General features: G+C 71.3%; 102 protein-coding genes and 1 pseudogene (1 of these 103 running past the window's edge). 33 read left to right on the top strand and 70 right to left on the bottom strand.

Annotated elements, in window-relative coordinates:
• Positions 1–38: 38 nt before the first annotated feature.
• The 3 genes from ACZ39I_RS28045 to ACZ39I_RS28035 form a co-directional block, all read right to left on the bottom strand.
• Entirely contained in the window at positions 39–977 is a 939-nt protein-coding gene (locus ACZ39I_RS28045) for an aminoglycoside phosphotransferase family protein (protein WP_467247396.1), read from the bottom strand.
• 608 nt (positions 978–1585) lie between these two features.
• A complete protein-coding gene (locus ACZ39I_RS28040; protein WP_352390023.1) occupies positions 1586–1768 on the bottom strand; it encodes a hypothetical protein in 183 nt (60 codons plus the stop codon).
• Positions 1769–1965: 197 nt separating this feature from the next.
• Positions 1966–2241: a hypothetical protein gene (locus ACZ39I_RS28035; protein ID WP_007380750.1), complete on the bottom strand. Its 276-nt coding sequence runs from the start codon at positions 2239–2241 to the stop codon at positions 1966–1968.
• Positions 2242–2437: 196 nt separating this feature from the next.
• Between ACZ39I_RS28035 and ACZ39I_RS28030 the strand changes: the two genes are divergently transcribed.
• Positions 2438–3832, top strand: a complete 1395-nt coding sequence (locus ACZ39I_RS28030) for a serine/threonine-protein kinase (protein WP_467247598.1) — start codon at positions 2438–2440, stop codon at positions 3830–3832.
• Positions 3833–3903: 71 nt separating this feature from the next.
• Here the strand turns inward: ACZ39I_RS28030 and ACZ39I_RS28025 are convergent, their stop codons facing one another.
• From ACZ39I_RS28025 to ACZ39I_RS27985, 9 genes are all read right to left on the bottom strand, one after another.
• The gene (locus ACZ39I_RS28025) at positions 3904–4722 is read right to left on the bottom strand and encodes a TrmH family RNA methyltransferase (protein ID WP_467247393.1); all 819 of its coding nucleotides are present in this window, start codon (positions 4720–4722) and stop codon (positions 3904–3906) included.
• A gap of 64 nt (positions 4723–4786) precedes the next feature.
• Positions 4787–6028, bottom strand: coding sequence for a uroporphyrinogen-III C-methyltransferase (cobA, locus tag ACZ39I_RS28020; RefSeq protein ID WP_467247391.1), 1242 nt, complete (start codon positions 6026–6028; stop codon positions 4787–4789).
• 140 nt (positions 6029–6168) lie between these two features.
• Positions 6169–9942: a nicotinate-nucleotide--dimethylbenzimidazole phosphoribosyltransferase gene (cobT, locus tag ACZ39I_RS28015; protein ID WP_467247389.1), complete on the bottom strand. Its 3774-nt coding sequence runs from the start codon at positions 9940–9942 to the stop codon at positions 6169–6171.
• A gap of 373 nt (positions 9943–10315) precedes the next feature.
• Positions 10316–11527, bottom strand: a complete 1212-nt coding sequence (gene cbiE / locus ACZ39I_RS28010; RefSeq protein ID WP_467247387.1) for a precorrin-6y C5,15-methyltransferase (decarboxylating) subunit CbiE — start codon at positions 11525–11527, stop codon at positions 10316–10318.
• A 119-nt stretch (positions 11528–11646) separates the two neighbouring features.
• Positions 11647–12285: a GNAT family N-acetyltransferase gene (locus tag ACZ39I_RS28005; RefSeq protein ID WP_467247386.1), complete on the bottom strand. Its 639-nt coding sequence runs from the start codon at positions 12283–12285 to the stop codon at positions 11647–11649.
• A gap of 157 nt (positions 12286–12442) precedes the next feature.
• The gene (locus ACZ39I_RS28000; RefSeq protein ID WP_467247384.1) at positions 12443–13273 is read right to left on the bottom strand and encodes a MetQ/NlpA family ABC transporter substrate-binding protein; all 831 of its coding nucleotides are present in this window, start codon (positions 13271–13273) and stop codon (positions 12443–12445) included.
• Positions 13274–13339: 66 nt separating this feature from the next.
• Positions 13340–14065, bottom strand: coding sequence for a methionine ABC transporter permease (locus ACZ39I_RS27995; protein ID WP_352390030.1), 726 nt, complete (start codon positions 14063–14065; stop codon positions 13340–13342).
• Positions 14062–15093: a methionine ABC transporter ATP-binding protein gene (locus ACZ39I_RS27990; protein ID WP_467247382.1), complete on the bottom strand. Its 1032-nt coding sequence runs from the start codon at positions 15091–15093 to the stop codon at positions 14062–14064. Before ACZ39I_RS27990 ends, ACZ39I_RS27995 begins: the two co-directional genes overlap by 4 nt.
• 319 nt (positions 15094–15412) lie before the next feature.
• Complete coding sequence (locus tag ACZ39I_RS27985) at positions 15413–16063, bottom strand: HAD family hydrolase (protein WP_467247380.1); 651 nt, start codon at positions 16061–16063, stop codon at positions 15413–15415.
• A 69-nt stretch (positions 16064–16132) separates the two neighbouring features.
• Here ACZ39I_RS27985 and ACZ39I_RS27980 point away from each other — a divergent pair, with 69 nt between their 5' ends.
• Both ACZ39I_RS27980 and ACZ39I_RS27975 read left to right on the top strand, forming a co-directional pair.
• Positions 16133–16492 carry a hypothetical protein gene (locus ACZ39I_RS27980; RefSeq protein ID WP_467247378.1) on the top strand — a complete coding sequence of 120 codons (360 nt, stop codon included), beginning with the start codon at positions 16133–16135 and terminating at the stop codon, positions 16490–16492.
• Positions 16473–16898 carry a hypothetical protein gene (locus ACZ39I_RS27975; protein ID WP_467247376.1) on the top strand — a complete coding sequence of 142 codons (426 nt, stop codon included), beginning with the start codon at positions 16473–16475 and terminating at the stop codon, positions 16896–16898. Before ACZ39I_RS27980 ends, ACZ39I_RS27975 begins: the two co-directional genes overlap by 20 nt.
• Positions 16899–16987: 89 nt before the next feature.
• Here the strand turns inward: ACZ39I_RS27975 and ACZ39I_RS27970 are convergent, their stop codons facing one another.
• From ACZ39I_RS27970 to ACZ39I_RS27960, 3 genes are all read right to left on the bottom strand, one after another.
• Complete coding sequence (locus ACZ39I_RS27970) at positions 16988–17485, bottom strand: GNAT family N-acetyltransferase (RefSeq protein WP_352390035.1); 498 nt, start codon at positions 17483–17485, stop codon at positions 16988–16990.
• A 45-nt stretch (positions 17486–17530) separates the two neighbouring features.
• Complete coding sequence (locus tag ACZ39I_RS27965) at positions 17531–18037, bottom strand: sigma-70 family RNA polymerase sigma factor (protein ID WP_467247374.1); 507 nt, start codon at positions 18035–18037, stop codon at positions 17531–17533.
• A gap of 75 nt (positions 18038–18112) precedes the next feature.
• On the bottom strand, positions 18113–19282 hold the full coding sequence (locus ACZ39I_RS27960; RefSeq protein ID WP_467247372.1) for a glycerophosphodiester phosphodiesterase: 1170 nt from the start codon (positions 19280–19282) through the stop codon (positions 18113–18115).
• A gap of 371 nt (positions 19283–19653) precedes the next feature.
• On the opposite strand from ACZ39I_RS27960, the gene ACZ39I_RS27955 reads away from it, so the two are divergent.
• The gene (locus tag ACZ39I_RS27955; RefSeq protein ID WP_467247370.1) at positions 19654–20325 is read left to right on the top strand and encodes a lysophospholipid acyltransferase family protein; all 672 of its coding nucleotides are present in this window, start codon (positions 19654–19656) and stop codon (positions 20323–20325) included.
• Positions 20326–20400: 75 nt separating this feature from the next.
• On the opposite strand, the gene ACZ39I_RS27950 is transcribed toward ACZ39I_RS27955, so the two are convergent.
• The 4 genes from ACZ39I_RS27950 to argH all read right to left on the bottom strand — a co-directional run bounded on the left by ACZ39I_RS27950 (position 20401) and on the right by argH (position 25118).
• Positions 20401–21924: an MFS transporter gene (locus ACZ39I_RS27950; protein WP_467247369.1), complete on the bottom strand. Its 1524-nt coding sequence runs from the start codon at positions 21922–21924 to the stop codon at positions 20401–20403.
• Entirely contained in the window at positions 21921–22487 is a 567-nt protein-coding gene (locus tag ACZ39I_RS27945; RefSeq protein ID WP_403658797.1) for a TetR/AcrR family transcriptional regulator, read from the bottom strand. The genes ACZ39I_RS27950 and ACZ39I_RS27945 overlap by 4 nt, the downstream gene beginning before the upstream one ends.
• 83 nt (positions 22488–22570) lie before the next feature.
• Positions 22571–23542: an aldo/keto reductase gene (locus ACZ39I_RS27940; RefSeq protein ID WP_467247368.1), complete on the bottom strand. Its 972-nt coding sequence runs from the start codon at positions 23540–23542 to the stop codon at positions 22571–22573.
• Between the two features lie 148 nt (positions 23543–23690).
• Positions 23691–25118 (bottom strand): argininosuccinate lyase, encoded by a 1428-nt coding sequence (gene argH / locus ACZ39I_RS27935; protein WP_467247366.1) that lies wholly within the window; start codon positions 25116–25118, stop codon positions 23691–23693.
• Between the two features lie 197 nt (positions 25119–25315).
• Between argH and ACZ39I_RS27930 the strand changes: the two genes are divergently transcribed.
• Together ACZ39I_RS27930 and ACZ39I_RS27925 are read left to right on the top strand one after the other, a co-directional pair.
• Positions 25316–26203 carry a hypothetical protein gene (locus tag ACZ39I_RS27930; RefSeq protein WP_467247364.1) on the top strand — a complete coding sequence of 296 codons (888 nt, stop codon included), beginning with the start codon at positions 25316–25318 and terminating at the stop codon, positions 26201–26203.
• Between the two features lie 121 nt (positions 26204–26324).
• Positions 26325–26912 (top strand): pyridoxamine 5'-phosphate oxidase family protein, encoded by a 588-nt coding sequence (locus ACZ39I_RS27925; RefSeq protein WP_467247362.1) that lies wholly within the window; start codon positions 26325–26327, stop codon positions 26910–26912.
• A gap of 1 nt (position 26913) precedes the next feature.
• Here ACZ39I_RS27925 and ACZ39I_RS27920 read toward each other — a convergent pair whose 3' ends face one another.
• Together ACZ39I_RS27920 and ACZ39I_RS27915 are read right to left on the bottom strand one after the other, a co-directional pair.
• Positions 26914–28356, bottom strand: coding sequence for a sensor histidine kinase (locus ACZ39I_RS27920; RefSeq protein ID WP_467247360.1), 1443 nt, complete (start codon positions 28354–28356; stop codon positions 26914–26916).
• Positions 28353–29093 (bottom strand): response regulator transcription factor, encoded by a 741-nt coding sequence (locus ACZ39I_RS27915; protein WP_467247358.1) that lies wholly within the window; start codon positions 29091–29093, stop codon positions 28353–28355. Before ACZ39I_RS27915 ends, ACZ39I_RS27920 begins: the two co-directional genes overlap by 4 nt.
• A gap of 150 nt (positions 29094–29243) precedes the next feature.
• On the opposite strand from ACZ39I_RS27915, the gene ACZ39I_RS27910 reads away from it, so the two are divergent.
• From ACZ39I_RS27910 to ACZ39I_RS27890, 5 genes are all read left to right on the top strand, one after another.
• Entirely contained in the window at positions 29244–30596 is a 1353-nt protein-coding gene (locus ACZ39I_RS27910; protein ID WP_467247356.1) for a ferredoxin reductase family protein, read from the top strand.
• Positions 30597–30606: 10 nt separating this feature from the next.
• The gene (locus tag ACZ39I_RS27905) at positions 30607–31035 is read left to right on the top strand and encodes an FMN-binding protein (RefSeq protein WP_467247354.1); all 429 of its coding nucleotides are present in this window, start codon (positions 30607–30609) and stop codon (positions 31033–31035) included.
• A 77-nt stretch (positions 31036–31112) separates the two neighbouring features.
• On the top strand, positions 31113–32495 hold the full coding sequence (locus ACZ39I_RS27900) for a ferredoxin reductase family protein (RefSeq protein ID WP_467247352.1): 1383 nt from the start codon (positions 31113–31115) through the stop codon (positions 32493–32495).
• A gap of 28 nt (positions 32496–32523) precedes the next feature.
• A complete protein-coding gene (locus ACZ39I_RS27895) occupies positions 32524–33309 on the top strand; it encodes an FMN-binding protein (RefSeq protein ID WP_467247350.1) in 786 nt (261 codons plus the stop codon).
• On the top strand, positions 33302–34102 hold the full coding sequence (locus tag ACZ39I_RS27890; RefSeq protein WP_467247348.1) for an FAD:protein FMN transferase: 801 nt from the start codon (positions 33302–33304) through the stop codon (positions 34100–34102). Before ACZ39I_RS27895 ends, ACZ39I_RS27890 begins: the two co-directional genes overlap by 8 nt.
• A gap of 93 nt (positions 34103–34195) precedes the next feature.
• Here ACZ39I_RS27890 and ACZ39I_RS27885 read toward each other — a convergent pair whose 3' ends face one another.
• The 6 genes from ACZ39I_RS27885 to ACZ39I_RS27860 all read right to left on the bottom strand — a co-directional run bounded on the left by ACZ39I_RS27885 (position 34196) and on the right by ACZ39I_RS27860 (position 41671).
• Entirely contained in the window at positions 34196–34741 is a 546-nt protein-coding gene (locus ACZ39I_RS27885) for an arginine repressor (RefSeq protein ID WP_069761381.1), read from the bottom strand.
• 19 nt (positions 34742–34760) lie between these two features.
• Positions 34761–35945 (bottom strand): acetylornithine transaminase, encoded by a 1185-nt coding sequence (locus tag ACZ39I_RS27880; protein ID WP_467247347.1) that lies wholly within the window; start codon positions 35943–35945, stop codon positions 34761–34763.
• Entirely contained in the window at positions 35942–36850 is a 909-nt protein-coding gene (argB, locus tag ACZ39I_RS27875; RefSeq protein ID WP_352390056.1) for an acetylglutamate kinase, read from the bottom strand. The genes ACZ39I_RS27880 and argB overlap by 4 nt, the downstream gene beginning before the upstream one ends.
• A complete protein-coding gene (gene argJ, locus ACZ39I_RS27870) occupies positions 36847–37998 on the bottom strand; it encodes a bifunctional glutamate N-acetyltransferase/amino-acid acetyltransferase ArgJ (protein WP_467247345.1) in 1152 nt (383 codons plus the stop codon). The genes argB and argJ overlap by 4 nt, the downstream gene beginning before the upstream one ends.
• Positions 37995–39023, bottom strand: a complete 1029-nt coding sequence (argC, locus tag ACZ39I_RS27865; protein ID WP_467247343.1) for an N-acetyl-gamma-glutamyl-phosphate reductase — start codon at positions 39021–39023, stop codon at positions 37995–37997. Before argC ends, argJ begins: the two co-directional genes overlap by 4 nt.
• 65 nt (positions 39024–39088) lie before the next feature.
• Complete coding sequence (locus ACZ39I_RS27860; RefSeq protein ID WP_467247342.1) at positions 39089–41671, bottom strand: YfhO family protein; 2583 nt, start codon at positions 41669–41671, stop codon at positions 39089–39091.
• 183 nt (positions 41672–41854) lie between these two features.
• Here ACZ39I_RS27860 and ACZ39I_RS27855 point away from each other — a divergent pair, with 183 nt between their 5' ends.
• Positions 41855–42292: a carboxymuconolactone decarboxylase family protein gene (locus ACZ39I_RS27855; RefSeq protein WP_352390060.1), complete on the top strand. Its 438-nt coding sequence runs from the start codon at positions 41855–41857 to the stop codon at positions 42290–42292.
• Here ACZ39I_RS27855 and ACZ39I_RS27850 read toward each other — a convergent pair.
• The gene (locus tag ACZ39I_RS27850) at positions 42279–44756 is read right to left on the bottom strand and encodes an alpha-L-arabinofuranosidase C-terminal domain-containing protein (RefSeq protein ID WP_467247340.1); all 2478 of its coding nucleotides are present in this window, start codon (positions 44754–44756) and stop codon (positions 42279–42281) included. The genes ACZ39I_RS27855 and ACZ39I_RS27850 overlap by 14 nt on opposite strands.
• A 148-nt stretch (positions 44757–44904) precedes the next feature.
• On the opposite strand from ACZ39I_RS27850, the gene ACZ39I_RS27845 reads away from it, so the two are divergent.
• Positions 44905–45414 (top strand): DUF6314 family protein, encoded by a 510-nt coding sequence (locus ACZ39I_RS27845; RefSeq protein ID WP_467247338.1) that lies wholly within the window; start codon positions 44905–44907, stop codon positions 45412–45414.
• A gap of 405 nt (positions 45415–45819) precedes the next feature.
• On the opposite strand, the gene ACZ39I_RS27840 is transcribed toward ACZ39I_RS27845, so the two are convergent.
• Together ACZ39I_RS27840 and ACZ39I_RS27835 are read right to left on the bottom strand one after the other, a co-directional pair.
• Complete coding sequence (locus ACZ39I_RS27840; RefSeq protein ID WP_467247337.1) at positions 45820–46413, bottom strand: histidine phosphatase family protein; 594 nt, start codon at positions 46411–46413, stop codon at positions 45820–45822.
• Between the two features lie 73 nt (positions 46414–46486).
• Positions 46487–46927 carry a GNAT family N-acetyltransferase gene (locus ACZ39I_RS27835; RefSeq protein ID WP_467247335.1) on the bottom strand — a complete coding sequence of 147 codons (441 nt, stop codon included), beginning with the start codon at positions 46925–46927 and terminating at the stop codon, positions 46487–46489.
• 94 nt (positions 46928–47021) lie between these two features.
• Between ACZ39I_RS27835 and ACZ39I_RS27830 the strand changes: the two genes are divergently transcribed.
• Entirely contained in the window at positions 47022–47639 is a 618-nt protein-coding gene (locus tag ACZ39I_RS27830) for a DUF6461 domain-containing protein (RefSeq protein WP_467247333.1), read from the top strand.
• Here ACZ39I_RS27830 and ACZ39I_RS27825 read toward each other — a convergent pair.
• On the bottom strand, positions 47636–49069 hold the full coding sequence (locus tag ACZ39I_RS27825; RefSeq protein ID WP_467247331.1) for an aminotransferase-like domain-containing protein: 1434 nt from the start codon (positions 49067–49069) through the stop codon (positions 47636–47638). The genes ACZ39I_RS27830 and ACZ39I_RS27825 overlap by 4 nt on opposite strands.
• On the opposite strand from ACZ39I_RS27825, the gene ACZ39I_RS27820 reads away from it, so the two are divergent.
• Positions 49068–49979, top strand: coding sequence for a DMT family transporter (locus tag ACZ39I_RS27820; protein WP_467247330.1), 912 nt, complete (start codon positions 49068–49070; stop codon positions 49977–49979). The two genes, ACZ39I_RS27825 and ACZ39I_RS27820, sit on opposite strands and share 2 nt — an antisense overlap.
• A 95-nt stretch (positions 49980–50074) precedes the next feature.
• Positions 50075–50275, top strand: a complete 201-nt coding sequence (locus ACZ39I_RS27815) for a DUF1918 domain-containing protein (protein ID WP_467247328.1) — start codon at positions 50075–50077, stop codon at positions 50273–50275.
• Here ACZ39I_RS27815 and ACZ39I_RS27810 read toward each other — a convergent pair.
• Positions 50244–51506, bottom strand: coding sequence for a glycoside hydrolase family 10-like protein (locus ACZ39I_RS27810; RefSeq protein WP_467247326.1), 1263 nt, complete (start codon positions 51504–51506; stop codon positions 50244–50246). The genes ACZ39I_RS27815 and ACZ39I_RS27810 overlap by 32 nt on opposite strands.
• A 181-nt stretch (positions 51507–51687) precedes the next feature.
• Here ACZ39I_RS27810 and ACZ39I_RS27805 point away from each other — a divergent pair, with 181 nt between their 5' ends.
• A complete protein-coding gene (locus ACZ39I_RS27805) occupies positions 51688–52563 on the top strand; it encodes a 3-hydroxybutyryl-CoA dehydrogenase (protein ID WP_467247324.1) in 876 nt (291 codons plus the stop codon).
• Between the two features lie 210 nt (positions 52564–52773).
• Positions 52774–53031, top strand: coding sequence for a hypothetical protein (locus tag ACZ39I_RS27800; protein ID WP_031056219.1), 258 nt, complete (start codon positions 52774–52776; stop codon positions 53029–53031).
• A 23-nt stretch (positions 53032–53054) separates the two neighbouring features.
• Here the strand turns inward: ACZ39I_RS27800 and ACZ39I_RS27795 are convergent, their stop codons facing one another.
• The 10 genes and pseudogenes from ACZ39I_RS27795 to infC all read right to left on the bottom strand — a co-directional run bounded on the left by ACZ39I_RS27795 (position 53055) and on the right by infC (position 63710).
• Entirely contained in the window at positions 53055–53600 is a 546-nt protein-coding gene (locus ACZ39I_RS27795) for an NUDIX hydrolase (protein WP_352390072.1), read from the bottom strand.
• Positions 53601–53675: 75 nt separating this feature from the next.
• On the bottom strand, positions 53676–55016 hold the full coding sequence (locus tag ACZ39I_RS27790; protein WP_467247322.1) for a transcriptional regulator: 1341 nt from the start codon (positions 55014–55016) through the stop codon (positions 53676–53678).
• Between the two features lie 47 nt (positions 55017–55063).
• Positions 55064–56203, bottom strand: coding sequence for a PP2C family protein-serine/threonine phosphatase (locus tag ACZ39I_RS27785; RefSeq protein ID WP_467247320.1), 1140 nt, complete (start codon positions 56201–56203; stop codon positions 55064–55066).
• A 147-nt stretch (positions 56204–56350) separates the two neighbouring features.
• Positions 56351–58849: a phenylalanine--tRNA ligase subunit beta gene (gene pheT / locus ACZ39I_RS27780; protein ID WP_467247318.1), complete on the bottom strand. Its 2499-nt coding sequence runs from the start codon at positions 58847–58849 to the stop codon at positions 56351–56353.
• Positions 58849–59970, bottom strand: a complete 1122-nt coding sequence (gene pheS / locus ACZ39I_RS27775) for a phenylalanine--tRNA ligase subunit alpha (protein WP_467247316.1) — start codon at positions 59968–59970, stop codon at positions 58849–58851. Before pheS ends, pheT begins: the two co-directional genes overlap by 1 nt.
• A 139-nt stretch (positions 59971–60109) precedes the next feature.
• Positions 60110–61228: a sensor histidine kinase gene (locus ACZ39I_RS27770; protein ID WP_467247314.1), complete on the bottom strand. Its 1119-nt coding sequence runs from the start codon at positions 61226–61228 to the stop codon at positions 60110–60112.
• A gap of 49 nt (positions 61229–61277) precedes the next feature.
• Positions 61278–62123, bottom strand: coding sequence for a TrmH family RNA methyltransferase (locus ACZ39I_RS27765; RefSeq protein ID WP_467247312.1), 846 nt, complete (start codon positions 62121–62123; stop codon positions 61278–61280).
• Positions 62124–62218: 95 nt separating this feature from the next.
• Complete coding sequence (rplT, locus tag ACZ39I_RS27760) at positions 62219–62602, bottom strand: 50S ribosomal protein L20 (protein WP_352390078.1); 384 nt, start codon at positions 62600–62602, stop codon at positions 62219–62221.
• A gap of 101 nt (positions 62603–62703) precedes the next feature.
• Positions 62704–62898 carry a 50S ribosomal protein L35 gene (gene rpmI / locus ACZ39I_RS27755; protein WP_003977225.1) on the bottom strand — a complete coding sequence of 65 codons (195 nt, stop codon included), beginning with the start codon at positions 62896–62898 and terminating at the stop codon, positions 62704–62706.
• 109 nt (positions 62899–63007) lie between these two features.
• Positions 63008–63710 (bottom strand): annotated as a pseudogene (gene infC, locus ACZ39I_RS27750) (translation initiation factor IF-3).
• A gap of 347 nt (positions 63711–64057) precedes the next feature.
• Between infC and ACZ39I_RS27745 the strand changes: the two are divergent.
• On the top strand, positions 64058–64423 hold the full coding sequence (locus ACZ39I_RS27745; protein ID WP_352390079.1) for a DUF1844 domain-containing protein: 366 nt from the start codon (positions 64058–64060) through the stop codon (positions 64421–64423).
• A gap of 1 nt (position 64424) precedes the next feature.
• Here ACZ39I_RS27745 and ACZ39I_RS27740 read toward each other — a convergent pair whose 3' ends face one another.
• Positions 64425–65156, bottom strand: coding sequence for an SseB family protein (locus ACZ39I_RS27740; protein WP_467247311.1), 732 nt, complete (start codon positions 65154–65156; stop codon positions 64425–64427).
• Positions 65157–65306: 150 nt separating this feature from the next.
• Here ACZ39I_RS27740 and ACZ39I_RS27735 point away from each other — a divergent pair, with 150 nt between their 5' ends.
• Positions 65307–66269 (top strand): serine hydrolase, encoded by a 963-nt coding sequence (locus tag ACZ39I_RS27735; protein WP_467247310.1) that lies wholly within the window; start codon positions 65307–65309, stop codon positions 66267–66269.
• Positions 66270–66273: 4 nt separating this feature from the next.
• Here ACZ39I_RS27735 and mycP read toward each other — a convergent pair whose 3' ends face one another.
• Complete coding sequence (gene mycP, locus ACZ39I_RS27730; protein WP_467247308.1) at positions 66274–67458, bottom strand: type VII secretion-associated serine protease mycosin; 1185 nt, start codon at positions 67456–67458, stop codon at positions 66274–66276.
• Positions 67455–69191 carry a hypothetical protein gene (locus tag ACZ39I_RS27725; protein ID WP_467247306.1) on the bottom strand — a complete coding sequence of 579 codons (1737 nt, stop codon included), beginning with the start codon at positions 69189–69191 and terminating at the stop codon, positions 67455–67457. Before ACZ39I_RS27725 ends, mycP begins: the two co-directional genes overlap by 4 nt.
• Before the next feature lie 414 nt (positions 69192–69605).
• Here ACZ39I_RS27725 and ACZ39I_RS27720 point away from each other — a divergent pair, with 414 nt between their 5' ends.
• Positions 69606–70808 carry an amino acid deaminase/aldolase gene (locus ACZ39I_RS27720; RefSeq protein ID WP_403658911.1) on the top strand — a complete coding sequence of 401 codons (1203 nt, stop codon included), beginning with the start codon at positions 69606–69608 and terminating at the stop codon, positions 70806–70808.
• 1 nt (position 70809) lies between these two features.
• On the opposite strand, the gene ACZ39I_RS27715 is transcribed toward ACZ39I_RS27720, so the two are convergent.
• The 4 genes from ACZ39I_RS27715 to ACZ39I_RS27700 are packed head-to-tail and all read right to left on the bottom strand — an operon-like array spanning position 70810 to position 75124.
• Positions 70810–71562, bottom strand: a complete 753-nt coding sequence (locus ACZ39I_RS27715) for a DUF2510 domain-containing protein (protein WP_467247305.1) — start codon at positions 71560–71562, stop codon at positions 70810–70812.
• A gap of 21 nt (positions 71563–71583) precedes the next feature.
• Complete coding sequence (locus ACZ39I_RS27710) at positions 71584–72375, bottom strand: 3-oxoacyl-ACP reductase (RefSeq protein WP_467247304.1); 792 nt, start codon at positions 72373–72375, stop codon at positions 71584–71586.
• The gene (locus ACZ39I_RS27705; protein WP_467247303.1) at positions 72372–73754 is read right to left on the bottom strand and encodes an aldehyde dehydrogenase family protein; all 1383 of its coding nucleotides are present in this window, start codon (positions 73752–73754) and stop codon (positions 72372–72374) included. The genes ACZ39I_RS27710 and ACZ39I_RS27705 overlap by 4 nt, the downstream gene beginning before the upstream one ends.
• 11 nt (positions 73755–73765) lie before the next feature.
• Positions 73766–75124 (bottom strand): glutamine synthetase family protein, encoded by a 1359-nt coding sequence (locus tag ACZ39I_RS27700; RefSeq protein ID WP_352390087.1) that lies wholly within the window; start codon positions 75122–75124, stop codon positions 73766–73768.
• A gap of 95 nt (positions 75125–75219) precedes the next feature.
• Here ACZ39I_RS27700 and ACZ39I_RS27695 point away from each other — a divergent pair, with 95 nt between their 5' ends.
• Entirely contained in the window at positions 75220–75957 is a 738-nt protein-coding gene (locus ACZ39I_RS27695) for a FadR/GntR family transcriptional regulator (protein WP_352390088.1), read from the top strand.
• Between the two features lie 67 nt (positions 75958–76024).
• The gene (locus ACZ39I_RS27690; RefSeq protein WP_467247302.1) at positions 76025–76714 is read left to right on the top strand and encodes a gamma-glutamyl-gamma-aminobutyrate hydrolase family protein; all 690 of its coding nucleotides are present in this window, start codon (positions 76025–76027) and stop codon (positions 76712–76714) included.
• A gap of 66 nt (positions 76715–76780) precedes the next feature.
• On the opposite strand, the gene ACZ39I_RS27685 is transcribed toward ACZ39I_RS27690, so the two are convergent.
• Complete coding sequence (locus ACZ39I_RS27685; RefSeq protein WP_467247300.1) at positions 76781–77707, bottom strand: LysR family transcriptional regulator; 927 nt, start codon at positions 77705–77707, stop codon at positions 76781–76783.
• A 70-nt stretch (positions 77708–77777) separates the two neighbouring features.
• Between ACZ39I_RS27685 and ACZ39I_RS27680 the strand changes: the two genes are divergently transcribed.
• Positions 77778–78902: a TDT family transporter gene (locus tag ACZ39I_RS27680; protein WP_467247298.1), complete on the top strand. Its 1125-nt coding sequence runs from the start codon at positions 77778–77780 to the stop codon at positions 78900–78902.
• Here ACZ39I_RS27680 and ACZ39I_RS27675 read toward each other — a convergent pair.
• The 4 genes from ACZ39I_RS27675 to ACZ39I_RS27660 form a co-directional block, all read right to left on the bottom strand.
• Complete coding sequence (locus tag ACZ39I_RS27675; protein WP_467247296.1) at positions 78814–79530, bottom strand: helical backbone metal receptor; 717 nt, start codon at positions 79528–79530, stop codon at positions 78814–78816. The two genes, ACZ39I_RS27680 and ACZ39I_RS27675, sit on opposite strands and share 89 nt — an antisense overlap.
• Entirely contained in the window at positions 79527–80096 is a 570-nt protein-coding gene (locus tag ACZ39I_RS27670; protein WP_467247294.1) for a helix-turn-helix domain-containing protein, read from the bottom strand. Before ACZ39I_RS27670 ends, ACZ39I_RS27675 begins: the two co-directional genes overlap by 4 nt.
• Positions 80097–80389: 293 nt before the next feature.
• Positions 80390–82999, bottom strand: coding sequence for an ABC transporter permease/substrate binding protein (locus ACZ39I_RS27665; RefSeq protein ID WP_467247292.1), 2610 nt, complete (start codon positions 82997–82999; stop codon positions 80390–80392).
• Entirely contained in the window at positions 82992–84041 is a 1050-nt protein-coding gene (locus tag ACZ39I_RS27660) for a quaternary amine ABC transporter ATP-binding protein (protein ID WP_467247291.1), read from the bottom strand. Before ACZ39I_RS27660 ends, ACZ39I_RS27665 begins: the two co-directional genes overlap by 8 nt.
• Positions 84042–84235: 194 nt before the next feature.
• Here ACZ39I_RS27660 and ACZ39I_RS27655 point away from each other — a divergent pair, with 194 nt between their 5' ends.
• Together ACZ39I_RS27655 and ACZ39I_RS27650 are read left to right on the top strand one after the other, a co-directional pair.
• On the top strand, positions 84236–85165 hold the full coding sequence (locus ACZ39I_RS27655; protein WP_467247597.1) for a 5'-3' exonuclease: 930 nt from the start codon (positions 84236–84238) through the stop codon (positions 85163–85165).
• A 93-nt stretch (positions 85166–85258) separates the two neighbouring features.
• Complete coding sequence (locus ACZ39I_RS27650) at positions 85259–86104, top strand: siderophore-interacting protein (protein WP_467247289.1); 846 nt, start codon at positions 85259–85261, stop codon at positions 86102–86104.
• A gap of 132 nt (positions 86105–86236) precedes the next feature.
• Here ACZ39I_RS27650 and ACZ39I_RS27645 read toward each other — a convergent pair whose 3' ends face one another.
• The 3 genes from ACZ39I_RS27645 to ACZ39I_RS27635 all read right to left on the bottom strand — a co-directional run bounded on the left by ACZ39I_RS27645 (position 86237) and on the right by ACZ39I_RS27635 (position 88759).
• Positions 86237–87013 (bottom strand): ABC transporter permease, encoded by a 777-nt coding sequence (locus ACZ39I_RS27645; protein ID WP_352390097.1) that lies wholly within the window; start codon positions 87011–87013, stop codon positions 86237–86239.
• Positions 87010–87999, bottom strand: coding sequence for an ATP-binding cassette domain-containing protein (locus tag ACZ39I_RS27640; RefSeq protein ID WP_467247287.1), 990 nt, complete (start codon positions 87997–87999; stop codon positions 87010–87012). Before ACZ39I_RS27640 ends, ACZ39I_RS27645 begins: the two co-directional genes overlap by 4 nt.
• 169 nt (positions 88000–88168) lie before the next feature.
• Positions 88169–88759: a PadR family transcriptional regulator gene (locus ACZ39I_RS27635; protein ID WP_451475910.1), complete on the bottom strand. Its 591-nt coding sequence runs from the start codon at positions 88757–88759 to the stop codon at positions 88169–88171.
• Positions 88760–89003: 244 nt separating this feature from the next.
• On the opposite strand from ACZ39I_RS27635, the gene ACZ39I_RS27630 reads away from it, so the two are divergent.
• Complete coding sequence (locus tag ACZ39I_RS27630; protein WP_467247285.1) at positions 89004–90557, top strand: amino acid permease; 1554 nt, start codon at positions 89004–89006, stop codon at positions 90555–90557.
• A gap of 20 nt (positions 90558–90577) precedes the next feature.
• Here ACZ39I_RS27630 and ACZ39I_RS27625 read toward each other — a convergent pair whose 3' ends face one another.
• Positions 90578–91174, bottom strand: a complete 597-nt coding sequence (locus ACZ39I_RS27625) for a GNAT family N-acetyltransferase (protein WP_467247283.1) — start codon at positions 91172–91174, stop codon at positions 90578–90580.
• Positions 91175–92238: 1064 nt separating this feature from the next.
• Between ACZ39I_RS27625 and ACZ39I_RS27620 the strand changes: the two genes are divergently transcribed.
• Positions 92239–93249, top strand: coding sequence for a terpene synthase family protein (locus tag ACZ39I_RS27620; protein WP_467247281.1), 1011 nt, complete (start codon positions 92239–92241; stop codon positions 93247–93249).
• An 88-nt stretch (positions 93250–93337) separates the two neighbouring features.
• On the top strand, positions 93338–94318 hold the full coding sequence (locus ACZ39I_RS27615) for an RluA family pseudouridine synthase (RefSeq protein ID WP_467247279.1): 981 nt from the start codon (positions 93338–93340) through the stop codon (positions 94316–94318).
• Here ACZ39I_RS27615 and ACZ39I_RS27610 read toward each other — a convergent pair.
• The 6 genes from ACZ39I_RS27610 to ACZ39I_RS27585 form a co-directional block, all read right to left on the bottom strand.
• A complete protein-coding gene (locus ACZ39I_RS27610; protein WP_467247277.1) occupies positions 94295–95755 on the bottom strand; it encodes a cytochrome P450 in 1461 nt (486 codons plus the stop codon). The genes ACZ39I_RS27615 and ACZ39I_RS27610 overlap by 24 nt on opposite strands.
• Before the next feature lie 127 nt (positions 95756–95882).
• Positions 95883–96503: a GTP-binding protein gene (locus tag ACZ39I_RS27605; RefSeq protein ID WP_467247275.1), complete on the bottom strand. Its 621-nt coding sequence runs from the start codon at positions 96501–96503 to the stop codon at positions 95883–95885.
• Complete coding sequence (locus tag ACZ39I_RS27600) at positions 96484–96906, bottom strand: DUF742 domain-containing protein (RefSeq protein ID WP_467247273.1); 423 nt, start codon at positions 96904–96906, stop codon at positions 96484–96486. The genes ACZ39I_RS27605 and ACZ39I_RS27600 overlap by 20 nt, the downstream gene beginning before the upstream one ends.
• Complete coding sequence (locus ACZ39I_RS27595; protein WP_007380839.1) at positions 96903–97310, bottom strand: roadblock/LC7 domain-containing protein; 408 nt, start codon at positions 97308–97310, stop codon at positions 96903–96905. Before ACZ39I_RS27595 ends, ACZ39I_RS27600 begins: the two co-directional genes overlap by 4 nt.
• Complete coding sequence (locus ACZ39I_RS27590; protein ID WP_467247272.1) at positions 97307–98896, bottom strand: sensor histidine kinase; 1590 nt, start codon at positions 98894–98896, stop codon at positions 97307–97309. The genes ACZ39I_RS27595 and ACZ39I_RS27590 overlap by 4 nt, the downstream gene beginning before the upstream one ends.
• Positions 98897–99145: 249 nt before the next feature.
• Positions 99146–99811 (bottom strand): TetR/AcrR family transcriptional regulator, encoded by a 666-nt coding sequence (locus ACZ39I_RS27585; RefSeq protein WP_467247271.1) that lies wholly within the window; start codon positions 99809–99811, stop codon positions 99146–99148.
• Positions 99812–100188: 377 nt separating this feature from the next.
• Here ACZ39I_RS27585 and ACZ39I_RS27580 point away from each other — a divergent pair, with 377 nt between their 5' ends.
• Genes ACZ39I_RS27580 through atzF form a run of 4 tightly spaced genes read left to right on the top strand, consistent with a single transcriptional unit; the run spans position 100189 to position 106868 of the window.
• Complete coding sequence (locus ACZ39I_RS27580; protein ID WP_467247269.1) at positions 100189–101013, top strand: urea amidolyase associated protein UAAP1; 825 nt, start codon at positions 100189–100191, stop codon at positions 101011–101013.
• A complete protein-coding gene (locus ACZ39I_RS27575; protein ID WP_467247268.1) occupies positions 101010–101648 on the top strand; it encodes an urea amidolyase associated protein UAAP2 in 639 nt (212 codons plus the stop codon). The genes ACZ39I_RS27580 and ACZ39I_RS27575 overlap by 4 nt, the downstream gene beginning before the upstream one ends.
• Positions 101645–105172, top strand: a complete 3528-nt coding sequence (locus ACZ39I_RS27570) for a 5-oxoprolinase/urea amidolyase family protein (RefSeq protein ID WP_467247267.1) — start codon at positions 101645–101647, stop codon at positions 105170–105172. The genes ACZ39I_RS27575 and ACZ39I_RS27570 overlap by 4 nt, the downstream gene beginning before the upstream one ends.
• Positions 105173–105221: 49 nt before the next feature.
• Entirely contained in the window at positions 105222–106868 is a 1647-nt protein-coding gene (gene atzF / locus ACZ39I_RS27565) for an allophanate hydrolase (RefSeq protein WP_467247265.1), read from the top strand.
• A 60-nt stretch (positions 106869–106928) separates the two neighbouring features.
• On the opposite strand, the gene ACZ39I_RS27560 is transcribed toward atzF, so the two are convergent.
• From ACZ39I_RS27560 to ACZ39I_RS27535, 6 genes are all read right to left on the bottom strand, one after another.
• Entirely contained in the window at positions 106929–109790 is a 2862-nt protein-coding gene (locus ACZ39I_RS27560; RefSeq protein ID WP_467247263.1) for a DEAD/DEAH box helicase, read from the bottom strand.
• A gap of 40 nt (positions 109791–109830) precedes the next feature.
• Positions 109831–110721 (bottom strand): diacylglycerol kinase, encoded by an 891-nt coding sequence (locus tag ACZ39I_RS27555; RefSeq protein ID WP_467247261.1) that lies wholly within the window; start codon positions 110719–110721, stop codon positions 109831–109833.
• A 31-nt stretch (positions 110722–110752) separates the two neighbouring features.
• Complete coding sequence (gene tatC / locus ACZ39I_RS27550) at positions 110753–111712, bottom strand: twin-arginine translocase subunit TatC (protein WP_467247259.1); 960 nt, start codon at positions 111710–111712, stop codon at positions 110753–110755.
• 48 nt (positions 111713–111760) lie between these two features.
• Positions 111761–112048 carry a Sec-independent protein translocase subunit TatA gene (gene tatA / locus ACZ39I_RS27545; RefSeq protein WP_352390115.1) on the bottom strand — a complete coding sequence of 96 codons (288 nt, stop codon included), beginning with the start codon at positions 112046–112048 and terminating at the stop codon, positions 111761–111763.
• Between the two features lie 258 nt (positions 112049–112306).
• Positions 112307–112501, bottom strand: coding sequence for a hypothetical protein (locus tag ACZ39I_RS27540; RefSeq protein ID WP_123759651.1), 195 nt, complete (start codon positions 112499–112501; stop codon positions 112307–112309).
• Positions 112502–112511: 10 nt separating this feature from the next.
• Positions 112512–112650, bottom strand: the final stretch of a protein-coding gene (locus ACZ39I_RS27535; protein WP_352390116.1) for a hypothetical protein. 152 nt of this gene lie beyond the right edge of the window; only the last 139 of its 291 coding nucleotides appear in the window; its start codon lies off the right edge, out of view; the stop codon is at positions 112512–112514.

Genomic DNA, 112650 nt, shown 5'->3' with positions numbered 1-112650 from the left:
GCCAGGACAGACTCTGTCCGGCTCTGGTCGGTTGCACCCTACTTCGCGAAACCGTCCGCCAACTCCGGCGGGGTGGAACCCATTCGGTCACAGGCGTCGACGACCGCCTGCTCCACGTCGTCCAGCGCACGGCCCGCCTCGGTCGCCTTGGCGATCGCCCGGGCGGCGGTCTGCACGGTGAGCGCGCGGGCGGCGACGTCCAGGGCCGGCCAGGGGTCGCCCTCGGCGGGAATCGCGGGGCCCCCGGCCGCCCGGTACGCGCCGAGAAAGCGGGACCAGTCGTCGGGCGGGAGCAGTCCGCAGGCGTACCAGGCGGCGGGGCGGGCGAGGTCCCAGGCGGGTTCTCCCACGCCGAGGTCGTCGACGTCGATGAGACGCCAGGGGCCGTCGGGGGCGGGGTGACGGACGAGCTGGCCGAGGTGGAGGTCGCCGTGGCAGAGGGTCGTGGTGTCGGACATGGGGGTCTCGGCGCGGGCCCAGGACGGGAGGGTTCGCCAGGCGCGGAGCACGGGCACGGTGTGCCTCCGGCGGCTGGTGGCGAGGAGCCGGGCCATGGCCAGGGCTGCTTTGGCGGGGCCGCGCATGGGGGGCAGGCCGGGTGGGGCGGGGGTGCGGTGGAGGTGGGCGAGGAGGGTGGCGGCGGCTTCCCAGGGGGCGGCGTCGGGGTTCTGCGGGTCCACGGGTTCGCCGTAGGGCCAGAAGGTGACGAGCCGGCCGTGCAGGTCTACGGGGGTCTCGGCGAGTGGGGGTAGCAGGATGTCTGCGAGGTGGGCGGCCGCGGCGAGGCGGGGCGCCAGGTCGGCGCGCGTCGTGTCGGGGGCGTGAGCCTTGGCGACGGTGTCGGCGTGACGGACGACGGTGGCATCGGGACGGTCGGCCAGGGTGGTCGCCCCACAGGGGCACGCAGACGAGCGCCCTGAGTGAGCCTCGGTCCTGGCTCTGAGGGTGAGCTCGGTGAGCAGGGGGTGGGTGGTCACGGGGCTCCCTGGGCGACGGGGTGGTCTGCTCGCGAGGGTACGCAAGTCTCGTTGACGTGGGGTGGGGCGCCTCAGGGGGTGCCGGGTCGGGTTGTCGGGCGGGTGCGGGCCGGTGAGGGCTGGTCGCGCAGTTCCCCGCGCCCCTAGGGGGTTGCAGTCGCCTGCGCCAGGACGGGCCGTTGGCCGGACCGCGCGCCATGATCGGGCGGTTGGCCGCGTACGGCGGGCAGGGGACGGGGTGGGGGGTGTCCGCCCGCAGCGGCCGGCGTCCGTTACAGAGCACCTATGAAGGGACAGCTTCCGCCGGACCGAGGACGGATACCCCCCACCCCGGCACCGACCCACAACACATCGCACGCGCTACACGAGCCCCCACCGGGGCGTTCGGGCCGCCGCAGGCATTCAGGGGCGCGGGGAACTGCGCACAACGCCCGCCCCCACCGAACCCGCACCCGAAACCGAACCCTCAGACGCCCACAGGGCAAAGCAATGCCGGCGCAGCTCCCCAGCTGCGCCGGCATTTTGCCGTCCGCCGCACCCCCGTCCCCACGGGGTTTCATGGGTTGATGTCCCCGCCCGGACCGCTCTTCCGGGCCTGGGGTCGCCGCTCAGCGCCCCAGCATCACTCCCACGGACGACGCCTGTGTGGCCACTGTCTCCCAGCCGTCGAAGACGACGAGGAGCAGGACCGCCAGGGGAAGGGCCATCAGCGTCGCCACCAGCGGGTGGCGACGGCCCGTACGGCGGGGCTGACGTGTGCGGAACAGTGTCCGCGGTGCCGTAAGAGCCATGGTCCCTCTCCTGACCGTTCTGTTGTCGTTTGGCAGCGGCGGGTGTCTGACCTCGGGGGACGAGTGCTGCACCCGCCGCTTGACCTCAAATCTAGGCGTCATGGGCTTCCCGCACGTCATGCCCTCGTACCGATTGCCGGGCCTCCCCGAGGATGAGCCATGACCAGCGGAGTACTCCCATGGGTGGAGACGGGGACCTAGGTCTCCGGGTCTTCCCGGAGGGGTCGCCCGGTCTGCCCCGCTTTCTCCGAGCTGTCCTCGCGCGGCACGGGCTGCTCCACCAGAGCCAGCACCCGGGTCGCCATGAACCGGGCCGTCCGCACCACCGATCCGTTCCGCGTGACTTCGCTCACTTCCACGACACCTCGTCGTACCGCCGTCTCCACTCGGCGGCCCGCCCTGCTCGCCACCACCTCGTAGGTGCGCGTCGTGTCACCTGCGTCCACGACTATCTCCACGCGATCACCCTTCACGGGTTCAATCCCCCTTCTGCGACGGGTGGTTGGGATCACATCCGAAGCGAAGTCCGCCCGCCCTCCGGCTCCCTGACCACCCCTCAATTCTCCCACTCGGCACTGACAATCCACCGGGCCGAGAGGGCGCGGCCTCTGCGCGCGTCGGCCCGTGGAAACGTAAGCTGTGGCTCGTCACACGGACCGGGCAGCGGGGATGAACATGGCGATGATGCGCCTGAGGCGCGAGGACCCGCGCGTCGTCGGCTCGTTCAGGCTTCACAGACGGCTCGGCGCCGGGGGGATGGGAGTCGTCTACCTGGGCTCCGACCGCAAGGGGCAGCGGGTCGCGTTGAAGGTCATCCGGCCGGATCTGGCCGAGGACCAGGAGTTCCGGTCGCGGTTCGCGCGCGAGGTCTCCGCGGCCCGGCGGATTCGCGGCGGCTGTACCGCCCGGCTCGTCGCGGCCGATCTGGAGGCGGACCGTCCGTGGTTCGCCACCCAGTACGTGCCCGGCCCCTCCCTCCACGACAAGGTCGCCGACGAGGGCGCGCTCGGCGCCGCCGAGGTCGCCTCCATCGGGGCCGCCCTGTCGGAGGGCCTCGTCGCCGTGCACGAGGCGGGGGTGGTGCACCGCGACCTCAAGCCGTCGAACATCCTCCTGTCGCCCAAGGGTCCGCGGATCATCGACTTCGGCATCGCCTGGGCGACCGGAGCCTCCACCCTCACCCATGTCGGCACCGCCGTGGGCTCCCCCGGCTTCCTCGCACCCGAGCAGGTGCGCGGCGCCGCGGTGACGCCGGCCACCGACGTGTTCTCGCTGGGCGCGACCCTGGCGTACGCCTCGATGGGCGACTCGCCCTTCGGGCACGGCAGTTCCGAGGTGATGCTGTACCGCGTGGTGCACGAGGAGGCCCAGCTGCACGGTGTGCCCGACGCGGTCGCCCCCCTCATCCGCGCGTGTCTGGCGAAGGACCCCGAGGAGCGGCCGAGCACCCTCCAGTTGTCGCTGCGGCTCAAGGAGATCGCGGCCCGCGAGGCACAGGGCCTGCCGGATCTGCGCCCGCCCGCCCCGCGCGCCGCCGAGGCGGACCGGCCCACCGGACGCATCGCCGACACCTACCCGGAGCGGACGGCCCAGCGACGTCCCCAGGGGCAGCCGGGTACGTCCGGCTCCCAGGGAACTCCGCAGTCCCGTGGTTCGGGGCAGGTCCGGGGCCAGGCCCCGGCGCGCGGCGGGGTTCCGTCACGTGGTGGCAGCACCCCGCGCGGCAACGGCGTGCCTTCCTCCCGCCCGGGCCCGCGGCCCACCCCGGCCTCCTCGCGGAACACGACCCGCTCGGGCAGCGGCAGCCGGCCCGCGCCGCGCAGCGGTGCCGGGCGCCCGGCCTCCAGGAACACCAAGACGGGGCTGCGCCCCGCGAACCCCCGCCTCCTGCGCCAGCGACTGTTCGTGTTCGTCGTCGTGACCCTGCTCGTGGCGCTCGGCATCGCCGCGGCCCAGGGCTGCCAGGGGCCGCCGCGCGGGCTCGGCGGCGAGGACGGCGTCGTACGGGAACTGCGGCAGGGACAGGTGCACGCGTCACCGGACCAGGCACCGCCGCAGCGGTAGGGCGGCGGCACGGACTGAGTACGGCGCCGGGACGCCGTAGGCGATGTGCCGGAGCAGCGGACGACCGCTGATCAGCTCTGCGGTCGTCCCGTGGCCACCGCGTAGAAGGCGACCGCGGCCGCCGCGCCCACGTTGAGGGAGTCGACGCCGTGGGCCATCGGGATACGGACCCATTCGTCGGCGGCGACCAGGGCCTGGGTGGTCAGGCCGTCGCCCTCGGCGCCGAGCATCAGCGCGACCCGGTCCATCCTGTGTGGGGCGGCCTCGTCGAGAGTCCTGGCCTTCGCGTCCGGGGTGAGGGCGAGGAGGGTGAAGCCGGCCTCGCGGACCGACTCCAGGCCCTTGGGCCAGGTGTCGAGGCGGGCGTAGGGGACGGAGAAGACCGCGCCCATCGAGACCTTGACGCTGCGGCGGTACAGCGGGTCGGCGCAGTCCGGGGAGAGCAGGACGGCGTCCATGCCCAGGGCCGCCGCCGAGCGGAAGATCGCGCCGATGTTGGTGTGGTCGTTGACCGACTCCATGACCACCACGCGACGGGCGGTCTGGAGCAACTCGGCCGCCGTGGGCAGCGGTTTGCGCTGCATGGAGGCGAGCGCGCCGCGGTGCACGTGGTAACCGGTGACCTGCTCGGCGAGCTCCGGGCTGACGGCGTAGACCGGGGCCGGGAGTTCGTCGATGACGTCACGCATGACGTCGACCCACTTCGCGGACAGCAGCATGGAGCGCATCTCGTAGCCCGCGTCCTTCGCCCGGCGGATGACCTTCTCGCCCTCGGCGATGAACAGGCCCTCGGCCGGCTCGCGTTTGCGCCGCAGTTCGACGTCGGTCAGGCCCGTGTAGTCGTGCAGGCGCGGGTCGTCGGGGTCCTCGACGGTGATGAGATCGGCCACAGGGTGATACTGCCTTGTCCTGGGTGCGGTGCCAACGGCTGGGAACGGGTTGTGTTACCCCGGGTTACGCCGAGGGCTCGGAGACCCGGGGTCCTACGGCGACGACCTCGCCGACGACGATCACGGCTGGCGGCTTGACTTCCTCGGCGACGACCACGTCGGCGACGGTCGCCAGGGTGGCGTCGACCCGGCGCTGGGCGGCCGTCGTGCCCTCCTGGACCAGGGCGACCGGGGTGTCGGGCGACTTGCCGTGGGCGACCAGGGTCTCGGCGATCCGGCCGATCTTGTCGACGCCCATGAGGATCACGAGGGTCCCGGTGAGCTTGGCGAGCGAGGGCCAGTCGACCAGCGAGCGCTCGTCGTCGGGGGCGACATGGCCGCTGACCACGGTGAACTCATGGGCGACGCCACGGTGGGTGACGGGGATGCCGGCCGCGCCGGGCACCGAGATCGAGCTGGAGATGCCGGGGACGACCGTGCAGGGGATGCCGGCCTCGGCGAGGGCCTGGAGTTCCTCCATGCCGCGGCCGAAGACATAGGGGTCCCCGCCCTTCAGCCGTACCACCGACCTGCCCTGCTTGGCGTGCTCGATCAGGGCGTTGTTGATGGCCTCCTGGGCCATGAAACGGCCGTACGGGATCTTCGCCGCGTCGATGACCTCGACGTGCGGCGGGAGTTCGGCGAGGAGGTCGCGGGGGCCGAGGCGGTCGGCGATGACGACGTCGGCCTCGGCGAGGAGGCGCCGGCCGCGGACCGTGATCAGGTCGGGATCGCCGGGGCCGCCGCCGACGAGGGCGACGCCCGGTGTGCGGGTGCGGTGATGGGGGGCGACGAGGGTGCCGTCGCGCAGGCCCTCCACGACCGCGTCCCGGATGGCCGCCGTGTGGCGGGGGTCGCGGCCCTTGGCGTTCGTCGTGAGCACGGCGACCGTGACGCCCTCGCTGTGGCCCGTCGCCGGCGTCCAGGCGGTGGCCGCGTCGGCGTCGTCGGAGCGGACGCACCACACGCGGTTCCGCTCGGCTTCGGCGGAGGCCAGGGTGTTGGCTTCGGTGTCACCGGTCGCGATCAGGGCGTACCAGGCGGCGGCGAGGTCGCCCTCCCGGTAGGGCCGCTTCTCCCAGGTGATCTCGCCCGCGTCCGCCATCGCCTCCACCGAGGGGGTGGCCTCGGGGGACACCAGGAGGACGTCCGCGCCCGCCGCGATGAGGGCGGGCAGGCGGCGCTGGGCGACCTGGCCGCCGCCGAGGACGACGACCCTGCGGCCGGTGAGGCGGAGGCCTACGGGGTAGGCGGGATGTTCGGCCATGAGGTGCGGCTCCTCGTGCTGGCAAGGCGATGGGTGCTACGGCGCTGGAGCAGCCCTGACGTGCAGATTTTAGAGACGGGTTCAGCGTACGGCCGGGGTGGGGTGCACGCAGGAGCGCGTGGCCCACCCCGGTCGCGGGGTCACTTCTCGGTGACGCCCGCCGAGTCGAACGTGGCGACCTCGTGCATGGCCCGGGCCGTGCTCTGGACCAGCGGCAGGGCCAGCAGGGCGCCCGTGCCCTCGCCGAGGCGCAGGTCGAGGTCGACCAGGGGGCGCAGGCCCAGCTTGTTGAGCGCGGCCACGTGGCCCGGTTCGGCGCTGCGGTGGCCCGCGATGCAGGCGGCGAGGACCTCCGGGGCGATCGCGCGGGCCACCAGGGCGGCGGCGCCCGCGCTGACGCCGTCGAGGATGACCGGGGTGCGCAGCGACGCGCCGCCCAGCAGCAGCCCGACCATCGCCGCGTGCTCGAAGCCGCCGATCGCCGCCAGGACGCCGATCGGGTCGGCGGGGTCCGGCTGGTGGAGTTCGAGCGCGCGGCGGACGACCTCGGTCTTGCGGGCCAGCGTCTCGTCGTTGATGCCGGTGCCGCGGCCGGTGACCTCGGCGGCGTCGGCGCCCGTGAAGACGGAGATCAGGGCGGCGGACGCGGTGGTGTTCGCGATGCCCATCTCGCCCGTGAGGAGCGCCTTGTTGCCGGCCGCGACCAGGTCACGCGCGGTCTCGATGCCGACCTCGATGGCCTGCTTGGCCTCCTCGCGGGACATCGCCGGGCCGGTCGTCATGTCGGACGTACCGGCACGGACCTTGCGGGGCAACAGGCCCGGCGTGGCCGGGAGTTCGGACGCCACGCCGACATCCACCACGCACACCTCGGCGCCCACCTGAGCGGCGAAGGCGTTGCAAACGGCCCCGCCGCCGAGGAAGTTGGCGACCATCTGGGCCGTCACCTCCTGCGGCCAGGGAGTGACGCCCTGGGCGTGCACACCGTGGTCACCGGCGAAGATCGCGACGGCCGCGGGCTCCGGAATGGGCGGCGGGCACTGCCGGGACAGCCCGCACAACTGGGCGGAGATGATCTCCAGCATGCCGAGCGCGCCGGCCGGCTTGGTCATCCGCTTCTGCCGTTCCCAGGCCTCGCCGAGCGCCTTGGCGTCCAGCGGGCGGATCTGGGCGACGGTCTCCCCGAGCAGGTCGTGCGGCTCCTCGCCGGGCAGGGCACGGCGACCGTACGTCTCCTCGTGCACGACCCACGACAGCGGGCGGCGCTTGGACCAGCCGGCCTGCATCAGCTCGGGCTCGTCCGGGAACTCGTCGACGTACCCGACGCACAGGTAGGCGATGACCTCCAGGTGCTCGGGGAGCCCGAGCGCGCGGACCATCTCGCGCTCGTCGAAGAAGCTGACCCAGCCGACGCCGAGGCCCTCGGCGCGGGCGGCGAGCCAGAGGTTCTCCACCGCGAGCGCGGCGGAGTACGGGGCCATCTGCGGCTGGGTGTGCCGGCCGAGGGTGTGACGGCCCCCGCGGGTGGGGTCGGCCGTGACGACGATGTTCACCGGGGTCTCGAGGATGGCCTCGATCTTCAGTTCCTTGAACTGCTTGGCCCGGCCCTTGGGCAGCGACTTGGCGTACGCCTCACGCTGGCGCTGGGCCAGATCCTGCATCGCGGCGCGCGTCTCGGCGGAGCGGATGACGACGAAGTCCCAGGGCTGCGAGTGGCCGACGGAGGGCGCGGTGTGGGCGGCCTCCAGGACACGGAGCAGCACCTCGTGCGGGATGGGGTCGCCGCGGAAGCCGTTGCGGATGTCACGGCGCTCCCGCATGACCTTGAGAACGGCCTCGCGCTCGGCGTCGTCGTAGGCGGGCGCGGCGGGGCCCGTGGACCGTCGTGCCTCTGCCACGGGGGCGGTGCTCACTGCTTCCTGGTCTTCCTGGTCTTCCTGATCGGCCGCCCGGGTCTCCAGGTCGTCCGCCTGCTGGGCGAGTTGGGGGTCACCGCCCGCCTCAGGCGGGGTGGGCAGCGACAGGGGATGGGGCGGGGTCGGCGCGAGGTGCGGGGTGGTCGGCACGGAGCCGTCCACCGGCACGAACTCGCCCAACGGCTGGCCGGGTTGGGGTTCCGAGGGAACTCCGGCGGGCAGGACGACGGGCGCCTCGAACGGGGGCTGCGCGCCGGGGAGTTCCGCGGCGAGCGGCTGAGGCTCCGGAGTCTGCGGACCCTGCGGCGCCTGGTCCGGGGCCGGCTGAGCGGCGGGCTCCGTCGGCTGTACGTCGGTGTCGGCCGCGTCCGCCGCGAGGGGCTCCGGCTCTTCCTGGACGGGGGCCTGCGGGTCCCCGGCGGGTTCCTGCTCCTGCGCGGGCTGCTCGGCCGGGAGTGGCCCGGGGGCCTCCGCGGCGAAGTCGTCCTCCGCGGGTGCGGCAAGGTCTTCGACCGGTGCGGGGAGGTCCTCGGCCGGTGCGGGGAGGTCCTCGGCCGGTGCGGGGAGGTCTTCGACCGGTGCGGGGAGATCCTCGACCGGTGCGGGGAGATCCTCGGCCGGTGCGGGGACGACATCCACCGGCTGCGGAACCTGCGGAGTTACGGCTTCGGGGGCGTCCGGGGTGACCGGAGCGACGGCTTCCTCGGCGGGGGGTGCGATGTCCGGAGCGGCCGCGGTTTCCTCCACCGGGTCCGCTTCCTGGACCGCGTCCGCCTCTGGGGCAACGGCCGCATCCTCGGTCACCGCTTCCGGGGCGGCAACAACCTGCGGGGCGACGGCAACTGCCGCCTCCTGTGCCTCAGTGCCCGACTCGACACCGGCGTCGACGATCTCGGGCGCGGGCATCGGCGCCTGCTCGGGCACCGCGTCCGCCTGGGCTTCCCCCATCACCGGCGCGGTTTCAGCGACGTCGGCGACATCCGGGGCGGCGACCGCGTACTCCGCCGCGTCGACGACGTCGGGACCGGGGCCCGGGACCTCCTCGGCCTCGACCTCGGCCGCCTCTGCAGCGACAGCGGTGTCGGCGTCAGGAGTCCGGTCGGCCGCGTCGGGCACGGGTCCGTCGGGCAGAACCTCAACCGCGGGCTGCACCTCGTAGGGCAAGGAGCCGTCCACCGGCACCTGCTCCCCACTCACCTCGACGCCACCGACCTCAGCCGGCTCGCCCTCCACCGGCTGGGCTTCCTCGAACCCCGAACCGTCGGCCAGGACCTGATCCGCTTCGGGCACCGGAGTCTGCGGCGGCTCCGGCGCGTGCACGGACTCGGGGGCCGGTACGGGATCCGGCACCGGCGCTACGGGGACCTCGTACTCGGCGATCTCCGCCTCGGGAGCGAGGTCGGCCGTCGCAGCCTGTGCCGCGACCGCCGGTTCCGGCGCCGGAACAACCGTTTCGGCAGCCGGGGCCACCGTGCTCACCGGTGTCTGGACGGCGGCCTGGGCCGGGGCACCCCACGGGACCGCGCCCTGCGGCTGCGAGGTGTCGTAGTACTCGGGTCCGGGTGCGGCCGCGGCCGGCTGCCGTACCGGTGCGCCCGCGGGGCCGCGGTCGGCGAGCGAGCGGACCGGGCTCGCGGAGGCGTCGGGGATCGGCGGGCCGAGGTGCAGCGGCCGGCGGGGCGTGATGGGCGGGATCGGCACCGTAGGAGCCTGGACCTGGGGTCTACGGACCGCGCTCAGGTCGTGCGCTCCGCTGTCGCGGCCGGACATCTCGTGCGGGCCCGGCTCGTGGACGGTCTCGACGACCGGTTCGGGAGCGGGCGGGGCGACCTCGTTGCCCCAGGGGCTCTGGGCGCCCGGCAGCAGCAACAGGTCTTCGTCCTCGGCGGTGGTCTCGGAGAGGTAGGTGTACGCACCCGGCGCAGGGACGCCCGGCTGTTCCACCATGCCTGCGTTCTCCGGCAGTCCCTCGCCCGGAACCTGGCCGGTGTCGGTCATGCGTACCCCTCGCCCATCGGTTAGTGCTTCTACGACCAGCTCACCGGGGACGGCGCACCGACCGCCCCCGTGAAGAACGAGCGTGCGTGCCCAGCGGCACGAACGGCCCGCCGAGAAAGACGACAAAGCCATTAACTGGCATTGTCCCGGCCGTTCCCCCGTCGCGACAGGTTGATCCGCGACAGCCCGCTGTGGACTGCGCCACGTTGCGCGTCCTCCGGTTCTGCCGTACCACACCCACCCCAAAACGGGCGCGCTTTCCGGACATTGACGAACGAATGCCGGGCCGCCGGGTGCGGTACAACGGTCGGCCAGCCTACCGCGCGCAGTACGACAACAGGATCACGGGGACGGCGGACGACGACCGGCGGTGTCAGGCCGTACGGTCCGGGAGCACCCCGCTGAGCAGGAACGCGACGCTGCGCTCCGTCTCCGTCCAGGCCCGGGTGTCGAGTTCGACGGACTGGAGGAGGGCGCACTCGACGCGGTAGCCGTGTTCGCTGAGGTCCCGGCCGACGAGTTCGGCCTCGTCGCGGGTGGCGGCGTGGGCGACGATGCGCTGCGGACGCCGGTCGGCGACCGCGGAGACCACGGCCACTCCCCCGCCGCCGACGCGGACGACGTCGGGTTCGGGGAGGTTCTCCAGGACGTGCGGGGCGGTGCCCGCGACGATCTGGACCTGGACTCCGAAGGCGCGGGCGTTGGCCTCGGTGCGCTCGCAGGCCCTCAGGTCGCGGTCGACGGCGATGACGGCGGCCCCGGCCCGGGCGGCCTCGGTGGCGAAGGCGCCGCTGCCGCAGCCGATGTCCCACACGAGGTCGCCGACGCGCGGTCCCAGCCGGGCGAGTTGGGCCGCGCGCAGCGGTTCCAGTTCACCCTCGCCCATGAGACCGCCGTAGGACTCGGCGGGCAGGGTCCAGCCGCGCGGCCCGGTGGCCGGGTCGCGTCCGGCGATCCAGCCGCCGTCCTCCGTCACGGCCGCCGTGCCGCCGATGACGATGACGAGGTTGGGGTCGCGCCAGGTGTGGTCGGCGGCCTTGTCGGAGGTGACGACGGTGACCTGTTCGCGGTCGGTGCCCAGTTCCTCGCAGATGACGAAGGTGCGGTGGACGCCCTCCATCAGCAGGCCGAGTTCGGCAGGTCCGGCGCCGGGTGAAGTGAGGACGGCGACCTTGGTGTGGGCCCGGCACACGTTGACCGCGCGTCGCAGGGTGCGCCGGTGTGCGACGACCACCTGGGCGTCGTCCCAGGTCATACCGGCCCGCGCGAAGGCGGCGGCGACCGAGGACACGCCGGGGACGACCTCGACCTCCAGGCCGAACTCGGGCGCGCGCAGGGCGCGTACGACTCCGAAGAACCCGGGATCGCCGTCGGCGAGCACGACCGCGGTGCCGCGGTGGCCGGTGATACGGCGGGCGGCGAGGGCGACGCTGCCGAGGCGGATGCGTTCGGCGCCGGGCGGTACCTCGGGGAGTGCCAGATGGTGGGCGGCGCCCGCGACCAGCGTGGCGGCGCCGAGGGCGGAGCGTGCCGCTGCGGTCAGCGGCGAGCCGTCCCAGCCGATCACCGTGACCCGGTCGGCCATCGTCTCTCAGTCTCCAGAGGTGTGCGCAGGTTGTCGTCGGTGGGCAGCCCGCGGGCGGCTTGGTGAGGGTACCCGCTGCGCCCCGGAAGCGCTTTCGCCGCCCTGGGTCCGGATCCGGTTCAGTTCCAGTCGGAGTACGTCGTGAAGCCGTCCGTGTCGGTCAGCTGATCGCCCGCTCCGTCGAGGTCCTCGGGCAGCAGGCTCCACACGATGAAGTCGGTGCGGACGTCGCTCCAGGTCCCGTCGTCGGCGCGGACGTGCGCTATGCAGGCACCGCGCAGGACACCTTCGCTGATGCAGCCGATCTTCTGGGCGACCTGCTGGGAGGCGGTGTTGTCGGCCGCGGTGCGCAGCTCGATCCGCTCGAACTTCTGGTCGGTGAACAGCCACTGGGCGGTGGCGAGCGCGGCCTCGGAGGCGTAGCCCTCGCCGCGGGCCCAGGGGGCGATGATGTACGACAACTCCGTGGAACGGACGTGCCAGTTGGTCTTGGCGAGCTGGACGACGCCGACCAGACGCTGGGTCAGGAACTCCGTGACGGCGAAGGCGATTCCGCGGCCGGTCTCCCGTTCGGCCGGCGCGTACCGCGTGATCCAGCCGCGCGCCTGGTCCTCGCTGTAGGGCTGAGGCACGTCGGTCCAGGCCCCGACCTGCTCGTCGTTCATCATCTCGGCCAGCGCGGGCACGTCGTCCTCGTCGAGGGGGCGCAGCACCAACCGCTCCGTGCTGATGGAGATGTTGGGGAAGGTGCCAGTCATGCGCCACTCCGTAGCCGTCGGAAAACCAGCAGGGCCTGCTGAACTGCCCAGCATGCAGCATGAAAGCACCGAACCGCATCACGGGGTCCACCCATGGTGAGCGAGTGGACCCCGTGCGTGGCGATACGTCGTATACGCGTCGGTGGCCCTACGCCGTTCAGAAGGACGGGATGACGGAACCGGCGTACTTGTCCTGGATGAACTTCTTGACCTCGGGGGAGGTGAGCAGCTTGGCGAGCTTCTTCACGCGCGGGTCGTCCTCGTTGCCCTCCTTGACCGCGAGGAAGTTGCCGTAGGGGCTGTTCTTCGCGGACTCCAGGACGAGGGCGTCCTTGGCCGGCTTGAGGTCGGCGGAGATGGCGTAGTTGCCGTTGACCACCGCCGCGTCCACGTCGTCGAGGGAGCGCACGGTCTGGGCCGCCTCGACCTCCTTGAACTTGAGGTTCTTCGGGTTCTTGGCGATGTCCTGCGGGGTCGCCTCGCTGCCGGCGCCGTCCTTGAGCGTGATCAGCCCGTTGGCGGCGAGCAGCTTCAGGGAGCGGGCCTCGTTGACGGCGTCGTTCGGGACGGCGACGGTCGCGCCGCTCTTCAGGGCGTCGACGCTCTTGACCTTGTGGGAGTAGAGGCCGAGCGGCTCCAGATGCACGGTGACGACGGGCGCGATGTGCGTGCCGCGCTTCTTGTTGAAGTCGTCGAGGTAGGGCTGGTTCTGGAAGTAGTTGGCGTCCACCGAGCCGTCCTCGGTCGCCGTGTTCGGCACGATGTAGTCCTGGAACTCCTTGACCTCCAGGTCGAGGCCCGCCTTCTTCGCCAGGTGCTCCTTGACGTAGTTCAGGATCTCCGCGTGCGGGGTGGGGCTCGCGGCGACGACCAGGGGTCCGCTGGTGTCGGAGGCCGAGTCCGAGCCGGACGAACCGCAGGCACTGAGCCCGAAGGTGAGCGCCCCGGCGGCGAGGACAGCGGTGGTGAGCTTTGTGGCGTTACGCACGAAAAGTGCCTTTCCTTTTGGGTGCAGCCATCCCGTGTTCGGGTGCACGGGAAAATCGGGGGTGTCTCAGACGGTCTTGGTGTCCGCAGTGGAGGCCTTCAGCAGCCGCAGCTTCGGCGCGGGGCCGGAGCGCCCGCCCCGGCGGTGCAGCGAGCGGGCCGCGTAGTCGCCGGCGAACTGGATGAGCGAGATGACGACGGCGAGGATCGCGACGGTGATCCACATCAGCTGGGTCTCGAAGCGCTGGTAGCCGTAGCGGATCGCGATGTCGCCGAGGCCGCCGGCGCCGACCGTGCCCGCCATCGCGGAGTAGCCGATGAGGGCGACGATCGTGGTGGTGGTGCTGGCGATCAGCGAGGGCAGGGCCTCGGGGACGAGGACCTTGCGGACGATGGTCCAGGTGTTGCCGCCCATCGACTGCACGGCCTCGACCAGACCGCCGTCCACCTCGCGGACAGCGGTCTCGACGAGGCGCGCGAAGAACGGGATCGCCCCGATGGCGAGCGGCACGATGGCGGCCTCGCGGCCGATGGTCGTCCCGGTGATCGAGCGGGTGAAGCCCATCAGCGCGACCATGAGGATGATGAACGGCATCGACCGGGCGACGTTCACGACCTGCCCGATGACCTTGTTCGCGACGACGTTCTGGAGGAGCCCGCCCCGGTCGGTGAGGACGAGCAGCACACCGAGTGGCAGGCCGCCCACGACGGCGATGACCGTGGACCAGCCGACCATGTAGAGGGTGTCCCAACACGCCTGCTCCAGCAGGGGCTGCATCTCGGACCAGGTCACTTGACACCTTCCTTCACCAGCTGGGGGTCACCGACCACGTCGATCTGCAGGCCCTTTTCGCGCAGGAAGCCCACGGGCACGACGTTGTCCTCGTAGCGGCCGGGCAGTTCGATGCGCATCCGGCCGACCTGGAGGCCGCCGACGGTGTCGATGGCGGCACCGAGGATCGATATGTCGATGTTGTAGGTGCGCGAGAGCTGGGAGATGACGGGCTGGGTGGCCGCCTCGCCCTGGAAGGTGACGTCGAGGACGGTCCGGTCCTCGCCGGTGGCCTCGCCGCCGACGGGGAAGAGGGCGGAGGCCAGTTCGGAGCCGGGGGTCGCGAGGAGTTCGCTGACGGTGCCGGACTCGACGATGCGGCCGTTCTCCATCAGGGCGGCCGAGTCGCAGATCGACTTCACGACGTCCATCTCGTGGGTGATGAGCAGGACGGTGAGCCCCAGCTGCCGGTTCAGGTCGCGCAGCAGCTGGAGGATCGAGCGGGTGGTCTCGGGGTCGAGGGCGCTGGTGGCCTCGTCGGACAGGAGCACCTTGGGGTCGCCGGCCAGGGCGCGGGCGATGCCGACGCGCTGCTTCTGGCCGCCGGAGAGCTGGGCCGGATAGGCGCCGGCCTTGTCGGCGAGTCCGACGAGGTCCAGCAGCTCGAGCGCCTTGCGGGAGCGCTCCTTGCCGGAGGTGCCGAGGATTTCGAGCGGCAGCTCGACGTTGTCCCGGACCGTGCGGGTGGACAGCAGGTTGAAGTGCTGGAAGACCATGCCGATACGGCTGCGCGCCTGCCGCAGCTCCTTGCCGGCGCGCGGACCGCGGCCCGCGAGCGCGGTGAGGTCCTGCCCGTCGACGGTCACGGTGCCGGCGGTGGGGCGCTCCAGCAGGTTGACGCAGCGGATGAGCGAGGACTTGCCGGCGCCGGACTGTCCGATGACGCCGTACACCTCGCCTTCGCGGACGTGCAGATCGACGCCGTCCAGGGCGGTGACCTCACGGCCGCGCGAGCGGTAGACCTTGGTCAGGCCTGTTGTCGTGATCACTGGGTTTCCGTCACTGTCGAGTACCCGGGCGTGGGTGTGCCCTGGTACGGGAGAGAAGTCCTGCGCGGGCACATGGGTCACGTACGGAGTTCACGGCGTACGGACGTGCCGGGGCGGCTCGCTTCGGGGCGCGAGGCTCGGGAGGTGGTGCGGGGGCCCTCTAACAGGAGCACATTCGACACATACAACGAGCACCGGGCGTCATGGTCGCCTCGGTCGCAACTGTGCGGCAGCTCGTCGTGGTCATGCGATCAGTAAAGCAGACGTATGGGAGCGACCAAGAACTCCCTGTCCGAATGACGGACAGCGGTGGACAGGGTCAGGGCCGGACGGAGATCTCCACGTTTCGCGTGGTCACCAGTGCCGACAGGGACGACAGGTTCTCGACCACCAAGTCGGCGTCGAGCTCGTGTGCCTGATGGGTTGTGGTCAACGCCACGGTGGTCATACCGGCGGCGCGGCCGGCGCGCAGGCCGGCGGGGGCATCCTCGAAGACGACGCAGCGGGCCGGGTCGACGCCCAGTTCGCGGGCGGCGAGCAGATAGGGCTCCGGGTCCGGCTTGCCGCGGGTGACGTCGTCGGCAGCGACCATCGTCTTGGGGAGGATGCCGACCGCTTCGAGGCGGGCCTCGGCGAGCCGGCGGGTGGCGGAGGTGACGACGGCCCAGCGGTCGGCCGGCAGGGAGCCGAGGAACGCCGTGGTCCCGGGCAGCAGATGAACGCCGCCGTTGGGTACGTCCTCCACCTCCAGCTGTTCGATCCGCGCGAGGGCCTGCGGCACGACGTCGGCGGGGAGCAGGTCGGCGGCTATCTCGACGGCCGGGCGTCCGTGCAGTTCGACCCGGGCGAACTCCTCGGCGGTGATGCCGTACTCCTCGGCCCAGCGCGTCCAGCAGCGGTCGACGGATGCGAGGGAGGAGACGAGGGTTCCGTCGTTGTCGAACAGGAGGGCTTCGGCATGGATCTTCATGTCCCCGACCCTACGGTGCCGCGCGGGGGCGGCCGCATCAGGCCTTTTGGACCGTAATAGGCTCGCCGCATGTTTGATGCCCTGACGCTGGTGACCGGCGTCGCCGCGCTGCTGCTGGCCGCCTGGTGCGGCTGGGCCGCCTACCGTGATCAGCCGACCAAGGACTGGCACTTCATCGGGATGGCCGTGGTGACGGTGCTGGCGCTGGTCCAGCTGGTGGTCGGGATCGTGCAGCTGACGCGGGGCGAGAAGCCGGAGCAGGGGACGACGATCTTCGTCGCCTATCTGCTGGGGGCGTTCGCGTGTGTGCCCGCGGCGGGGTTCATGTCGCTCGCGGAGCGGACGCGGTGGGGATCGGTGACGGTTGCCGCCGGCGGTGTGGTGCTGGCCGTGCTGGAGGTGCGGCTCTATGACATCTGGGGAAGCTGACGTGAGCCGACGGTTGACCAGCGGGCCGGGGACGCTGCTGGTGTGGTTGTACGGGGTGATGGTGGTCGGGGCGGTGTCGCGGTCGGCGGTGCAGATCTCCACCGAGTTCGACCGGGCACCGCTGGCCTATTCGCTGTCCGCGGTGGCTGGTGTCGTCTACGGGTTCATCACGTACTCACTGGTGCGCGGCGGGGAGACTGCCCGTAAGGCGGCGCTGGTGTGCTGTGTCGTGGAGCTGCTGGGCGTGCTGACCGTGGGCACGTGGACGCTGGTGGAGCCCTCCGCGTTTCCGGATGCCACCGTGTGGTCGGACTTCGGGATGGGGTACTTGTTCATCCCTGTGCTCTTGCCGCTTTCCGCCATCTACTGGTTGCGGAAGGGTGCGCCCAAGGGGGATGCCGCCTGAGGTTGTCGGGCGGCATCCGGGCAGCCGTGGTTGGCCGCGCCCACGCGGCGGAGCCGCAGATCAATACAGCCCCGCGCCCCTAAAGGCCCTCAAGCCGTTGCCGCGTATGTGCCGGCCGGCTTTTCCAGGACGATCATCGGGACCCCGTCCGCACCCTCCGACGTGCCCACCGTCTGGTAGCCGACCTTGCGGTAGAGGCGGAGGTTGCCCTCGCTGCGGTGGCCGGTGAAGAGGCGGAAGCTGGTGGCCCCCCGTTCGTCCGCCAGGGCGGCCTCGGCCGCCCTGAGCAGGCGGGCCCCGATGCCGTGGCCCTGGAGGCGGGGGTGGACGCAGAGTTTGCCGATGGCGGCCGAGCCGTCCTCGGTGACGCGGCCGCGGACCGAGCCGACCACCTCGTCTCCCAGGCGGGCGACGAAGACACAGTCCGAGGTCACCTCCGCGCGGACCGAGTCCAGGCTCTGGACGAGCGGATCGATGCGGTAGTTGCCGTACAGCGCCGCCTCACTCTGGAAGCACAGGTACTGCAGCCTGAAGATCTGCTCCGCGTCCTGCTCGGCCGCCGCAGAGATGGTCACGCTCATGCCCATGTGCGCACGCCTCCCGCTCACCTGATCGCCTGTTGTCCCCCACTCCTATCCCCGCACCCGGCGGGCCGCAACCTCCGGCGGGAGCAATCGACGAAGACATCCCAGGCATCTGGAACGTTCCGGACCCAGACTGCCCTGTGAGATACCCAACTCCCCCGCGATCTCCCGGTAGGTGAGGTCCTTCGGGGAGAGGAGCGCCGCCACGAGCGAGGGGCAACGGCCGGGCAGCCGGCGCACGGCGTCATGCAGGGCCCGGCGCCTGGCGGCGGCGAGGGTGAGCTGCTCGGGCGTGCGATCGTCGTCGGCCGCGGGTTCGGTGACGTACGGCTGCTCCCGACGGGTCGTACGACGGCTGCGGCGGGACTCGGAGCGGACTGCGCGGCGGAGCCAGCCGGACGGGTCGAGGGGCGGACCCTGAGTCTCCAGGTGCTCCAGGAGGCGGAGCCAGACCGCCTGCTCCAGATCGGCCGGTTCCGTACCGGAGGCATGTGCCTCCGCGGAGGCCTCGGCGGTGAGCAGCGGGCTCAGGGCGGTGACCAAGTCGTGCGTCATATGCGGTACGACACGGCCGCCCGGGTCGTGGGTTGCCCGGGCGGCCGTAAGTCACCCCCATCGGGGCTTGTCGGCTCAGGCGTTGACGAAGTCCTCGCGGGCGAGGAGGCCGGTGTCCGGGTTGTCGGTGAAGACGCCGTCGATGCCGGTGGCGAAGTACCGCTTGAAGGCGCCGAAGACGTCTCCGTAGGCGTCCGCGTCGGTGCCCTTGCGGTACTCCGTCGGCAGGAAGGGGTTCTCGTTGCGCATGGTGTAGGGGTGCAGGACCAGCCCCACCTTGTGCGCGTCGGCGACCAGGGAGGTCTCCTTGTCGAGGCTGCCGTCCGCCTTCTTCGTGATGACGAGGTCGAGGGTCGGGCCGATGCCCTGGGCGTAGCCCGCGATCTCCCTGAGGCCCTTGGGGGTGATCAGGTCGGCGACGGTCCGCGGGTCACCCGTCTCCACGAAGTCCCAGGGGCGGGTGCCGGCGGCGGACAGGAGGACGACCAGGGGGTTGTCGACGAGCTTGTTCAGGCGCTGGATGCTGGTCGGCTCGAAGGACTGGAGGATCACCGGAGAGTTGCGCCTGTCCTTGCCGTGCTTGCGCAGCAGCTTCGCGACCCGCTCCTCCAAACCCAGGCCGAGTGCCCGGAAGTAGGTGGGGTGCTTGGTCTCGGGGTAGATCCAGACCTGCTTGCCGCGCTTGCGGGTCTGCTCGTCCTGCCACTTCAGGACTTCCTCGAAGGTGGGGATCTCCCAGCGGCCGTTGTAGAGCGTGTTGTGCGGGCGGTTGGCCGGGATGCGTTCGATCGCGCGGAGCGTCTTGAGCTCGGCGAGTGTGAAGTCCTCGGTGAACCAGCCGGTGGTGGAGACGCCGTCGAGGAGCTTGGTCCTCCTGCGGTCGGCGAACTCCTTGTGGTCGGCGACGTCGGTCGTGCCGCCGATCTCCGGTTCGTGGCGGCAGACGAGGTGGCCGTCCCTGGTGGGGACGAGGTCGCCGGCCTCGACGATGTCGGCACCCAGGTCGAGGGCGAGCTGGTAGGAGCCGAAGGTGTGCTCGGGGCGGTAGCCGCTGGCACCCCGATGGCCGATGACCGTCGGCACCGGCAGGCTCTTCAGCCCGCCGCCACCGTGCCCGGCGGATCCGGCGGTCGCGGCTCTCGCCGTCCCGGACAGACCCAGGACCGCTCCCCCGGCGCCGAACATCGCGGCCCCGAGAAGTGCGCGCCGTCCGGTGCCGTCCGTGTGCTCGTCCTGCGATCCCATGGGGACCCCTCCTGCCGTCGCCTCTTCGCTGCGGGCCGATCGTAGGTCCGGGTCCATGGCGGGCGGGAGACCCGCGGCGGAACACGCGGGTGACAGGGGATGTCGTATGGGAACAGATGTCTGATGGTTCGTCGGCTTCATGGCGGAGACCCGGGGTACGCGTCCACCGGGGCGACCTCCGTCACATCGTTCCGCCCGGGTTTCCGGGAGGCAACGGGGCCCATCCGCAGGTAAACGAGTGTCAACAGTGCGTAAGACCTCGGTGAACCCCGAGCGCCCGATGTGCACGATCCCCCGCGCCGCGAGTAATGTCCTCACCTGCACAGACTCATACAGTTTCCCTGGCCGTTCTCTTGACTCCGGAGGGCCCGTTGTCCCGCTTCGCGCTCATCAAGGCAGTGCTCGGACCGATCATGCGCCTGATGTTCCGCCCACAGGTGGAGGGCGCGGAGCACATCCCGGGTGACGGTCCCGTCATCCTGGCCGGCAACCACCTCACCTTCATCGACTCGATGATCCTTCCGCTGGTCTGCGACCGGCAGGTGTTCTTCATCGGCAAGGACGAGTACGTCACCGGCAAGTCCCTGAAGGGCCGTCTCATGGCCTGGTTCTTCACCGGGGTCGGCATGATCCCGGTGGACCGGGACGGCGGCCGCGGCGGCGTGGCCGCGCTGATGACCGGGCGCCGGGTCCTGGAGGAGGGCAAGGTCTTCGGGATCTACCCCGAGGGGACGCGGTCGCCCGACGGCCGGCTGTACCGGGGGCGTACGGGTATCGCCCGTCTGACGCTGATGACGGGTGCGCCGGTCGTCCCCTTCGCGATGATCGGCACGGACAAGCTGCAGCCGGGCGGGTCCGGGATGCCGCGGCCCGGGCGGGTCACGGTCCGGTTCGGTGAGGCGATGGAGTTCTCGCGGTACGACGGGATGGGCCGGGACCGCTATGTGCTGCGGGCGGTGACGGACTCCGTGATGACCGAGGTCATGCGGCTGTCGGGGCAGGAGTACGTGGACATGTATGCGACGAAGGCGAAGGCCGCGTAGCGGTTCGTTGTCGGGTGCGGCGCCGTGGGGGCTTGTCGCTCCCACGGCGCCGCACGTCGATACGGGCCCGCTCTCCTAAAAGCCCTTGTCCAGCCGTTGGCCCCGCAGCATGAACCAGGCCGCCAGGGCCGTTGCCAGGAGTACCGCCGCGCCTGCGCCTGCCGCGATCGTGAGCCCCTCGACGAAGGACTCCCGGGCCGACGTCAGCATGGCCTGTGCCCCGTCCGGCGACATTCCCCCCGCCGCCTCCACCGCACCGCCCAGGGACTCGTGCGCCTCCTCCGGGGTTCCGGCCGGGGCCGCGAAGCCCCGGTACACGCCCGTCACGATCGAGCCCAGTACGGCGATGCCGAGGGCCGCGCCCAGTTCGTACGCCGTCTCCGAGACCGCCGAGGCGGCTCCCGCCTGTTCCTTCGGGACGCTGGACAGGATCACGTCCGCCGTCACCGTGAACGAGAAGCCCGCGCCCACGCCGACCACCAGCAGGGCGGCGCCCAGCATCGGGTAGCCCGTGGACCCGTCGAGCAGGGTCAGTGAGGCCAGGGCCAGGCCGATGGCGGCAAGCCCTCCGGAGACCACCGCCCGCACCGAGTACCGGCGAGCCACCGTACCCGCGACCAGACCCGCCGCCACCGCTCCCACCGCCGCCGGGAGTTCCGCCAGGCCCGCCTCCAACGGGCCCCTGCCCTGGACGAGTTGAAGGTACTGGGAGAGGAAGAAGACCAGCCCGGAGAGGCCGAGGATGGTCAGCAGGTCGGCCAGAACGGCGCCGCTGAAGCCGTGGTTGCGGAACAGACGCATGTTCAGGAGGGGCGAGGGCAGGGTGAGTTGGCGGCGGACGAAGGTGTACAGAGCTGCCGCTCCCAGGACGCCCGCGGCGACCGGCTCCCAGCCGATGCCGTGTGCGGCGGCCTCCTTGACGGCGTAGACCACCGCGATCACGCCGACCAGGGACAGCGCCACGCTGGCCATGTCCCACGGCCCCGGGTTCGGATCGCGGGACTCGGGCAGGAACTTGATGCCGACGAGGACCAGGACCGCCATCACCGGCAGGTTGATCAGGAAGACCGAGCCCCACCAGAAGTGTTCGAGGAGGAAGCCTCCGACGATCGGGCCGATCGCCGTACCGGCGGAGGCGGTCGCGCCCCAGATGCCGACGGCGAGGCTGCGCTCGCGCGGGTCGTGGAAGAGGTTGCGGATCAGGGCCAGGGTGGCGGGCATCAGCGTCGCGCCGGCGACGCCGAGCAGCGCCCGGGCCAGGATCATGAACTCCGGTGTCGTCGCGTAGGCGTTGAGGACCGATATCGCACCGAACGCCGTGGCGCCCAGCAGCAGGATCCGCTTGCGGCCGATGCGGTCGCCGAGGCTGCCCATCGACACCAGCAGGCCCGCGATGACGAACGAGTAGACGTCACCGATCCACAGGAGCTGGGTGCCGGTCGGCCTGAGGTCCTCGCTGATGTACGGGGTCGCGAGGCCGAGGACGGTCGCGTCGACGGCCACCAGCAGCACGGCGAGCACCAGGACGGACAGCGCGAGCCAACGGCCGGGGCGCTTCACCGCCTCGGTCGTGGTCGCCGGCTGCAGGGTGCTGGTCATGATTCCTCTCTCGGTCGTGCGGGATGACGCAGTGCGCCGCCGAGCAACAGCTCGACGGTCATGTGGTGGAAGTCCTTGGGGGCGCCCTTGCCGCTCTGGAGCATCCAGACGGCGGAGGCGAGCAGGCCGAACAGGGCCTCGGTGAGCCAGGCGGGCGTGAGGTCGATGCGGAACTCGCCGTTCTGCTGGCCACGCCGGAACAGTGCGGAGATGCGGGCGTCGATCCGGGCCCAGCCGTCGTTCTGCTCCTCGCCCTCGAACAGCTGGTTCTCCGTGTAGAGGAAGGCGAGGAGGCCGGCCGCGGACTCGATCTCGCGGACCAGGCGCCGTACGGCCTCGCTCGCCGGCCCCTCCTCCGGGCGGGCGGCCTCCAGTGCCTTCTCGCACTCCTCGATGCCGAGCGCTTCCAGTGCCCGCACCAGCGCGTCGCGCCCGGCGAAGAGGCGGTGCAGCGTGGCCCGGCTGATCCCGGCGGCCTTGGCGACCTCGTCCATGGTCGCGGTGGATTTGCGGGTCAGCAGGGCCGCGGCACTGCGCAGCACGTGGTCACGGTCGACAGCCATGAGACGACTATAGACCACATGAGACATTGTTGTCTCATACTGGGCAAGCTCGTCTCACCTACGACCGTTGATCAGCGGTTTCGTCAGTGCCAGGGCAACTGGGCACGGCGCTCCCAGTACGCGCCCGGCTCCTCCGCCAGCGCCGCGAGCCGGGACAGCTGCTCGTCGTCCAGGTCCACGACGGCCGCGTGCAGGTTGGAGGCCAACTGGCTGATGGTGGCGGCTCCCGAGAGGACCACGCCGGCCCAGGACTGACGGAGGACCAGGGCGAGGGCTACGGCGTCACAGCCCAGGGACGTCTCGGCCGCCACGGCCTTCAGGGCGTCCGGAGCATGCGGTTCGGCGAGCCTGCCGTTGGCCATGCCCTCCTTGACGATCACCGTGAGCCCGGCGCCGTGCGCCTCGGCGAGGGCGGGGCCGGCCGAGGTCTCCAGGGCGTTGTACGTCGACTGGACGGTGCGGAAGAGAGGCTCGCCGCCGACAGTCACCTCCAGTGCGGCGCGGATCGCCTCCGCCTGGGCGGGGCCGCTGGTCGAGAAGCCGATGGTGGTGCCCTGGGCGGCCGCCTCGGCGAGCCTCGCGTGGAGTTCCTTGTCGGTGAGGGCCGGGCTGTCAGGGGTCACCGAGTGGATCTGGTAGAGGTCCAGGCGCTCGCCAAGCAGTTCGGCGGTCTCGGCGCGCTGACGGTCGTACGTCCGGACGCTGTGGTCCTTGATCTCGTGCTTCTCGGCGTCGGTGGTCCAGTCGGCCGTGTAGGTGTAGCCCCACTTGCTGCCGACGACCACGTCGTCGATGTGCGGGTTCCCTGCGAGCCAGTCCGCGAGGAACTCCTCGGAGCGGCCGTAGGAGCGGGCCACGTCGAAGTAGCGGACGCCCTGGACGTAGGCGGCGTCGAGGAGTTCGTGGGTGCGGGTGCGCAGCGTCTCCACGCTGCGGTCCTCTCCGAGGTCTTCGTCCCGGCCGAGGTTGATGTAGCCGGGGCGGCCGACTGCGGCGAGGCCGAGGCCGATGTGGCAGGTGGGGGTGGTGGCGGTGGCAAGGCGAGCGAAGGGCATACCGACAACGTAGCTCGGGATGCCGATTCGCCTCAGGGGGTGGGTCCTACGGTGCGTCGGCGGGTGCGGCGGCGGCGTGGCTGGTCGCGCCCACGCGGCGGAGCCGCAGAAGGTACAGCCCCGCGCGCCTTGAAAGCCGCCCTCGCCCCTAGTTCTTGGCCGTGGCCCACTGATGCTGGAGCGCCAGGTCCGCCTTCACCTCTGCCAGCTGGACCGCCACCGCGCTCGGGGCCGTGCCGCCCCTGGCGTTGCGGGAGGCGAGGGCGCCCGGGACGTTGAGGACCGTGCGGACCTCCGGAGTCAGGTGGGCGGAGATCTTGGCGAACTGCTCGTCCGTCAGGTCGTTCAGTTCCTTGCCCTCGGCCTCCGCCGCCTTGACGCACTCGCCGGCGACCTCGTGGGCCACGCGGAAGGGGACGCCCTGCCTGACCAGCCACTCGGCGATGTCGGTGGCGAGGGAGAAGCCGGCCGGGGCCAGTTCCTCCATGCGGTCGCGGTTGACCGTGAGGGTCGCCATCATCCCGGTGAACGCGGGAAGCAGGACCTCCAGCTGGTCGCAGGAGTCGAAGACGGGCTCCTTGTCCTCCTGGAGGTCGCGGTTGTAGGCGAGGGGCAGGGCCTTGAGCGTGGCCATCAGGCCCGTCAGGTTGCCGATCAGGCGGCCGGACTTGCCGCGCGCCAGCTCCGCGATGTCCGGGTTCTTCTTCTGCGGCATGATCGACGAGCCCGTGGAGAACGCGTCGTGCAGGGTCACGAAGGAAAACTCCTTCGTGTTCCAGATGATGATCTCCTCGGCGATCCGGGAGAGGTTGACGCCGATCATCGCGGTGATGAAGGCGAACTCGGCGACGAAGTCACGGGAGGCCGTGCCGTCGATGGAGTTGCCGACGCTGCCGTGTTCGAAGCCGAGGTCCTTCGCGACCGCCTCCGGGTCAAGGCCCAGGGAGGAACCGGCCAGGGCGCCCGAGCCGTACGGCGACACAGCCGTGCGCTCGTCCCACTGGCGCAGCCGCTCCGCGTCCCGGGACAGCGACTGGACGTGGGCCAGGACGTGGTGCGCGAACAGCACCGGCTGGGCGTGCTGGAGGTGGGTGCGGCCGGGCATCGCCACGTCCGGGTGGGCCTCCGCCAGACCGACCAGCGCGTCCTGGAGCTCGGCGATCAGACCGCCGATGATCCGGGCGTGGTCCCGCAGATACATCCGGAAGAGGGTGGCGATCTGGTCGTTGCGGGAGCGGCCGGCGCGCAGCTTGCCGCCGAGGTCGGGGCCGACGCGCTCCAGCAGGCCCCGCTCCAGGGCGGTGTGGCAGTCCTCGTCGGCGATCGTGCCCACGAAGGAGCCGTCGGCCACGTCCGCTTCGAGCTGGTCGAGCCCCGCGTGCATGCGCTGGAGCTCGTCCTCGCTCAGCAGGCCCGCCTTGTGCAGCACGCGCGCGTGGGCACGCGAACCGGCGATGTCGTACGGCGCGAGCCGCCAGTCGAAGTGGACGGACGCGGACAGCTTCGCCAGCGCCTCGGCGGGACCGTCGGCGAAACGACCGCCCCAGAGCCGGACGTCACCGCTGTTGCTGCTCACTTCGTTGCTCCTCACCGCCGACCTCAACGTCATGCATGATTATGCAGAGTGCTGCATGATTCGTCAATCTGGGGCGCGAGCGGCGAGGAATTTGCGCTCCCTTTGAACACGGGAAACCGCTTGCCCGTACTTCCCGCCGAACGCAGGCGCCGCGTTTGTCAACACAGACCACTCCCGACCCCGAGTGAGGCATCCGCATGTCCAGGGCTCTTCCGAAGTACAACAAGCGCCGCGTGGCGATCATCGGCGGCGCCGCCGCCGTGGCACTGACCGGGGCGATCGTCGCCGGTACCGCCCTCGCCGGGGAGACCTCCAAGGGCAGCACCGCCACCGCCCGCACGCTGGCCGCCTCCGGCAGCATCACGTGCCCGGACGTGGCCTCGCAGCTGCCCGCGATCCCCGCGACCGCGCAGGCCGAGGTCGACCGCAACCTGGCGCTGCTCAACACGCAGATCGCCGAGGCCAACAAGCGGCTCGTCGACACGGTCGGCCAGGGCGGAGCCAACTTCGTCCAGAACGCGATCCTCGGCCCGCTGGCCGACAAGCGGAAGTCGACCATCGACCGCATCGCCATCTCCATCGGCCGTACCGCAGAGAAGCCGCAGGGCCTCGACTCCCTGGCCACCTGCGCCCTCAACGTCGGCGGCGCGGCCGACACCGGTGCGGGTGCGGGCGAGGAGGCCGGGGCCGGCGCGGAGGCGGAGGCCACACCGAGCGAGGCGGCCGGTGCCGAGGAGACCGGGAACGCGGGGGACGCAGGGAACGCGGGCGACGCGGGTGAGGCCGCCGGCGCGGGCGCCATCTCCTGCCCCGACGTGGCCTCGCAGCTGCCCGCGATCCCCGCGACCGCGCAGGCCGAGGTCGACCGCAACCTGGCGCTGCTCAACACGCAGATCGCCGAGGCCAACAAGCGGCTCGTCGACACGGTCGGCCAGGGCGGAGCCAACTTCGTCCAGAACGCGATCCTCGGCCCGCTGGCCGACAAGCGGAAGTCGACCATCGACCGCATCGCCATCTCCATCGGCCGTACCGCGGAGAAGCCGCAGGGCCTCGACTCCCTGGCCGCCTGCACGCTCACCAAGTGACGTGACAGGCGCTGTGGCCGCCCCGTGTGAACGCCGACCGGGGCGGCCACGGGCGTCGTCGAGCAGATCGACGCCCGAATTCCTTAGACAGGCGAAAGGTATGCGCTCATAATCCTTAGATATGGGAAAGACTTATGAGCGCATAGACGGCCGGCTCCGCACCTTCATCGAGGCGCAGCCCCTCTTCTTCACCGCGACCGCTCCCCTGTCGGGCGACGGCACGGTCAACCTCTCCCCCAAGGGGCTGCGCGGCTGTTTCGCGGTCCTCGACGAACTCACCGTGGCCTACCTCGACTTCGCCGGGTCCACCGCCGAGACGGTCGCGCATCTGCGGGAGAACGGCCGGATCACCCTCATGTGGTGCGCGTTCCAGGGGCCGCCGAACATCGTCCGGGTGCACGGACGCGGCGAGCCGGTCTTCCGGGACGATCCGCGCTTCAAGGAACTGCTCGCGCACTTCCCGGACATCGACCCGTCCCTGCACGGACTGCGGGCGATCGTCGTCGTGACGGCCGAACTGATCCGTGACTCCTGCGGGTACGCGGTGCCGTACATGGCGTACGAAGGCGACCGCGAGCTGCACGGCAAGCGGTTCGCGCGCGAGGACGACGAGTCGCTGAGCGCCTACTTCGCCAAGAAGGACCACATCGCCACGAGCCTGGACGGACTGCCCGGGCTGCCGTTGCCGCTGCCGCCGTCCGCGGTCTGACTCAGTCGTCGCCGAGCCGGACGGTGAAGGTCGTCGATCCCGGCGCGCTCTCCAGTGTCACGCTGCCCCCGTGCGCCTCCACCACCGCGGCCACGATCGACAGGCCCAGGCCCGCGCCGCCGGTCTCCGCCTTGGTGCTGCGATCGGCGCGGGTGAAGCGCTCGAAGACGCCCGGCCGGATGTCCTCGGGGATGCCGGGGCCGTCGTCGTGGACCTTCAACAGCACGGCGGTGGCGTCGGTCTCCAGGGTCACCGTCACCTTGGTGCCGGCCGGGGTGTGCAGGCGGGCGTTGGACAGCAGGTTGGCCAGGACTTGGTGGAGGCGGTGTTCGTCGCCCGTCACCGTGACCGGGTCCTCCGGGAGGTCCAGCTCCCAGCGGTGACCGGAACCGGTGGCCCGCGCGTCCGTGAGGGCGTCGAGGACCAGGCGGGTGAGGTCGACGGGGGCGGCCTCCAGGGGGCGGCCCGCGTCCAGGCGGGCCAGCAGGAGCAGGTCGTCGACCATGGCGCCCATGCGGGTCGACTCGGCGGCGATGCGCTCCAGGGCCCGGGTGATCTCGGGCGGCAGCGGGCCCGGGTGCAGCAGGGCGAGTTCGGCGTGGCCGCGCACCGAGGCGACCGGGGTGCGCAGTTCGTGGCTGGCGTCGGCGGCGAAGCTGCGTAGCCGTTCCTCGCTGGCGTGGCGTTTGGTGAGGGCGTCCTCGACATGGCCGAGCATGCGGTTGAAGGCGCCGGCGACCCGGCCCACCTCACTGCGCGGATCAATTTCCGGGGCGCGCGGTGGGAGGGCCACCTCCCCGCTCGCGAGCGGGAGTTCGCTGACCCGGGTGGCGGTCGCGGCGACCCGGCTCAGCGGGCGCAGGGACCAGCGCACCCACAGGGCGCCCGCTACGCCGGCGGCGGTGAGGGCGGCACCGAAGACGATTCCGCCGACCAGTTCCAGGCGGTGGACGGTGGCCTCGACGGGCTCCAGGGGCAGGCCGGTGACCAGGATGTCGCCGTCGAGGCCCCGGGTGGCAAGGAGCCGGTAGCCGCCCAGGGCGGCGAAGTCGACGCTGTGGCCCCTGCCGTCGACTGGGACGGCGGCGAGCCGTTTCCGGTCGCGGGCGGTGAGGTCGACGTTCAGGGTGCCGCTCGAGCGGACGACCGCGGCGTCGGTCACGGTGTCGTTCACGAGCCGGGCGCCGAACGTGCCCGTCGCCTGCCGACGGGTGTCGCCGTGCTCGTCGCCGTCGTGATCGTCTTTTTGGGGCTTCCCCTTGAGTTCCAGGCTCACGGCGAAGCGGTTCCCGGCCTCGGTCAGCTGCTCGTCGAGACGGTTGGTGAGGAAGCCGCTCAGGGCGAGGACCGCGGCCACTCCGACCGCGGCGCAGCTCACTGCCAGCAGCACCACGAGGCCGAGGGTGAGCCGGGCCCGCAGTGTGTGCGGCCGCAGGTCCCTCACGGCGTCACCGGCTTGATCACGTATCCCGCCCCGCGCACGGTGTGGATCATCGGCTCGCGGCCGGCGTCCACCTTCTTGCGCAGGTAGGAGATGTACAGCTCGACGACATGGGCGCGGCCGCCGAAGTCGTAGGACCACACCCGGTCGAGGATCTGCGCCTTGCTGAGGACGCGGCGCGGGTTGCGCATGAGGAACCGCAGCAGCTCGAACTCGGTCGGCGACAGTTCGATCAGCTCGCCGGCGCGGGTGACCTCGCGGGCCTCCTCGTCCATGACCAGGTCGCCCACGGCCAGCCGGGGGCCCTCGTCGAGCTGGCGGGCCATGCCCGCGCGGCGCAGGAGTCCGCGCAGCCGAGCGACGACCTCCTCCAGGCTGAACGGCTTGGTCACGTAGTCGTCGCCGCCCGCCGTGATGCCCTTGATCCGGTCCTCGACCGCGTCCCGGGCGGTCAGGAAGAGCACGCAGACGTCGGCCTTCACGGTGTGCAGGGCGCGCAGTACGGCGAAGCCGTCGGTGTCCGGGAGCATCACGTCCAGGACCACGGCGTCGGGCAGCAGCTCCCGGGCCGCGGTGACCGCCGAGGCCCCGTCGCCGGCCGTGCGGACTTGCCAGCCCTCGTAGCGCAGGGCGCCGGAGAGGACTTCGGCGAGGTCGGGGTCGTCGTCGACGACGAGGACGCGCAGCGGGGTGCCGTCGGGGCGGGTGAGGGCGGGGCGGCCGGAGCGAGCGATGTTCATGTCCTCTCCAGCATCACCCCTGGCCGGAGCGGCGGGGGCCCCGGAAAGCTCTGAGTTTCCTCTGAGTGCGCTCTGCGGGGTGCCCGTTCAGAGGGTCCTGAGAAGTTCGCCTTGCACAGTTGCGTCCCGGACAGGCGAGAGGACGCACCTATGACGACCGTGTACGAGCGGCGGGCCGCACCGGCCGTGGCGCCGCCCGCGCGACGCTCCCCCGCGGGTGCCGTACTGGCCCTGCTGTGGGCCGGGGCGGCGGCCGTGATCGCCCTGTGGTGGGCGGACACAGGTTCCGTGGTCGGTGCGGCCGGGTGGCTGACCGGCGGCGGACGGATCGCCGGGCTGCTGTGCGGGTACGCCTGCGCGGTACTGGTGGGTCTCATGGCGCGCGTCCCGCTGCTGGAGGAGCGGATCGGCTCGGACCGGGTGGCGCGCTGGCACGCGATGGCCGGCCGCTACACCGTCTGCCTGCTGCTCGCGCACATCGGGCTGGTCCTCGCCGGGTACGCCGCCCAGGACAGTGCCTCGCTGTGGCACGAGACGGTCACCGTGGTCCTGGACTATCCGGAGATGCTCAAGGCGACCGCCGGCACGGTGATCCTCCTCGCGGTCGGCGTCACCTCCGCGCGCGCGGTGCGCCGCCGTACCGGCCACGAGTTCTGGTACTACGTCCATCTCCTCACGTACGCGGCCGTGTTCCTCGTCTTCGGCCACCAACTGGCCCTCGGCAACGACCTGAGCGGGAACGCCGTGGCCACGGCCGCCTGGTACACGCTGTACCTGGGAGTCGCGGCCCTGGTCCTGTGGTTCCGGATCCTCGCCCCGGTGCGGCTGAACCTGCGGCACCGGCTGCGCGTGGAGTCCGTGCACCAGGAGGCGCCGGGTGTGTGGTCCGTCGTCGTGCACGGCCGGGACCTCGACCGACTGGGCGCGCGGGCCGGGCAGTTCTTCCGCTGGCGGTTCCTCGCCGACGGTCTGCGGTGGACGTCGACGCCGTACTCCCTGTCGGCGCCGCCCCGCCCCGACCGCATGCGCATCACGGTCAAGGCGCTCGGCGGCCACAGCGCGGCCGTGGCGTTGCTGCGGCCGGGCACGCGGGTGTGGGCGGAGGGGCCGTACGGCTCCCTGACCGGGGACCGGCAAACCTCCTCCAGGTCGCTGCTGATCGCGGGCGGGGTCGGCATCACCCCGCTGCGGGCGCTGTTCGAGACCCTGCCGGGCGAGGTCACCCTCCTGTACCGGGCGCGCACGGTCGAGGACCTCGCGCTGGGCGGGGAGTTGGAGGCCGTCGCGCGATGGCGCGGGGCGAAGGTGCACTACCTGCTCAACGGACCCCAGGGGCAACGGCCGCGGATCACCGCCGAGTCGCTGCGGTCGGCCGTCCCCGACCTGGCCGGTCACGACGTCTACCTCTGCGGCCCGCACGGCTTCGCCCGGGAGCTGTACGAGGAGTTGCGCGCCGCGGGAGTTCCCGATCGCCGTATCCACCACGAATCCTTCGAGCTGTGAGGCCTCACCCGTGCACGCGTTGAAGAAGAACCGCCCGCTGCGCCGGATCGTGCTGGCGAGCGCCGCCACCGTCTCCGGCATGGTGATGCTGCTGTCGCTGAAGCCGCACAGCACGCCTGCCGTCGCCCTGACGACCCGGTCCACCGCCCCCGCGGTCACGGGAACCCGGACCGTCACCGGCGACTCCGTCCAGACCCGCTGGGGGCCGGTCCAGGTCCGCATCACCCTCAAGGACGGCAAGCTCACCGAGGTCACGGCGGTCACCTACCCGACGGACAACCCGCGGGACCAGGAGATCAACAGCTACGCCCTGCCCCGGCTGCGGAGCGAGGCCCTCCAGGCCCAGAGCGCGGACATCGACACGGTCTCGGGGGCCACCTACACGAGCGACGGTTACCGCCAGTCACTCCAGTCCGCACTGGACTCCGCGGGCAGCTGAACACACCGGCGTCACGGCACGTATCTGAGGACCAAGGGACCACGCCCACCCCCCTTGCCCCCGTCCCCGGAGGAAACGTGACCACGACGCTCGCAGGCGGCCGCGCCGCCCGCCGCCAGACGATGCGCCGCATCCGCCCGCGCCGTTCCCCGGCGACCGTCCTACTGCTCGCCGTATGGGCGGGCGCGGCAGGTGTGCTGTGGCTGTGGTGGCACAACACACCGTCCGTCGCCGACGACAACAGCAAGATCCTCAACGCGGGCCGGATCACCGGTCTGCTGGCCGGCTATCTGATGGCGCTCGTGGTGCTCCAGATGGCCCGGGTGCCCGCGCTGGAACGCCGCGTCGGCTCCGACCGGGTCGCCCGCTGGCACGCGATGACCGGCCGCTACACGCTCTGTCTGGTCGTCGCCCACGTCTTCCTGATCATGTGGGGTTACGCCCTTCAGGCCGGCAAGGGGCTCGGCGACATCGTCCAGCAGACGATGGACTCCATCAACCAGCTGCCGGACATGGGCAAGGCGGCCATCGGCACCGGTCTGCTGTTCGTCATCGGCCTGATGTCGATCGGCGGGGTCCGCCGCAGGATCCCGTACGACACCTGGTACCACGTGCACCTGCTGACGTACGCGGCGGTCTTCCTGACCTTCTGGCACCAGCTGACCACCGGCAACGACTTCGCGGTCGAGCCGGTCGCCAAGACCGTCTGGTACGCGCTGTACGGCTCGGTCACCGCGCTGGTGCTCTGGTACCGGATCCTCACCCCGATCCGGCTGAACCTGCGGCACCGGATGTACGTCGAGGCGGTCGTCGAGGAGACGCCGGGCGTGGTGTCCGTGCTGATCGGCGGGCGCAAGCTGCACCGGATGGGCGCGGAGGCCGGCCAGTTCTTCCGCTGGCGCTTCCTCGCGCCGGGCATGCGGTTCAGCTCCCACCCGTACTCGCTTTCCGCGGCCCCCCGTCCGGGCATGCTCCGGATCACGGTGAAGGCGATCGGCGACCACAGCGAGAGGCTGCGCGAGCTGGTGCCCGGCACCAAGGTGTGGGCCGAGGGGCCGTACGGCGCCCTGACCGCCCAGCGGCGCAGCCGCGGCAAGGTGCTGCTGGTGGCCGGCGGTGTCGGCATCACGCCGATGCGGGCCCTGTTCGAGACGCTGCCGGGCGCGGCCGGTGACATCACCCTGCTGTACCGGGCCAACACCACCCAGGACCTGGCCCTGTGGGACGAGCTCTCCGCCATCGCGGACGAGCGCGGCGCCCGCCTGATGTACGCGGTGAACAGCCCGGACGGGGAGCGCCCGGACATCTCCGCGGAGTCCCTCCAGCGCAAGCTCCCCGACATCGACAAGCACGACGTGTTCATGTGCGGGCCGAACGGTTTCGCGCAGTCCGTGTACGAAGCACTGCGCGGCGCGGGTGTGCCCGCCCGCCGCATCCATCACGAGTCGTTCGAGATGTGACGACGGGAATTCAGGAGCTGTTGAAGCGATGAGGAAGAGTCACCCCGTCCGTCGAGTCGTGCTCGCGACCGCCGCCACCGTCTCCGGTGTCGTGCTGCTGCTGTCGCTGAAGCCGTCCTCGGACCCTGCGTCCGCCCAGGCGGGCGGTGCGGTTCCGCAGCAGACGGCGGCAGCGCAGGAGTCGGCCCAGGGCGGCACCGGGGCGGCCGCCGGCGGCGCGGTCACCGGGGACGTGGTCCAGACCCAGTACGGTCCCGTCCAGGTCCGTATCACCGTCAGCGGCAACAAGATCACCAAGGCCGAGGCGGTGCAGGCGCCCAAGGGCGGCGAGAGCGACCAGAAGACCGCCCTGTCGGTGCCGAAGCTCAACCAGGCCGTGGTCGCCAAGCAGAGCCCGGAGATCGACACGGTCTCCGGGGCGACCTACACGAGCGAGGGCTACAAGAAGTCGCTCCAGTCGGCGATCGACAAGGCGAACCAGGCCGCCTCCCAGGCCCAGCCGTCGGCGCAGCCGTCCCAGCCCGCCGGCGGCGCGGCGGCCGCCAAGACGGTGACCGGTGCCGTGTCGCAGACGCAGTACGGCCCGGTCCAGGTCCGTATCACCGTCAGCGGCGGCAAGGTCACCAAGGCCGAGGCCGTGCAGGCGCCGAAGGGCGGGACGAGCGACCAGAAGACGGCGCTGTCCATTCCGAAGCTCAACCAGGAGGCGGTGGCGGCCGGCAGCGCGGACATCGACTCGGTGTCGGGTGCCACCTACACCAGCGAGGGCTACAAGAAGTCGCTGCAGTCCGCGCTGGACCAGGCCGGTGGCTGACACGGTGGCCGAGCCGGCACAAGCTCCCGCCGCGGTACGTCACGCGGAGGAGGTCATGGGGACGGTCTTCTCCTTCGACGTCCGCGGCGGGGAACCTCTTGCCGTTCAGGCGGCACTGCGGGAGGCGGTGGCGGGACTGCACCGCGTGAACGAGGTGTTCAGCACCTACCGCGACGACAGCCAGGTCTCCCGCCTGGCCCGCGGTGAGCTGGCCCTGGACGACTGCGATCCCGAGGTCGCCGAGGTCCTCGAACTCGGCGCCGAGGCCGAGCGGTCGAGCGACGGCTGGTTCAGCCTGCGCTACGAGGGCCGCCTCGACCCCACCGGCATCGTCAAGGGCTGGGCGGTGGAACGTGCGGCCCGCCGCGTCGCCGAGTCGGGCGCGACGGGCGTCAGCGTCAACGGCGGCGGAGACGTCCAACTGCTGGGCGTACCGGGCCCGGAACGCCCCTGGCGGGTAGGCGTGTCGGACCCCCTGCGCCCCGGCGGCCTGGCGGCCGTGGTCTCGGCGGCGGGTGCGGCGGAGCTGGCCGTGGCGACGTCCGGCACGGCCGAACGCGGCGCCCACATCGTCGACCCCCGCACGGGCCGCTCCGCGGTGACGGACCTGCTGGCGGTGACGGTGGTCGCCCCGACCGTGACCTGGGCGGACTGCTGGGCGACGGCGGCCTTCGCGATGGGTTCGAGGGAGGGCCTGGCGTGGCTGGAGTCCTTGCCGGACGTGGAGGCGTTGCTGATCACGGCGGGAGATGAGGTCAGGTGTACAGGGGGCCTGGCAGCTCGACTCGGGTGAGTCGGTCTGCCCAGGGGCGCGGGGCTGTGTCGATTTGCGGCTCCGCCGCGTGGGCGCGACCAGCCCCCACGAACCCGCACCCGACCGACGACCTCAATGCCCGTTCTGAGCCAACCGCAACAAATGCTCGGCCAGCGCCTGCCCACCCGTAGGGTTCCGGCTGATCAACATCAACGTGTCGTCACCGGCAATCGTCCCCAAGATGTCGTGCAGCTCGGCCTGATCAATCGCCGACGCCAAGAACTGCGCAGCCCCCGGAGGGGTCCGCAGGACCACGAGATTCGCCGAAGCCTCCGCGGAGATCAGCAGCTCCTGTGAGAGCCGCCGCATCCGCTCCTCCTTGGCGGACTCCCCCAACGGCGCCCGAGGGGTCCGGAAACCCCCCTCACTGGGCACCGCGTAGATGAGGTCCCCGTCGTTGTTGCGGATCTTCACCGCGTTCAGCTCGTCGAGGTCCCGGGAGAGCGTCGCCTGTGTGACGCTCAGCCCGTCGTCGGACAGCAGCTTCGCCAACTGGCTCTGCGACCGCACCGGTTGCCGGTTGAGGATGTCCACGATCCGGCGGTGGCGCGCGGTACGCGTCTGCGGCACCGCGGGCCCCGCGACCCCGTTGTGCTCGTGATCCTGCGCATGGCTCATCGTCGTCTCATTCTCCGGATCATCCGTCTCCCTCGGCGGCACCCAGGATGCCGGGGAGAGCCTGAACAAGCGCGTCCACTTCGTCGTCGCCGAGGTTCAGCGGCGGCATCAGTCGTACGACATCGGGGGCGGGCGCGTTCACCAGGAAACCGGCGTCCTGAGCCGCCTGCTGCACCTGCGGCGCGAGCGGCTCGGTGAGCACGATACCCAGGAGGAGTCCGGCACCCCGGACGTGGGCGATCAAGGAGTGCCCCAGTGACTCGATTCCGTCCCGCAGCTTCTCGCTCTGCCGCTTGACGTTCTCCAGCAACCCGTCGTTCGCGATCGTGTCGAGGACGGCGAGTCCCGCCGCGCACGCGACCGGGTTCCCGCCGAAGGTCGTGCCGTGCTGCCCCGGCTGGAGCAGCTCCGCGGCCCGCCCGAAGGCGACGGTCGCGCCGAGCGGCAGTCCGCCGCCGAGCTGCTTGGCGAGGGTGACCACGTCCGGCAGCACGCCCTCGTGGGCCTGGTACTCGAACCAGTGCCCAGTACGGCCGATGCCGGTCTGCACCTCGTCCAGGACCAGCAGCGCGCCCTTGGCCGCCGTGATCGCCCGGGCCGCCTTGAGGTAGCCGGCCGGGGGCACCACGACACCGTTCTCGCCCTGGATGGGCTCGATGACGACGAGTGCGGTGTCCTCGGTGACCGCGGCGGCCAGGGCCTGTGCGTCGCCGTACGGCACATGCGTGACCTCGGCGGGCAGCGGCAGGAAGGGGGTCCGCTTGGCGGGCTGGCCGGTGAGTGCGAGGGCGCCCATGGTCCGGCCGTGGAAGCCGCCGTCGGTGGCGACCATGTGGGTGCGCCCGGTCAGCCGGCCGATCTTGAAGGCGGCCTCGACGGACTCGGCGCCGGAGTTGCAGAAGAAGACCTTGCCGTCCCGGCCGAAGAGCTGGAGCAGCCGCTCGGCGAGGGCGACGGTGGGCTCCGCCATGAAGAAGTTGGAGATGTGGCCGAGGGCGGCGATCTGCTTGCTGACGGCCTCGACGATCGCCGGGTGGGCGTGACCGAGCGCGTTGGTCGCGATGCCGCCGACGAAGTCGTAGTACTGCCTGCCCTCGCTGTCCCAGACCTTGAGGCCCTCACCGCCGACGAGAGGCAGGCGCGGGGTGCCGTAGTTGTTCATGAGCGAGCCCTGCCACCGCTCGGTCAGTTCCGTGTTGCTCATGAATCCCCCTGTCCGTCCGGCACGACCATCGTGCCGATGCCCTCGTCGGTGAAGATCTCCAGCAGGATCGAGTGCTGGACCCGCCCGTCGATGACCCGGGCCGTGGTCACGCCGTTGCGTACGGCGTGCAGGCAGCCCTCCATCTTCGGGACCATGCCGGAGCTCAACTCCGGCAGCAGCTTCTCCAGTTGGGAAGCCGTGAGGCGGCTGATCACCTCGTCGCTGTGGGGCCAGTCCTCGTAGAGGCCCTCGACGTCCGTGAGGACCATGAGGGTTTCGGCGTCAAGAGCAGCAGCGAGTGCCGCAGCCGCCGTATCAGCATTGACGTTGTAGACATGTCCGTCGTCCTGGCTACGGGCGATCGAGGAGACGACCGGGATCCGGCCGTCGGCGAGCAGCGCCTGGATCGCGCCCGTGTCGATCGCGGTGATCTCGCCGACCCGCCCGATGTCGACCAACTCGCCGTCGATCTCGGGCTGGTGCTTGGTGGCGCTGATGGTGTGCGCGTCCTCGCCGGTCAACCCGACGGCGAGGGGCCCGTGTTGGTTGAGCAGGTTGACCAGCTCGCGTTGCACCTGCCCGGCGAGCACCATCCGTACGACGTCCATGGCGTCCTCGGTGGTGACGCGCAGGCCGGCCTTGAACTCGCTGACGATGCCGTGCTTGTCGAGGGCGGCGCTGATCTGCGGGCCGCCGCCGTGCACGACGACCGGCTTGAGCCCGGCGTGGTGCAGGAACACGACGTCCTGGGCGAACGCGGCCTTGAGGTCCTCGTCGATCATGGCGTTGCCGCCGAACTTGATGACGACGGTCTTGCCGTTGTGGCGGACCAGCCAGGGCAGCGCCTCGATGAGGATCTGGGCCTTGGGGAGCGCGGTGTGCTTGCGGGTGGATCCAGTGCTCATGACGAGTAGGCGCTGTTCTCGTGGACGTAGTCGGCGGTGAGGTCGTTGGTCCAGATGGTGGCGGTCTCGGAGCCGGCCGAGAGGTCGGCGACGATGTGCACCTCGCGGTAGCGCATGTCGACCTTGTCGCGGTCCTCGCCGACGCCGCCGTTCTTGCAGACCCAGACGCCGTTGATGGCGACGTTCAACCGGTCGGGCTCGAAGACGGCCTTCGTGGTGCCGATGGCGCTCAGGACGCGGCCCCAGTTGGGGTCCTCGCCGTGGATCGCGCACTTGAGGAGGTTGTTGCGGGCGATGGACCGGCCCACTTCGACGGCGTCGTCCTCGCTCGCGGCGCCCACCACCTCGACCTTGATGTCCTTGCTGGCGCCCTCGGCGTCCCGGATGAGCTGCTGGCCGAGGTCGTCGCAGACGGTCCGTACGGCCTCGGCGAACTCCTCGTACTCCGGGGTGACTTCGGAGGCGCCGGAGGCAAGCAGCAGCACGGTGTCGTTGGTGGACATGCAGCCGTCGGAGTCGACGCGGTCGAAGGTGGTCCGGGTGGCGGCCCGCAAGGCCCGGTCCAGGGCCTCGCTCTCCAGGTCCGCGTCGGTGGTGAGGACGACGAGCATGGTGGCGAGGCCGGGGGCGAGCATGCCCGCGCCCTTGGCCATGCCGCCGACGGTCCAGCCGTCCTTGGTCACGACCGACGTCTTGTGGACGGTGTCGGTGGTCTTGATGGCGATGGCGGCCTTCTCACCGCCGTGCTCGGACAGCTGCGCCGCGGCGGCCTCGACTCCCGGCAGGAGCTTGTCCATCGGGAGCAGCAGGCCGATGAGCCCGGTGGAGGCGACCGCCACCTCACCCGCGCCGATGTCCAGCACCTCGGCGACCTTCTCGGCGGTGGCGTGCGTGTCCTGGAAGCCCTTGGTGCCCGTACAGGCGTTGGCACCACCGGAGTTGAGGACGACGGCGGAGAGCTGACCGCTCTTGAGGACCTGCTCGGACCACAGGACGGGCGCGGCCTTCACGCGGTTGGAGGTGAAGACGCCGGCGGCGGCGCGGCGGGGCCCGGTGTTGACCACGAGGGCCAGGTCCGGGTTGCCGTTCTCCTTGATTCCGGCGGCGATACCGGCCGCCTGGAATCCCTTTGCTGCCGTGACGCTCACGGTGCGACTCCGATCGTGGAAAGACCGAGCTCCTCGGGGAGACCGAGGGCGAGGTTCATGCTCTGGACGGCACCGCCCGCGGTGCCCTTGGCCAGGTTGTCGATGGCGCTGATCGCGATGATGCGGCCCACGGCCTCGTCGAGGACGACCTGCACCTGAACGCCGTTGGAACCGTAGACGGACGCCGTGGCGGGCCACTGGCCCTCGGGCAGCAGGTGCACGAAGGGCTCGTCGGCGAAGGCCTTCTCGTAGGCGGCGCGGACGGACTCGGCGGTGACGCCGGGCTTCGCCTTGGCGCTGCAGGTGGCGAGGATGCCGCGGGGCATCGGCGCGAGGGTCGGGGTGAAGGAGACGCTCACCTCGGAACCGGCCGCCGCGCTGAGGTTCTGGACGATCTCGGGGGTGTGCCGGTGGCCGCCGCCGACGCCGTACGGCGACATGGAGCCCATGACCTCGCTGCCCAGCAGGTTCGGCTTGGGCGCCTTGCCCGCGCCGGAGGTGCCGGAGGCGGCGACGATCACGGCCTCGGGCTCGGCGAGGCCGGCGGTGTAGGCCGGGAAGAGGGCGAGCGTGACGGCGGTCGGATAGCAGCCGGGCACCGCGATCCGCCTGGTCCCCTCCAGCGCGGCGCGGGCACCCGGCAGTTCGGGAAGGCCGTAGGGCCAGGTGCCGGCGTGCTCGGAGCCGTAGAACTTCTCCCAGTCGGCCGCGTCCTTCAGCCGGAAGTCGGCGCCCATGTCGACGACGAGGACGTCCGGGCCGAGCTGTTCGGCGACGGCGGCGGACTGTCCGTGCGGCAGGGCAAGATAGACGACGTCGTGTCCGGCGAGGACGTCGGCCGTGGTCTCCTGGAGTACCCGGTCGGCCAGCGGCAGCAGGTGCGGCTGGAGCGCGCCGAGCTTCTGCCCGGCGTTGGAGTTGCCGGTCAGCGCGCCGACCTCGACCTCGGGGTGCGCGAGGAGCAGTCGCAGGACCTCACCGCCCGCGTACCCGCTCGCTCCGGCCACCGCCGCACGTACCGCCATGTCATCCTCCTCCTGGATGGCATGACTATACGTTTCGCTGCACGTTTATGCAACCGAATGCATACTCACGCCCCCCTCCTGCGCACGGCTCCGAACACGCCGAGCCCGACGAGAACCGCGAGCGAACCGCCCCCGACCGCCGTGCCCAGTCGCAGTCCGGGTGGATGAAAAGCGCAGGTGACGCGGGTCGAGGTGCCGTCGAGGGGGACGGCGACCAGGCCGTGGTACTCCTTCGCGGGTACGGCGGCCGCGTCACCGGACGCGCAGCGCCAGCCGGCGATCCGGGGCGCGGCCACCACGGCGACGCCCTTGCTGCCCGCCGGGAGCTCGGCCCGGATCGTGCCGCCCGAGCCGGAGACGGTCACCTTCGTGGCACCGGAGGCCTTGAGCTGCCGTACGACGGAGTGCAGACGGCCGGTGTCCAGGCAGCCGACCGCCTGGTCCGGCACGACGCCCAGCCGGTTCGGGGACAGCTCGATCGTGAGGCGCCCGGAGTCCGGGACCGTGCCGAGCCGCTGCATGGCGGCGATCTTGGTGAGGGGCCGCCAGTCGGCCCGGAACCGTCCGGTCAGGCCGTGGGCGGAGGGTCCGGTGAGCCGCGCGGTGCCCGCGAAGTGCGGCGCCCAGAGGTAGACCTCGCTGCCCGCCCGGCACCGGGCGGTGAGCGTCGCCTTTCCCCCTACCCGCACGCCGTGGCGCCGGTCGGTACTGCGGTCCGGTCGCTTTCCGGCGCTGTTGAGCACGGTGATGCGCGGCAGGGTGTAGACGCGGGCGCCCAGCAGCAGTTCCTGGTTGCGGTAGGGCGACGGCCCGAAGGCACCGGTCGCGGCGGACGGCCGTACCGTCACCAGGGGCGGGACGTCCTCGCGGGTCACTCTCTCCCCGGTGCCGTCCTGCGGGAACCAGTTCTGGTGCGGGTCCGGCGGGGAGTGCACCCGGGCGCCCACCGAGAAGATGACGTCCGTGACCGCGTTGTCCAGGCTCTGGAGGCTGCGGCCGCCCGAGGTCCAACCGCCGCCGAGGGCGGTGAGCGTGCTGCTGAGCACGGCCGAGGTGTGGCTGCTGTAGTACTGGGCGCCCTGCCCGCCGACCTCCAGCGGGTCGTTGCCGACGGTGTGTTCCCGGCCGGGGTCGGTGCGGTAGTGGGGCCAGCCGTCGGCCTGTGCGATCGCGTCCGCCTGGTCCCGCTGCCGGTCGCCCCAGGGGGCGTAGTCGTCCATGTGCCCGAACCGCGTCCGGGTGGCCACGGCGGAGGTGGCGGTGGCCTCACCCAGCTGGGCCCCGACGAGCAGGACGGCGGCGAGCGCTGCCGGGGCCATGCGCAGTACAGGTCGCTCACGGCCGAGCAGGACCAGCCCGAGCAGCGCGCCCACCGCCGCGATCAGGAACACCGGCCAGGCGAAGGAACGGACCAGCTGGCTGCCGCTCGCGACGACCGCGATCAGCGCGAGCAGCCCGGTCGCCGCTGCCAGGGCCCGCCGGTCGAGGGGGCCGTAGGAGAGGGTGTGCCAGGCGGCGATCACCAGCAGGGCGCACACCACGAAGGTCTGGCGGTACGAACTGCCCTGCGGGGCGGCGAAGGCGTGCCAGAGCAGATGGGTCGGGCGCCACTGCATCGACAGGGTCACGACGAGCAGCAGAAGCGTCCACCCCGCGCGCACCCGGCGGGGGGCCGCCCGGTGGAAGGGCAGGGCCAGGGCGAGCAGCAGTGCCGCGGTGCCGACGAAGAGCGCCGGGGAGCCGAAGCTGTACGTCGTCGGCAGCAGCCGCGCCAGCAGGTCCTGCGTGCCCACCGGAGCGAACCGGGTGAACCGGCCCTCGGAGGCGTGCGCGCTGCCGAAGTACACGACCGTCACCAGGGGTGCGGCCAGGCCCATGCCGAGGGCGAAGGTCACAGCGGCCCGGCCCGCCGCGGTGAGCCTGCGGCGGCGGGGCAGGTCGGCCAGCCACAGCCGGAGCAGGAACACCAGAGCGGCGGCGAGCGTGGCCATGTAGGCCGTGTAGAAGTTGGCGATCCACGCGGCCGTCACCACCAGCACCCCGAGAAGCGGGCGCCGGCCGCTCAGGACACACTCGCCCACCAGGCACAGCAGCGGCAGGGCGATCAGCCCGTCGAGCCACATGAGGTTGTACGAGGCGCTCGCCACCGTCCAGCCGCACAGGGCGTAGGACGCGCCCAGCAGGCCAGCCGCCCACCAGCGCCCGGGCCGCAGCCTCGGCAGCAGCCAGGCCATGGCGGCACCGGCGCACGCGATCTTCAGCACGGTGATCACGTACACCGCGAGGTCGATCTCGTCCCGCGGGAACACCGCCACGAGCGGCGCGAACGGGCTGGTGAGATAGGTGCCGAGGTCGGGCAGGAAGCCGGCGCCGAATCCCGACTGCCAGTTGACGAGGAGGCCGCCGGTGCCCCGTCCGTGCAGCAGGTCCCACAGGTGCGCATGGAAGGGCACGTACTGGTTGCCCAGGTCGTTGACGTTCCGGGTGCGCGGCCCGAAGGGGTAACTGCGGGCGACGGCGTCGGCCGCGCAGAGCACGACGACGGTGATGGTCGCCGCCAGCAGGGCGGCCTGCCCCGGTCCGGGCTGCGGCCGCTCCCCCGTGAGGTGGTTCGCTGTCTTCGGTTCGGGCGGGACGGTCGGTCGCACGCCCTGTTGGCTGGTCAATTCAGGCCCCCGTCCGGGGTGTTCACCCCGTGCGTTGTCACTGCGCCGATTTAGACCATGGGTGCATACGGTTGGTTGTCCGACCGCCGATGGCGGTGAAGTGAACTCCGTACGACCCGGAGGCCAACGGCGGCCGAGGGGGACGTACGGATGGAGGGAGCCGACATGAGCGAGAGCACCACCCGCGAGGAGCGTTTCGCGCGCGGCCTGGAGATGCTGGGGAGCGTCAACCCCGAGGTAGGGCAGCTGGTCGTCGACTCGCTCGCCGACATCAGCCCGGAGATGAGCCACCAGATCATCGCCTGGGGGTTCGGCGAGATCTACTCACGGCCACAACTCGCTCCCCGAGACCGCCAGTTGGTCACGCTGGGCATGCTCACCGCGCTCGGCGGCTGTGAGACCCAGCTGGAGGTGCACATCAACACGGCCCTGAACGTGGGCCTGACCCCCGAGCAGATCGTCGAGGCGCTGTTGCAGTCGGCCGGGTACTGCGGATTCCCCAGGGCCCTGAACGCCACGGCCGTGGCGAAGAAGGTCTTCGGCGAGCGGGGGCTGCTGCCCGTCGGACAGCAGCCCGCCGACCCGTCGGCTACCTCTGCCTGATCCTCAGGAAGGTGACCGAGTTCGCCGGGAAGGTGTACGAGAACTTCCCGGCGACCCCGTCGAAGGTGGACGTCACCGGGGCGACCGCGGTCGACGTCTCGCTGTTCACGGCGTCGGGGCCGGCCGCCAGGGTGGTGACCCGGGCCCTGGAGGCGACCTTGGCCCGGCCCAGGTCGATCGCCGTACGGGCGGCCGCGTCCTGGGCGTTGACGACCTTGACGATCAGGTCACCCGTCTTCTGGTCCTTGGTCACGACCTGGCGGAACGGCTCGGCCGGCTTGTCGTCGGTGAAGCTGCCCCACTCCTGCCCGTCGAGGTAGAGGGTCACCTGGCGGCCGCGGACCTTGACGTCGATGTCGTAGGCGCGGCCGATCTCGACCGATCCGGCCTTGGAGATCAGCGTCGACTTGCCGCCGCCGACGGCCTGTTCGACGGCGCTCTGGGTGTTGTTCCAGCCGCCGATGTTCCACCAGTAGTAGTTGCCGGTGTCCTTCACCCCGAAGGCGACGAGGAAGCCCTCCTTGCCGGCCGTCTTGGTGGCCTTCACCTTCAGGTCGTAGTCGTGCCAGGACGGGTCGCCGGCCGAGACCATGGTGTTCTCGGCGTTCACGTCCGTCTGCACGTACTGCCCGTCCTGGACGCTCCAGCTGCCGCCGCCGGTGTGAGTCCACTGGGCGGCGCCGCCGCTGAAGTCGTCGGTGAGCAGGGGGGTCCCGTCGGCACCGGTGACCTTCACGTCGTCGTACGCCGCCGTCGTCGCCCAGGTCGAGAGGCCCACGGCGCCGGTGATCGGGGCGAGCAGCGAGGGCGTGCCGGTGGCCGTGGAGGGCACCACGCGGTCGCCGACGTTGTTCATGAACAGCTTCTGGACCTCGTAGTTGGCGGAGTTCCAGGAGGCGTGGTTGTTGAACCAGACCAGGTCCGGGCGCCACTGGACGTAGTCCTCGTTGGCGAACAGCGGGGCGTAGGAGGCGAGTTTGACGACGTCGGCGTTGCGCTCCAGGCCGGTCATGAACGCGGCCTCGGTGAGGCCGTTCTTGAAGGTGTTGCCCTGGGAGGCGTACTCGCCGAGGAAGACCTTCGGGCCGCTGCGGTCGTAGGAGTCGTAGCGGTCGTTGTTCTGCAGGAACCACTGCGGGCTGTTGTAGTAGTGCTCGTCGACCATGTCGACCTTGGCGTCCTTGTTGAGCTGCCAGGCCGTGTCGAAGGTCGAACCCGAGTCGTCCGGGCCGGAGTTGGAGATCACCTGGATGTCCGGGTACTTCGCCTGGATGGCGGCGCGGAACTCCTTGAACCGGGCGAAGAACTCCTCCGGCAGGTTCTCCTCGTTGCCGACCTCGATGTGGGTGAGGTGGAAGGGCTTGGCGTGGCCCATCCTCGCCCGCACCTTGCCCCACGTGGAGCTCGCCGGGCCGTTGGCGAACTCGATGAGGTCGAGGGTGTCCTGGATGTGCCGCTTGAGCAGTGCCTCGTCGGCGACGGCCTTGTTCTGGCCGCAGCCGGTCACCAGGGCGGGGACGACGGGCAGCGGCATGGCGCCGATGTCCTCGGAGAGGCGGAAGTACTCGTAGTAGCCGAGGCCGTAACTCTGGTTGTAGCCCCAGAAGTTGGCGTTGGTGGCACGCTGCTCGACCGGGCCGACGGTGTCCTTCCACTGGTACGAGCGCTTGCGCTGGTAGCCGGAGGTCTCGCTGTAGTCCTCCATCGAGCCCGTGTTGACCAGGCAGCCGCCCGGGAAGCGCACGAAGCCCGGGTGCAGGGCGGCGACCTTCTCGGCGAGGTCCTTGCGCAGCCCGTTGGGTTCACCGCGGTAGGTGTCGCGCGGGAAGAGGGAGACCATGTCGAGAGCGGCCGCGGCGGAGGAGGCCACGGTCAGACGGCCGTTGCTGCTGGTCCTTGTCGCGGCGAGGGTGGCTTTGTACTGGGCCCAGCCGCTCTTCGTCACGGCCACCTTGCGGGCGGTGGCGAGCGTGCCGTCGGCGTCCTGCAGGGAGACCGTGAGCGCCGTACCGGCGTCCGCGCGGGCCCACACCGAGAAGTCGTACTTCTTGCCCTCGTCCACGTGGATGCCGGTGTTGTATCCGGCGTTCGTGACGGACGAACCGGCAGCCAGGGAGAGGTAGGTGCGGTTGCGCTCGTTGAGGCGCCCGCCGTCGTTCAGCACCTGGGCGGTGCCCTGCACCGTCCACGAGGTCAGCGGGGTGTACGAGGAGTTGTCGGCGGTGGAGTACTCGAAGGACCGGTTCTGCACGAGCTCGGCGTACAGACCGCCGTCGGCGGCCCGGTTGATGTCCTCGAAGAAGACGCCGTACATCGTGTCGTCGATCTTCGCGCCCTTGGCGGCCGGGTCGACGGTGATCGCGTAGTCGGTGACGTCCTCGGCATGGGCGGGGGCGGGGACCAGACCGGCGGCCACCAGGAAGGCGGTGGCGCTGAGACCGAGTCTCCAGCGGGTGCGTGACATGGATGCTCCGCGGCTCTCTGTCGACAGTGACGTTCGAAATATCAAACGATGATCAGCACTTCGAACGGCAAGATAGGGAGGGTGATCCCGAGCGTCAACGGGTTGAGCGGCTTCGAAAGTGTCGGAAGGGATCGGAGGGGCGGGGCGGATGGGCGGGTTCTGGCCAGTGACGGATGTGCTGGAGTATCTGGCCGGGAGCTGGCGGACCGAGCGAACCGTGCGGGATCTGGTGAGCGGGGGCGAGGGGCGGTTCTCCGGTACGACCGTTTTCGGCCGGCAGGAGGGCGGCGGACTGCTGTCCCAGGAGTCGGGCGTCTTCGTCTGGCTGGGCGTCCCGCGCCCCGCGGAACGGACGCTCCGCTTCCTGCCGGGCGGGACACCGGGCACGGCGCACGTCCACTTCTCCGACGGGCGGCCCTTCCACGACCTCGACCTGACGTCCGGCCACCATGCCGCCGACCACCCCTGCGCGGAGGACCTCTACCGCGGCGACTTCACCGTCCTGGACGCGGACCACTGGCGCACGGAGTGGCGGGTCGGCGGCCCGGCGAAGGACCTGGTCCTGACGACCGAGTACACACGCGGGACGACGGACGCGGACGACGCAGCCGGGCCGACCGGAGTCGCCCGGCGCCTTCTGAACACCCGGACCGGCTGACCGCCGCGGGCACGAGACGGCCGACGACTCACCGCGTGAGCCCCGGGCACGAGACGGTCGGCAACCCACCACGCGACGCCGACAGCCACGCGCACGAGACCGGCAGCGCGGCAAGCCCTTGGCGGCCACCCAAGCCCGCGGCCGGCATGCCCGCCCGGGGCAGGCAGGGCCTCACCACACCAGCCTGCGTCCGGCCGACACAAGTGGCCCTCGGCAACCCACCCGAACCCAGCGTCGGCCACCCCGCGAGGGTCCCACCACGCCAAGCCCCCGGCGACCCCCGCACGAAACCGTCTGCGGCCCCACCCAGCAGAACACCCCGCAGCCACCCGCGCGAGACAACCCGCGACCCGGCCGCGCCGACCCCCCGACCCCCCGACCGCCCCAGACCGTCGGCGACCCCCGCTACGCCCGCGCAGGCTGAGTAGGGACCCCCTCGAAACGTAGGTTCCAGCGGCCGGACCTGCCGGTCACGGTGGTCGCCGACAGGGGGCGTACGTCGATGTTCCAGTAGGTCGACGGTGGGGCCTTCAGCGCGTACACCAGCGCGGCCCGGATCACGGCGGGTTCCGCGACGGCGACGACCCGGCCGCCGTCCTCCACCGGCCGGGTGTCGAGCCATTCCCCCACCCGCGAGATGAAGGTCAGCAGTGACTCGCCGCCGTGCGGGGTCGCCTGCGGGTCGGCGAGCCAGGCGTCCACTGACTCCGGCTCGCGGGCCATCGCCTCGCCGAGGGTCAGCCCGCGCCAGCGCCCCATGTCACAGTCCCGCAGGGCGAGCTGGACCAGAGGGGAGTAGCCGAGGGCGTCCCCGGTGGCGCGGCTGCGGGGCGTCGGCGAGCAGTACCGCAGCTCGGCCGCCGCGAGGGGCAGCAGTTCGCGCGCCACACCCAGCACCTCGTCCCAGCCGGCCTGGTCGAGCGGACGGTCGTCCTCGAACCGCTCGGCGAGCAGCGAGGAACTGCGCGCGGCGGCGACGAACGTGACCCGAAGTTGCATGCGGCGATCGTGAGCCGCGAAAGTTCGCAGGTCAAGAGGTGTTACCGGGGAGTTACCGAGGGCGCCCCGGGGCTCACTGCCCGGGGACCAGCGCCATCCACCGATCGGGCTCGGCGAGCGGCGCGAACCCCAGTTTCTCGTACACCCCGTGGGCGTCGTGGGTGGCGAGCAGAATGCGCCGGAGGCCGTTGGGCCGCAGGTGCTCGCACACCGCCCCGACCAACGCCGTGCCGAGCCCCTCGCCACGCACCGACCGGTCGACGTACACATCACACAGCCAGGCGAAGGTGGCCAGATCGGTGATGACCCGCGCATACGCCACCTGACCGCCTGATTCCACCGCGTACACCCCGAAGTTGAGCGAGCCGGCGATCGCCCGGTCCTGCTTCTCCCGGGGCCGCCCCATCGCCCAGTACGCGTCGGTCGACAGCCAGTGGTGCACCCGTCCGGCGTCGATCCGGTCGGGGTCGGTGGAGATCTCGTAGCCCTCGGGGAGGGGCGGGGTGTCGTTCATGCCGGGAGGTTCGCAGGCCCCGGTCGTCGCCGTCGAACTCTTTTCCCGAGAGGCGTTGTCAGTGCCGAGTGCGATGCTGCGGAGCATGACGGGGATGACGACCGCCACGGATTACGGGTGGCTGAGGGAGCAGTACGCGCTTCTGATGGAGGCGTACTGCGTCACGCTGGTCCGGGACATCGCGCCCGAGGAGCTGTTGGAGGAGCTGGGGGCCGACGGACGGATCCGGATCGTCGGCGTGGCCGGACTGAGCGGGCCGTCGCACGAACTCCCCGCTCCTTCCCGGGCGTTCGTCGGGGCGACGGCGATCGGCCACTGGACGCTGATGGTGGAGTTCAACGGCTACCTGGGCGTCACCGACCAGGCCATGCTGCCCGTCTCGCGCGGTCGCACAGTGGTCTCCCACTTCCTCAACGTCAACGCCGTGGACAGCTTCTGCTGGTACGAGGACGGTGATCTGCGCCTGCATTTCCAGCCCCTCTTCGCCGACGAGCGCTACGGCAGCCACCCCGACGAACTCCTCACCGAGATGCGGGAGTCGGGCTTCGAACTGACCGAGCGCGAGGAGGACGGCGATTACGACGCGTACTACTCGACCCTGACCGGCGCCTCCTTCGCCCTCGCCCACCGTCTCACCGGCATACGCCTGACGCCGGAGCTCTTCGCCACCGCAGAGTTCCTGTGCGGGGTCGCGCCGGTGCCGCGCGGCTAGAGCACCTCGGCACAGGCCGTACGGAGCCGTCGTACCCCTTCCGCGATCTCCCCCGCCCCGGCCACCGCCGCAAAGCTCAACCGGACGTGACCGGCGGGGGGTTCGGCGCTGAAGTACGGGCGGCCAGGGGTGATCGCCACGCCCGCGCGGAGGGCCGCGGCGGTCAGGGCGGTCTCGTCCGTACCGTCCGGGAGGCGGAGCCAGAGGTGGTAGCCGCCCGACGGGATGTGCGGGAGGGCGAGTTCGGGGAGGTCGAGGCGGAGGGCGGTGGTCATGGTGTCCCGGCGCATCTTCAACTCCGCCGAGATCGTGCGCAGATGGCGGGGCCAGGCCGGCGAGCCGACGAGTTCCAGGGCCGCCTCCTGGAGAGGGCGGGGGACGAAGAAGGTGTCGACGATCTGGATCGCGCGCAGACGCTCCAGCACCGGGCCGCGTGCGGCGAGCGCGCTCACCCGGAAGCTCGGCGAGGTCGCCTTGGTCAGCGAACTCACATGGACGACGACTCCGTCGGGGTCCTCGGCGGCCAGCGGACGCGGCAAGGGGCCCGCGTCCTCGTGCACGAGCCGTCGTACGAAGTCGTCCTCGACGACGAACGCACCGGCCTCGCGGGCGATCCGCAGCACCTCGCCCCGGCGCTCGGGGGCCAGTACCGCCCCGGTCGGGTTCTGGAACAGCGGCTGGCACACGAACACCCGGGCGCCGGTCGCCCGGAACGCGTCGGCGAGCAGGCCCGGCTTCACCCCGTCCGGATCCACCGGGACGGGGACGGGGCGAAGGCCCGCCGAGCGCGCGATCGCCAGCATGCCGGGGTAGGTGGGCGACTCGACGAGTACGGGTGCGCCGGGCGGGGCGAGCGCGCGCAGCGCGGTCGTGAGCGCCGACTGTCCGCCCGCGGTGATCAGCACCTCCGCGGCCGTGACCGCCCCGCCGATGTTCCGCGCGAACCACTCGCGCAGCTCCGGCAGCCCCTCCGTCGGCGGCCGACCCCAGGCCCCCGGGCGGCGGCCCGCACGGGCCAGAGCCGCGGACATCGCGCGCTCCGGCTGGAGAGTGGGGTGCAGATAGCCGCCGTTGAACTCGACCACCCCGGGCGGCGGGGCGGCCAGCGAGACCAGGACACCGGACGCGTCCACCGAGCGCGGTACGAGGTCGGCGGCGCCGTCGGCGCTCAGCGCGACCTCCTGCCAGGAGGTGTCCCCGGCCGCGGTGGCGGTGGTGCGCGGCTGTGCGCGGAAGGCGCCGGCGCCGGGGCGGGTGACCACCAGGCCCTCGGCGGCGAGCTGGGCGAGGGCCCGGGAGACGGTCACCGGGCTGACCCGGAACCGGTCGACGAGAGCTCGGCTCGACGGGAGCTTTCCACCTGGAGAGTAGCGGTTCAGCTCCCGCCGGAGCTGTTCCGCCAGTTCGGTGACGCTGCTACGCTCGTGCATGAGAGTACAGAGTAGCGCTATCGCACCGACCGGGATAGCGGTTCCCGCCCCCGCCAGGTCCTTCGGCACCCTCCAGGCCGCTCTCGGGGTCGCCGCGTTCTCCCTCACCTTCCCCGCGACGGCGTGGGGTCTGGAGGGCTTCGGGCCGTGGTCCCTCGTCGCTGTGCGGAGCGTGCTCGCGGCACTCGTCGGCGCGGGCTGTCTGCTGGCCCTGCGCGTGCGGGTGCCGAGCCGTCGTCACTGGCCGGGGCTCGCGGTCGTCGCCGCCGGGGTCGTCGTCGGCTTCCCGCTGCTGACCACGCTCGCTCTCCGGACGTCCACCACCGCGCACGCGGCGGTCGTGGTGGGCCTGCTCCCCCTGACGACGGCGTTGTTCTCCGCCCTGCGCATGGGCACCCGTCCCTCACGCACCTTCTGGACGGCCGCGCTGGCGGGCGCCGCCGCCGTGGTCGCCTTCACCGTGCAGCAGAGCGGCGGTGCCCTGACCGCCGCCGACCTGTATCTCTTCGCGGCGCTGCTGGTGTGCGCGGCCGGCTACACCGAGGGCGGCCGGCTGGCCCGGGTCATGCCCGGCTGGCAGGTCATCGCCTGGGCGCTGGTGCTGTGCCTGCCGATCGGCGTGCCTGCGGCGGCTCTCGCGCTGTCGTACGAGCCCGTGCACCTCACCGCGCACAGCGTCGCCGGGCTGCTGTGGGTGGCGGCGGGCTCGCAGTTCCTCGGCCTGGTCGTCTGGTACCGGGGCATGGCGGCGATCGGGATCCCCAGGGCCAGCCAGTTGCAGTTGGCCCAGCCCCTGCTCACACTGGTGTGGTCGGTGCTGCTGCTCGGCGAGCACCTGACGGTGGCCGCCCCGCTGACGGCCGCGGCGGTGCTCGTGTGCATCGCCGTCACCCAGCGGGCGCGGGGCTGACGGCGCGCACGCGCCGGTCCAACCGGGCCCCCGCGCCGTAAAATCGGGGCCACGGACCGCTACTCCCGCACTTGGTGATGAGGAGGCCCCAGACGATGCGTGCAACCGTGGGCGACCAGCTTGTCCAGCACGGCAGGGTGGTCGGACAGCAGGACAAGGTCGGCGAGATCGTCGAGGTGATGGGCCGGGAGGGCAATCCCCCGTACCGCGTCCGCTTCGAGGACGGGCACGAGGGCGTGTGCTCACCCGGCCCCGACACCGAGATCAGGCACCGGTTCCAGCAGACCGCCCGGTGACCCGGCGCGGGGGCGCCGCCGGCCCCTGGTAGTGGTCGGCGACCACCCGCGCCATCGCCCCGACGCGGTCGACGGTGACCTCCTTGGCGGCGAAGAAGACATGCCCGCGCACCTGTGGGTACTCGCGCGCGAGCGTGAGGTGCCGGGACAGCTCCGCGGGGTCCTGCCAGGCCGCGGGCTGTGCCGGGTCCCCCGCCTTGTAGAGCGCCTCGCCGAGGTACAGCCTGGTCCTGCTGCCGCGCGCCTGCTGCGCCCACCAGGGCACGAGTGCGGCGTAGTCGGCCGCCGCGAAGCCGATGTTCCAGTAGAGCTGGGGCACGAGGTAGTCGATCCAGCCCTCCCGCACCCACTTGCGGGTGTCCGCGAAGTTGTCGTCGTACGACTGCACACCCGCGCGCGTGTCCGAGCCGAGCGGGTCGGTGGCCGCGTTGCGCCACACCCCGAAGGGGCTGATGCCGAACTGTGCGGTGGGCCGGATCCGCTTGATACGGGCCGCGGTCTCCAGGACCAGCTTGTCGATGTTGTCCCGCCGCCAGTCGGCCCGGTTGGAGAAGGCGCCGCCGTACGCGTCGTAGGCCGCGTCGTCGTCGAAGGTCTGGCCGGCCACCGGGTAGGGGTAGAAGTAGTCGTCGAAGTGGACCGCGTCCACCGGGTACTTGCGCACCGCGTCGAGGATCGCGTCCTGGACGAAGGCACGGACCTCCGGCAGCCCGGGGTTGTAGTAGAGCTTCCCGCCGTACGGCACCACCCAGTCCGGGTGGACACGTGCGGGGTGCGAGGCGACCAGCCGCGTCGGGTCGGCGTGGTTGGCGACGCGGTACGGGTTGAACCAGGCATGCAGTTGCAGGCCCCGCCGGTGCGCCTCGGCGACGGCGGTGCCGAGCGGGTCCCAGCCGGGGCTCACGCCCTGCGTCCCGCTGAGGTACTGCGACCACGGCTCGTACGGCGAGGGCCACAGGGCGTCGGCGGTGGGCCGCACCTGGAACATCACCGCGTTCAGCCGGTCCGCCGCCGCCCGGTCGAGGTGGGCGATCAGCTCCGCGCGCTGCTGTGCGGCACTCAGCCCCGGCTTCGACGGCCAGTCCCGGTTGGAGACGGTGGCGAGCCACACGCCCCGCATCCCGGTCGCCGCCCGTCTCCTCGGGCGGCCCGGCGCGGCGGCCGCTCCCGAGGCCGTCGTCAGGGTGGACAGCGCGGCCAGCGCGAAGGCCCGGCGCGACAGACGTCCCATGTGCACACTCCCCCAACACCATGGATCCGCTCGGTCACGGATCGTTTCCGCGCCCCAGAATGCCCGAACGATGGCGGACCCAGACGATCGATCATCGATACTTGGGAGTAACGTGCTCGAACGGAGCAGGATCCGGCCACGGCCGGCCTGCCCCCAGGTGAAGATCAGCGAAAGGGACGAAGTGACGGACTTCCCGGCCGGAGACATCGCGCGCGTAGGAGTGGTGGGCTGCGGCCAGATGGGGGCGGGCATCGCCGAGGTGTGCGCCCGCGCCGGTCTGGACGTGAGGGTCGCCGAGACCACCGGCGAGGCCCTGGAGATCGGCCGTACCCGGCTGTTCAACTCCCTGACGAAGGCCGCCGAACGCGGCAAGATCACCGAGGAGGAGCTGGCGGCGACGCAGGCCCGGCTGAGCTTCACCACCGACCTCGGCGAGTTCGCGGACCGCGATCTGGTCATCGAGGCCGTCGTGGAGAACGAGCAGGTGAAGACCGAGATCTTCCAGGTCCTCGACCAGGTGGTGACCCGCCCGGACGCGATCCTGGCCTCCAACACCTCCTCCATCCCGCTGGTGCGCCTCGCGGTCGCCACCTCGCGGCCCGACCAGGTCGTCGGCATCCACTTCTTCAACCCGGCCCCGGTGCAGAAGCTCGTCGAGCTGATCCCGGCGCTCACCACCTCCGAGGGCACCCTGGCCCGCGCGCAGCGGTTCGCCGAGAAGCTGCTCGGCAAGCACGCGATCCGCGCCCAGGACCGCTCCGGCTTCGTGGTCAACGCGCTGCTGATCCCGTATCTCCTGTCCGCAATCCGGATGTTCGAGTCGGGCATCGCCAGCCGCGAGGACATCGACAACGGCATGGAGCTGGGCTGCGCCCACCCGATGGGCCCGCTGAAGCTGTCCGACCTGATCGGCCTGGACACCGTCGCCTCGGTCGCGTACTCGATGTACGAGGAGTACAAGGAACCGCTGTACGCCGCTCCCCCGCTGCTCCAGCGCATGGTCGACGCGGGCCGGCTGGGCCGGAAGTCCGGCTCGGGCTTCTACACCTACGGCTGACCCGCACCCTGTCCGTTCCAGGGTGCTGATGACACAGTGCTACGAACGTGGGCCCGGCACTCCTTCGAGTGCCGGGCCCACGCCATTCACACACCGTGTGCGCAGCGGGCCCGCATATGCCCGTCGCACACTCTCCCCACGCGCTCACCAGGCGAGTTGACTCTTCATGCGCATGCAAGGGATGTGACGACTACGGAAAGGAGCGGACCTGTGACCGCCGAACCGGAGCATCCCGTGGTCCATGGAGAACTCGCAGAGTTACGACGCCGTCTCGATGTCGCGTACGCACGCGTCGAGGGGGGACTGGCTCTGCTCAGTCACCGTACGGAGGAGACGGACAAGGAGATCGACGATCTGAGCGCCCGGATCATCGCCCTGGAGCACGCCCGCTGGCCGCTTCCCGCAGTCGCGGCGATCACCGCCGTGGGCGCGCTCGTCGTGGCGATCTGGCAGGCCCTCGGCCGCTGAGGCTCCGGGACATCGGTGGGGGATCAGGGCAAGCTGTCCTGACCGAGCCTCAGTTGGTGCAACAGGAGTAACGCGGCCGCCATGTTGGCGGCCGGGACCTCCCCGCGGACGACCATGTCGGGAACGAGCTTGAGGGGGACCCATTCCCGGCGGTCGGACTCGAAGTCGTCCACGGGGTGCCCGACGTACTCGCCCTCGTCGGCCCAGTAGATGTGGTGCCGGGCGTCGGTGAGCCCGTTGGACGGCTCCACGCTCATGAGGTGCTGGAGCGGCCCCGGCCGCCAGCCGGTCTCTTCCTCGAGTTCCCTGGCGGCCGCGACGGCGATGTCCTCGCCGTCCTCGACCACCCCCGCGGCCAGCTCCCAGCCCCAGCTGTCGGTGATGAAGCGATGGCGCCACAGCAGCAGGACCTCGTTGGCCTCGTTCACCACCGTGGCGACGGCGACCGGCCGCAGCCGTATCAGGAAGTGGTCGAGATGCCGGCCGTCCGGCAGCTCGACATCGGCAAGATTGACGCGGAACCAGCGGTTTTCATACACAGTTCGTTCGTTCTGTTTCGTCCACTGCACGGTTCTGCCACCTTCCGTCGAGTAAGTGGCAATATCGCAGCAGGGACTGTGGGGTGTCGGCGTCCGTGTGCCGGCCTACAGGGGCACGCGCAGTGCGCCGTCGATCAGTTCGGCTGCCGCGGCCGTGCCCGCGCAGCCACTGCGGACGAGGTGTTCGCGCACCGCTCTGAGTCTGTCGCGCAGCCGCTGGGACTCCATTCCGCGCGCCTGTTCCGCCATCTGTACGGCCGTGGCCACCGCCTTGTCGGCGTTGCCCTGGCGCAGCTCGATCGTGCTGAGCATGGCGAGCCGGTGCACCCGGCCCCGGTCGTGGGCCGGGTTGTCGACGGCGGCCGCCGCGTGCGCGGCCGCTGCCGCGAGTTCGCCGAGGCTGAGGAGCGCCTCCGCCACCTGGACGTTGACGAGGCCCGGCTGGACATAGCCGGTCTCGTCTGGCTCGTATCCGCGCCGGATGCGTTCGGCGGCCTGCTCGGCCCGCCGGATGCAGGACAGCGCGGTCGTCCCGTCGCCGAGGTGGGCGTACGCCTTGGCCTGCATCGCGTAGAGATCGCAGGCGAGCGCCGGGGTGATGTGCTTGCCGGCGGCCCGCAGCGCGGCCTCGGCGAAGGCGACGGCCTGGCGGTACTCCCGCATGAACAGGGCCTGGTTGACCAGCAGCGCGATGACGTACGCGCCGAGTCCCCGGTCGCCGCTGGCTTTGGCGAGCCTGAGGGCCTGGTGGAAGTAGCGCTGGGCGAGACCGTGGGCGTCGGAGTCGTAGGCGCAGATGCCGGCGACCGCGACCAGTCCGCCGGTGGCGCGGTGCAGTTGGCGGCCCGTCTCGTCGGTGTAGCTGCCGCGCAGCAGCGGGGCGGCCTCGGCGTTGAGGAAGCCGACGATGCGGCTCCGGGTCGCCACCCCGCCGGCCTTGCGGTACATCTGCTCGTAGTGGGTGCGTGCCGCGCGGAGCATCTCGATGTCGGCGTGGGTGACGCGGTGCCGGCCGCCGCGCGAGACGTCGACGTCCTCGGGCGGGTTCTCCCACTCCCACACGGGCATGACGGCGGGCGTGCCGGTGACCGCCGGGGCGCCCAGGATGTGCGGGCGTTGCTGTTCGTCGGAGCGCCACAGGGCGGTGGCCCGCTCGACGAAGCCGGACAGGGAGGTACCGTGCGGGACGGACGGTTCGCCGGGCACGCCGAGGCCGATGTCGTCGAGGGTGACGGAGCGTCGGAGCCGGCCCGCGAGCACCTCGCAGATCAGGTCGGGCACCTGGCCGCGCGGGCGCTGCCCCTTCAACCACCGCGCCACGGCGGTGTGTTCGTACCTGAGCGCGAGGCCGCGCGCCCTCCCTGCCTGATTCACGTGCGCGGCTAGCCCCGCGTGCGAGATCCCGGCTTCGTCGAGGATCGCGTCGAGCAGAGTGTTGGGCTGCATCCATGCCCCCCGGGTGGCTCGGTGCCGTCAGATTAGTGGGTCCGCCTTCACACGGGGTGTGATCGGAGTGCCCGAATCCGCAGCGTGCGCGCACTGTTGCGGAGAGTTTCCAGTCGGTTGACTGAAATGCCTCGCAAGAGGACGGCCGGGCCGCCGGCTCCCCCTCGTACAGTGCGGTGGCCCGGCCGTGGACCTGACCGGGAAGGGTGAGGGTGCTGACGGTCGTTCCGAACTGCCAGCAGGGCGACGTCGTCCTTGGGCGTGCCGCCCGTGTGGTCCAGCAACGCCGTGAAGACCCTGCCCACTACCGCCTGGGGTGGGACCTCCACGGCCTCCTGCAGGACTTCGGGCAGGGGAAAGAACCGGCCATCAGCGTCCCTGGCGTCCTCGGCGCCGTCCGTGTGCAGGACCAGGGTCTCGCCCGGGAGCAGAGGGCCGCACTGCAGCCCCGACAAGTCGTCGGGCAGTGGGAACGGCCCGAGGGGAGGCATCGGGTCGGCGCAGGACAGCGGCTCGACCCCTGAGCCACTGAGCCGGTACGGCCACGGATGACCGCAGTTCAGGCTGCGCAGCATGCCGTCCGCGCCGATCTCCAGCAGCAGTACGGTGACGAAGTCCTCGGTGACCGCGCCGTCCCGTTCGGCGCGCTCGCGCAGGTGCCGGGCGAGCGCACGGTCGAGTCTGCGCAGCACTCCCCCGAGTTCGGGCTCGTCATGGACGGCCTCGCGGAAGCTGCCGAGGACCGCGGCGGCCGTACCGATGGCAGCAAGGCCGTGACCGCGGACGTCCCCCATGACGACCCGTACGCCGTGTTCCGTGGCGACCGCCTCGTACAGGTCGCCGCCGATGGTGGCGCCCCGGTCGGCGGACATCTGGGCGGCGGCCACGGTGAGCCCGTCGATGCGCGGGGGCAGGGACCGCAGCAGCACGCGCTGGGCGGCGCTCGCGACCTGGCGGGCCTGCCGGAGCTCCCGCAGCAGGGCGCGCCGGGCGTGGACGATCAGCCCGGTGCCGACCGCGAAGAACACGGCGGTGGTGACGACCCGGGCGCCCAGGGCGTTCTGCTGGGCGAGCGGGCGGGTCAGCTTGTAGGTGATCGCGACGGCACCCCACATGGTGGGCAGCCCCGTCGAGAGCACACGGCGCAGCGACCCCGCCCGGGGAACCGCAGCCTTGACGCACATCATGCCGATGGCCCCCCCAAACAGGCCCTGCACACGCAATCGGACCGACCTCGAGAGGCCGGTCCGATTCTGTCGGCCGTATGGGCCACATGGGCCGGATCGCTGGGGGATCTCACCCTATCGAGTGAGGTGACCGCGGGTCCCGCACGCTCAGCCGCGCAGCACGGCCCCCGTACGCTCACCCGCGAGGGCGATCGCCGCGTCCCGAGCCGCGGACGCCTCGTCCACGGTCAGCGTCCGGTCCGCCGCACGGAACCGCAGCGCGTAGGCCAGCGACTTCTTGCCGTCGCCCAGCTGCTCCTCGTTCTCGTACACGTCGAACAGCCGGATGGCCTCGAGGAGTTCACCGGCACCCGCACGCAGCGCGGCCTCGACCTCGGCGTGCGGCACGAACCTGTCGACGACCAGGGCGACATCCTGCGTGGCCACCGGGAACGTGGAGATGCCCGGCGCCTGGGGGGTGTCGTCGCCGGCCGCCTCCAGGGCATCCAGGTCGAGCTCCATCGCACAGGTACGGGCGGGCAGCCCGAACGCCTTCACGACCCGGGGGTGCAGCTCACCGGCGTGCCCCACCACGGTGTCCCCGACGACGAACTCGGCGCACCGCCCCGGGTGCCACGGCCCGTACTGACCACCGCGGACGACCAGTTCGACCCCGGCCTCACGCGCGACCAAGCGACCGGCCTCGACCGCGTCGGCCCAGTCGGCCGGGCGGCCCTTGCCCCACCAGCCGGCCTGCTCCCGGGCACCGGCGAGCACCGCGGCCACGTGGCGCGGCTGCTCGGGCAGGGCGGCGTCCAGCTCGGCGATCTCCGCGTCCGTGGGACGCCGGTCCACCGGCAGCACCGCGGCGGCCCGCTGCTCCGAGCGCGGCAGGAAGACCAGCCCGGTCTCGAACAGCGCCAGATCGTGCGAACCGCGTCCGTCGTTGCGCCGCAGCGCGCCGAGCAGCCCCGGCAGCAGCGACGTACGCAGCGCGGGCTCCTCGTCGTTGAGCGGGTTGGTCAGCCTCACGACACGGCGGGCCGGGTCGTCGGCCTCCAGGCCCAGCTGGTCGAAGACCTGCTCGGAGACGAAGGGGTAGTTCGGCGCCTCGACGTACCCGGCACCGGCCAGCGCCCGGCCCGCCCGGCGGTGCAGCCGCTGGCGGTGGGTCAGGCCCCGCCCGGCCGGCGGCCTGGGCAGCGTGGAGGGCAGGTTCTCGTAGCCCTCCAGACGGATGACCTCTTCGGCCAGGTCGTTGATCTCCTGGAGGTCGGGACGCCAGGACGGCACGGTGACGATCAGCTCGTCCTGCCCGTACACGTCGCAGCCGACTTCCTGAAGACGCCGTACGACCGTTTCGCGGCCGTATGAGACACCGGCGACCTTGTCGGGGTGGTCCGCGGGGACGCTGATGGTGTGCGGAGCCGACGGGGCGGTGACCTCGGTGACACCGGCCTCGGCGGTACCGCCGGCGAGCAGCACAAGCAGGTCGACCGTGCGCTGCGCGGCAGCGGCGGCGGCCTGCGGATCGACACCGCGCTCGAAGCGCCGGGACGCCTCGGAGGACAGCTTGTGGCGACGGGCCGTGCGCGCGATGGAGACCGCGTTGAAATGGGCGGCCTCGATCACGACGTCGGTGGTGCCCTCGGTCTCCGCGTGGTCGGCGATCTCGGTGTTGGCGCCGCCCATGACTCCGGCGAGGCCGATCGGGCCGCGGTCGTCGGTGATGACCAGGTCCTCGGCGTGCAGCTTCCGCTCGACGCCGTCGAGGGTGACGATCTTCTCGCCCTCCTCGGCCCGGCGCACGCCGATGGTGCCCTGGACCAGCGAGCGGTCGTAGGCGTGCAGCGGCTGGCCGAGCTCCATCATCACGTAGTTGGTGACGTCGACGGCGAGCGAGATCGGGCGCATGCCGACCTTCTGCAGCCGGCGCTGGAGCCAGAGCGGGGAGCGGGCCTCGGGGCTCAGACCGGTGACGGTGCGCGCGGTGAAGCGGTCGCAGCCGAACGGGTCCTGGACCCGGACCGGGTAGCCGAAGGCGTTCGGGCCCGGGACGTCGAGCAGGGCCGGGTCGCGCAGCGGGATGCCGTAGGCGATGGCGGTCTCGCGGGCCACGCCGCGGATGGACAGGCAGTCGCCGCGGTTGGCGGTGACGGCGATGTCCAGGACCTCGTCGACCAGCTCCAGGAGCTCGATGGCGTCCTTGCCGACCTCGGTCTCCGGCGGCAGCACGATGATGCCGTGGCTGCCGTCGTCGCCCATGCCCAGCTCGTCGCCGGAGCAGATCATGCCGTGGGAGGTCTTGCCGTAGGTCTTGCGCGCGGAGATCGAGAAGCCGCCGGGCAGCGTGGCACCCGGGAGCACGACCACGACCTTGTCGCCGACAGCGAAGTTCCGGGCGCCGCAGACGATCTCCTGGGGCTCGCCGGTGCCATTGGCCTGACCGACGTCGACCGTGCAGAAGCGGATCGGCTTCTTGAAGCCCTCCAGCTCCTCGATGGTCAGCACCTGGCCGACGACCAGGGGGCCCTTGAGGTCGGCGCCGAGGTGCTCGACGGTCTCGACCTCGAGGCCCGCGGAAACGAGCTTGGCCTGGACGTCACGGCCGGTTTCGGTCGCCGGCAGGTCGACGTACTCCCGCAGCCAAGAAAGCGGGACCCGCATCAGATCTCCATCCCGAACGGCCGGGTGAACCGGACGTCACCCTCGACCATGTCTCGCATGTCCTCGACGTTGTGGCGGAACATCAGCATCCGCTCGATGCCGAACCCGAAGGCGAAGCCGCTGTACTTCTGCGGGTCCACGCCACAGGCGGTCAGCACCTTGGGGTTGACCATCCCGCAGCCGCCCAGCTCGATCCAGCCCTCGGAGGAGCAGGTACGGCAGGGGCGGTCGGGGTTGCCGACGGACTCGCCGCGGCAGACGTAGCACACCATGTCCATCTCGGCGGACGGCTCGGTGAAGGGGAAGAAGTTCGGGCGCAGCCGGGTCTTCATGCCCTCGCCGAACAGGGCCTGGACCATGTGGTCCATGGTGCCCTTGAGGTCGGCCATGGTCAGGCCCTCGTCGACGGCCAGCAGCTCGACCTGGCGGAAGACGGGGGTGTGCGTGGCGTCCAGCTCGTCGGTGCGGTAGACGACACCGGGGCAGATCACGTAGACCGGCAGCTCACGGCTGAGCAGCGAGCGGATCTGCACGGGCGAGGTGTGGGTGCGCAGCACGACACCGGACTCGGTGCCGCCCTGGGGGCCCTCGACGAAGAAGGTGTCCTGCTCGCCGCGGGCCGGGTGGTCCGGGCCGATGTTGAGCGCGTCGAAGTTGAACCACTCGGCCTCGACCTGCGGGCCCTCGGCGACCTCGTAGCCCATGGCCACGAAGACGTCCTCGATGCGCTCGGAGAGCGTGGTGAGCGGGTGGCGGGCGCCGGCCGGTACGCGGTCGTACGGCAGCGTGACGTCCACCGCCTCCTCGACCAGCACGCGCTGGTCGCGCTCGGCCTCCAGCTCGGCCTGACGGCCGACGAGGGCCTTGCTCACCGCGCCCCGGGCCTGGCCGACGAGCTTGCCGGCGGCGGCCTTGGCGTGCGGGGGCAGGGCGCCGATCTCGCGGTTGGCGAGGGCCAGCGGGGAGGCGCCGCCGGTGTGGGCGACCTTGGCCTCCTGGAGCGCGTCGAGGGAGTCCGCGGCGGCGAAGGCGGCGAGCGCCTCGTCCCGCATGCGCTCGATCTCTTCCGGTTTCAGGGCCTCGACCTCTACAGGGTCGTACGACTTGTTCGGTGCCGACATCTCTTCCCGTGCTTCCGATTGGCTGGCTGAAGGTCCCCGTCACCGACTCACTCAGCTGTCAGAGGGCCGTCCATGGGACACATGGGTGCCAAAGGCCGAGTCTAACGGGGTGGGGATGTTCGGATGCGCCCGCGGGCACTCAGCTCAGATAGGCCGGAGCGCTCACGGGCAACGTAAATCGGAACTCGGCGCCGCCCTGGGGGCCGCGGCCGACCGTGATGGTGCCGCCGTGGGCCTCGACGATGCCCTTGACGATGTAGAGCCCGAGGCCGGTGCCACCGCGCTTGCTGCCCCGCCAGAAGCGGGTGAAGACGCGGTTCATGGACTCCTCCGGGATGCCGGGACCCTCGTCGCTCACCGTGACCGACGTGCCGGTGTCCTCCCCTTCGCGGGGGGACGCCGTGGGCGTGATGTCAATCGTGACGGTTCCCTCGCCGTGCCGCACCGCATTTTCCAGCAGGTTGCTGAGCACCTGGTCGATCTTGTCGGGGTCGGCCCACAGGGCGGGCAGCGGCTGCTCCAGGCGCAGCAGGAACCGGTCGGCGGCGAGACCGGCGGCGACGTAGGCCTGGATGTGGCGTCCGACGGCGGCGCCGATGTCGACGGGCTGGCGGCGCACCTCCAGCCGCCCGGAGTCGATGCGGGAGATGTCGAGCAGCTCGGCGATGAGCCGGGTGACCCGGTCGGCGTCCGCGTCGACGGTCTCCAGCATCAGCCGTTTCTGGTCGTCGGTGAACCTCTCCCACTTGGCGAGGAGGGTCGCGGTGAAGCCCTTGACGGAGGTGAGCGGGGACCTGAGTTCGTGGGCCACGGTGGCGATCAGCTCGGCGTGGCTGCGTTCGGTGCGGCGGCGGGCCTCGGTGTCCCGCAGGGCGACGACGACACGGTGGACGGGTCCGGTGGGCTCGCCGCGCACGTACTGCGCGGAGACGAGGACCTCACGGCCGCCCGGCAGCAGCAGGTTCCGCTCGGGCTGTCGCCTGCGGATGGCGAGCCCGCCGTAGGGATCGGTCAGCTGCCACCAGCGCCGTCCCTCCAGGTCCTCTAATGGGAGGGCCTTCTCCAGCCGCTGCCCGAGGGCGTCCTCGGCGGGCAGGGCGGTGATCCGGGCCGCGGCGGCGTTGAAGCAGATCACGCGGCCCTGCTCGTCCGCGACGACGAGGCCGTCGGGCAGCTGGTCGGGATCGATGCCGAGCTCGGCGAGTCCACCGGCACAGGCCTCGGACACGCCGTGCGCGCTCCTCGTGCCGACACTCATCCCCGCACCCCACCTCTCAGGCGTCTGAGGGGCCCCCGAGCTGGTCACCCTACTGGTTCTCGGTGACGGAGCGGCACCCTCCGGAGGCGCGCTGTGCACGGGCTGACGCGTAGAGACATACGGCGGCCGCGGTGGCGAGGTTCAGACTCTCGGCCTTCCCGTGGATCGGGACGCGCACCACGGCGTCCGCGAGTGCGCGGGTCTCCTCGGGGAGCCCCCAGGCCTCGTTGCCGAACACCCAGGCGGTCGGCCCGCCCATGGTGCCCTGGTCGAGCTCGGCGTCGAGGTCGTCGGTGCCGGCCCCGTCGGCGGCGAGGATCCGCACTCCGGCCCGCCTGAGCCCCTCGACGGCGTCCTCCACGGGCACGCCGACGGCGACGGGCAGGTGGAACAGGGAACCCACGGAGGCCCGTACGGCCTTGGGGTTGTAGAGATCGACGGACGCGTCGGTCAGGACGACGGCCTCGGCACCGGCGGCGTCGGCGCACCGCAGGACGGTGCCGGCGTTCCCGGGGTCGCGCACGTTCGCGAGCACGGCGACGAGCTTGGGGCGCGCGGCGAGGATCTCCTCGAAGGGGGTGTCGAGGAACCCGCAGATCCCGACGAGCCCCTGCGGGGTGACGGTGGTGGAGATGTCGGCGACGACATCCTCGGAAGCGAGGTGCACACGGGCCCCGACGGCCCGGGCCGCTCCGATGATGTCGGCGTACCGCTCCGCGGCCTCGACGGTGGCGAACAGCTCGACCAGCCCGTGCCCGGCGGCCTCCCGCACGGCCTGCGGCCCCTCGGCCAGGAACAGCCGCTCCTTCCCCCGGAAGTTCCGCTTGGCGAGCCGCCGGGCGGCGGAGACGCGGGGGGAACGGGGGGAGATCAGCTCGGGGGTGACGGGGGGCATGCTCTTCACCTTCGGGAGTGTCCGGGAAACAGTGGACCCGCAGGCTTCACAGCCTGCGGGTCCACACAGTCACGTCGGCCGAGGCCGGCGCGGCGTCACGCAGCCTTGGGGGCGTTCACGTCCGCCGGCAGCGCCTTCTGGGCGGCCTCGACGAGCGCCGCGAAGGCGGTCGCGTCGTTGACGGCCAGCTCGGCCAGGATCTTGCGGTCGACCTCGATGTTCGCCGCGTTCAGGCCCTGGATGAAGCGGTTGTACGTGATGCCGTTGGCGCGGGCAGCGGCGTTGATGCGCTGGATCCACAGCCGCCGGAAGTCACCCTTGCGCTTCTTGCGGTCGTTGTAGTTGTAGACCAGCGAGTGGGTGACCTGCTCCTTGGCCTTGCGGTACAGGCGCGAACGCTGACCGCGGTAGCCGGAGGCCGCCTCGAGGATCGCCCGGCGCTTCTTGTGGGCGTTGACTGCCCGCTTGACGCGTGCCACTTGTTAACTCCTTGTAGCGGGGCCGTGGTTGGACTCACACGGCCCGGTATCGATGGGGTCCCGGTCCAGACGTACGACGCTCAGTGAAGGCGCCGCGTACGTCACTTGCCGAGAAGCTTCTTGATCTTCGCGGCGTCGCCCGGGGCCATCTCGGCGTTGCCGGTGAGGCGACGCGTCACGCGGGACGACTTGTGCTCGAGCAGGTGGCGCTTGCCGGCGCGCTCACGGAGCACCTTGCCGGAGCCGGTGATCTTGAAGCGCTTGCTGGCACCGCTGTGCGACTTGTTCTTCGGCATAGCGCCGTTATCTCCTCGTCGGTGGCGCTCCGGTGCCCGGTCCTGAAACCGGGCACTGTGAGCGTCGCTCTTGTATCGGTGGTGTCCTGGGGACTCGCGTCCCCGGGGGTCACGCCTCGGCGGAAGCCTCTGCCGGGGCCTCGACCTCGACCTCGGTCCCGTCCTCGGCCTCGACGTGGTCGTCCTCCGCGGCGTTCTGCGACTTGCCGGGGTTGGCCTTCGCGTCTGCCTTGCGGGCTTCCTGCGCCTGGCGGGCCTCGGCCATCGCCTCGGTCTTCTTCTTGTGCGGACCGAGAACCATGATCATGTTTCGGCCGTCCTGCTTCGGGTTCGACTCGACGAACCCGAGGTCGGCCACGTCCTCCGCGAGACGCTGCAGCAGTCGGTAGCCCAGCTCGGGCCGGGACTGCTCGCGACCACGGAACATGATCGTGATCTTGACCTTGTCGCCCTGCTTGAGGAACCGGACGACGTGACCCTTCTTGGTGTCATAGTCGTGCGGGTCGATCTTCGGCCGGAGCTTCATCTCCTTGATGACCGTGTGCGCCTGGTTCTTGCGCGCCTCACGGGCCTTCATGGCCGACTCGTACTTGAACTTCCCGTAGTCCATGAGCTTGCACACAGGCGGACGGGCGGTAGCCGCCACCTCGACCAGGTCCAGGTCGTACTCCTGCGCAAGCTCCAGTGCCTTGGCCAGGGGGACGATGCCCACCTGCTCGCCACTGGGACCGACAAGTCGCACCTCTGGAACGCGAATCCGGTCGTTGATGCGGGGCTCGGCGCTGATGGATCCTCCTCGGTTAGCACCACACGGCGGTCTGGCGGACAGCCGCGTATGTCTCTTTTAGACTGACCTAACCGCGCCGAAGCACAAAAAATGCCCCGGACGATCACAGACGGGGCTCCAAAACACTGCCGGAGCACCGCCGCGATGACGCGGGGCGCGCTTTCGGGCGATTCCATCGTCCGTACGGAACGATGGTGACCGCCTGACCGGGGTGACCCGCCGCCCCTGGGGGCGGTCAGGTGGGAGATCGGAGCCTCCACTTGTGGGCCGGTCACACTTACACACAGGTGTGTCCGGCCGGTCGTCACACAAGGTTAGCAGCAACCCGGGGGTGGTGCGAACCGGCGTGCACCGGGCCCTATCGTGTGGGACATGAGTGACACCCCTCCCCCGTCTGCCGGGGCCCCCGACTTCGACGACATGACCCGCGACATCGCCGAGGTCCCCGCCGTCGAGGTGATCGTGACGGTCGCGGTCAACCTGATGAGCGCCGCCGCCGTGAAGCTCGGTCTGACGGAGGAGGGCGACAAGTACAAGGACCTGGACGAGGCCCGCAAGCTGATCCACGCCCTCGCCGGTCTGCTGGACGGGAGCGCGACGGAGATCAGCTCCTTCCACGCGGCTCCGCTCCGGGACGGCCTGAAGTCCCTCCAGCTCGCCTTCCGCGAGGCGTCCCTGGTCCCGGACGAGCCGGGCCAGGGCCCCGGTGAGAAGTACACCGGGCCGATCTACGGCTAGTTCATCCCCGTACGTACAAGGGCTCGCCCGGAGGCGTGGCCCCGGCCGGCAGCAGTGCCAGGTCGAGGCCCCGCACCAGGCGGGCCCTCAGCGTCTCGTCGGCGGCGAGGCGCTCGGCGACGGCCCGCGCGGCGTCCGCGGGCGACGCGGTGGGCTCCAGCACGAGCGCCAGGGTGCCGTCGGCCTGCCCCGGCCCGAGGTGGGCGCGGAGCACTGCGGGCTCGGCGGCCACGGCGTCCCGTACGGCCCCGACCACGGCCGGGTCGGCCAGCGGGTCGGCGCTCGCCCGGCCCTCGGCGAGCGCGAGCAGCGCGGGACCGGTCAGCTCGAAGGGCACCGGACCGGCGAGGTCCAGGACGACCGTGTCCGCCTTCTCGTGCGCGGCGGCCTGCAGCGCCTGGTGCAGGGGTACGGCGACGGGTCGGGCCTCGGGGTCCCAGCGGGCGAGGGAGTCGGTGGAGGTGAAGGCGGGCAGAGCGGTCCGGGATCCGGCTTTCAGCGTCGGCACGGCCATGTCGCTGGTCTTCTCGCGGCGCAGCCCGTTCTCGTCCTCCTCTACTTCGCCGAGCACGGCCACCACGGGGACGAGCAGCCGGGCGCCCTTGAGGGCCTCCAGAACGGGGTCCACGGCGGCCCGGTCCTCGGCCCAGGCCGCGAGCGCCGCGCTCAGCCGGGGATCGGCGGAGCCGTCGTCGTCGGAGAAGCCGGGGTCGGGAATGTTCTTGTTCGCCACGGTCACCGACCCTATAGGGGGCTTGCTGCTGCGGTTGTGCGGGCCCGGAAACCCGCCCGTGACGGCTTTCACGGGTTTTTCAGAGTTCGCTGACACGGCTCTAACGTCCGTCTAACGGCCCGCACAGTCGGCGGCCCGAGCATCGGCGGCATGGAGTCCTCCAGAGCCGCCCGACGCCGCGCCCGCAGGTTCCCCCCACGGCCTTTGATGTACACCGCGCTCGCCTGCGTCGCCGTCGTCGGCGTCACGGCCGGCGGGACCGTGTACGTGAAGGCGCAGGCGCACTCCGGAGCGGGCGTCGTATCGTCGGCGGCGACACCGTCGGCCTCGCCCTCGCCGGCGATCACGACCACGACTCAGGAGGCGGCCGTGGCGGAGCCGGTGGTGGATCTCGACGAGCGGCTGGCCGACGCCATGAAGTCGGTGAGCGTGACGGGCGAGCAGCGGGTCTCGGCGGCGGTGCTCGACCTGGAGTCGGGCGACAGCGCGGTCCACGGCGACGGCGCCTTCGACACGGCGAGCATCGTGAAGGTCGACATCCTGGCGGCGCTGCTGCTCCGGCACCAGGAGGCGGGTACGCGGCTCAGCGCGCAGGAGAAGGCGTACGCCACGACGATGATCGAGAACAGCGACAACGCCTCGGCGTCCGCCCTGTGGGACATCATCGGCAAGGCCCCGGGGCTCGACACCGCCAACGAGAAGTTCGGGCTGACCGGTACGCGGGGTGGCGACGGGGCACTGTGGGGGCTCACCCGGACGACGGCGGCCGACCAACTCACCCTGCTCCAGCAGGTCTTCGGGGAGGACTCGGAGCTGAGCGAGGCCTCGCGGTCGTATCTGCGGGAACTGATGGGGCGGATAGCGGCCGACCAGCGGTGGGGCGTGTCGGCGGCGGCCGACGGGTCCGGGTGGGCTCTGAAGAACGGGTGGCTGCCGCGCAGTACGACCGGGCTGTGGGACATCAACAGCATCGGCCGGGTGACGGTGGACGGCCACGCCTATCTGGTGGCCGTGCTGTCGGACGGCAACACCACGCAAGCAAAGGGGATTTCGCTGGTGGAGGCGGCGGCGAAGGCGGCGGTGTCGCTGTTCACGGGTGCGGCGGTGCGCTGAGGGTTCAGAAGCCTTCGTAGGACCGGCGCGGGCCGCGGCGGCCGCGCCACAGGACCACCGCGGTGACCAGCAGGGCCACGCCCAGGCCGCCCGCCAGCGGGGCCGCCCAACTGACCGTGTCGTGCTGCGTCTCGGCGGTGTCCGGGCCCTGGCCGAAGTACTTCTCGCCGTAGGCGGCCGGCTCCAGGCGCTCCGGCTTCAGGCGGGCCGCCGCCTTGAGCGCCGCCGCGGGGTCGACGAAGCCGAAGCCGCGGGAGTCGTCGCGGCCGCCGGCGGGGGCGTTGCGGGCCGTCTCCTCCAGGAGGCGCTTGATCTGCGCGGGCGTCAGCCCGGGGTGGGCGGCCTTGACGAGGGCGGCCGCGCCCGAGACGAACGCGGAGGCGGCGCTGGTCCCCCAGCCCTCGTAGTACTTGTGGTCGGGGTCGGCGATGACCACGTCGTCGCCGGGGGCCGCGACCGTGGCGTACCAGCGGCGGGTGGAGAAGGAGGCGCGGGTGCCGAACCTGTCGACGGCGGTGACGGCGATGACGCCCGGGTAGGCGGCCGGGTAGGAGATGTGGTCGCCCTTCTCGCCGCCGTTGCCCGCGGAGGCGACGACGACGGCGCCCTTCCTGAGCGCGTACTGGACCGCGTCGTCCTCGCCGGCCTCGGGGTGCGCCGAGGCGGAGTCGTCGCCGAGGGAGAGGTTGATGACGTCGGCGCCGTGGTCGGCGGCCCAGCGGATGCCCTCGGCGAGGGCGTTGCCGCGGGTGTTGCGGGCCCTGGCGCGGGCCGGGTCGCGGTCCTCCAGGATCACGCGGACGGGGAGGATCCTGGCCTCGGGGGCGATGCCCATGACCCCGTCGCCGTTGCCGACGCCGTGTCCGTGACCGGCGATGATGCCGGCCATGGCGGTGCCGTGCCGGGCCCAGGGGCGCTGTCCCTCCACGGCCCCGAAGCCGATCATGTCCTTGCCGCTGAGGACGTTGCCGACGAGGTCGGGGTGGTCGTTCTCGACGCCGGTGTCCAGGACGGCGACGGTGACCCCGGCGCCCTTGGTGGTCTGCCAGGCCTGCTGGGTGTGCATGGCGTCCAGGGCCCACTGCTTGGCGCGGATGCCGTCGGCGTGCGCGGCGGTGGGCGGGACGAGGGCGACGGCGGCGGCGAGGAGGACGCTCAGGAGACCCGCCCTGCGGGTGGTGACGCTCATGAGGGCTGCTCCGAGGGCGAGGTGACGGTCTTGCGCAGGGCACGCTCGACACGGTCGGCCAGGCCCTGGGCCTCGTTGCCGAGGCCGGACTGGGCGGCGGGGGTGGTGTCGCCGGACTCCATGGCCTGCTCGGCGGGCTCCGGGGTGTCGACGGTACGGCCGTCCACCCAGCCGGAGACGGCATAGGCGACGACGGGGGCGTCGGTGAGGACGGAGATCGTCCAGGAGGCCCTCTGCCGGGCCCCGAAGTCGGCCGCGAGGGTGTTCTTCGCGGCGTACGGGAGAGGCATCAGGTCGGTGCGGGTCTCCAGGCCCTCTTTGGTGAAGCGGGTGTCGAGGGCGCGCATGGCGGGGGCGTCGGCGTCGGTGAAGAGGAGGCCGACGGTGGTGACGTAGCTCTGGGTGGCGTCCGCGTAGGTGGCGCGCAGGAGGCGTTCGCAGCCGACGGGGGCGAGGGCCTTGCGCAGCAGGGGGTCGAAGGCGTCCTGGCAGCCGCTGTCGGGGGCGACGGCGATCCGCGTCCAGGTGCGGTCGGCTCCGCCGGGTCCGGCGCCCTGGCCGTCCACGGTCATCGGGAACAGCTGGTCGACGGGCACGCTGTGCCACAGTTCGCCGGCCGCGGCGAAGGTGTCGCCGGGACGGTCGTCCCCGGCGTCCCCGATCAGCCAACTCCCGGTCACGGCACCGCCGATGAGCCCGAGTCCGAGCACGATGCACGCGGCCACGGCGGCGATCCGGGGAGGGATCCGCACCCCCCACGACCGCTCCTTGTAACCGACCTCGGGCTCTCCGAACGACACAACGGGCCGTCCGTTGCCGGGAGTTCCGTCATGCGGGGGCAGGGCGGCGCTCCAGGAGAGAGCGGGGTCGGGGGTGAGTGCGGTGGGCGCCGGACGGGCGTCGGGCTTGGGCGGTACGGCGGTGGGGTGCGCCCTGGGCGCGGACGCCGTGGGAACGGGCCGCATCCGGAAGGTCGTCTCCGAGGCGGTCTCGGCGGGGGCACGGGCAGGACGCGGCGGCACGGACGGCTGAGACCTCGGCCGGGGCGGCGCGGACGCGGTGCCGGAGTCCGTCGGACGCGACTGGGGCCTGGCCTCGGGCGGCATCGGACCGGGGGCTGCCGTGCGCGCGTCGGCGTCGGTGCCGGGCCTGGTCGGCGGCACGGTCCTGTCACCGCTGCCCGCGCGCGGTTCACGGTGGCCGGAGGCCGGTGGCGTGTCGGGGAAGCGGGCCGAAGCCGGAGGCGGGGGCGGGATGCTGCCGGGGTACGGGGCTCCCGGGTTCGCGGGCTCCGGGCGCCGGGTGTCCTGGGCGCCGGCCGCGGACCGCGCGTCCGCTTCGGCGCCCGAGCCGGTGCGGGACTGCGCCGGTGCGGTGCCGGAGTTGTCCGCGGGCGCCGACGGGGCGTCCCCATCGGTCCTACGGCCGTCCGACGTGGCGTGCGCCGCGCCGGGGGTCGGCGTCGACGCCGGACCGGTGCCATGCGTCGTGCGTATCGGTGGCCGACCCGCGGCGGTCGCGCGCGGTGCCGTAGGGCCGACGTCCTGCCGCCCCGCTCCACCGGGCGTCTCCCTGCCGGCCCCCGCCGGCTCACGTCCCCGTTCGGCCGGTGTGCGGGTGGCTGTCTCTCCCGAGCTCTGCCAGTCGAAGCCGCCGAACGTCGGTCGGGACGGTGTTCCGGTGCCCCGGCGGGCCCGTTCGCCGAAGGCCTGCCAGTCGGAGTCGTCGTTCATCCGTCCGCCCGGCTCCACAATCTCTCGTTCGACCGAATGTCCCGGCTCCTCGGACCCGCCCTCGCCCACCGTCGGCGGCTGGGCCGGCCTCGGTGGGGTGGTCGGGCGTGGAGGAATGGAGGCGCGGCGTGCTTCCGTGCTCATGCACCCCCCGTTTCCTCATGTCCGGGCCGTTCGGTCGTGCGCGGGCCCGTGTCGGAGTCGTCGGTGTGGAAGACAGCCGTCCGGGCACACATACCCGCACGGAAGGGCCGGCATCCCGGCGCGGCGGCGACGGGGGGCGAACAGCCCTGCGTGCGTGCGCGTCACTCTACGGGTTGTTCCTGGGCGAACGGGAACCAGTCCAGCAGGTCGGGGGCATCTGCCCGGAACGTCCCCCTACCCTGCGGTAATCCTGTCTGGCAGTCTTCGTCCATGACTGCGCGCGCCGCCGACCGGGCCCGTTACGACCGGGCCACAGCCCATCTGGACGCCCCCCTCGCCATCGTGGACCTGGACGCCTTCGACGCCAACGCGGACGATCTCGTCCGCCGGGCGGCGGGGAAACCCGTCCGCGTCGCCAGCAAGTCCGTGCGGTGCCGGGCGCTGCTCGAACGCGTCCTGGCGAAGGACGGATTCGCCGGCATCATGTCGTTCACCCTCGCCGAGTCCCTGTGGCTGGCCCGGAGCGGATTCGACGACATCCTGCTCGCCTACCCCTCCGCCGACCGTGCCGGTTACGCCGAACTCGCCGCGGATCCCAAGCTCGCGGCCGCCGTGACCGTGATGGTCGACGACCCCGCGCAGCTCGCCTTCATCGACGGTGCCCGCGCGGGCGGCACCGAAGTCATCCGGGTGTGCCTGGAGTTGGACACCTCGCTGAAGCTGCTCGGCGGCAAGGTCCGGGTCGGTGCCCGGCGTTCGCCCCTGCACTCCCCCGCCCAGGTCGCCGACATGGCCCGCGCGGTGGCCCGGCGCCCCGGGTTCGAGGTCGTGGGGATCATGGCCTACGAGGGACACATCGCCGGGGTCGGGGACTCCGTCGCCGGACGGCCGTTGCGTTCCCGGGCCGTCCGTCTCATGCAGGCCACGGCCCGCAAGGAGCTCGCCGAGCGCCGTGCCGCCGTGGTGCGCGCGGTGCGGGCCGTCGTACCGGACCTGGAGTTCGTCAACGGCGGCGGGACGGGCAGTGTGCAGCACACCGCAGCCGAGGACGCCGTCACGGAGATCGGCGCCGGTTCGGGGCTGTACGTGCCGAGGCTGTTCGACAACTACACGTCCTTCAGCGGGCGTCCGGCCGCGCTGTTCGCCATGCCCGTCGTGCGCAGGCCGGGGGTCGGCGTGGTGACCGTCCTCGGCGGCGGCTACCCGGCCTCCGGCGCGCCAGGACCCGACCGGCTGCCGGTGCCGTATCTGCCCGAGGGGCTGAAGTACGACCCGCAGGAGGGGCCCGGCGAGGTGCAGACCCCGCTGCTCGGCGCCCCCGCCGACGACCTGCTGCTCGGCGACAAGGTGTGGTTCCGGCACGCCAAGGCCGGTGAGTTGTGCGAGCGGTTCGAGAAGCTGCACCTGATCGAGGGGGACGCGGTGACGGCGACCGTCCCGACGTACCGCGGGGAAGGCCACACGTTCCTCTAGGTCAACGGCGGACGGACCGGATCCCGTGGGTGATCCGGTCCATGTCGGCCAGCGGCGGCCCGCCCGGACCCGCGTCGAAGGCGAAGCGCACGACGACGGCGTTCGGGGATCCGCTGGGCGCGGGAGCGAAGGCCAGCGACTGAACGTAACCCTCGGCTCCCTGGGCCGTCCTCACGCGCCGGCGCACCAGGTATCCGGTGCGTCCGGCGACGGCGACGTCCCCCCATCCGACGACCCGGTGGCTGCGGATGCCGCCGTAGGAACTGTCGGCGGCCTGCCGTATGTCCTTCTTCGCGAGGGATGTCGGCCCGGAGTTCGCGGGCAGCGTGCGGGTGAAGACCCGGCCGCCCTCGGTGGTCATCACGAGGTTGTCGCGGGTGACGTACTTGGAGGGGACCCAGCCGTCCGGCAACGGCAGGCTGATGCCGTCCAGTTCGTCGACCAGGCGGGAAGGGGCCGCGGAGGCCGTGGTGGGCGACGGGCTCGTGACCGTCGGTGCCGGGTCCGCCACCACGTCGTCGCCCTGACCCCGGGCGAGGGCGAAGGCCCCGCTGACGATCGCGGCGACGAGGACGATGCCGGAGGCCGTGAGGGCGACGGCCTTGGCCCGCCCCGAGGCCCCGCCGGCCGCGCGCGGCGGGCCGGGGGCCCCGGGGACGCGCCGGTGGTCCGTCCAGGCGGCCCCGTCCCACCAGCGCTCCAGCTGCGGAGCGTCGGGGTCCGGGTACCAGCCGGGCGGGAGCGTCCTGCTCATGGGGGCACTGTAGGGCGAGACCTACAGCGGTGTGACGTACGCCCCCGAGATCCCGCCGTCCACGAGGAAGTCGCTGGCGTTGACGAAGGAGGAGTCGTCGCTGGCCAGGAAGGCGACGGCGGCGGCGATCTCCTCGGCCTCGGCGAACCGGCCGACCGGAATGTGCACGAGCCGGCGCGCGGCCCGCTCGGGGTCCTTGGCGAACAGTTCCTGGAGCAGCGGGGTGTTGACCGGGCCCGGGCAGAGGGCGTTCACGCGGATGCCCTCCCGCGCGAACTGCACGCCCAGTTCACGGGACATGGCGAGCACACCGCCCTTGGAGGCGGTGTAGGAGATCTGGGACGTGGCCGCGCCCATCCGCGCCACGAAGGACGCCGTGTTGATGATGGACCCCTTGCCCTGCCGCCGCATGTACGGGATCGCGGCCTTGCAGCACAGGTAGACGGAGGTCAGGTTGACCTCCTGGACGCGCTTCCAGGCCTCCAGGCCGGTCTCCAGGATGGAGTCGTCGTCCGGCGGCGAGATCCCCGCGTTGTTGAAGGCGACGTCGACGCTGCCGTAGGTGTCGTACGCCGTCCTGAACAGGGCCTCGACCTGGTCCGGGTCGGTGACGTCGACCTTGACGAAGAGCCCGCCGACCTCGTCCGCCGCGGCCTTGCCGCGGGTCTCGTCGACGTCGGCGCAGACGACGTTGGCGCCCTCGGAGGCGAGCCGGCGGGCGGTGGCGAGACCGATGCCGCTGCCGGCTCCGGTGATGACGGCCGTACGGCCGACGAGACGGCGGCAGACGATCTGCTCGGTCGAAGAGGTCACTGGGCGGGGCCTTCCGTGCTGATGAAGACGTTCTTGGTTTCGGTGAAGGCGGTCAGGGCGTCCGGGCCGAGTTCGCGGCCGAGTCCGGACTGCTTGTAGCCGCCGAAGGGGGTCCAGTAGCGGACGCTGGAGTGGGAGTTGACGGACAGGTTGCCCGCCCTGACGGCCCGGGAGACGCGCAGGGCGCGGCCGATGTCGCGGGTCCACAAGGAGCCGGAGAGGCCGTACGGGGTGTCGTTGGCGAGCCGGATCGCGTCGTCCTCGTCGGTGAAGGGCAGCAGGACGGCGACCGGGCCGAAGATCTCCTCGCGGGCTGCCTCGGAGTCGGGCGCCTCGCCGGTGAGGACGGTCGGCGCGAACCAGAAGCCGGGTCCGTCGGGCGCGCTGCCCCGCAGACCGGGGGCGTCGCTCGGCACCAACGCCCTTACACGATCGCGCTGCTGACGGGAGATCAGCGGGCCCATCTGGGTCTTCTCGTCGGCGGGGTCGCCCACGACCACGGAAGCAACGGCGTCGGCGAGCAGTTCCCGGACCTCGTCGTAGACCGACTCCTGGACCAGGATCCGGGTGCGGGCGCAGCAGTCCTGGCCGGAATTGTCGAGGAAGGAGAAGGGGTCGACGGCCGTCTTCAGGTCCGCGTCCGCGAAGACGATGTTGGGGCTCTTGCCGCCCAGTTCGAGGGTGACCGGCTTGACCTGGCGGGCGCAGCGCTCCATGACGTCACGTCCGGTGCGGGTGGAGCCGGTGAAGACGATCTTCGCGACGCCGGGGTGCTCGACGAGGGCGGTGCCGGCGATCGGCCCGTGGCCCGGCAGCACCTGGAACAGGCCCTCCGGCAGCCCTGCCTCCAGGGCGAGTTCGGCGAGCCGTAGGGCGGTGAGCGGGGTGGTCTCGGCGGGCTTGAGGACGACGGCGTTGCCGGCGGCGAGCGCGGGTGCCGTACCCCAGGCGGCGATCGGCATGGGGAAGTTCCAGGGCGCGATGACGCCGACCACGCCGAGGGGTTCGAGGATCGTGACGTCGAGTCCGCCGGGGACCGGGATCTGGCGGCCGTTCAGCCGTTCCACCCCGCCTGCCGCATAGGCGAGCAGGTCACGGACGTTGCCGGCCTCCCAGCGGGCGTTGCCGAGGAGGTGACCGGCCTCGCGGACCTCCAGCCGGGCCAGTTCCTCCACGTGCCGGTCGACGACGTCGGCGAAGCGGCGCAGCAGCCGGGCCCGGTCGGCGGGGGCGAGGGCGGCCCAGCGGACCTGCGCCTTCGACGCGCGGGCGACCGCCGCGTCCACGTCGGCCGCGGTGGCGGCGGGGACGGTGGCGACGACATCCTCGGTGGCCGGATTGAGGACGGTCAGATCGTGCTCGTAGGACGACGGGGACAACGAAGTACCTCTCACAGGCGTTCGAAGGAGCGGCGCAGCTCCCAGTCGGTGACCGCCGCGTCGAAGGCTTCTAGTTCGACGCGGGCCATGTTGCGGTAGTGCGCGACGACCTCGTCGCCGAAGGCGGCCCGGGCGATCGGGCTGTTCTCCCAGAGCTCGGCGGCCTCGCGCAGGGTGGTCGGGACGTGGGCATACTCGGCGGTGTAGGCGTTGCCGGTGCAGACCTCCGGCAGTTCCAGCTTCTGCTCGATGCCGTACAGACCCGCCGCGACCAGTCCGGCGACCGCGAGGTACGGGTTGACGTCCCCGCCGGGCAGCCGGTTCTCGAAGCGCAGGGAGCGGCCGTGGCCGACGACCCTGAGGGAGCAGGTGCGGTTGTCGTGGCCCCAGGCGACGGCCGTGGGGGCGAAGGAGCCCGGCTGGAACCGCTTGTAGGAGTTGATGTTGGGGGCGTAGAGGAGTGAGAAGTCTCTGAGGGCCGCGAGCTGCCCCGCGAGGAAGTACCGCATCACGTCCGACATGCCGTCCGGGCCGGCCATGGCGTTGTCGCCCGCGGCGTCGGCGAGGGAGAGGTGGATGTGGCAGGAGTTGCCCTCGCGCTCGTTGTATTTGGCCATGAAGGTGAGCGACACGCCCTCCTGGGCGGCGATCTCCTTGGCGCCGGTCTTGTAGACGGCGTGCTGGTCACAGGTGGTCAGGGCCTCGTCGTAGCGGAAGGCGATCTCGTGCTGGCCGGGGTTGCACTCGCCCTTGGCGGACTCGACGGTGAGCCCGGCGGCGGCCATCTCGTTGCGGATGCGGCGCAGCAGCGGCTCGATCCGTCCGGTGCCGAGCACCGAGTAGTCGATGTTGTACTGGTTGGCGGGGGTGAGCCCGCGGTAGTTCGCGTCCCAGGCCTGCTCGTAGGTGTCCTTGAAGACGATGAACTCCAGCTCGGTGCCGACCTGGGCGGTGTAGCCGAGTTCGGCGAGCCGCTCCAGCTGGCGGCGCAGGATCTGGCGGGGCGCGGCGACGACCGGGGAGCCGTCCTCCCAGGCGAGGTCGGCGATCAGCAGGGCCGTACCGGCGTTCCAGGGCACGCGCCGCAGGGTGCCGAGGTCGGGGCGCATGGCGAAGTCGCCGTAGCCGCGGTCCCAGGAGGACATCGCGTAGCCGTCGACGGTGTTCATCTCGGTGTCGACTGCGAGGAGGTAGTTGCAGCCCTCGGTGCCGTGGTGGAGAACCTCGTCGAGGAAGAAGCGGGCGGCGAACCGCTTGCCCTGGAGCCGGCCCTGCATGTCGGGGAAGGCCAGGACGACGGTGTCGATCTCACCGCCCGCGACGAGGGTGTGCAGCTCCTCGACGCTGAGCGGGGGTGTGCGGTCTGCCACGGGAGAGCTCCTTCGGCTGCTGCGCGTTTTTCCGACCGGGCCGGGAGCCATAAGGTATTGCTCTGAACCATTGCTTGGGAAGGGGGCTCGGCCATATGTCGGTGGATGCTGACGGCGGCCCGGACGACCGGTTGACTCCGGTGCTGCGGCCGGTCAGGGCGGGCAACGGCTTCGAGGAGGCGCTGGAGCAGATCCTGCAGGTGGTGCGGCTCGGGCTGGTGCCGGGGGGCGGGCGGCTGCCGGCCGAGCGGGAGCTCGCGGAGCGGCTCGGGATCAGCCGGGTGACGCTGCGCGAAGTGCTGAAGGTGCTCCAGGACCAGGGGCTGGTGGAGTCGCGGCGGGGCCGGTACGGAGGCACGTTCGTGCTGCCCCGCGCCCGGGCCGCGGTCGGCGAGGAGGAGCTACGGCGCCGGATCGCCGAGGTGGACATCGAGGACGTGCTGCGTTTCCGGGAGGTCCTGGAGGTGGGCGCGGCGGGCCTGTGCGCGGCGCACGGCCTCACCGACGAGCAGGCGCAGCGGCTGCGCGAGGCGCTGGCGGCCACACAGGAGGCGCCGCTGGCGGACTACCGGCGCCTGGACACCCTGCTGCACCTGACCCTCGCGGAACTGTGCGGCTCGCCCACGCTGACCGCGCAGTACGCCGCGGTACGGGCCTCGGTGAACGACCTCCTGGACTGCATCCCGCTGCTGGTGCGCAACCTGGAGCACTCCCAGAGACAGCATGCGGCGCTGGTCGAGGCGGTGCTGGACGGGGACGCCGACGGGGCGCGGGAGATGATGCGGGAGCACTGCGGGGGGACGGCGGCGCTGCTGCGGGGATTTCTGGCGTGACCTTGCCGCCGGTGGCCCCCGGGGGCAAAGGTATGACTGTGCGCCATTGCAAGCCTGGGAGGGCCGAGTGACCGTACGACCGCTGATCGGTGTCAGCACGTATCTGGAGGCCGGGGCGCGCTGGGGCGTCTGGGAGCTGGAGGCGGTGCTGCTGCCGGCGGGGTATCCGCGTCTGGTGCAGCGGGCGGGCGGTCTGGCCGCGATGCTCCCGCCGGACGCCCCGGAGCACGCGGCGGCGACGGTGGCCCGCCTGGACGGCCTGGTGATCGCGGGCGGCCCGGACGTGGAGCCGGTCCACTACGGCGCCACCCCCGATCCCCGCACCGGCCCGCCCGCCCGTGCCCGCGACACCTGGGAACTGGCCCTGATCCGGGCGGCGTTGGCGGCCCGCGTCCCGCTGCTGGGGATCTGCCGGGGCATGCAACTGCTGAACGTCGCCCTGGGCGGCACCCTCACCCAGCACATCGACGGCCACGCGGAGGTCCCGGGCGTCTTCGGCCGGCACCCGGTCAAGCCGGTACCGGGCACGGTCTACGGCGACCTCGCCCCGGAGGAGACCTCCGTGCCGACCTACCACCATCAGGCAGTGGACCGCCTCGGGAGGGGCCTGCTGGTGTCGGCGCAGGCGTCGGACGGCACGGTGGAGGCGGTCGAACTGCCCGGCACGCACTGGGTGTTGGGCGTCCAGTGGCATCCGGAAGTGGGCGAGGACCTGCGGGTGATGCGGGGGCTGGTCTCGGCGGCCGGCCGGGCCTAGGCCCCGCACGGCGATCGCACGCACCGAACGCCGCTGCGTCTTCTGCGGAGATCCCTCAGAAGGACCCTAGGCACGCGTCAGCGACAGCAGGTCCCTCGCCGGGCCCACCGGGCGGTGGCCCGTGGGCCACACCGCCCGCAGGTCCCGGGCCAGCGACACCCCGTCCACCGGCACCCGCACCAGCCGGCGCATCGACAGTTCCTCACCCACGGCCAGTTCGCTCAGGACCGCCGGGCCCGCCCCGCTCACCACCGCGGCCTTCACCGCCGTGGTGGACGAGAGCTCGATCAGGGGGCGGGCCAGGCCGCCCAGGGCAGCGTCCAGGACCTGGCGGGTGCCCGAGCCCTTCTCCCGGAGGATCAGCGGTGTCGCGGCCAGTTCGGCGGCTTCCAGGGGACGTCGGCGGCGGGCCCAGGCATGCCCCGGGGCTGTCACCACGATCAGGTGGTCGTGGGCTATCACCACCGAGTCGAGGCCGGAGGGGACGGTCAGGCCCTCCACGAAGCCGAGGTCCGCCTCGTCCGACAGCAGCCGCTCCGCCACCGTCGCCGAGTTCCCCGCGTGCAGTGACACCGCCGTGTCCGGGCGCCCCGCGCGCAGGGCGAGGAGCCATCCCGGCAGCAGGTACTCCGCGATCGTCATGCTCGCCGCCACCCGGAGCCGGGAGTCCCGGCGGACCCGCAGTGCCTGCGCCCCGGCGTCGAAGGCCTCCGCGGCCTCCACGATCCGCCGTGCCCAGTCGGTCACCAGCGCCCCGGCGTCCGTGAGCCGGGAGCCCCGGGGCGAGCGGTCGACCAGGGCCACCCCCAACTGCCGTTCCATGGAGCGGATCCGGCTGCTCGCCGCCGGCTGGGTGATCCCCACCTCCCGCGCCGCCCCGCCGAGACTCCCGAGCCGCGCCACGGCCAGCAGCAGCTCCAGCGCCCCGAGATCCGGTACCCGGTGCGCCAGCATCCCGCCCACCGCCGGCCGAACCTCTTCCTCACCGCTCATAAGACCAGCTTATGCCCTCATAGAGCCGTACTCCCTGGTCGCGGCCCCTTCCCGGCGGCACCGTGGAGTCATGGTCACCGCCGTCCGTCACCTCGGGCCGAACTGGTACGCCTGCGTCATGGGCACCGCGATCGTCGCCACCGCCGGCACCGCGCTCCCCGTGCACCTCCCCGGGCTGCGCACAATCTGCGCCGCCGTCTGGCTCCTGTCCCTCGCCCTGCTGCTCGCCCTGCTCGGCGCCCGCGCCCTGCACTGGCGTCACCACGCCGACCAGGCCCGCGCCCACCTCCGCGACCCCGCCACGGCCCCCTTCTACGGCTGCCTCGCCATGGCCCTGCTGGCCGTCGGCGGCGGCGCCCTCACCGCCGGCCGGTACTGGATCGGGACCCCGGCCGCGGTCGCTCTCGACGCCGTGCTGTTCACCGCCGGTACGGCGGTGGGTCTGGCCGCCGCGATCACCGTGCCGTACCTCATGGCCGTACGGCAGCGGGCCGAGCCGGGGCAGGCCACGCCCGTGTGGCTGCTGCCCCTCGTCGCACCCATGGTGTCCGCCGCCCTCGGGCCGCTCCTCGTGCCGTATCTTCCCGCCGGTCAGCCGCGCGAGACCCTTCTCCTCGCCTGCTTCGCGATGTTCGGACTCAGCCTTCTCGCCACCTCGCTGATGCTGCCGCTCGTCTTCGCCCGGATCGTCACCGGCGGCCCGCTCCCCCTCGCCCTCACCCCGACCCTCTTCCTGGTGCTCGGCCCACTCGGCCAGTCCACCACCGCCGTCGGCAAGTTCGCGGACGTGGCCCCCGGTGTCGTACCGGCCCCCTACAGCCAGGGCTTCGGCGTCCTCGCGGTCCTCTACGGCGTTCCCGTCATGGGGTTCGCCCTGCTGTGGCTGGGGCTCGCCACCGCGCATGTGGTCCGCGCCCGTCGGCACGGGATGCGGTTCTCGATGACCTGGTGGGCGTTCACCTTCCCGGTCGGCACCTGCGTCACGGGCGCCGAGGCACTGGCCCGGCACACGGGACTGGTCGTCTACGACTGGCTCGCCACCGGTCTCTACGTCGCTCTCGTCGCCGCGTGGACCACGGCCGCAGGGCACACCGCGCGCGGCCTGGTCAGCGGAGCGCTGCTCGCAGGGCCTCGCCCAGTGCCCGTGGTGCTTCGGCCAGTGACGGCCCGTACCACGTCAGGTGCCGTCCGCTGACGAGGGCGCAGGGCAGACCGGGGAAGGCCTCCGGGCCGTCGTCCGCGGTGAAGCGGTACGGCTCGTCGGGCAGGACCACCACGTCCGGGGCCGCCGCCCGCAGCTCTTCCAGCGGGATACGCGGATAGCGGTCGGCGTGACCGGCGTACACATGGTCCACACCGAGCCGGGACAGCACATCGCCCGCGAACGTGTCCCGGCCCAGCACCATCCACGGCCGCCGCCAGATCGGCACGACCGCTGCCGTACGGCGCACAGGGGGCTGGAGCGCCGACCAGGCGTCCTCGGCCTCGTCCAGCCAGCGCGGCCGTACGGCGCCGCAGGCCTCGACGACCCGGGCCAGTTCGCGGAAGGCCTGCGGGACGTCCCGGACCTCGGTGACCAGGACCTGAAGGCCCGCCTCGCGCAGGGCTCGGAGATCCGGCTCGCGGTTCTCCTCCTCGTTGGCGATCACCAGGTCGGGGGCGAGGGCGACGATCCGGTCGAGCTTCGGGTTCTTGGTGCCGCCCATGCGGGGGACGTCGAGATCGGCGGGATGGGTGCACCAGTCGGTGGCGCCGACCAGGGCGCCGGGGGCCGAGCGGGCGATCGCCTCGGTCAGCGAGGGGACCAGGGAGACGACTCTCACTGCCGGGGCCGGTCCCAGGCCGCCTCGACGTGCTCGGCCACGGCGACGACGACCACGCGGGTGTCCGCCACGGTCGCCCGCCAGCGGTGCCGGACCCCGCCGGTGAGGTACAGGGTGTCGCCGCGGCCCAGCCGGTACGCGCGGCCCTCGGCCTCGACGTCCACCGCGCCGTCGGCGACGTACAGCAACTGGTCGTTGCGGTACTGGAATTCACGGCCCGCGTCATGGTCGCCGGTGAACTCCTGAGCGTGCATCTGGTGGTGACCGCGCACCAGGGAGCGCATCCGCGGTGCACCGTCCGGCTCCGGGTCCTCGGCGTGCACGACGTCGACGCTGCACGCCGGGTCGGCGGCGGCGAGGAGTTCGACGGCCGTGGTGCGCAGGGCGTCGGCGACCTTCTCCAGGGAGCTGCGGCTGGGGCGGGCGCGTTCGTTCTCGATCTGGCTCAGGAAGGGGACCGAGAGGCCGCTGCGCTCGGCGACGACAGCGAGGGTGAGCTCCAGCGCGCGGCGCCTGCGGCGCACGGCCGCGCCGACCCGAAGGGGCTGTTCTTTGTGGTCGCCCATGGCCCCGGCTCCCTCCTCCGCTCGTCGGTCCTGTGACACGTCCCCTGATGAGTTGTCTGCACCCTATGCATGTTCGGCAAACCGTTTCACGCGGCCGTCACATCCATGTCGTACGGCGTGCGACGGTACCTCACAGTTCGCGCCAGCCGAACGGCCCCCTGGAGAGAGCCAGGGGGCCGGGTTTCGGTCACCCGTCCGCTGCGGGCCGCCCAAGTCCCCTCGTCGGCATGAGAGTTCGGGCGATGACGTAGCTCTATGTGGTTGGCCGGATCCTTACCGTGTGCCCGGAGCGGTTATGACGGTGTCATCCGACCGACCATCTCCGGGTGCTTCTTCAGCCAGGCCGCGACCGCCTGCTCCTCGTGCCCCTGGCCGTACCGGTTGATCTCGCTCTCCAGAGTACCGAGCTCGTCCTCACTCATCCGGAAGCCCTTGATCCACTTGGTGAGCTGGGGGTACTGCCCGGGGAACTTCTCGTGGGAGATGGTGCGGATCGTGTTGCCCTCGCCGAAGAGCTTCTTGTCGTCCTTCAGCTTGGTCAGGTCGTACTGGCTGTACGCCCAGTGCGGGGACCACAGGACCACGGCCACGGGCTGCTTCTTGGCGTAGGCGCGCTTGAGCTCGGCCAGCATCGCCGGCGTGGAGCCGTCGACGACCTCGTACTCCTTGTCGAGGCCGTAGCCCGGCAGAACCTTGATCTTGAGGAGGTTCATCTCGCCGGTGCCCGGTTCGATGCCGATGATCTTCCCGTCGAACTCCGCGGCCCTGCCCTTGAGGTCCTCGTACGTCTTCACGCCCTTGACGTACGACGGGACCGCGACCTCCAGCGAGGTCGGCCGATACCAGGTGCCGAGGTCGGCGAGGCTGTCCTTGCTCTTGTCCCAGTAGTTCTTCTGGGCGTACGGCAGCCAGGCGTCGAAGTTGAGGTCCAGGTCTCCGGAGGCGAGGCCGGTGTAGACCGGGCCGACGTCCATCTGCTTGAGGTTGAGCCGGTAGCCGCGCTTCTCGAGCACGTTCTTCCAGAGGTAGGTGACGGCGATGTCCTCGTCCCAGGGGAACCAGGCCACGTTCACCGGGCGCCTGGTCTCCGCCGCCGACTTCTGGACGGGGGCCAGCTTGTCGACCAGGCCGGGGTGCTGCTTCAGCCAGGTGCGCACGGCGTCCTGCTGCCTGCCCTTGCCGGCCTTGTTGATCTCGGCCTCCAGGCCGGTGAGCTGCTTCTCGTCCAGCTTGAAGTTCTTCAGCCACTGTCCGACGACCGGGTTGTCGTCCGTGAACCCCTTGCGGGCCACCGTGTGGATGCCGTCGCCCGAGCCCCAGGCGCCCTTGGGGTCCTTGAGCTTCTTCAGGTCGTAGTCGTTGTACGCCCAGTGCGGCGACCAGAGCGTGACGACGACGGGGGCCTTCTTGGCGTACGCCCGCTTCAGCTCGGCCAGCATGGCCGGCGTGGAGCTGTCGACGACCTTGTACTCCTTGTCGAGGCCGTACGCCTTCAGGACCTTGCTCTTCAGCAGGGCCATCTCACCCGCGCTCGACTCGATGCCGGTGATGTTCCCGCCGAACTGCGAAGCCTTGCCCTTGAGGTCGGCCAGGGTGTTGATGTCCTTCATGTACGACGGGACGCTCAGCTCGAGAGACGTCTTGTCGTACCAGGCGCCGAGGTCGTCGAGTTCGCCGCCGTACTTCTTCCAGTACTGCTCGTGGGTCGTGGGCAGCCAGGCGCCGGTCATGAAGTCGGCGTTGCCGGAGGCGAGGGAGGTGTAGAGCGGCCCGGCGTCGAACTGCTTGGCGTCCACCTGGTAGCCGCGTTCCTCCAGGATCTCCTTCCACAGGAAGGTGGAGGCGACGCCGTCGTCCCAGGGGACGTAGCCGATGCTGATCTTCTTGCCCTGGCCGACGTCCTTGCCGCCGGAGACGGCCGTGGCCTCGCCCGAGGTGCCGCCGAAGATCCCCATGCCGCCCGCGACGAGGGCGAGGACGACGACGCCGATCACGGCGATCTGGGGGCGGAGGCGGTAGGACCAGATCTTCACGCCGCCCTGGGTCGCGCGGGCCTTGGCGGCGGCGCGGCGGCCCAGCGGGGAGACCTGGGTGCCGAGCGCGCCGGTCATGCGGTCGAGGTAGATCGCCAGGATCACGATGGCGACACCGGCCTCGGAGCCGAGGCCCACGTCGAGCTGGCCGATGGCCTCGTTGACGTCGCCGCCGAGGCCGCCGGTGCCGACCATGCCGGCGATCGCGGCCATCGACAGACCGAGCATGATGACCTGGTTGACGCCTGCCATCACCGTGGGCAGCGCGAGCGGCAGCTGGACGCGCAGGAGGGTGTCGCGGGGGGTGGTGCCGAACGCCTCGGCGGCCTCGACGAGTTCCTTGTCGACCTGGCGGATGCCGAGCTCGGTCATGCGGACGCCGGGGGCGAGCGCGAAGATCAGGGTGGCGACCATGCCGGCGGGGGCGCCGGTGCCGAAGAACAGGATCGCCGGGATGAGGTAGATCATCGCGGGCAGCGTCTGCATGAAGTCCAGCACGGGGCGGACGATCGAGCTGACCCGGTCGGAGCGGGCCGCCCAGATGCCCACCGGCACGGCTATGACCAGCGCGATGATCGTGGCGACGAGGACCAGCGAGAGGGTCGTCATCGCGTCCTCCCACAGTTCGAGGGAGTCGATGAAGGCGAATCCCGCGAAGGTGAGGACCCCGGCCAGGGTGCCGCGCAGCCAGAACGCGATCACGGCGAAGATCCCTGCGAGGAGCAGGGGGTGGGGCGCCTGGAGGACGGCGTCGATACCGTCGTAGGTGTCGGTGAAGACGGTCTTGAGGAAGTCGAAGAGCCAGGACACGTGGTCGAGCAGCCAGTCGACGGTGTCGTTGACCCAGTCGCCGAGCGGGATCCTAGGCATGGGCCACCTCCGCGTCGCCCATGAAGGCGACCAGTCGCTGCTGCGGGACCACGCCGACGAGGGTGCGGTGCTCGTCGAGGACGGCCACCGGGTGCGTCGACCGGGCGCTCATCGCGCAGAGCTCTGTGAACGGTGTCTCGGGTGTCGCGGTCTCGCAGTCGCCCGCGCAGCCGCAGTCGGCCTCGGCGCCGCTGACGGCCGTGTCCATGACGGCGGACGCGGTCAGAACACGGGAGCGGTCGACGTCCTTGGTGAAGGAGGCGACGTAGTCGTCGGCGGGCCGCACGAGGATGTCCTCCGCGCTGCCGGTCTGGACGATCCGGCCGTCGCGCATGACGGCGATCCGGTCGCCGAGCCGCATGGCCTCGTTGAGGTCGTGGGTGATGAAGACGATCGTCTTCTTCAGGGTCTGCTGGAGCTGCAGGAGCTGGTCCTGCATGTCCCGCCGGATCAGCGGGTCGAGCGCGCTGAACGACTCGTCCATGAGGAGCAGGTCGGCGTCGGTGGCGAGGGCGCGGGCCAGGCCCACGCGCTGCTGCATGCCGCCGGAGAGCTCGTCGGGCCAGGACTTCTCCCAGCCGCCCAGGCCACAGAGCTCCAGGGCCTTCGTCGCCCGCTCGGTCCGCTCGGCCTTGGCGACGCCCTGGACGGCGAGGCCGTAGGCGGCGTTCTCCAGGACGCTGCGGTGCGGGAAGAGCGCGAAGTGCTGGAAGACCATGCTGATCTTCCGGGCGCGTACGGCGCGCAGTTCGCGGTCGGTGAGCGCGGTGAGGTCCTGGCCGTCGAAGCGGACATGGCCCGCGGTCGGCTCAAGGAGGCCGTTGAGCATGCGCAGCAGCGTGGACTTGCCGGAGCCGGACAGGCCCATGACGACGAAGATCTGGCCCGGGTCCACGGTGAAGGAGGCGTCGATCACCGCCGCCGTGGTGCCCTCGGCGCGCAGTCCCTCCCGATCGGCGCCCTCGCGGAGCCTGTCGACCGCCTCGTGCGGGCGTCTTCCGAAAACCTTGTACAGCTGTTCTGCCTCAAGCCTTGCTGACACGCGTGCCTCTCGTCTCTTCGACCACTGGGGGGAGACGAAGGGCCGCGAACAGTTGAAAGTGCAACCTGCCCCGCTCCGGGGCGGCGCCTGCCCATACGTCTCTGGGCCAAACACACCCGTGTCCTGGTTCACAGGACGCTCACGCCGCCGAACGAGTCAAGGGTCGACGGCCGGTGTCAGTGGGGTACGGCATGATGCGAGACGTGACCGGACGACTGATGCTCCTCGACACCGCCTCGCTCTACTTCCGCGCCTATTTCGGCGTGCCGGACTCGGTGAAGGCTCCCGACGGCACCCCGGTGAACGCCGTGCGCGGCCTCCTCGAATTCATCGACCGCCTGGTCAAGGACCACCACCCCGACCTCCTGGTGGCCTGCATGGACGCCGACTGGCGACCCCAGTGGCGGGTCGACCTCATCCCCTCCTACAAGGCGCACCGCGTCGCCGAGGAGCGCGAGAGCGGCCCGGACGAGGAGGAGGTGCCGGACACCCTGTCGCCGCAGGTGCCGGTCATCGAGGCCGTCCTGGACGCGCTCGGCATCGCGCGCGTGGGAGTGGCCGGCTACGAGGCGGACGACGTGATCGGCACGTTCACCGCTAGGGCGACGGGCCCCGTCGACATCGTCACCGGCGACCGCGACCTGTACCAACTGGTGGACGACGAGCGCCGGATCCGGGTGCTGTATCCGCTCAAGGGCGTCGGCACGCTCCAGCTGACCGACGAGGCGTGGCTGCGCGAGAAGTATGGCGTCGACGGCCGGGGGTACGCGGATCTGGCGCTGCTGCGCGGCGACCCGAGCGACGGTCTGCCGGGCGTGCCCGGCATCGGCGAGAAGACGGCGGCCAAGCTGCTCGCCGAGTTCGGCGACCTGGCGGGGATCATGGCCGCGGTCGACGATCCGAAGACGAAGCTCACGCCGTCGCAGCGCAAGCGGCTGGACGAGTCGCGGCCGTACCTGGCCGTGGCACCGAAGGTCGTGCGGGTGGCCGGCGACGTCCCGCTGCCGCAGGTGGAGACCGCGGTTCCGCGTGCGCCGCGCGATCCCGCGGCGCTGGAGAAGCTGGCGGAGCGATGGGGACTGGGAGGATCGTTGCAGCGGCTGGTGGCGACGCTCGGCGCGTAAATATTGCCCTCGCTTTCCACGAGTGGCACGCCATCGCCAAGGGGGCGGGTGCTAACTTAGGTAAGCCTAAGCGTAGGGAACTGGGAGGCCGCCATGGCAGAAGGACCGGGACGCAAGCCGCGGAAGCCCCACTCCGCACAGGTCGTCCGCACCGAACGCCTCACCCCGCACATGCAGCGCGTGGTGCTCGGCGGCGACGGACTCGCCGACTTCGGGGCGGACACCTGCACCGACCACTACGTCAAGATCCTTTTCCCGGCCGAGGGCGCGACCTACCCCGAACCCTTCGACATCGAGCGCATCCGCGAGGAGTTCCCGCGCGAGCAGTGGCCGGTGACCCGCACGTACACCGTGCGCCACTGGGACGCCGAACACCGCGAGCTCACCCTGGACTTCGTGATCCACGGCGACGAGGGCCTGGCCGGACCCTGGGCGATGCGCGTCCAGCCCGGCGAGACCGTGCGCTTCATGGGCCCGGGCGGCGCCTACGCCCCGGACCCCGAGGCCGACTGGCATCTGCTCGTCGGGGACGAGAGCGCGCTGCCCGCGATCGCCCGCTCCCTGGAGTCGCTGCCCGACGGCGCCCGGGCGCACGCCTTCATCGAGGTCTCCGGGCCCGAGGAGGAGCTGAAGATCGACTCCGACGTGGAGGTCGTGTGGCTGCACCGCGGCTCCCGCCCCGTCGGCGAGGCCCTGGTCGAGGCCGTTGGCGCGCTGGAGTTCCCGGAGGGCCGGCTGTGCGCGTTCGTGCACGGCGAGGCGCACTTCGTGAAGCAGCTGCGCCATCTGCTGCGGGTCGAACGCGCCGTCCCGCGCGAGCACCTGTCGATCTCCGGCTACTGGCGCCTGGGTCACAACGAGGACGGCTGGCAGGCCTCCAAGCGGGACTGGAACGCGCGCATCGAGGCGGAGCAGGAGGGGGCGGCACCGGCCGCGTAGGCATACGTTCCCGGTCGCTCAGGCATACGGCGAAAGGGCGGCACCTTCGAAGGTGCCGCCCTTTCGCCGTGCCCGGACTCGTGTCCGGAGTCGATGTCCGGAGTCGATGTCCGGAGTCGCGTCCGGCAGGGGTCACACCGACCGCTGGTACGACCGGAACGTCCGGATCGACAGCCACACCGCCACGACCGCCAGCCCGAGCAGCGCTCCCCCGCGGCCCAGCACCACGCCCCAGTCGGGATCGGCGGACAGGGCCGAACGGCCCGCCACCATCGCCCAGTTCAGCGGGTTGAAGTCGGCGATGTGCCGCATCCAGGAGGGCATCTGCGAGGGCGCCATGAAAGCGCTGGACAGGAACGTGAGCGGGAGCAGCAGGAAGGTGTTGATCCCGATGATCGACTCCCGCTCCCGCACCAGCATGCCGAGCGCGTTGGACAGCGCCCCGAAGACGGTGCCCAGCAGGACCGAGGCGAGCACCAGGACGGCGACTCCCGCGATGCCGCCCGGGTAGTCGGCGCCCCCGAGGAGCCCGAGCAGCACGATGACCACCGACTGGAAGGCGGTGACCAGGCCGTTGTTGACGACGTTGCCGTTCATCAGCGCGGCCCGGCTGACCGGAGTGGTCAGGAAGCGGTTGAGGGTGCCGCGCTGGATCTCGTCCAGGGTGGTCATCCCCGCCCACATGTTGGAGCTGAGCGCGCTCATCACGACCACCCCCGGGACCAGGTAGTCGAGGTACGAGGTGGTGCCGAAGCCACCGAGCTCGACGACCTTCCGGAAGAGGCTGCCGAACAGGAACAGCCAGATCACCGGCTGGACCAGGGTGATGACGGCGAACGCGGGCTGCCGTACGAACACCATGAGTTGACGCTGCGTCATGTACCAGGTCTGGGAGACGGCCATGCTCATCGGGCACCCACCAGGTCTTCGGCGTCGGAGTAACGGCGGCCCGCGTAGCGCAGGTAGACGTCGTCGAGGGAGGGGCGGGCGACGGTCGCGGTGGCGACCTCGACCCCGGCCCGCTCCAGCGCGGCGAGCAGGGCGGGTACGGCGGCTGCCCCGTCGTCGGCGCGGACGCTGACGCGGTGTCCGTCGGCCAGCACCTCGTGCACGCCCGGCACCCCGCGCAGGGCGCCGGTCAGCAGCGTGCGCCCGGCGTCGCCGAGCGGTTCGCGCAGCTCCACATGCACGGCGTCGCCGCGGAGTTCGCCCTTGAGCGCGTCCGGGGTGCCCTCGACGACGATCCGACCGCGGTCGACGACCGCGACCTTTTCGGCGAGCCGGTCGGCCTCTTCGAGGTAGTGCGTGGTGAGCAGGATGGTCAGCCCCTCCTCCCCCGCGAGCCGGCCGATCTCGTCCCACATCGCGGTGCGGGCCTCGGGGTCGAGACCGGTGGTGGGCTCGTCGAGGAAGAGCACCTCGGGGCGGTGCACCAGGCCGAGGGCGACGTCGAGCCGGCGTCGCATGCCGCCCGAGTAGCCCTTGACCGGACGCCGGGCGGCCTCGGTGAGCGTGAAACGCTCCAGGAGCTCGTCCACCCGCTGGTCCAGGGCGGCGCCCCTCAAGCCGTAGAGCCTGCCCTGGAGCCGGAGGTTCTCGCGGCCGGTTGCGACAGGGTCGGCGCCGGAGCCCTGGGCCACCACCCCGATGGCCCGCCGGACCCGGTCCGGGTGGCGCAGCACGTCGTGGCCGGCGACGGTGGCCGAGCCCGAGTCGGGGCGGGCCAGAGTGGTGAGGATCTTGACGGTGGTGGACTTGCCGGCGCCGTTCGGGCCGAGCAGACCGAAGACGCTGCCCCGTTCGACGACGAGGTCGATGCCGTTGAGGGCGGTGACCTCACCGCCGTAGGTCTTGATCAGTTGACGCGCCTCGATCGCGGGCGCACGGGTGTTCATGACAGGTGCTCTCCTGGTGAATGACGACTGATCCGCTGGAGGAGCACCGGGCTATCCTGGGTGTGCCGCACCTCGATCGCCTGGATGTGCCTCAGGGCGGATTCAGTTCGGGGTTCGAGGCCCCGGCGGGCTGCTGCAACAGCCGTGCCGGGGCCTGCTCTCGTTCAGGTCACGGTTCGTGGAACGCCTTCCATTCCTCGATGCCGGGCAGCGTGCCCTTTCTGAGCTCGTCGAGGAAGCCGCGGACCCACTGCGCCTCCGCCTCGATCATGTGGAGCTGGTACTCGTTCTCCACGAGGAAGAGCCGTGGCAGCGTCTCGTACAGCTTCTCCAGCGCGCCTCGGCCGCTCGCGATCTGCACCTCCAGAGCGTCGAGCCGCTCCTTCAGCAGCGTCACCACGTCGTCGGGGTGGAGCACGCCGAGCAGTGAGAGCGCGGTCTCGAAGATCGGGTACTCCTTGGCCGGGAAGGCGACCAGGTCCGACATCCACTCGGTGGTCTCCTGGCGCCCGGCCGCGGTGATGCCGTAGACGGTCCGCTCGGGCCGGTTGCCCTGCCGCTCCACGTCCGTGACCTCGACGAATCCGTGTTTCTCGAGGTTCTGCACGACCGTGTAGAGCGAGCCGTAGTTGATCTTCGTGCTGGAGTCCTTGCCCTGGCGGCGCAGGGTCTGGGCGATCTCGTAGGGATGCATGGGCTTCTGCCACAGCGTCGCCAGCACGGCGAGCGCCAGAGGGTTGCGGAGCTTGCGCCGCGTCATGAAATCACCTCGCATCCGAATATCCGTGGCCGAACATATCGCGAGCCACGAGAGCCGTCAAGAGACACGATGTATCGCGTATAGGGGGTCCGCGCAAGCACGTGAGGACTTGGGCTCCGCGCCGACACGACCGCGTCACGCACCCGAAACAGCTTCTCCCTAATTTCTGTCACCCGACAGGAATTCAGCTGCCGCACCGCTGTTCCGCGCTTCCGCCCTCATGCCGCCGAAGGCAGGTACCGCCGTGACGACGACCAGTCCCTCCGACGTCCGTCCCGATCCCCCGGATTCCCCCTCCCCCTCCCCCTCCCCCGACGACCGGTCCCTCACCGAGTTCGGCTACTCCCAGGAACTGCACCGCAGCCTGGGCCGGTACGCGTCCTTCGCGGCGGGGTTCTCCTTCATCTCGGTCCTGACGACCGTCTTCCAGTTCTTCGCCTTCGGGTACGCGTTCGGCGGCCCCGTCTTCTTCTGGGCCTGGCCGGCGGTACTGGTCGGGCAGCTGATGGTGGCCGCCTGCTTCGCGGAACTGGCGGCCCGCTACCCCCTCTCGGGCGCGATCTACCAGTGGTCGTCCCGCCTCTCCAACGCGACCTTCGGCTGGTTCGCCGGCTGGATCATGGTGATCGGGCAGATCGTCGTGGTCGCCGCGGCGGCGCTGGCCCTGCAGATGGTGCTCCCGGCGATCTGGTCGGGTTTCCAGCTGGTCGGCACCGACCCGGCCCCGACCTCGGCGGACGGTGCTGCCAACGCGGCCGTCCTCGGCGTGATCCTGCTCGTCCTGACGACTCTCGTGAACGTCGTGGACAACCGTGTGATGTCCCTGATCAACCGGGTCGGCGTCACCGCCGAGATCATCGGTGCGGTCCTGATCATCGTGCTGCTGCTGACCCACTCCGAGCGCACCCCGAGCATCACCTTCCACACCACGGGCGCCGCGCAGAACGGCCTGTTCGGGGCACTGCTGGTGGGCTCGTTCACGGCGGCGTACGTGATGATCGGCTTCGACAGCGCCGGCGAGATGAGCGAGGAGACCCGCAACCCCCGGCGCACCGCGCCCCGTACGATCCTCACCGCGCTCGCCGCGGCTGGCGCGCTCGGCGGCCTGATCGTCCTGGCCGGCCTGCTCGCCGCCCCCAGCCTCACCGACGGACACCTGTCGGTCGACGGCCTCAGCTACGTCCTCACCAGCAGCCTCGGCGACGGTGTCGGCAAGGCCCTGCTGGCCGACGTGGTGGTCGCGATCGCGGTGGCGACCCTCGCCATCCAGACCGCGGCCTGCCGCATGCTCTTCTCCATGGCCCGCGACGGCCAACTGCCCTTCGCGGGCCGCCTCGCGCGCGTGAACCCCCGCACCGGCATGCCCACCGCCCCCGCTCTGGTCGTCGGCATCCTGGCGGCCGCGCTGCTCCTCCTCAACTTCGCCTCACCGGAGGCGTTCCTGGCGATCGGCACGACCTGCATCGTGATGCTGTACCTGGCGTACGCGATGGTCACGGGCCCCTTGCTGATCCGCCGAGTACGCGGCGAGTTCTCCTCGTCAGGCACCGACGAGGAAGGCGCCCGCCTGTTCTCCCTGGGCCGCTGGGGCATCCCGGTCAACGCCCTGGCCCTCCTCTACGGCCTCCTGATGACCGTCAACCTGGCCTGGCCCCGCGCCGAGGTGTACGACCCGGCGGGCGGGCACTGGTACTTCCAGTGGTTCACGGTGCTGTTCCTGGCCGCGACGCTGGCAGTGGGCGTGACCTGGCGTGCACTGCGCGGGCGTACGTCGGGGGGCGCGATGACCGCGGGATGACTGCGGGGTCCGGGAGCACCTCAGCTACCGGCCCCTCGGTCACCCCGCACACGCGCGTGCAGATGCATGTCGTGCCAGCCGTCCGGGTGCAGAACCGCACTCCGCTTGGTCCCTTCCAGGACGAAGCCCGTCTTGGTGGCGACACGGCACGACGCCTCATTACGGACGGCGTGCATGAGTTCGAGACGGTGGAACCCGACCTCGTCGAGAGCCCAGCGGGACAGGGCGACCGTGGCACGCGCCGCGACCCCCTGCCCCCGGGCTCCGGCGGTCGTCCAGTACGCCATCTCGGCCTGCCCGTCGCCGAGATGGATCTCACGCAGGGCCACCCGGCCGAGCAGCAGACCGGTGCCCCCGTCGACCACGGCCCACTGAGCGGTCTGCTCCCTCGCCCAGGCCTCCCGCCACTCTTCGATCCAGCCGCCGACCTCGTCCACGGAGTCGGCGGCTCGGGCGTGCCACTGGTGCATCACCGGGTCCTGGAACGCGGCATGGACCGCGGGAGCGTCCTCGGCCCGCCAGGGACGCAGGAGCAGCCCGTCACCGGTGGGGAGGGTGGGCTGGGCGGTGCGGGAGAGGGTGCCGGGTGCGAGCACCGGGCCGGTGAGGTACGGCATGAACCGCATCCTGCCAATCGGGCGAGGCCCGTCCCAACGGGTTTTTTCCTCACCGGCGATGAGACACGGCCACGCGGAACCCACCCTCGCGCGACCGCTGTCCACGCCCCGACCGCTGGGACCGGACGTACTGACCCCGCGGCGAACTTGCTTCCCAACTGTCGCAAACGAGGGTGGTACCCCGCGGCGCATCGGTGGCCTGGAATGCGCGGCCGTGCATCCGGCGGCCAGGGGATCCGCTCCGTGCGCCGGGGCTGCGCCCCCTTCCCCGCGGCCGGAAATCGTCGCATGGTGCGAAGTGGTGGGCTGTCAGGGTGAATTGCGGGCATGAGCGGTGTCGCACCCGGGCCTGTGAGGGTGGTGGCCGAATGCCTGCGATGGTCGGCGGGGGGCCTTGGGAGCGTGTCGCGCGTCAGGCGCGGACGCGGTCGGTACGGTCGGCGTGGCCGTGTACCCGTGCGAATCCGCCGGCGGCGAACGCCCGCTTCTTACCGACCGGGTCGCCCGGAATGTCGCCGCGTACAACAGCCCGGCCCCTACCCGATGCGCCCCTCGCAGCCGTCCCCCACGGTGCCTCGCACCAGCGCCAACTCGCCCCGGACAGTTGACGAAACCCACGGTGGCACTGGAAGGTAGGGATGATCCACGACCTCGCCTCCGACAACGCTGTCGTGGCAGTGGTGGCCACCGATCCTCCGTACCGTCCGGCTGCCGCCGCGCAGACCACGGCCGCCTGGAGCGCAGTTGACGAGGCCGGGTTCGAGCACGAGTTCAGCCGCGCTGCGGGCGCAGCGTACGGAACACAACGCGTAGTTCATGGACTTCGTCGGCTCCGCCACCCGGAGGGCATCATGCATGGCTCTGCTCCAGGCGAGTCGCCCGGGCCGTTCCACTGATCGGGCACGCACACCTCGCTCGGCGCCCGTCACCCTGGCCGTGACCCGCGCCCCCTCACATCCCGTGTACCCCCGGAACGCCTTTCGATTCCGTGTCCTACCCAAGCCGAAGGACCTGAGAAGGACTGGCCATTCCAGGTCTTGAATACGCGACGGGAGATCAGCACGATGAGTATTGCCTCGTCCTCGATAACTTATGCGTGGCGGGAAAATCCGAGCGTCGACCTGCTGCGCCGCGACGGTGACGCGTGGACGTACAGCATGGGGCTCCTGCCCATCTCAGCCACTCCGGACGAGTGGTCGGCCATCCGACTCCCCGAATGTGCTGCGTGGTGCTATCCCGTCGCGCCGAGGGACGAGTTGTTCCTGATGTACCACGTGTATGCGTGGATGTTCGCTCTCGACCTGCTGTTCGTGCGGACGTTCAAGGCCCGTCGCGACCTCGACGGAGCGCGGGCCATGGTCGACCGGCTTCCTCTGTTCATGCCACTGGACGGGACCGCCCGTGCGATGCCCGAGCCGGAGAACCCCATCGAGAGGTCCCTCGCCGACATATGGCTGCGGCTGGCTCCGACCCGGTCCACAGCCTGGAAACGCGACATGCTGAACGCCCAGATGGAATACGCCGACGGGCAGTGCTGGGAGCTGGAATGCATACGCGGCGGGCGGATCCCCGATCCGGCCGAGTACCTGGTCCGCCGTCGTGGCTCATACGGCGGCCCCGTCGGGGTCTGCCTCGCCGAGCACGTGGCGGGTGCGGAGGTGCCGGTGCGCGTGCGCCGTTCACGGCCGTTTCGTGCGCTGATGGACGCTTGGACGGACATTCAGGCGCTCCACAACGACATCCGCTCCTATCGCCGTGAGGTCGAGGACGAAGATGAGACGTGCAACTCCGTCCTCGTGTTCGCCAATTTTCTGGAGCTCACCACCGACCAGGCCGCGGCTTCGGTCACGCGGCTGCGCATGGCCAGGCTGTCGGAATACGAACACCTGGAGACCACTCAGCTCCCGGAGCTCTGCGACCAGCTGCGGCTGGACAGCGAGGACCGCGAGCAGGTGTCCGCCGTTATGAAGGCGATGCGTGACCACCTCACCGGCTTCCACGTCTGGCAGGACAGCGCCACGCGGTATCAAGCTCCGGCCCCGGGGCAAGGCCCCTCGAAGAGGCACGGATCTTGACGACCGAGGTCAGTTCCCGTCCTCGCGCCGGCCCCTGTTCACCGCGTCTCGCCGCCCCTGTCGGTCAGGCCTCGTACGCTTGATCGTGATGAGACGCCGTACTCCGCCCCCGCCCTCTCCCCTGCCGCAGCGCGACGGGGTCGATCCGGTGCGGGTGCGGCTGCCGCCAGGTGATGCCTGGCCGACCGTGCGGGATCATCTCGTGGCGCGGCTCGCGGCCGGGACCGAGATGATCGACGGGATGCTGGAGGCGGGACAGATCGTGGATGCCGCCGGGCATCCGGTGCCGCGGGACATGCCCTACGTGCCGGGGATGTTCGTGTGGTTCCACCGCGCCCTGCCCGCCGAGGAGCGGGTTCCCTTCCCGATCGACGTCGTCTACCGGGACGAGCACCTGGTGGTGGCCGACAAACCGCACTTCCTCGCCACCACCCCGCGCGGCAGCCATGTCGCCGAGACGGCCCTGGCGCGGCTGCGCCGGGAGCTGGCCATCCCTGCGCTCGGCGCCGCGCATCGGTTGGACCGGCTGACGGCCGGCCTGGTGATGTTCACCGTGCGTCCCGAGGAACGCGGCGCTTATCAATCCCTGTTCCGGGACAGACGGGTGGCCAAGGAGTACGAAGCCGTGGCCCCCTACGACCCGGCACTGGCCCTTCCCCGTACCGTGCGCAGCCGCATCGTCAAGGAGCGCGGAGTCCTGGCGGCCCGCGAGGTCGACGGTGAGCCCAACGCCGTCAGCCGGGTCGAGTTGCTGGAGCACTTGGGCGAGCGCGCCCGGTACCGGCTCACACCGGGTACCGGGCAGACGCACCAGCTGAGGGTGCACATGAGTGCCCTGGGGGTGCCGATCCTCGGTGACCCCCTCTATCCGGTGGTCACCGCCCCAGTGGCGCCCGGCGACTTCCGACGTCCGCTCCAACTGCTGGCGCGGACACTGGAGTTCACCGATCCGGTCACCGGAGTCGAGCATCAGTTCGTCAGTCCGCGCGTGCTGCGGGCCTGGTCGTCGTACGAGGAGTGGGCAACCGGATCCGGTGTCCCCGGCTCACTCGCCGCGCCACCAGCGTAGGAAACGCTGGAACGCCCCGAGCCGTACGGCCGCCGGTTCGGGCACCGGCGCCGGAGCGAAGGGCTCCGCAGCCACCGGCTCCGGCTTCGGCGTGCCGACCTGCCAGTCGGTGCGCCGCTGGGACGGAACCGGGTGCGTGGGACGCTCCATGACGTCCTGCTGAGGCTTGGGCGCGAACTTCACGGGCAGAGCCACCAGATGCCGGTTGGAGAGCGTCTCCTCCCACTCCAGTTCCTCCTCGTCGCAGGCGAGTTCCGCGTCGGGAAGCCGGGTCAGCAGCGCGTCGACGCCCACGTCGGCGATGGCACGGCCGATGTCCTGCCCCGGGCACTCGTGGGGACCACCGCTGAAGGCGAGGTGCGAGCGGTTGCCCTGCATGTGAGCCTTGGTGTCGGGACGGACGCGCGGATCGACGTTGCCCGGCGCGATGCCAAGAATCAGGCCGTCGCCCTTGCGGATGTGCTGACCGCCCAACTCGGCGTCCTGCTTGGCGAAGTAACCGAGAATGGTACTGAACGGCGGTTCGTCCCACATGGACTGCTCCACCGCTTGGGGCACCGTCATCTGGCCGCCGTTCAACTGGGCGCGGAACCGCGGGTCGGTGAGTACCACCCTCAGTACGTTGGCCAGAAGGTTGGCGGTGCTCTCGTACGCGATGATCAGGACGAGCCGCAGGTGCTGGCTGACCTCCTGATCGGTCAGCCGCGCCGGATGGTTGATGAGATGGCTGGTGAAGTCGTCCTCGGGTTCGGCCCGGCGGCGGGCAGTGAGCCGCATCAGGACGTCCATGATGTACTCGTTGCTGGCGATGGCTGTTTCGGTGCCCTTGGGGAGGTCGCGGGCGGCCTCGACGATCCGGTCGTTGTACTCGTCGGGCATGCCGAGGATCTCGCACATCACCATCATCGGCAGGCGCTCGGTGAACTGGCTGACCAGGTCGGCCTTGCCCTGCTCACAGAACCTGTTGACGAGGTGCTGGGTCGCGCGGTTGATGTGGCGGCGGATGCCCCGGTGGTCGATGGTCGAGATGGCGCCGTTGACCGCGCCGCGCAGCCGCAGGTGCTCGTCGCCCTCGGCGTGGCAGCACAATGGCTGCCAGGCGAGGTGCGGCATGAGCGGGTGATCCGGCTTGACGGTGCCGTCCTGCATTGGGCCCCACAACCGCGTATCACGGCTGAAGTGCGAGGGGGTGCGCACCAGGTGCATGTTCTCGCTGTGGCCGAGTACCACCCAGATCGGCACATCCTCGTGCACCAGCGCGGGGGCCACGGCTCCGTGCTCGGCGCGGAGTTCCTCGTACACGGCCTCCAGATCCTCCGCACCGGGCCCGTACAGCCGGCGCAGTCCGCCGACGCCGATGCCGTGCGCGGGGCAGCCGGGGGGCGGGGCGCCCGCGGGGTCGTACGTACCGGCCGGGGAGAAGGATTCAGGCGTCACGATGGTCGCTCCGGAGCTGAGGTCGATCTGGTCTGGAGAAAGTCATGGGCTGTCCCGGCCCGAGTGGTTCGAGCGAGGCCGGGAGCGTCGGGGAGGTCAAGCGGCGACGGTTCTGTGGGGTCTCGCCTCACACAGGCGCCTTCTCCACCGCCAGCGAATGAAGGAACTGCAACAACGTCATCAGCACGTCCCGGCTGGACGCCCGCCGTCGCGCGTCGCATTCGAGGATCGGGATCTCCTCGCTCAGGTCGAGCGCGCTGCGCAGGTCCTCGACGGCGTGGCGGGGGCCGTCGGGGAAGGTGTTGACGGCGACGACGAACGGCACGCCGCGTTCCTCCAGGCGGTCCATGACGTCGAAGCTGACCTCGAGGCGTCGGGTGTCCACCAGGACCACCGCGCCGAGCGCGCCTTCGAACAGGCCGTTCCACAGGAACCAGAAGCGCTCCTGGCCCGGGGTGCCGAAGAGGTAGAGGACCAGTTGGTCGGTGATGCTGATGCGGCCGAAGTCCATGGCCACGGTGGTGGCCGTCTTGGTCTCGGAGCCGTAGTTGTCGTCGACCCCGATGCCGGCCTGGGTCATGGTCTCCTCGGTGGTCAGCGGTTTGATCTCGCTGACCGAGCCGACCATGGTCGTCTTGCCGACGCCGAAGCCGCCGACGATGACGATCTTCACCGCGGCCTCGGCGGTCGGGGGCAGGTGGTCCTCTGTTCGCGGACCGGGGATGGTGTCAGAGCCTTTGAAGTCCATGCATCACCGCTTCGAGGAGGGAACGGTCGGCCAGCGCCTGGCGGATCACCGGGGCGCGCGCCGTCACCAGTTCGGCCGTCAGCAGCTCGGTGAGCAGGACGGTCACCACGCTGAACGGCAGGCTGAGATAGGCGGACAGCTCGGCCACGGACAGGGGGGCCGTGCAGAGCCTGAGCAGCGCCGCCTGCTCGGGCGTGGCGGAGGGCGGCGGGTCGGCGTGCGCCACGATTAAGGTGACCAGGTCGAGTTCCGAGCGCTCGGCTCCGTCGGGGCCGGTGATGACGTACAGCCGCTCGGGGTTCTTCTTCGGTCCCTCGGGTGGGTCCTGGCCCTCCTGCGGGGGTGGCGGGGTGGGTTCCGGACCGCCCTTGGGGATTCGCCGTCGGCGTTGCGGAGGAGTCATACGGTCTGCCCGTTGCGCCGGGGCGGGCTCGTCAGGTGCGCGCCGATGCGGACGACCAGATCGCTCATACGGGCGCTCATGTGGCCGGGTTCGGTGATGATGTCGGAGAGCACCGCGAGGTAGGCGTTGGGGCCCGCGGCCATCAGATAGAAGTAGCCCCCGTGGATCTCGATGAGGACCATCTTCATCTTGCCGTCGCTGCCGGGGATCTCCCCGGCCACGGCGCCCGCCAGGCTCTGCAGGCCCGCGCACGCCGCGGCGACGCGGTCGGCGGTGTCCGGGTCCCCGCCGTGCCGGGCGATGCGCAGCCCGTCGGCGGAGAGCACCACGATCATCTGGATGCCCGGTACGCCTTTGGCGAGGTCCTGGAGCATCCAGTCGAAGTTGCCTCGCTGCTGGATCACTTGAGGTTCCCCTCGTCTTCGGCCTCGGTACGGGCCGGTTCGTCGGTCGGCTGGGTGACTGCGGAAGAGGTGGGGCGCTTCAGGCCGTCCATGAACGCCTGGACCCACAGGCCCGGCGGGGTGTCATCGGGCTTCGGCTCGGGCTCGGGCTCGCGCCTGGCCGTCGACCAGATGGTCGGGCGGCCCTCCCGCTCGGCGCGTTCGATCTCGGCCTGCTCGGCGTAGCGCTGGCTGAGCGAGGTCTTGACCCGGCTGCGGCGCTGCGGCAGCCCGTTGGCCGTCCACTCGGTGACCTCGGGGACGTCGTCCTCCATGGACACCGGCGTCGTGAACTTGGGGCTGGTGGGGCGGCGCTTCTTGATCGTGCGCTTGGGGCCGGGCAGGGCGCCGAGTTCGGCCTTGGGCACGGCGGTGGCACCGATGCCGTGGGCGAGGCCGACGCCGGGCTCGTCGGTGAGCATGTCGCTGGGCACGACGAGGATGGCGCGGACGCCGCCGTACGCGGAGGCGCGCAGGGAGACCTGCATGTCGTACGCGGCGCAGAGGCGGCCCACGACGGCGAGGCCGAGGCGCGGCGATTCGCCGAGGTCCTGGAGGTCCACGCCGGCCTTGGCCCGCTCCAGCATGCCCTCGGCCCGCAGCCGGGCCTCCTCGCTGAGGCTGACGCCGGCGTCCTCGATCTCGATGCAGACGCCGGTCTGCACCTCGGTGGCGGTGACGTGCACCTTGCTCTGGGGCGGCGAGTAGCGCGTGGCGTTGTCGAGGAGTTCGGCCGCGGCGTGGATGACCGGCTCTACGGCGGTGCCCTTGACGTTGACCTTGGCGATCGAGGAGAGGTCGATGCGCCGGTACTCCAGGATCCGGGACATGGCACCGCGCAGCACGCTGTACAGCGCGACGGGCTCGGGCCACTGCCGGCCGGGGCGGCCGCCGCCGAGGACGGAGATGGAGTCGGCGAGCCGGCCGATCAGCGCGGTGCCGTGGTCGATGCGCAGGAGGTCGTCGAAGACCTCGGGGTTGCGGCCGTGGTCCTCCTCCATCTCCCGCAGTTCGTTGGCCTGCTGGTGGACGATGGCCTGCACGCGCCGGGCGATGTTCACGAAGGAGCGCTGCGCGGCGTCACGCATGATCTCCTCGGTGTCGACGATGGTGAGCACCGTCTTGAGCAACCGGATCTGCGCCTCGGGCAGGTTCGCCCAGGCGGGATCGAACTCACCGAGTCGGCGAATCACCTCTCCGGGGGAACTTCCGCGGCGCAGCCAGTCCAGCGCGGCGGGCGCGATCTCCTTGGCGAACCGGATCATGTCCTGGTCGTGGTCGGCGATGCGCTGCTTCAGATGAGCCGTGTGCTGGATGTGCTCGAGTCGCTGGTCACGCAGCTCACGACCGCGCCGTACGGCCTCGGCCGCCACCGCGATCACCAGCAGCGTGGCGATGGCACCGCACCAGCCGACAGCGGCCCTGGCGGGCTGCTGCACCAGCGCGACACCGGCCCCGGTCGCCGCGGCCATGACTATGGCGGGGAGCAACAGCACGCGCGCATACGGCAGTTCACGGCGTCCTGGGGGGGATTGAACACTCACCATGTGGGCCCTCTGAGACGTATCGACGGGGAGTCGCACATATAGGGAACAAGCGCACGAATACACATCAACTCGGTGCGCTGCGGGCGAGCTTAGTCCGACCGGATCATCGCCGTGTCATATTCAGCAAGCGCCTGAAACGGGCATTGCGACTGGAGTAACCTCGGTCCATTTACACGCTCCGAGATCAGCCGAACACACCGAGTCATGGCGTACGGGCGCACGAAACCCACTCACCGCGGTGAGTGAAGATCAGCTCTCGGCCGGGTGCTCGACTCGGATTCCGGCGATGCGCAGGGCCGCGTCCGCGGTGGCCTCCGCGAAGACGGAGACGGGCCGCTCGGGGTCGGAGCGGTGGACCAGGATCACGCCCTCGATCAGGCCGAACAGCAGGTCCGTGCGGAGCTCGAGCTCGCTCTTGGCGAGGGCGCCGCCCGCGGCCGTCGCGGCGAGCAACTGCCGGTAGGCGTCCTTGAGTTCGGCGCGCACGGCGTGGAAGCCGGCGAAGCGCTCGGCGCGCACCTCGGGCAGCAGATAGAGCCCGCCGAGGTTGTACGGTCCGCCGCACAGCACCTCGACGTCCGCGCGGCACAGCTCCCACAGCCTGCCCTCGGCCGGGGTCTTGTCGTCCGCCAGCAGCTCACGGGCATACGCCAGCGAGGGCGTGACGGTGGACTCCAGGAGCTGGGCGAGGAGCTCCTCCTTGCCGGAGACGTAGTGGTACATGGACGCCTGCCGCATGCCCGCACGCTCGGCGACGGCCCGGGTGCTGGTGGCGGCATAACCCAGGGAGGTGAACAACTCGGCTGCGGCGACGAGGAGTTCATCGCGCGGCGCCAGCCCGCTGTCCGGCCGCCGATCGGCCCGGGGCCTGCCGACCCGCCGCCCGGACTCCGCCGCCCCACCTGTCGTACCCATGCGTTCGATCCTCGCACACAGGGCGCGGGGTGATCTCCGGGTGATCTTCGGGCGCCCCCGGGACGACCACACCCACCGGACGCACCCCGCCGCCCAGCGACACGCACACACCAACCCCCCAGGGGCGCGGGGAACTGCGCGACCAGCCCCCACCGTCCCGCGCCCGACAACGCACCGGATCCATCATGCCGCACCCGAACGCGTGGGGCCTGCCGCACCGCACCCCACAACGCACCCACGAACCCGACAACGCGCCCCGCCCCACCCCCCGTGAGCCCCCGGTAACTCCCCCGCAACACCCGGGCAATCCCCCCGACCTACCCCGCCCTTAATTTCTGTCAAGCGACAGAAACACCCCCCGGAGCCGGAGGTCCGCCATGGCCACAGAGACCACATACGGAGCCCGAGCACACGCCCGCGCCCAGGAGGGCACCCGTGCCGAGGCCATGCCCGTCGTGCCGGCCGGCGACTGGCCGGAGCCGCCCTCCGCGGCGGGCCCCCTGGTGTGGGCGGAGACCGTGGCGGGCGGCAACTACACGCACCGCGTCCTCGCCCGCGGCACCGAACTGCGCCTCACCGACCTCCACGGAGACGCCTGCGCCCACCTCCTGCTGTACGCGGAGGGCCGCCCCTGGGAGCGTCTGAACGTCGCCGACACGGTCAAGGTCCAGTGGAACGCCTACCTCGGTGAGGGCCAGCTGCTCCTGTCCGACCAGGGCCGCGTCCTCGCGAGCGTCGTCGCCGACACCTCCGGTCGCCACGACGCCCTGTGCGGCACCTCCACCCTGGCCCGCAACACCGAGCGCTACGGCGACGGCACCCCCCAGAGCCCCTCCCCCGCCGGCCGTGAGCTCTTCAAGCTGGCGGCCGCGAAGAACGGTCTCGAACCGCGCGATCTGCCGCCCTCCCTCTCCTTCTTCCAGGGCGTCCGGATCCGCGAGGACGGCACCCTCGACTTCACCGGCTCGGCGGGCCCCGGCGCCGGCGTCACCCTCCGCGCCGAACAGGACGTGACGGTGCTGATCGCCAACGTCCCGCACCCCGCCGACCCCCGGCCCGCCTACGTCAGCACCCCGCTGGAGGTCCTCGCCTGGCGCGCCGAACCCACCCGCGCCGGCGCCCCCCTCTGGGACGCCACCCCCGAAGGCCGCCGCGCCTTCCTCAACACCGCCGACTTCCTCGCCTCGAAGGGACGCGCATGAATCTCGAAGGGACGCACACGAAGGCGGTGGTTCCGGCCCGCTCCGCCTGGTCCTCCGTCATCCGCGAGGGCGAGACGCTCACCATCACCGACCTGCACGGCAACCAGGCCGTCGACTTCCTCGTCTACGACGCCCACGACCCGGCGGTCCGCTACAGCGCCCCCGACACCGTCCAGGCGCAGGGCGGCATCTTCCTCACCACGGGCAGCGTGCTGATGTCCAACGAGCACACCCCGCTGATGACGGTCACCGCCGACGACGTGGGCCGCCACGACACGGTCGGCGGCGCCTGCTCCAAGGAGTCGAACACGCTGCGCTACGGCCACCACACCTGGTCGCAGCACGCGTGCGTGGACAACTTCCTCGCCGAGGGCGCGAAGTACGGCCTCGGCAAGCGCGACCTCGTCTCCAACATCAACTGGTACATGAACGTGCCGGTCGAGAAGGACGGCACCCTCGGCATCGTCGACGGCATCTCCGCCCCGGGCCTCTCCCTGGCCCTGCGCGCCGAACGCGACGTCCTCGTCCTGGTCTCCAACTGCCCCCAGATCAACAACCCCTGCAACGGCTTCGACCCGACACCCGTGGAAATGACGATCGGGTCTGTGGACGCGACGATCGGGGCCGGCGCATGACCTTCGACACCCTCCTCGTCGCCAACCGGGGCGAGATAGCGGTCCGGATCATCCGCACGGCCCGCGAACTGGGCCTGCGGACCGTCGCGGTGTACTCCGACGCCGACCGGGCCGCCCCCCACGTCCGGCTCGCCGACGAGGCCGTACGTCTCGGCCCGGCGCCCGCGAAGGAGTCGTACCTCGACGCCGACCTGGTGCTGAAGGCGGCCAAGGACTCGGGCGCGGGCGCGATCCACCCCGGTTACGGATTCCTGTCCGAGGACGCCGTCTTCGCCCGCCGCTGCGAGGAAGCGGGGATCGTGTTCGTGGGCCCGACGCCCGAGCAGCTGGAGTTGTTCGGCGCGAAGCACACGGCACGGGCCGCGGCCGAGGCGGCGGGTGTGCGGCTGGCGCCGGGAACGGGTCTGCTGCCCTCTCTCGACGAAGCCCTCGAAGCGGCCGGAGCCATCGGCTATCCCGTCATGCTCAAGGCCACCGGCGGCGGTGGCGGCATCGGCATGTCGGCCTGTCACTCCGCCGACGAACTGACCGACGCCTGGGACCGGGTGCAGCGCGTCGCCGCCGCCTCCTTCTCCTTGGCCGGCGTCTTCCTGGAACGGCTCGTCGAGCACGCCCGCCATGTCGAGGTGCAGGTCTTCGGTGACGGCGAGGGCAGGGTCGTCACCTTCGGCGACCGTGACTGCTCCCTCCAGCGCCGCAACCAGAAGGTTCTGGAGGAGGCTCCGGCACCGGGCCTTCCCGCCCACGTCCGCGCACAACTCGCGGACAGCGCACGCGAGTTGTGCGCCTCTGTCGGCTACCGTTCCGCGGGCACCGTCGAGTTCGTCTACGACGCCGCCCGCAAGGAGGCCTACTTCCTGGAGGTCAACACCCGTCTCCAGGTGGAGCATCCGGTCACCGAGGAGATCTACGGCGTCGACCTGGTCGCCTGGATGCTCCGCCTGGCCCGGGGTGAGCGGGACGTCGTACGGGAACCGGGCCCCCCGCGCGGCCACGCCGTCGAGGCCCGCGTCTACGCCGAGGACCCCTCCCGCGAACACCGGCCCAGCGCGGGCCTGTTGACCCGCGTCGAGTTCCCCAGCGGGGTCCGCGTCGACGGCTGGGTGGAGACCGGCACCGAGGTGACGACGTCGTACGACCCGATGCTCGCGAAGATCATCGCGTACGGCCCGGACCGTGCCCACGCGCTGCAACGGCTGGACGAGGCCCTGGCACGCACCCGTGTCGACGGCATCGAGACCAATCTGGGCCTGGTCCGGGCGGCGCTGGCCGACGCCGACTTCAGGACGGCCGCACACTCCACGGCGACCCTCTCAGGGGTTCAGGACCCGACCCCGCGCATCGAGGTCGTCGCGGCGGGCACCCTCACCACGGTCCAGGACTGGCCGGGCCGCACCGGCTACTGGCAGGTCGGCGTGCCGCCGTCCGGCCCGATGGACGACCTCTCCTTCCGGCTCGGCAACCGGGCGCTGGGCAACCCGGAAGCCGCCCCCGGCCTCGAATGCACCTTGCAGGGACCGTCGTTGAGGTTCACCCACCCCACGACCGTCTGTGTGACGGGCGCTCCGGCCCCGGTCACCGTCGACGGCACACCGGTGGCGCAGTGGGAGCCGGTGACCGTGCCCGCGGGCTCGGTCCTGGAGATCGGCGCACCCGCCGAACACGGCCTGCGGACGTACGTCCTGTTCGCGGGCGGCCTCGACGTGCCGGCCTTCCTCGGCAGCGCGAGCACCTTCACGCTGGGCCGCTTCGGCGGACACGGCGGACGGGCCCTGCGGACGGGAGACGTACTGCACGGGCCGGGCCGGGCCGACGGCACGCCCGTCGAGAACCGCCCCTCCGTCGCCTCCACGCGCCCCTCCTTCACCTCCACCTGGCACATTGCCGCTGCCGAAGGCCCGCACGCCGCCCCGGAGTTCTTCACCGAGGACGACATCCGGGACTTCTACGCCGCCGACTGGAAGGTGCACTTCAACTCGGCCCGCACCGGTGTCCGTCTTGTCGGCCCCAAGCCCCGCTGGGCCCGCACCGACGGTGGCGAGGCCGGCCTGCACCCGTCCAACATCCACGACACGCCGTACTCGGTCGGCGCGGTCGACTACACGGGCGACATGCCGGTGCTCCTGGGGCCGGACGGGCCCTCCCTCGGCGGCTTCGTGTGCCCGGCGACCGTCATCAGCACCGAGCGCTGGAAGCTGGGCCAGCTGCGCCCCGGCGACACCGTCCGCTTCGTCCCGGTGACCACGGACGGCTCGGTGCGCCCTGCGATCGTGGACGGCGGCATCCTCGCCCGCGACGGCGATGTGACCTACCGCCGCAGCGGCGACGACAACCTGCTGGTCGAGTTCGGCCCCATGCAGTTGGACCTGGCGCTGCGCATGCGCGTCCACGCGCTGATGGAGGCGGTCGCCGAACAGGGCCCGGACGGCATCACCGACCTCACCCCCGGCATCCGCTCCCTCCAGATCCGGACCGACCCGAACCGGCTGCCCCAGCATGAACTCCTGGCCGCCGTACGGCAGATCACCGCGTCCCTGCCCCCGTCCGACGAACTGGTCGTCCCCTCCCGCACGGTCCACCTCCCGCTCTCCTGGGACGACCCTGCCACCCGCGAGGCGATCGCCCGCTACATGGCGGGCGTCCGCGACGACGCGCCCTGGTGCCCGTGGAACATCGAGTTCATCCGCCGCGTCAACGGCCTGGACTCGGTGGACGACGTCTACCGCACGGTCTTCGACGCGGAGTACCTCGTCCTGGGCCTGGGCGACGTCTACCTCGGCGCCCCGGTGGCCACCCCCCTCGACCCGCGCCACCGCCTGGTGACCACGAAGTACAACCCGGCACGCACCTGGACGGCCGAGAACTCGGTCGGCATCGGCGGAGCGTATCTGTGCATCTACGGCATGGAGGGCCCCGGCGGCTACCAGTTCGTGGGCCGTACGACCCAGGTGTGGTCCCCCTGGCAGCAGCGCGGCGCGTTCGAGCCGGGCTCGCCCTGGCTGCTGCGCTTCTTCGACCGCATCAGGTGGTATCCGGTGGACGCGGACGAACTCCTGGAGCTGCGTGCCGACATCACATCCGGCCGTTTCGTGCCCCGTATCGAGGAGGGCACCTTCTCCCTCGCCGAGTACCAGACCTTCCTCGCCGAACACGCCGATTCCATCACGGAGTTCAGGGAGCGCCAGCAGACGGCCTTCGCGGCGGAGCGGGACGCGTGGGAGGCGGCGGGCGAGTTCGCGCGGGCCGAGTCGGTGTCCGCACCGGCAGCCGCCCCCGCCGACATCTCGGTCCCTGCGGGCGGCCGCCTGATCGAGGCCGAGTTCGCCGCGTCCGTATGGCAGTTGAACGTCGAGCCGGGTGACGTGGTGACAGCGGGGCAGCCGCTGCTCGCCCTGGAGGCGATGAAGATGGAGTCCAGGGTGCACGCGCCGACGGCCGGCGTGGTCGCGGAGATCCTGGCGAGGCCGGGCGACCAGGTGGAGGCGGGGACGGCACTGCTCGTCCTGGCCCCGGCCGCACAGTGAAACCGGCCGCACAGTGAAACCCGGCCGCACAGTGAAAGAGGAGCGAGCCATGTCGAGCACCGTCACCCGGGTCCGTGCCGCCTACGAGCGCGTCGAGGCCGTGGACCGCCCCGAGATCTGGATCGACCTGCGCCCGCGGGAGGAGGTCGAGCGGGAGGCCCGGTCGATCGACGAACAGCTCGCCGAGGGCCGGCACCTCCCCCTCGCCGGCCGCCTGTTCGCCGCCAAGGGCAACATCGACGTGGCCGGTCTGGCCACCACCGCGGGCTGTCCGTCGTACGCCTACCGTCCCGAGGCCGATGCCCCGGTGGTCGCGCGTCTCCGCGCGGCGGGCGCGATCGTGCTCGGCACCACGAACCTGGACCAGTTCGCGACGGGCCTGGTCGGCACCCGCTCCCCGTACGGCGCGGTCCGCAACGCCTACGACCCCCTGAGGGTGAGCGGCGGTTCCAGCTCCGGCTCCGCGGTCGCCGTGGCGCTGGGCATCGTCGACTTCGCCCTGGGCACCGACACGGCGGGCTCGGGCCGGGTTCCGGCCGCCTTCAACGGCATCGTCGGCCTCAAGCCCACCCGCGGCCTGGTCCCCACCGCCGGGGTCGTCCCGGCCTGCGCCTCGATCGACTGCGTGACCGTCTTCGCCCGCACCCTCCCGGAGGCCGAGCAGGCGCTGTCCCACATGATCACGGGCACTGCCCCGTCCCTGCCCGGACGCCGCCCCGGGCCCTGGCGGATCGCGGTCCCCCCGCGCGAGCAGCTCGGCGAACTGGACGAGGGGTGGGCAGCGGCGTACGAGGAGGCGGTGGATCAACTGATCAGGGCCGGCGCCTCGGTGCGCGAGCTCGACCTCACGCCCTTCACACAGGCGGCGGCGATGCTCTACGAGGGTGCGTTCGTGGCCGAGCGCTACACAGCGGTGGGGGCTTTTGTCGACAAGGCGACGGAAGCGAACGACGACTCCCTCGACCCCACGGTCGCCGCCATCATCACCCGGGCCCGCGACCTGTCGGCCCACCAGCTCTACGCCGACCTGGACCGCCTGGCCACGCTCCGCACCCGGGCCCTGGCCGAACTGGCCGACGTGGACGCCCTTCTCCTGCCCACCGCCCCCGGTCACCCCACCCTCGCCGAGGTCGCCGCCGACCCGCTGGGCGCCAACGCCCGCCTGGGCCGCTTCACCAACTCCACGAACCTCTTCGACCTGGCGGCCGCGGCCGTCCCGGCGGGAGAGGTGAACGGCCTCCCGTTCGGCGTGATGCTGATCGGCCCTGCACACACCGATGAACGCTTGGCGAGCATCGCGCGCCTGCTCCGGCCGGAGACCCACCTCGCGGTGGTCGGCGCCCACCTGACGGGGCAGCCGCTGAACCCCCAACTCCTGGCCCTGGGCGCCCGCCTGGACCGTACGACCACCACCGCACCGGTGTACCGCCTGCACGCCCTGGGGACGGTCCCGCCGAAACCGGGTCTGGTCCATGTCGGCGACGGCGGTGCGGCGATCGAGGCAGAGGTGTGGCAGCTCCCGGAGGAGGGGCTGGGCCGCCTCCTGGCGAGCCTCCCCCGCCCGATGGCCTTGGGCCGGGTGCAGCTGGCGGACGGCACCCACGTCCCCGGCTTTCTGTGCGAACCCGGCGCTCTGGAGAACGCCGAGGACATCACGGAGTACGGGGGCTGGCGGCGCTATGTGAACGCCGTGTAGCACGACCCACCCAGGAACTGCGCGACCAGCCACAGACCCCCCGCGCCCGCCGACGCAGGATCACCCCACCGACGAGTAGGCCACAACCCCCCGCAGCAGCAGATCAACAGCCTTGCGCGCGTTCTTCGCGACCGTGGACCCCTCGCCCCCGGAAACCGGCGCCGCGGCCGAGATCTGCCCCAGCACGTCGATCACCTGCTTGCTCCAGCGCACGAAGTCCCCGGCGGGCATCTCCGCCTCCCGCAGCACCTCGTCCAGCCCCTTGCCGGAGGCCCACATGTAGGCGGCCCAGGCGAAGCCGAGGTCGGGCTCACGCTGGCCCACGCCCTCGGTCTGGTTGATCCGGAAGTCCTCCTCCAGGGCGTCCAGCCGTCCCCAGATCCGCACCATCTCCCCCAGCGCGGCCTTCGCCTTGCCGGACGGCACCTTGGGCGCCATGGCGTCGTCGCCCGCCCGGGACTCGTACACCAACGCCGACACGCAGGCGGCCAGTTCGCCAGGGGCGAGCCCCTCCCAGACGCCTTCCCGCAGGCATTCGCTGGCCAGCAGATCGAGCTCGCCGTACAGCCGGGCCAGCCGCTTGCCGTGCTCGGTGACCTCGTCGCCGCGCAGATAGTCCATCTCGGTCAGCAGGGCCACGATCCGGTCGAAGGTCCGCGCGATGGTGTTCGTACGTCCCTCGATGCGCCGCTCCAGTTGCGAGGTGTCGCGCAGCAGCCGGTGATAGCGCTCGGCCCAACGGGCGTGGTCCTCACGGTCGTTGCACCCGTGGCAGGGATGTGCCCGGATCGCCGTCCGCAGCCGCGCGATCTCACGGTCGTCCGCGGCCTGGGAGCGCTGCTTACGGGCCCGCTCCGGTGGGATGTGCCCGGCCTTGGTGCGCAGCGCGGAGGCCAGGTCCCGACGGGACTGCGGCGAGCGCGCGTTGAAGGACTTCGGGATCCGCATCCGGTCCAACGGCTCGACCGGCACCGGGAAGTCCATCGACGCGAGCCGCTTGACCTGCCGCTCGGCGGTCAGCACCAGCGGCCGCGGGCCGTCGTGGTGCTCGAAGCCGCGGTGGCCGTTGGACCGCCCGGCGGGCAGGCCCGGGTCCAGCACCAGCGCGAGACCGGCGTACTTGCCCGTCGGCACATGGATGACATCGCCCGGCTTGAGCTTCTCCAGCGCCACGGCCGCCTCGGCCCGCCGCTGGGAGACCCCCTGCCGGGCCAGCTCCGTCTCCCGGTCCTTGAGCTCGCGGCGCAGCCGCGCGTACTCCTCGAAGTCGCCGAGGTGGCAGGTCATGGAGGCCTTGTAGCCGTCGAGCCCCTCCTCGTTGCGCTGCACCTGACGCGAGATCCCGACGACCGACTTGTCCGCCTGGAACTGCGCGAACGACGTCTCCAGGAGCTCACGCGAGCGGTGCCGGCCGAACTGCTCGACCAGGTTGACCGCCATGTTGTACGACGGCTTGAAGCTGGAGCGCAGCGGATACGTGCGGGTGCCGGCGAGCCCCGCCAGGTGCTCGGGGCTGCTCCCGCGCTGCCACAGCACCACCGCGTGACCCTCGACGTCGATGCCGCGCCGCCCCGCACGCCCCGTCAGCTGGGTGTACTCGCCGGGCGTGATGTCGGCGTGCTGCTCGCCGTTCCACTTGACGAGCTTCTCCAGCACCACGGAACGCGCGGGCATGTTGATGCCCAGCGCGAGCGTCTCGGTCGCGAACACGGCCTTGACCAGGCCCCGGACGAACAGCTCCTCGACGACCTCCTTGAAGGTCGGCAGCATGCCCGCGTGGTGGGCCGCGATACCGCGCTCCAGGCCCTCCAGCCACTCGTAGTACCCGAGGACGTGCAGGTCCTCGTGCGGAATGGACGCGGTGCGCTCCTCGACGAGGGCGCGCACCCTGCCCCGCGCCTCGTCGTCGTTCAGCCGCAGCCCCGCGTACAGGCACTGCTGTACGGCCGCCTCGCACGCGGCGCGGCTGAAGATGAACGTGATGGCGGGCAGCAGGCCCTCGGCGTCGAGGCGCTCGATGACCTCGGGCCGGCTCGGCGTCCACACCTTCGACCGCTGCCGCCGCTCGCGCTCCCGGTCGGCCTCCCGCATCGCCCGGCCGCGTCTGCGGTCCTGGTACGACGGCCGCTGGGCCTCCATGCGGGCCAGTCGCGCGAGATCGGGGTTGACGGCCTTCTTGTTGCCCTCGCCCTCCTCGAACAGGTCGTACATCCGCCGCCCGGCGAGCACGTGCTGGAACAGCGGCACGGGCCGGTGCTCGGAGACGATCACCTGGGTGTCGCCGCGGACGGTGTCGAGCCAGTCGCCGAACTCCTCGGCATTGGACACGGTCGCCGACAGCGACACCAGGGTCACCGACTCGGGGAGGTGGATGATCACCTCTTCCCATACGGCGCCCCGGAAGCGGTCGGAGAGGTAGTGCACCTCGTCCATGACCACATAGCCGAGGCCCAGGAGGGTCTGCGAGCCCGCGTACAGCATGTTCCGCAGCACCTCGGTGGTCATCACGACCACGGGGGCGTCGGAGTTGACGCTGTTGTCGCCGGTGAGCAGGCCGACCTTGTCGGCGCCGTAACGGCGGCTCAGGTCGGCGTACTTCTGGTTGGACAGCGCCTTGATGGGGGTCGTGTAGAAACACTTCTTGCCCTGCTGGAGGGCGAGGTGGACGGCGAACTCGCCGACGATCGTCTTGCCGGAGCCGGTGGGGGCGGCCACCAGCACGCCCTTCCCGGCTTCGAGAGCCTTGCAGGCCTCGATCTGGAAGGGGTCGAGACCGAAGTCGTACATCTCGCGGAAGCCCGCGAGCGCGGTGGCCTGCTCGGCTGCCCGCAGGCGGGCTGCCGCGTACCGCTCGGCCGGTGAGAGGTCCTCTGTCATCGTGCTTTCGAGCGTACCCGGCACCACTGACAACAGGACGATCATTATCCGGATCGGAGCCCGTGAAACCTGCCCTTCACGCAGTTCAAGGGCCCACCACGGACACCGCCCCGCGGATGCAGCGCGCTGTCAGCGGCAGGGGCCCGAGCGGCTCGCCGTCGGCGTACCCCGTGACGCCCTCGGCGGCGATCTCGACCTGCGCGGCCCTCACCACGCTGACCTTGGGATGGTCGACGTGGGTGCCCCGGTACACACTCGGGAAGACCCGCAGCAGGGTCCTGCGGCTGCAGTCGCCGACCACGGTGAGGTCGAACAGCCCGTCGGTGAGGTCCGCGCCCGGGCAGATTCGCATGCCGCCGCCGTACGACGATCCGTTGCCGATGGCCACCAGCGTCGCCTCGACCTCGCGGACCTGGCCGTCGTCGAACGTGATCCGGTACGGGACGGGCCGGAAGGCGGCCAGTTCGGCGAGCATCGCGAGGTCGTACTTGAGGCGGCCCGCGGGCCATCTCATGCGGTTGCCGCGGTCGTTGACGCGGGAGTCGAAGCCGGAGGCGAGGACGGTGGCGAACCACTGGTCACCGACCTGGCCGAGGTCCACGTCGTGGAGGCGGCCCTCCTTGAGTGCCCCGGCGATCAGCCGGCCCGCGGCGGCGGGATCGCGCACCGGCAGCCCCAGTGCGCGGGCGAAGTCGTTGCCGGTGCCGGCGGCGACCAGCCCGAAGGGGGTGGCGGTGCCGGCCACGGCCTGCAGGGCGAGGTTGGCCATGCCGTCGCCGCCGACGGCGATCAGGGCGCCGGTGCCGTCCGTGACGGCGGCCCGCGCGCGTGCGAGGGCGTCGGCGGCGTCCTCGCCGAGCACGGTCCGCACGGCGAAGCCTGCCGCCCGCAACGCGGAAGCGGCCGGCTGCGCCGCGCGGGCGCCCCGGCCGCGGCCCGCGGTGGGGTTGACGAAGAGGGTGATCTCGCTGGTCACGGAAGTGACCTTACGAGCCGCTTCCCGGTCGTCAGGTCACGTCGTCATAACCGTTGACCCGGTCCGTGCCGGAGGGCTCGGGCAGTGCCCGGCTCGCGGCGACGGTCTCGATCTCGCCGATGGCCTCGGGGGTGAGATCCAGGTCGGAGGCCTCGTCGTCGTCGGGGCCCGCGGCCTCCCGGCGGCGTCGACGCCTGTCGTTGACCAGGGAGAAGGCCACCGCGAAGAAGTACAGCACCCAGATCGGGCCGGCCAGCGCGAGCATGCTCAGCGGGTCCGTGCTCGGCGTCGCCACGGCGGCGAACACGGTGATGCCCATGATCATGCCCCGCCACCAGCCGAGCATCCGCTTGCCGGTGATCATGCCGGTGAGGTTGAGGAAGACCAGCAGCAGCGGCAGTTCGAAGGAGAGACCGAAGACGATCACCATGCGCGTGACGAGCTGCAGCAGGTCGTCGAGTGGCAGCAGGTTGTCGATGCTGCCGCTCGGCGTGAAGTCGATCAGCACCTTCGCGGTGGTGGGAAGCACCGAGTACGCGAAGTAGGCACCGCCCATGAACAGCGGGGCGCCGGTGAAGACGAACGCGTACGCGTACTTCTTCTCGTGGCGGTGCAGACCCGGGGCGATGAACGCCCAGAGCTGGTACAGCCAGATCGGCGAGGCCAGGACGACACCCGCCGTCAACGAGACCTGGAGGGCCAGCGTGAAGGGCGCGAGCAGGCCGTTGATGGTGATCCGGGCGCACTTGTGAGTCGCGTCGGCCGAGGACGACTTGGCGAGCTCCGCGAAGCTCTGCTGACAACCGATCGAGTCCAGGATCGGCTTCGTCAGGAAGTTGATGATGTCGTTGTAGAAGAAGGCAGCGACGATCGTCACGAGGACGATGGCCAGCAGGGCCTTCGCGAGCCGGTTGCGGAGCTCACGAAGGTGATCCGCGAGAGGCATCCGCCCCTCGGGATCCCTCTCCTCTTTGCGGGCAGACTTCAGCAACCCACGTTCCCATCTCGTGCGGGCGGGCCGGAGGTCACCGGCCCCGCGTCAGCGCTTGGTCGTGTCCGTCGGCTCGCTGACCGGGCGCGAGCTGGTCACGTCGCCGGGGGCGGCCTGGATGGTGCGCTGGGACGGGCTCTGCTCGTCGGTGGTGGGCGGACCGGCCGGAGTGGCCGTGCTGCCGCCCTCTTCCTTCATCGCCTTGGCCTCGCTCTTGAGAATGCGAGCGGACTTGCCGAGCGAGCGCGCCATGTCGGGAAGCTTCTTCGCGCCGAACAGCAGGATGATGACGACGAGGATGAGAATGATCTCGGGGGCGCCGAGCCTTCCGAACATAAGTCTTTACCTTCTCACCGAGGCGGCTTGTGGGGTGCTGTCCGACCGGTCGGACATGTGTCCGATCAGTCGTGCTGGCAGCGATCGTAACGCCCAGGGGTGAACGCCTGGCAATCCCTGTGCGTACTCCCGGTTCGCGGCCGAGCCTCGTTATCCGGACCGCGACCAGCAGCGTACCTGCCGACCCCGCCCCGGTGACAGGGCGAAGTGGCCCAAAACGCATCCGGCGCACGACTCACACCCGACTCTCAGCAGCACTCACAGCGAGTCCGCAGAACGGGCCGTGCTCACCGCCGCCCGCTCCAGATCCTCCGCGGCCCGGTTGATGCGCCGCGCCGAGTCGGTGACCTGGCGCCCCAGACGCTGCGCCTCCACAAAGACCCGGACGGCGAGCACACCGAGGACGGCGAGACCCACGAACCCCACAGCTACCGCGAACATCGGCCAGAACATGGCACCGAGCCTAGAGGGTGGAGTGCAGCCGCAGCGTACGGACCCCGCCGCCGGTCAGCAGCTCCACGATCCGCTCACCGGCGGGCTTGCGGACGGCCGCGCCGCACTCGGGACAGGTGAAGGAGTAGAACGTGGCACGGCTGGTCGCG

The organism is Streptomyces sp. NPDC024687 (genome assembly GCF_055559055.1).
This window is presented reverse-complemented; position numbering and strand designations above follow the sequence as displayed.

Coding starts and splice junctions, on each gene's coding strand:
- ACZ39I_RS28040 (WP_352390023.1), bottom strand. CDS start 1,768: ATGGCTCTTACGGCACCGCGGACACTGTTCCGCACACGTCAGCCCCGC.
- ACZ39I_RS28030 (WP_467247598.1), top strand. CDS start 2,438: ATGAACATGGCGATGATGCGCCTGAGGCGCGAGGACCCGCGCGTCGTC.
- cobA (WP_467247391.1), bottom strand. CDS start 6,028: ATGGCCGAACATCCCGCCTACCCCGTAGGCCTCCGCCTCACCGGCCGC.
- cobT (WP_467247389.1), bottom strand. CDS start 9,942: ATGACCGACACCGGCCAGGTTCCGGGCGAGGGACTGCCGGAGAACGCA.
- cbiE (WP_467247387.1), bottom strand. CDS start 11,527: ATGGCCGACCGGGTCACGGTGATCGGCTGGGACGGCTCGCCGCTGACC.
- ACZ39I_RS28005 (WP_467247386.1), bottom strand. CDS start 12,285: ATGACTGGCACCTTCCCCAACATCTCCATCAGCACGGAGCGGTTGGTG.
- ACZ39I_RS27985 (WP_467247380.1), bottom strand. CDS start 16,063: ATGAAGATCCATGCCGAAGCCCTCCTGTTCGACAACGACGGAACCCTC.
- ACZ39I_RS27980 (WP_467247378.1), top strand. CDS start 16,133: ATGTTTGATGCCCTGACGCTGGTGACCGGCGTCGCCGCGCTGCTGCTG.
- ACZ39I_RS27975 (WP_467247376.1), top strand. CDS start 16,473: ATGACATCTGGGGAAGCTGACGTGAGCCGACGGTTGACCAGCGGGCCG.
- ACZ39I_RS27970 (WP_352390035.1), bottom strand. CDS start 17,485: ATGGGCATGAGCGTGACCATCTCTGCGGCGGCCGAGCAGGACGCGGAG.
- ACZ39I_RS27965 (WP_467247374.1), bottom strand. CDS start 18,037: ATGACGCACGACTTGGTCACCGCCCTGAGCCCGCTGCTCACCGCCGAG.
- ACZ39I_RS27960 (WP_467247372.1), bottom strand. CDS start 19,282: ATGGGATCGCAGGACGAGCACACGGACGGCACCGGACGGCGCGCACTT.
- ACZ39I_RS27950 (WP_467247369.1), bottom strand. CDS start 21,924: ATGACCAGCACCCTGCAGCCGGCGACCACGACCGAGGCGGTGAAGCGC.
- ACZ39I_RS27945 (WP_403658797.1), bottom strand. CDS start 22,487: ATGGCTGTCGACCGTGACCACGTGCTGCGCAGTGCCGCGGCCCTGCTG.
- ACZ39I_RS27940 (WP_467247368.1), bottom strand. CDS start 23,542: ATGCCCTTCGCTCGCCTTGCCACCGCCACCACCCCCACCTGCCACATC.
- ACZ39I_RS27930 (WP_467247364.1), top strand. CDS start 25,316: ATGTCCAGGGCTCTTCCGAAGTACAACAAGCGCCGCGTGGCGATCATC.
- ACZ39I_RS27925 (WP_467247362.1), top strand. CDS start 26,325: ATGGGAAAGACTTATGAGCGCATAGACGGCCGGCTCCGCACCTTCATC.
- ACZ39I_RS27915 (WP_467247358.1), bottom strand. CDS start 29,093: ATGAACATCGCTCGCTCCGGCCGCCCCGCCCTCACCCGCCCCGACGGC.
- ACZ39I_RS27910 (WP_467247356.1), top strand. CDS start 29,244: ATGACGACCGTGTACGAGCGGCGGGCCGCACCGGCCGTGGCGCCGCCC.
- ACZ39I_RS27895 (WP_467247350.1), top strand. CDS start 32,524: ATGAGGAAGAGTCACCCCGTCCGTCGAGTCGTGCTCGCGACCGCCGCC.
- ACZ39I_RS27885 (WP_069761381.1), bottom strand. CDS start 34,741: ATGAGCCATGCGCAGGATCACGAGCACAACGGGGTCGCGGGGCCCGCG.
- ACZ39I_RS27880 (WP_467247347.1), bottom strand. CDS start 35,945: ATGAGCAACACGGAACTGACCGAGCGGTGGCAGGGCTCGCTCATGAAC.
- argB (WP_352390056.1), bottom strand. CDS start 36,850: ATGAGCACTGGATCCACCCGCAAGCACACCGCGCTCCCCAAGGCCCAG.
- argC (WP_467247343.1), bottom strand. CDS start 39,023: ATGGCGGTACGTGCGGCGGTGGCCGGAGCGAGCGGGTACGCGGGCGGT.
- ACZ39I_RS27855 (WP_352390060.1), top strand. CDS start 41,855: ATGAGCGAGAGCACCACCCGCGAGGAGCGTTTCGCGCGCGGCCTGGAG.
- ACZ39I_RS27850 (WP_467247340.1), bottom strand. CDS start 44,756: ATGTCACGCACCCGCTGGAGACTCGGTCTCAGCGCCACCGCCTTCCTG.
- ACZ39I_RS27845 (WP_467247338.1), top strand. CDS start 44,905: ATGGGCGGGTTCTGGCCAGTGACGGATGTGCTGGAGTATCTGGCCGGG.
- ACZ39I_RS27840 (WP_467247337.1), bottom strand. CDS start 46,413: ATGCAACTTCGGGTCACGTTCGTCGCCGCCGCGCGCAGTTCCTCGCTG.
- ACZ39I_RS27835 (WP_467247335.1), bottom strand. CDS start 46,927: ATGAACGACACCCCGCCCCTCCCCGAGGGCTACGAGATCTCCACCGAC.
- ACZ39I_RS27830 (WP_467247333.1), top strand. CDS start 47,022: ATGACGACCGCCACGGATTACGGGTGGCTGAGGGAGCAGTACGCGCTT.
- ACZ39I_RS27820 (WP_467247330.1), top strand. CDS start 49,068: ATGAGAGTACAGAGTAGCGCTATCGCACCGACCGGGATAGCGGTTCCC.
- ACZ39I_RS27825 (WP_467247331.1), bottom strand. CDS start 49,069: ATGCACGAGCGTAGCAGCGTCACCGAACTGGCGGAACAGCTCCGGCGG.
- ACZ39I_RS27815 (WP_467247328.1), top strand. CDS start 50,075: ATGCGTGCAACCGTGGGCGACCAGCTTGTCCAGCACGGCAGGGTGGTC.
- ACZ39I_RS27810 (WP_467247326.1), bottom strand. CDS start 51,506: ATGGGACGTCTGTCGCGCCGGGCCTTCGCGCTGGCCGCGCTGTCCACC.
- ACZ39I_RS27790 (WP_467247322.1), bottom strand. CDS start 55,016: ATGCAGCCCAACACTCTGCTCGACGCGATCCTCGACGAAGCCGGGATC.
- ACZ39I_RS27785 (WP_467247320.1), bottom strand. CDS start 56,203: ATGATGTGCGTCAAGGCTGCGGTTCCCCGGGCGGGGTCGCTGCGCCGT.
- pheT (WP_467247318.1), bottom strand. CDS start 58,849: ATGCGGGTCCCGCTTTCTTGGCTGCGGGAGTACGTCGACCTGCCGGCG.
- pheS (WP_467247316.1), bottom strand. CDS start 59,970: ATGTCGGCACCGAACAAGTCGTACGACCCTGTAGAGGTCGAGGCCCTG.
- ACZ39I_RS27770 (WP_467247314.1), bottom strand. CDS start 61,228: ATGAGTGTCGGCACGAGGAGCGCGCACGGCGTGTCCGAGGCCTGTGCC.
- ACZ39I_RS27765 (WP_467247312.1), bottom strand. CDS start 62,123: ATGCCCCCCGTCACCCCCGAGCTGATCTCCCCCCGTTCCCCCCGCGTC.
- rpmI (WP_003977225.1), bottom strand. CDS start 62,898: ATGCCGAAGAACAAGTCGCACAGCGGTGCCAGCAAGCGCTTCAAGATC.
- ACZ39I_RS27745 (WP_352390079.1), top strand. CDS start 64,058: ATGAGTGACACCCCTCCCCCGTCTGCCGGGGCCCCCGACTTCGACGAC.
- ACZ39I_RS27735 (WP_467247310.1), top strand. CDS start 65,307: ATGGAGTCCTCCAGAGCCGCCCGACGCCGCGCCCGCAGGTTCCCCCCA.
- mycP (WP_467247308.1), bottom strand. CDS start 67,458: ATGAGCGTCACCACCCGCAGGGCGGGTCTCCTGAGCGTCCTCCTCGCC.
- ACZ39I_RS27725 (WP_467247306.1), bottom strand. CDS start 69,191: ATGAACGACGACTCCGACTGGCAGGCCTTCGGCGAACGGGCCCGCCGG.
- ACZ39I_RS27720 (WP_403658911.1), top strand. CDS start 69,606: ATGACTGCGCGCGCCGCCGACCGGGCCCGTTACGACCGGGCCACAGCC.
- ACZ39I_RS27715 (WP_467247305.1), bottom strand. CDS start 71,562: ATGAGCAGGACGCTCCCGCCCGGCTGGTACCCGGACCCCGACGCTCCG.
- ACZ39I_RS27695 (WP_352390088.1), top strand. CDS start 75,220: ATGTCGGTGGATGCTGACGGCGGCCCGGACGACCGGTTGACTCCGGTG.
- ACZ39I_RS27685 (WP_467247300.1), bottom strand. CDS start 77,707: ATGAGCGGTGAGGAAGAGGTTCGGCCGGCGGTGGGCGGGATGCTGGCG.
- ACZ39I_RS27680 (WP_467247298.1), top strand. CDS start 77,778: ATGGTCACCGCCGTCCGTCACCTCGGGCCGAACTGGTACGCCTGCGTC.
- ACZ39I_RS27670 (WP_467247294.1), bottom strand. CDS start 80,096: ATGGGCGACCACAAAGAACAGCCCCTTCGGGTCGGCGCGGCCGTGCGC.
- ACZ39I_RS27665 (WP_467247292.1), bottom strand. CDS start 82,999: ATGCCTAGGATCCCGCTCGGCGACTGGGTCAACGACACCGTCGACTGG.
- ACZ39I_RS27655 (WP_467247597.1), top strand. CDS start 84,236: ATGCGAGACGTGACCGGACGACTGATGCTCCTCGACACCGCCTCGCTC.
- ACZ39I_RS27650 (WP_467247289.1), top strand. CDS start 85,259: ATGGCAGAAGGACCGGGACGCAAGCCGCGGAAGCCCCACTCCGCACAG.
- ACZ39I_RS27645 (WP_352390097.1), bottom strand. CDS start 87,013: ATGAGCATGGCCGTCTCCCAGACCTGGTACATGACGCAGCGTCAACTC.
- ACZ39I_RS27640 (WP_467247287.1), bottom strand. CDS start 87,999: ATGAACACCCGTGCGCCCGCGATCGAGGCGCGTCAACTGATCAAGACC.
- ACZ39I_RS27635 (WP_451475910.1), bottom strand. CDS start 88,759: ATGACGCGGCGCAAGCTCCGCAACCCTCTGGCGCTCGCCGTGCTGGCG.
- ACZ39I_RS27625 (WP_467247283.1), bottom strand. CDS start 91,174: ATGCCGTACCTCACCGGCCCGGTGCTCGCACCCGGCACCCTCTCCCGC.
- ACZ39I_RS27620 (WP_467247281.1), top strand. CDS start 92,239: ATGAGTATTGCCTCGTCCTCGATAACTTATGCGTGGCGGGAAAATCCG.
- ACZ39I_RS27615 (WP_467247279.1), top strand. CDS start 93,338: ATGAGACGCCGTACTCCGCCCCCGCCCTCTCCCCTGCCGCAGCGCGAC.
- ACZ39I_RS27605 (WP_467247275.1), bottom strand. CDS start 96,503: ATGGACTTCAAAGGCTCTGACACCATCCCCGGTCCGCGAACAGAGGAC.
- ACZ39I_RS27600 (WP_467247273.1), bottom strand. CDS start 96,906: ATGACTCCTCCGCAACGCCGACGGCGAATCCCCAAGGGCGGTCCGGAA.
- ACZ39I_RS27590 (WP_467247272.1), bottom strand. CDS start 98,896: ATGGTGAGTGTTCAATCCCCCCCAGGACGCCGTGAACTGCCGTATGCG.
- ACZ39I_RS27585 (WP_467247271.1), bottom strand. CDS start 99,811: ATGGGTACGACAGGTGGGGCGGCGGAGTCCGGGCGGCGGGTCGGCAGG.
- ACZ39I_RS27580 (WP_467247269.1), top strand. CDS start 100,189: ATGGCCACAGAGACCACATACGGAGCCCGAGCACACGCCCGCGCCCAG.
- ACZ39I_RS27575 (WP_467247268.1), top strand. CDS start 101,010: ATGAATCTCGAAGGGACGCACACGAAGGCGGTGGTTCCGGCCCGCTCC.
- ACZ39I_RS27570 (WP_467247267.1), top strand. CDS start 101,645: ATGACCTTCGACACCCTCCTCGTCGCCAACCGGGGCGAGATAGCGGTC.
- atzF (WP_467247265.1), top strand. CDS start 105,222: ATGTCGAGCACCGTCACCCGGGTCCGTGCCGCCTACGAGCGCGTCGAG.
- ACZ39I_RS27560 (WP_467247263.1), bottom strand. CDS start 109,790: ATGATCGTCCTGTTGTCAGTGGTGCCGGGTACGCTCGAAAGCACGATG.
- tatA (WP_352390115.1), bottom strand. CDS start 112,048: ATGTTCGGAAGGCTCGGCGCCCCCGAGATCATTCTCATCCTCGTCGTC.
- ACZ39I_RS27540 (WP_123759651.1), bottom strand. CDS start 112,501: ATGTTCTGGCCGATGTTCGCGGTAGCTGTGGGGTTCGTGGGTCTCGCC.